Origin of the sequence: Pseudoalteromonas sp. S3178, from assembly GCF_005886985.1 — a bacterium.
GTDB classification, from domain to species: domain Bacteria; phylum Pseudomonadota; class Gammaproteobacteria; order Enterobacterales; family Alteromonadaceae; genus Pseudoalteromonas; species Pseudoalteromonas carrageenovora.
The window spans coordinates 1-115343 of the sequence record NZ_PNCW01000019.1; the positions used below are offsets into that span (position 1 = coordinate 1).

At 39.1% G+C, this 115343-nt stretch carries 99 protein-coding genes (1 of these 99 running past the window's edge); 58 read left to right on the forward strand and 41 right to left on the reverse strand.

Annotated features, from left to right (window positions below):
* Nucleotides 1-271 precede the first annotated feature (271 nt).
* The 4 genes from CWC11_RS04840 to CWC11_RS04855 all read left to right on the forward strand — a co-directional run bounded on the left by CWC11_RS04840 (nucleotide 272) and on the right by CWC11_RS04855 (nucleotide 3631).
* On the forward strand, nucleotides 272-1624 hold the full coding sequence (locus CWC11_RS04840; protein WP_138681755.1) for a DNA-3-methyladenine glycosylase 2 family protein: 1353 nt from the start codon (nucleotides 272-274) through the stop codon (nucleotides 1622-1624).
* Complete coding sequence (locus CWC11_RS04845) at nucleotides 1624-2094, forward strand: methylated-DNA--[protein]-cysteine S-methyltransferase (RefSeq protein ID WP_058549888.1); 471 nt, start codon at nucleotides 1624-1626, stop codon at nucleotides 2092-2094. The genes CWC11_RS04840 and CWC11_RS04845 overlap by 1 nt, the downstream gene beginning before the upstream one ends.
* A 68-nt stretch (nucleotides 2095-2162) precedes the next feature.
* The gene (locus CWC11_RS04850) at nucleotides 2163-2957 is read left to right on the forward strand and encodes a transporter substrate-binding domain-containing protein (protein ID WP_138681756.1); all 795 of its coding nucleotides are present in this window, start codon (nucleotides 2163-2165) and stop codon (nucleotides 2955-2957) included.
* Between the two features lie 80 nt (nucleotides 2958-3037).
* Nucleotides 3038-3631, forward strand: coding sequence for a thymidine kinase (locus CWC11_RS04855; protein ID WP_058549886.1), 594 nt, complete (start codon nucleotides 3038-3040; stop codon nucleotides 3629-3631).
* Here CWC11_RS04855 and ltaE read toward each other — a convergent pair.
* Nucleotides 3605-4609, reverse strand: coding sequence for a low-specificity L-threonine aldolase (gene ltaE / locus CWC11_RS04860; RefSeq protein ID WP_138681757.1), 1005 nt, complete (start codon nucleotides 4607-4609; stop codon nucleotides 3605-3607). The two genes, CWC11_RS04855 and ltaE, sit on opposite strands and share 27 nt — an antisense overlap.
* Nucleotides 4610-4654: 45 nt before the next feature.
* On the reverse strand, nucleotides 4655-5587 hold the full coding sequence (gene rlmF / locus CWC11_RS04865) for a 23S rRNA (adenine(1618)-N(6))-methyltransferase RlmF (protein ID WP_138681758.1): 933 nt from the start codon (nucleotides 5585-5587) through the stop codon (nucleotides 4655-4657).
* 128 nt (nucleotides 5588-5715) lie between these two features.
* Between rlmF and CWC11_RS04870 the strand changes: the two genes are divergently transcribed.
* Entirely contained in the window at nucleotides 5716-6618 is a 903-nt protein-coding gene (locus tag CWC11_RS04870; protein ID WP_138681759.1) for an alpha/beta fold hydrolase, read from the forward strand.
* Here CWC11_RS04870 and CWC11_RS04875 read toward each other — a convergent pair whose 3' ends face one another.
* The 3 genes from CWC11_RS04875 to CWC11_RS04885 form a co-directional block, all read right to left on the reverse strand.
* Nucleotides 6619-8055, reverse strand: coding sequence for a tetratricopeptide repeat-containing sulfotransferase family protein (locus tag CWC11_RS04875; protein WP_138681760.1), 1437 nt, complete (start codon nucleotides 8053-8055; stop codon nucleotides 6619-6621).
* 87 nt (nucleotides 8056-8142) lie between these two features.
* Nucleotides 8143-10722, reverse strand: coding sequence for a TonB-dependent receptor plug domain-containing protein (locus CWC11_RS04880; RefSeq protein WP_138681761.1), 2580 nt, complete (start codon nucleotides 10720-10722; stop codon nucleotides 8143-8145).
* Nucleotides 10723-11049: 327 nt separating this feature from the next.
* Complete coding sequence (locus CWC11_RS04885) at nucleotides 11050-11238, reverse strand: oxidoreductase-like domain-containing protein (protein ID WP_138681762.1); 189 nt, start codon at nucleotides 11236-11238, stop codon at nucleotides 11050-11052.
* A 103-nt stretch (nucleotides 11239-11341) separates the two neighbouring features.
* On the opposite strand from CWC11_RS04885, the gene CWC11_RS04890 reads away from it, so the two are divergent.
* Together CWC11_RS04890 and CWC11_RS04895 are read left to right on the forward strand one after the other, a co-directional pair.
* The gene (locus tag CWC11_RS04890; protein ID WP_058549996.1) at nucleotides 11342-11764 is read left to right on the forward strand and encodes a hypothetical protein; all 423 of its coding nucleotides are present in this window, start codon (nucleotides 11342-11344) and stop codon (nucleotides 11762-11764) included.
* Nucleotides 11765-11851: 87 nt separating this feature from the next.
* Complete coding sequence (locus tag CWC11_RS04895; RefSeq protein WP_138681763.1) at nucleotides 11852-13216, forward strand: leucyl aminopeptidase family protein; 1365 nt, start codon at nucleotides 11852-11854, stop codon at nucleotides 13214-13216.
* Nucleotides 13217-13259: 43 nt separating this feature from the next.
* On the opposite strand, the gene gloA2 is transcribed toward CWC11_RS04895, so the two are convergent.
* Entirely contained in the window at nucleotides 13260-13646 is a 387-nt protein-coding gene (gloA2, locus tag CWC11_RS04900; RefSeq protein ID WP_138681764.1) for an SMU1112c/YaeR family gloxylase I-like metalloprotein, read from the reverse strand.
* Between the two features lie 67 nt (nucleotides 13647-13713).
* Entirely contained in the window at nucleotides 13714-14793 is a 1080-nt protein-coding gene (locus CWC11_RS04905) for a ketoacyl-ACP synthase III (protein WP_089349839.1), read from the reverse strand.
* A 219-nt stretch (nucleotides 14794-15012) separates the two neighbouring features.
* Here CWC11_RS04905 and CWC11_RS04910 point away from each other — a divergent pair, with 219 nt between their 5' ends.
* The 5 genes from CWC11_RS04910 to CWC11_RS04930 all read left to right on the forward strand — a co-directional run bounded on the left by CWC11_RS04910 (nucleotide 15013) and on the right by CWC11_RS04930 (nucleotide 18041).
* Complete coding sequence (locus CWC11_RS04910; RefSeq protein WP_089349585.1) at nucleotides 15013-15417, forward strand: nuclear transport factor 2 family protein; 405 nt, start codon at nucleotides 15013-15015, stop codon at nucleotides 15415-15417.
* 48 nt (nucleotides 15418-15465) lie between these two features.
* Nucleotides 15466-16707 (forward strand): ATP-binding protein, encoded by a 1242-nt coding sequence (locus CWC11_RS04915; RefSeq protein ID WP_171038392.1) that lies wholly within the window; start codon nucleotides 15466-15468, stop codon nucleotides 16705-16707.
* On the forward strand, nucleotides 16704-17231 hold the full coding sequence (locus CWC11_RS04920) for a response regulator transcription factor (RefSeq protein ID WP_138681766.1): 528 nt from the start codon (nucleotides 16704-16706) through the stop codon (nucleotides 17229-17231). Before CWC11_RS04915 ends, CWC11_RS04920 begins: the two co-directional genes overlap by 4 nt.
* A gap of 18 nt (nucleotides 17232-17249) precedes the next feature.
* Entirely contained in the window at nucleotides 17250-17672 is a 423-nt protein-coding gene (locus CWC11_RS04925) for a thiol-disulfide oxidoreductase DCC family protein (RefSeq protein WP_138681767.1), read from the forward strand.
* 90 nt (nucleotides 17673-17762) lie between these two features.
* A complete protein-coding gene (locus CWC11_RS04930; protein WP_004588770.1) occupies nucleotides 17763-18041 on the forward strand; it encodes a peptidylprolyl isomerase in 279 nt (92 codons plus the stop codon).
* A 67-nt stretch (nucleotides 18042-18108) separates the two neighbouring features.
* Here CWC11_RS04930 and CWC11_RS04935 read toward each other — a convergent pair whose 3' ends face one another.
* The 3 genes from CWC11_RS04935 to CWC11_RS04945 all read right to left on the reverse strand — a co-directional run bounded on the left by CWC11_RS04935 (nucleotide 18109) and on the right by CWC11_RS04945 (nucleotide 19701).
* Nucleotides 18109-18306 (reverse strand): TonB family protein, encoded by a 198-nt coding sequence (locus tag CWC11_RS04935; RefSeq protein WP_249330651.1) that lies wholly within the window; start codon nucleotides 18304-18306, stop codon nucleotides 18109-18111.
* A gap of 221 nt (nucleotides 18307-18527) precedes the next feature.
* Complete coding sequence (locus tag CWC11_RS04940; protein WP_138681769.1) at nucleotides 18528-19019, reverse strand: hypothetical protein; 492 nt, start codon at nucleotides 19017-19019, stop codon at nucleotides 18528-18530.
* Between the two features lie 334 nt (nucleotides 19020-19353).
* Nucleotides 19354-19701 carry a DsbA family oxidoreductase gene (locus tag CWC11_RS04945; RefSeq protein WP_502704793.1) on the reverse strand — a complete coding sequence of 116 codons (348 nt, stop codon included), beginning with the start codon at nucleotides 19699-19701 and terminating at the stop codon, nucleotides 19354-19356.
* On the opposite strand from CWC11_RS04945, the gene CWC11_RS04950 reads away from it, so the two are divergent.
* On the forward strand, nucleotides 19643-19999 hold the full coding sequence (locus tag CWC11_RS04950) for a YwqJ-related putative deaminase (protein ID WP_138681770.1): 357 nt from the start codon (nucleotides 19643-19645) through the stop codon (nucleotides 19997-19999). The two genes, CWC11_RS04945 and CWC11_RS04950, sit on opposite strands and share 59 nt — an antisense overlap.
* Complete coding sequence (locus CWC11_RS04955; protein ID WP_138681771.1) at nucleotides 19999-20895, forward strand: hypothetical protein; 897 nt, start codon at nucleotides 19999-20001, stop codon at nucleotides 20893-20895. Before CWC11_RS04950 ends, CWC11_RS04955 begins: the two co-directional genes overlap by 1 nt.
* On the opposite strand, the gene nfi is transcribed toward CWC11_RS04955, so the two are convergent.
* The gene (gene nfi / locus CWC11_RS04960; RefSeq protein ID WP_212748081.1) at nucleotides 20892-21596 is read right to left on the reverse strand and encodes a deoxyribonuclease V; all 705 of its coding nucleotides are present in this window, start codon (nucleotides 21594-21596) and stop codon (nucleotides 20892-20894) included. The genes CWC11_RS04955 and nfi overlap by 4 nt on opposite strands.
* 671 nt (nucleotides 21597-22267) lie before the next feature.
* Here nfi and CWC11_RS04965 point away from each other — a divergent pair.
* Together CWC11_RS04965 and CWC11_RS04970 are read left to right on the forward strand one after the other, a co-directional pair.
* Nucleotides 22268-22639 (forward strand): hypothetical protein, encoded by a 372-nt coding sequence (locus tag CWC11_RS04965; RefSeq protein WP_138681773.1) that lies wholly within the window; start codon nucleotides 22268-22270, stop codon nucleotides 22637-22639.
* Nucleotides 22640-22680: 41 nt separating this feature from the next.
* Nucleotides 22681-23118: an Imm49 family immunity protein gene (locus tag CWC11_RS04970; RefSeq protein ID WP_249330656.1), complete on the forward strand. Its 438-nt coding sequence runs from the start codon at nucleotides 22681-22683 to the stop codon at nucleotides 23116-23118.
* 113 nt (nucleotides 23119-23231) lie between these two features.
* On the opposite strand, the gene CWC11_RS04975 is transcribed toward CWC11_RS04970, so the two are convergent.
* The 5 genes from CWC11_RS04975 to CWC11_RS04995 all read right to left on the reverse strand — a co-directional run bounded on the left by CWC11_RS04975 (nucleotide 23232) and on the right by CWC11_RS04995 (nucleotide 27108).
* On the reverse strand, nucleotides 23232-23891 hold the full coding sequence (locus tag CWC11_RS04975) for a DsbA family oxidoreductase (RefSeq protein ID WP_138681775.1): 660 nt from the start codon (nucleotides 23889-23891) through the stop codon (nucleotides 23232-23234).
* A 110-nt stretch (nucleotides 23892-24001) separates the two neighbouring features.
* On the reverse strand, nucleotides 24002-25222 hold the full coding sequence (locus tag CWC11_RS04980) for a M24 family metallopeptidase (RefSeq protein ID WP_138681776.1): 1221 nt from the start codon (nucleotides 25220-25222) through the stop codon (nucleotides 24002-24004).
* A gap of 150 nt (nucleotides 25223-25372) precedes the next feature.
* Nucleotides 25373-25981: a flavin reductase family protein gene (locus tag CWC11_RS04985; RefSeq protein ID WP_138681777.1), complete on the reverse strand. Its 609-nt coding sequence runs from the start codon at nucleotides 25979-25981 to the stop codon at nucleotides 25373-25375.
* 9 nt (nucleotides 25982-25990) lie between these two features.
* Entirely contained in the window at nucleotides 25991-26713 is a 723-nt protein-coding gene (locus tag CWC11_RS04990; RefSeq protein WP_138681778.1) for an SDR family NAD(P)-dependent oxidoreductase, read from the reverse strand.
* Nucleotides 26710-27108: a thiol-disulfide oxidoreductase DCC family protein gene (locus tag CWC11_RS04995; RefSeq protein WP_089349596.1), complete on the reverse strand. Its 399-nt coding sequence runs from the start codon at nucleotides 27106-27108 to the stop codon at nucleotides 26710-26712. The genes CWC11_RS04990 and CWC11_RS04995 overlap by 4 nt, the downstream gene beginning before the upstream one ends.
* Before the next feature lie 120 nt (nucleotides 27109-27228).
* Between CWC11_RS04995 and ppc the strand changes: the two genes are divergently transcribed.
* Both ppc and cdd read left to right on the forward strand, forming a co-directional pair.
* Complete coding sequence (gene ppc / locus CWC11_RS05000; protein WP_058549863.1) at nucleotides 27229-29874, forward strand: phosphoenolpyruvate carboxylase; 2646 nt, start codon at nucleotides 27229-27231, stop codon at nucleotides 29872-29874.
* 156 nt (nucleotides 29875-30030) lie between these two features.
* Nucleotides 30031-30957: a cytidine deaminase gene (gene cdd / locus CWC11_RS05005; protein ID WP_138681779.1), complete on the forward strand. Its 927-nt coding sequence runs from the start codon at nucleotides 30031-30033 to the stop codon at nucleotides 30955-30957.
* A gap of 89 nt (nucleotides 30958-31046) precedes the next feature.
* On the opposite strand, the gene udp is transcribed toward cdd, so the two are convergent.
* Nucleotides 31047-31802, reverse strand: a complete 756-nt coding sequence (gene udp, locus CWC11_RS05010) for a uridine phosphorylase (RefSeq protein ID WP_138681780.1) — start codon at nucleotides 31800-31802, stop codon at nucleotides 31047-31049.
* Nucleotides 31803-32242: 440 nt separating this feature from the next.
* Here udp and CWC11_RS05015 point away from each other — a divergent pair, with 440 nt between their 5' ends.
* The 7 genes from CWC11_RS05015 to CWC11_RS05045 all read left to right on the forward strand — a co-directional run bounded on the left by CWC11_RS05015 (nucleotide 32243) and on the right by CWC11_RS05045 (nucleotide 42381).
* Nucleotides 32243-33352, forward strand: a complete 1110-nt coding sequence (locus CWC11_RS05015; protein WP_138681781.1) for an arginase family protein — start codon at nucleotides 32243-32245, stop codon at nucleotides 33350-33352.
* A gap of 129 nt (nucleotides 33353-33481) precedes the next feature.
* Nucleotides 33482-34177, forward strand: coding sequence for a substrate-binding periplasmic protein (locus tag CWC11_RS05020; RefSeq protein ID WP_138681782.1), 696 nt, complete (start codon nucleotides 33482-33484; stop codon nucleotides 34175-34177).
* A 128-nt stretch (nucleotides 34178-34305) separates the two neighbouring features.
* Entirely contained in the window at nucleotides 34306-35613 is a 1308-nt protein-coding gene (paeA, locus tag CWC11_RS05025) for a polyamine export protein PaeA (protein WP_138681783.1), read from the forward strand.
* Between the two features lie 284 nt (nucleotides 35614-35897).
* The gene (locus tag CWC11_RS05030; RefSeq protein WP_138681784.1) at nucleotides 35898-37067 is read left to right on the forward strand and encodes an efflux RND transporter periplasmic adaptor subunit; all 1170 of its coding nucleotides are present in this window, start codon (nucleotides 35898-35900) and stop codon (nucleotides 37065-37067) included.
* Nucleotides 37068-37079: 12 nt separating this feature from the next.
* Nucleotides 37080-40214 carry an efflux RND transporter permease subunit gene (locus CWC11_RS05035; RefSeq protein WP_138681785.1) on the forward strand — a complete coding sequence of 1045 codons (3135 nt, stop codon included), beginning with the start codon at nucleotides 37080-37082 and terminating at the stop codon, nucleotides 40212-40214.
* Nucleotides 40211-41629, forward strand: a complete 1419-nt coding sequence (locus CWC11_RS05040) for an efflux transporter outer membrane subunit (protein WP_138681786.1) — start codon at nucleotides 40211-40213, stop codon at nucleotides 41627-41629. Before CWC11_RS05035 ends, CWC11_RS05040 begins: the two co-directional genes overlap by 4 nt.
* A gap of 128 nt (nucleotides 41630-41757) precedes the next feature.
* Nucleotides 41758-42381 carry a TetR/AcrR family transcriptional regulator gene (locus CWC11_RS05045; protein ID WP_138681787.1) on the forward strand — a complete coding sequence of 208 codons (624 nt, stop codon included), beginning with the start codon at nucleotides 41758-41760 and terminating at the stop codon, nucleotides 42379-42381.
* 62 nt (nucleotides 42382-42443) lie between these two features.
* Here the strand turns inward: CWC11_RS05045 and CWC11_RS05050 are convergent, their stop codons facing one another.
* From CWC11_RS05050 to CWC11_RS05075, 6 genes are all read right to left on the reverse strand, one after another.
* Nucleotides 42444-43544 (reverse strand): HupE/UreJ family protein, encoded by a 1101-nt coding sequence (locus tag CWC11_RS05050; RefSeq protein ID WP_138681788.1) that lies wholly within the window; start codon nucleotides 43542-43544, stop codon nucleotides 42444-42446.
* Entirely contained in the window at nucleotides 43541-44566 is a 1026-nt protein-coding gene (locus CWC11_RS05055; protein WP_138681789.1) for a tetratricopeptide repeat protein, read from the reverse strand. The genes CWC11_RS05050 and CWC11_RS05055 overlap by 4 nt, the downstream gene beginning before the upstream one ends.
* Before the next feature lie 46 nt (nucleotides 44567-44612).
* Nucleotides 44613-45122, reverse strand: coding sequence for an Ig-like domain-containing protein (locus tag CWC11_RS05060; protein ID WP_138681790.1), 510 nt, complete (start codon nucleotides 45120-45122; stop codon nucleotides 44613-44615).
* Between the two features lie 11 nt (nucleotides 45123-45133).
* Entirely contained in the window at nucleotides 45134-46726 is a 1593-nt protein-coding gene (locus CWC11_RS05065) for a DUF4331 domain-containing protein (RefSeq protein ID WP_138681791.1), read from the reverse strand.
* A 155-nt stretch (nucleotides 46727-46881) separates the two neighbouring features.
* Nucleotides 46882-47565 (reverse strand): anti-sigma factor, encoded by a 684-nt coding sequence (locus CWC11_RS05070; RefSeq protein WP_138681792.1) that lies wholly within the window; start codon nucleotides 47563-47565, stop codon nucleotides 46882-46884.
* Nucleotides 47562-48086 carry a sigma-70 family RNA polymerase sigma factor gene (locus tag CWC11_RS05075; RefSeq protein WP_138681793.1) on the reverse strand — a complete coding sequence of 175 codons (525 nt, stop codon included), beginning with the start codon at nucleotides 48084-48086 and terminating at the stop codon, nucleotides 47562-47564. The genes CWC11_RS05070 and CWC11_RS05075 overlap by 4 nt, the downstream gene beginning before the upstream one ends.
* Before the next feature lie 338 nt (nucleotides 48087-48424).
* Between CWC11_RS05075 and CWC11_RS05080 the strand changes: the two genes are divergently transcribed.
* A complete protein-coding gene (locus tag CWC11_RS05080; RefSeq protein ID WP_138681794.1) occupies nucleotides 48425-50044 on the forward strand; it encodes a diacylglycerol kinase family protein in 1620 nt (539 codons plus the stop codon).
* Between the two features lie 51 nt (nucleotides 50045-50095).
* Here the strand turns inward: CWC11_RS05080 and CWC11_RS05085 are convergent, their stop codons facing one another.
* Both CWC11_RS05085 and CWC11_RS05090 read right to left on the reverse strand, forming a co-directional pair.
* Nucleotides 50096-50404: a VF530 family protein gene (locus CWC11_RS05085; protein WP_138681795.1), complete on the reverse strand. Its 309-nt coding sequence runs from the start codon at nucleotides 50402-50404 to the stop codon at nucleotides 50096-50098.
* Nucleotides 50405-50458: 54 nt separating this feature from the next.
* A complete protein-coding gene (locus CWC11_RS05090) occupies nucleotides 50459-50761 on the reverse strand; it encodes a DUF1496 domain-containing protein (RefSeq protein WP_058549845.1) in 303 nt (100 codons plus the stop codon).
* A 120-nt stretch (nucleotides 50762-50881) separates the two neighbouring features.
* Here CWC11_RS05090 and CWC11_RS05095 point away from each other — a divergent pair, with 120 nt between their 5' ends.
* Complete coding sequence (locus CWC11_RS05095; protein ID WP_138681796.1) at nucleotides 50882-51115, forward strand: TIGR02647 family protein; 234 nt, start codon at nucleotides 50882-50884, stop codon at nucleotides 51113-51115.
* On the opposite strand, the gene maiA is transcribed toward CWC11_RS05095, so the two are convergent.
* The gene (maiA, locus tag CWC11_RS05100) at nucleotides 51112-51741 is read right to left on the reverse strand and encodes a maleylacetoacetate isomerase (protein WP_138681797.1); all 630 of its coding nucleotides are present in this window, start codon (nucleotides 51739-51741) and stop codon (nucleotides 51112-51114) included. The genes CWC11_RS05095 and maiA overlap by 4 nt on opposite strands.
* Nucleotides 51738-53045: a homogentisate 1,2-dioxygenase gene (gene hmgA / locus CWC11_RS05105; protein ID WP_138681798.1), complete on the reverse strand. Its 1308-nt coding sequence runs from the start codon at nucleotides 53043-53045 to the stop codon at nucleotides 51738-51740. Before hmgA ends, maiA begins: the two co-directional genes overlap by 4 nt.
* Nucleotides 53046-53208: 163 nt before the next feature.
* Between hmgA and CWC11_RS05110 the strand changes: the two genes are divergently transcribed.
* Complete coding sequence (locus CWC11_RS05110; RefSeq protein ID WP_138681799.1) at nucleotides 53209-53640, forward strand: MarR family winged helix-turn-helix transcriptional regulator; 432 nt, start codon at nucleotides 53209-53211, stop codon at nucleotides 53638-53640.
* Between the two features lie 51 nt (nucleotides 53641-53691).
* Here CWC11_RS05110 and CWC11_RS05115 read toward each other — a convergent pair whose 3' ends face one another.
* The 3 genes from CWC11_RS05115 to CWC11_RS05125 all read right to left on the reverse strand — a co-directional run bounded on the left by CWC11_RS05115 (nucleotide 53692) and on the right by CWC11_RS05125 (nucleotide 61297).
* Complete coding sequence (locus tag CWC11_RS05115) at nucleotides 53692-56835, reverse strand: TonB-dependent receptor (protein WP_138681800.1); 3144 nt, start codon at nucleotides 56833-56835, stop codon at nucleotides 53692-53694.
* 356 nt (nucleotides 56836-57191) lie between these two features.
* On the reverse strand, nucleotides 57192-60398 hold the full coding sequence (locus CWC11_RS05120) for a TonB-dependent receptor (RefSeq protein WP_138681801.1): 3207 nt from the start codon (nucleotides 60396-60398) through the stop codon (nucleotides 57192-57194).
* A gap of 47 nt (nucleotides 60399-60445) precedes the next feature.
* A complete protein-coding gene (locus CWC11_RS05125) occupies nucleotides 60446-61297 on the reverse strand; it encodes a S1/P1 nuclease (protein ID WP_138681802.1) in 852 nt (283 codons plus the stop codon).
* A gap of 238 nt (nucleotides 61298-61535) precedes the next feature.
* Here CWC11_RS05125 and CWC11_RS05130 point away from each other — a divergent pair, with 238 nt between their 5' ends.
* Complete coding sequence (locus CWC11_RS05130) at nucleotides 61536-62414, forward strand: substrate-binding domain-containing protein (RefSeq protein ID WP_138681889.1); 879 nt, start codon at nucleotides 61536-61538, stop codon at nucleotides 62412-62414.
* On the forward strand, nucleotides 62407-63351 hold the full coding sequence (locus tag CWC11_RS05135; RefSeq protein WP_138681803.1) for a hypothetical protein: 945 nt from the start codon (nucleotides 62407-62409) through the stop codon (nucleotides 63349-63351). Before CWC11_RS05130 ends, CWC11_RS05135 begins: the two co-directional genes overlap by 8 nt.
* A gap of 27 nt (nucleotides 63352-63378) precedes the next feature.
* Here the strand turns inward: CWC11_RS05135 and ushA are convergent, their stop codons facing one another.
* A complete protein-coding gene (ushA, locus tag CWC11_RS05140) occupies nucleotides 63379-65007 on the reverse strand; it encodes a bifunctional UDP-sugar hydrolase/5'-nucleotidase UshA (RefSeq protein ID WP_138681804.1) in 1629 nt (542 codons plus the stop codon).
* Between the two features lie 89 nt (nucleotides 65008-65096).
* On the reverse strand, nucleotides 65097-65282 hold the full coding sequence (locus tag CWC11_RS05145; protein WP_138681805.1) for a hypothetical protein: 186 nt from the start codon (nucleotides 65280-65282) through the stop codon (nucleotides 65097-65099).
* Between the two features lie 246 nt (nucleotides 65283-65528).
* Between CWC11_RS05145 and CWC11_RS05150 the strand changes: the two genes are divergently transcribed.
* The gene (locus CWC11_RS05150) at nucleotides 65529-66272 is read left to right on the forward strand and encodes a peptidylprolyl isomerase (RefSeq protein WP_138681806.1); all 744 of its coding nucleotides are present in this window, start codon (nucleotides 65529-65531) and stop codon (nucleotides 66270-66272) included.
* 57 nt (nucleotides 66273-66329) lie between these two features.
* Here the strand turns inward: CWC11_RS05150 and CWC11_RS05155 are convergent, their stop codons facing one another.
* Complete coding sequence (locus CWC11_RS05155) at nucleotides 66330-66749, reverse strand: MAPEG family protein (RefSeq protein ID WP_138681807.1); 420 nt, start codon at nucleotides 66747-66749, stop codon at nucleotides 66330-66332.
* Nucleotides 66750-66918: 169 nt separating this feature from the next.
* On the opposite strand from CWC11_RS05155, the gene CWC11_RS05160 reads away from it, so the two are divergent.
* Nucleotides 66919-69801 (forward strand): insulinase family protein, encoded by a 2883-nt coding sequence (locus tag CWC11_RS05160; RefSeq protein WP_138681808.1) that lies wholly within the window; start codon nucleotides 66919-66921, stop codon nucleotides 69799-69801.
* A 77-nt stretch (nucleotides 69802-69878) separates the two neighbouring features.
* Here the strand turns inward: CWC11_RS05160 and CWC11_RS05165 are convergent, their stop codons facing one another.
* On the reverse strand, nucleotides 69879-71261 hold the full coding sequence (locus CWC11_RS05165) for a Na+/H+ antiporter NhaC family protein (protein ID WP_138681809.1): 1383 nt from the start codon (nucleotides 71259-71261) through the stop codon (nucleotides 69879-69881).
* 304 nt (nucleotides 71262-71565) lie between these two features.
* Between CWC11_RS05165 and CWC11_RS05170 the strand changes: the two genes are divergently transcribed.
* Nucleotides 71566-71784 (forward strand): GNAT family N-acetyltransferase, encoded by a 219-nt coding sequence (locus CWC11_RS05170; protein ID WP_249330653.1) that lies wholly within the window; start codon nucleotides 71566-71568, stop codon nucleotides 71782-71784.
* Between the two features lie 488 nt (nucleotides 71785-72272).
* Entirely contained in the window at nucleotides 72273-74441 is a 2169-nt protein-coding gene (locus CWC11_RS05175; protein ID WP_171038394.1) for a polysaccharide lyase family 7 protein, read from the forward strand.
* Nucleotides 74442-75008: 567 nt separating this feature from the next.
* On the opposite strand, the gene CWC11_RS05180 is transcribed toward CWC11_RS05175, so the two are convergent.
* The 5 genes from CWC11_RS05180 to CWC11_RS05200 all read right to left on the reverse strand — a co-directional run bounded on the left by CWC11_RS05180 (nucleotide 75009) and on the right by CWC11_RS05200 (nucleotide 84223).
* Nucleotides 75009-79379, reverse strand: a complete 4371-nt coding sequence (locus CWC11_RS05180) for a di-heme oxidoredictase family protein (RefSeq protein WP_138681811.1) — start codon at nucleotides 79377-79379, stop codon at nucleotides 75009-75011.
* Nucleotides 79380-79801: 422 nt separating this feature from the next.
* On the reverse strand, nucleotides 79802-80410 hold the full coding sequence (locus CWC11_RS05185; protein WP_138681812.1) for a PqiC family protein: 609 nt from the start codon (nucleotides 80408-80410) through the stop codon (nucleotides 79802-79804).
* Nucleotides 80410-82065: an intermembrane transport protein PqiB gene (pqiB, locus tag CWC11_RS05190; RefSeq protein WP_138681813.1), complete on the reverse strand. Its 1656-nt coding sequence runs from the start codon at nucleotides 82063-82065 to the stop codon at nucleotides 80410-80412. Before pqiB ends, CWC11_RS05185 begins: the two co-directional genes overlap by 1 nt.
* Nucleotides 82062-83228, reverse strand: coding sequence for a paraquat-inducible protein A (locus CWC11_RS05195; RefSeq protein WP_249330654.1), 1167 nt, complete (start codon nucleotides 83226-83228; stop codon nucleotides 82062-82064). The genes pqiB and CWC11_RS05195 overlap by 4 nt, the downstream gene beginning before the upstream one ends.
* 182 nt (nucleotides 83229-83410) lie before the next feature.
* Nucleotides 83411-84223 carry a thioesterase family protein gene (locus CWC11_RS05200; RefSeq protein WP_138681815.1) on the reverse strand — a complete coding sequence of 271 codons (813 nt, stop codon included), beginning with the start codon at nucleotides 84221-84223 and terminating at the stop codon, nucleotides 83411-83413.
* 241 nt (nucleotides 84224-84464) lie between these two features.
* Between CWC11_RS05200 and dnaK the strand changes: the two genes are divergently transcribed.
* From dnaK to CWC11_RS05260, 12 genes are all read left to right on the forward strand, one after another.
* Complete coding sequence (gene dnaK, locus CWC11_RS05205) at nucleotides 84465-86384, forward strand: molecular chaperone DnaK (protein ID WP_058549824.1); 1920 nt, start codon at nucleotides 84465-84467, stop codon at nucleotides 86382-86384.
* A gap of 188 nt (nucleotides 86385-86572) precedes the next feature.
* Entirely contained in the window at nucleotides 86573-87715 is a 1143-nt protein-coding gene (dnaJ, locus tag CWC11_RS05210; protein WP_058549823.1) for a molecular chaperone DnaJ, read from the forward strand.
* A 100-nt stretch (nucleotides 87716-87815) separates the two neighbouring features.
* On the forward strand, nucleotides 87816-88277 hold the full coding sequence (ybaK, locus tag CWC11_RS05215; protein ID WP_138681816.1) for a Cys-tRNA(Pro) deacylase: 462 nt from the start codon (nucleotides 87816-87818) through the stop codon (nucleotides 88275-88277).
* Between the two features lie 119 nt (nucleotides 88278-88396).
* Nucleotides 88397-88801: a DUF1761 domain-containing protein gene (locus CWC11_RS05220; protein ID WP_138681817.1), complete on the forward strand. Its 405-nt coding sequence runs from the start codon at nucleotides 88397-88399 to the stop codon at nucleotides 88799-88801.
* 90 nt (nucleotides 88802-88891) lie between these two features.
* Nucleotides 88892-89260, forward strand: coding sequence for a response regulator (locus tag CWC11_RS05225; RefSeq protein WP_058549821.1), 369 nt, complete (start codon nucleotides 88892-88894; stop codon nucleotides 89258-89260).
* Nucleotides 89261-89314: 54 nt separating this feature from the next.
* Complete coding sequence (locus tag CWC11_RS05230; protein WP_058549820.1) at nucleotides 89315-89566, forward strand: hypothetical protein; 252 nt, start codon at nucleotides 89315-89317, stop codon at nucleotides 89564-89566.
* Nucleotides 89567-89724: 158 nt separating this feature from the next.
* Nucleotides 89725-89988 carry a CBU_0592 family membrane protein gene (locus CWC11_RS05235; RefSeq protein ID WP_058549819.1) on the forward strand — a complete coding sequence of 88 codons (264 nt, stop codon included), beginning with the start codon at nucleotides 89725-89727 and terminating at the stop codon, nucleotides 89986-89988.
* A gap of 192 nt (nucleotides 89989-90180) precedes the next feature.
* Nucleotides 90181-91911, forward strand: a complete 1731-nt coding sequence (locus CWC11_RS05240) for a sensor histidine kinase (RefSeq protein WP_138681818.1) — start codon at nucleotides 90181-90183, stop codon at nucleotides 91909-91911.
* Nucleotides 91904-93268, forward strand: coding sequence for a sigma-54-dependent transcriptional regulator (locus tag CWC11_RS05245; RefSeq protein WP_138681819.1), 1365 nt, complete (start codon nucleotides 91904-91906; stop codon nucleotides 93266-93268). Before CWC11_RS05240 ends, CWC11_RS05245 begins: the two co-directional genes overlap by 8 nt.
* 175 nt (nucleotides 93269-93443) lie before the next feature.
* Nucleotides 93444-94400: a porin gene (locus CWC11_RS05250; RefSeq protein ID WP_138681820.1), complete on the forward strand. Its 957-nt coding sequence runs from the start codon at nucleotides 93444-93446 to the stop codon at nucleotides 94398-94400.
* 9 nt (nucleotides 94401-94409) lie between these two features.
* Complete coding sequence (locus CWC11_RS05255) at nucleotides 94410-95885, forward strand: SLC13 family permease (RefSeq protein ID WP_138681821.1); 1476 nt, start codon at nucleotides 94410-94412, stop codon at nucleotides 95883-95885.
* A 146-nt stretch (nucleotides 95886-96031) separates the two neighbouring features.
* The gene (locus CWC11_RS05260) at nucleotides 96032-97450 is read left to right on the forward strand and encodes a coniferyl aldehyde dehydrogenase (RefSeq protein WP_138681822.1); all 1419 of its coding nucleotides are present in this window, start codon (nucleotides 96032-96034) and stop codon (nucleotides 97448-97450) included.
* Nucleotides 97451-97518: 68 nt separating this feature from the next.
* On the opposite strand, the gene CWC11_RS05265 is transcribed toward CWC11_RS05260, so the two are convergent.
* Complete coding sequence (locus CWC11_RS05265; protein ID WP_058549813.1) at nucleotides 97519-98244, reverse strand: tetratricopeptide repeat protein; 726 nt, start codon at nucleotides 98242-98244, stop codon at nucleotides 97519-97521.
* Between the two features lie 589 nt (nucleotides 98245-98833).
* On the opposite strand from CWC11_RS05265, the gene CWC11_RS05270 reads away from it, so the two are divergent.
* The 7 genes from CWC11_RS05270 to CWC11_RS05300 all read left to right on the forward strand — a co-directional run bounded on the left by CWC11_RS05270 (nucleotide 98834) and on the right by CWC11_RS05300 (nucleotide 106591).
* Complete coding sequence (locus tag CWC11_RS05270) at nucleotides 98834-99697, forward strand: DUF6279 family lipoprotein (RefSeq protein ID WP_138681823.1); 864 nt, start codon at nucleotides 98834-98836, stop codon at nucleotides 99695-99697.
* A gap of 74 nt (nucleotides 99698-99771) precedes the next feature.
* Nucleotides 99772-100791, forward strand: coding sequence for an XdhC family protein (locus tag CWC11_RS05275; RefSeq protein ID WP_138681824.1), 1020 nt, complete (start codon nucleotides 99772-99774; stop codon nucleotides 100789-100791).
* 2 nt (nucleotides 100792-100793) lie between these two features.
* Nucleotides 100794-101390, forward strand: a complete 597-nt coding sequence (locus CWC11_RS05280; RefSeq protein ID WP_138681825.1) for a nucleotidyltransferase family protein — start codon at nucleotides 100794-100796, stop codon at nucleotides 101388-101390.
* Nucleotides 101391-101468: 78 nt separating this feature from the next.
* Nucleotides 101469-101957, forward strand: coding sequence for a (2Fe-2S)-binding protein (locus CWC11_RS05285; RefSeq protein ID WP_138681826.1), 489 nt, complete (start codon nucleotides 101469-101471; stop codon nucleotides 101955-101957).
* Between the two features lie 12 nt (nucleotides 101958-101969).
* The gene (locus CWC11_RS05290) at nucleotides 101970-104261 is read left to right on the forward strand and encodes a xanthine dehydrogenase family protein molybdopterin-binding subunit (RefSeq protein WP_138681827.1); all 2292 of its coding nucleotides are present in this window, start codon (nucleotides 101970-101972) and stop codon (nucleotides 104259-104261) included.
* A gap of 163 nt (nucleotides 104262-104424) precedes the next feature.
* Nucleotides 104425-105396 (forward strand): GTP 3',8-cyclase MoaA, encoded by a 972-nt coding sequence (moaA, locus tag CWC11_RS05295; RefSeq protein WP_138681828.1) that lies wholly within the window; start codon nucleotides 104425-104427, stop codon nucleotides 105394-105396.
* 157 nt (nucleotides 105397-105553) lie between these two features.
* Entirely contained in the window at nucleotides 105554-106591 is a 1038-nt protein-coding gene (locus tag CWC11_RS05300; RefSeq protein ID WP_171038395.1) for a GGDEF domain-containing protein, read from the forward strand.
* An 8-nt stretch (nucleotides 106592-106599) separates the two neighbouring features.
* Here the strand turns inward: CWC11_RS05300 and CWC11_RS05305 are convergent, their stop codons facing one another.
* Nucleotides 106600-107538, reverse strand: coding sequence for a LysR family transcriptional regulator (locus tag CWC11_RS05305; protein ID WP_138681829.1), 939 nt, complete (start codon nucleotides 107536-107538; stop codon nucleotides 106600-106602).
* 119 nt (nucleotides 107539-107657) lie between these two features.
* Between CWC11_RS05305 and CWC11_RS05310 the strand changes: the two genes are divergently transcribed.
* From CWC11_RS05310 to CWC11_RS05330, 5 genes are all read left to right on the forward strand, one after another.
* Entirely contained in the window at nucleotides 107658-108827 is a 1170-nt protein-coding gene (locus CWC11_RS05310; protein WP_138681830.1) for an efflux RND transporter periplasmic adaptor subunit, read from the forward strand.
* 9 nt (nucleotides 108828-108836) lie between these two features.
* Nucleotides 108837-111989 (forward strand): efflux RND transporter permease subunit, encoded by a 3153-nt coding sequence (locus tag CWC11_RS05315; protein ID WP_138681831.1) that lies wholly within the window; start codon nucleotides 108837-108839, stop codon nucleotides 111987-111989.
* Nucleotides 111982-113394 carry a TolC family protein gene (locus CWC11_RS05320; protein WP_138681832.1) on the forward strand — a complete coding sequence of 471 codons (1413 nt, stop codon included), beginning with the start codon at nucleotides 111982-111984 and terminating at the stop codon, nucleotides 113392-113394. The genes CWC11_RS05315 and CWC11_RS05320 overlap by 8 nt, the downstream gene beginning before the upstream one ends.
* 10 nt (nucleotides 113395-113404) lie before the next feature.
* Nucleotides 113405-114433: a zinc-binding dehydrogenase gene (locus tag CWC11_RS05325; RefSeq protein ID WP_138681833.1), complete on the forward strand. Its 1029-nt coding sequence runs from the start codon at nucleotides 113405-113407 to the stop codon at nucleotides 114431-114433.
* A 282-nt stretch (nucleotides 114434-114715) separates the two neighbouring features.
* A protein-coding gene (locus tag CWC11_RS05330) for an acyl-CoA dehydrogenase (protein WP_138681834.1) crosses the window boundary here: on the forward strand, nucleotides 114716-115343 show its start. Its footprint extends 1628 nt past the window's final position; only the first 628 of its 2256 coding nucleotides appear in the window; it begins with the start codon at nucleotides 114716-114718; the stop codon falls past the right edge of the window.

The window sequence follows — 115343 nt, forward strand, 5'->3', positions numbered from 1 at the left end:
GCGATAAACTCTTTGTTGCTCGATTTTTACTTAGCCCACTAGGTTACAAACCTTGCGCCGCGATTTAATCGCCCCTAGATTGAACAAATTTCAATCCGCAAAGATCAACACGCCCTAGTTAATCTCTTGGTTAGCGCTTTGGTTAATAAATTAAGTGCAATATTATAAACTCATAAAAAAATAGGGTTTAGTTAAGGTCCGAAAATGGCTAGTAATGTACTATCGTTTCTATAAGCTACTGGCATCTTAATTTATTATACTGAGCAGCTTTATGAATATTCAGCATTGGCAAAAGGCACGTCAAAGTAGAGATGCCCGTTTTGATGGGCTTTTTTATATTGCTGTTAAAAGTACGGGGATATATTGCAGACCTATATGCCCAGCTCCCACTGCACACGAAAAAAATGTAACTTATTATCAGTTTGCACATAATGCTGCCCAAGCTGGGTTTAGGCCTTGTATTCGATGCCGCCCCGACAGTGCTCCGGGCAGTGCTGCTTGGCAGGGCACAAAAACAACAGCGCTTAGAGCAAAGCAGTTAATAGATCAAAACGATGAGCACGACTGTGAAAAGCTAGCAGCTCGCTTAGGAATAAGTAGCCGTTATTTAAGACGACTGTTTTCTCAATATTTTGGTGTGTCTATTACACAATATAGATTATTTAATCAGTGTCATTTCGCTAAAAAATTAATTCAAGAAACAAGCCTCCCGCTTACGCAAATTGCGTTTGCATCAGGTTTTAAAAGTATTAGACGTTTTAACGACGCTTTTTTACAACAATTGAATATTGCCCCTTCTAAGCTTCGTTCAAGTGACAAACCATCAAGTTCTACACTTAAACTAACTTTACCTTTTAGGCCCCCTTATAATTGGCAAGCGTTACATTGTTTTTTAGCAAAAAGGCTTATTAAGCCAATAGAGTGGCTTGATGATAAAAGTTATGGTCGTACATTTACCTACGCTAGTTGTAAAGGAAGTTTTAACGCGCGTTTTGTGGAAAGTAAAAATTACTTTGTTGTTGAGATAGATATCGATAACACGCTTTACCTGCAACAAGTCATTAATAATATACGGCGCGTACTTGATTTAGACGCAGATATTAATTTAATCGAAAGTCATTTAGCTAATAATATAAATAACGCATTTACACTCACTCACGGTTTAAGAATACCGGGTATTTGGTCAAGCTTTGAGGCAGGAGTAAGAGCGGTACTTGGTCAACAGGTAAGCGTTACAGCTGCACATAATTTAGTAACAAAGTTAGTGAATGAACTTGGTGAAGAACAAGGTGAACGAGTCTACTTTCCAAGTGCAGATCGCGTTGCTAAAAGTGAGTTTACATTTTTTAAAATGCCACAAGCGCGAAAAAACGCATTGCACAACTTAGCTGAGTTTTGTGCACTAACCCCTGACTGTAATGATTTAGATCAATGGCTAAGCTTAAAAGGAATTGGCCCTTGGACGGTTAATTATGCAAAATTAAGAGGGCAAAGCCTGCCCGACATATTACTAGATGGGGATTTAGGGGTTAAAAAAGCACAGGCTGCGGCAACCCCATTTGAGAGTGAAAATTGTGCTCCTTTTCGTTCTTACTTAACGTTTCAACTATGGCAGCAATTATAATGATAATTCAAACACGTATCCCAAGCCCAATAGACGATATTATTATTCAGGCAACTGAAGTAGGGGTTAGCTATGTGGGCTTTTACCCGCATGTAGAATATGTTCATACCCCTTTTGAAGAAGTAACGAATACAGCAATACTTTGCTGTGCTGAACAGCTTAATGAGTACTTTAATAATACGCGCACCACTTTTAATGTACCTCTTGATACAAAAGGCACGGCATTTCAACAAAGTGTATGGCAAGCATTGTTAAATGTGCCTTATGGGAAAACGAACACCTACGGTGATATTGCCACGGCATTAAGTAACCCAAAAGCAGTCAGGGCTGTTGGTGCCGCAAATGGCAAAAATCCTATCAGCATTATTGTACCGTGCCATCGTATAATAGGTGCAAACTCAAAACTTACAGGGTATGCCGGTGGACTTGAGAGAAAAAGTTGGCTACTAAAGCATGAAGGGATAATTTAATAGATACAGTACTGGCAGCTTTATTATCACAAGCTACAATTTAATATTATTTATTGATAAAAATTATTATGAGTATCAGCAGCTTAAATTATTTATTTATAATTATTTTGATGTTTTCTTCAGCAGTGTTTGCCAAACCTCAAACGATTTTATTTTGTTACGAAGATAAAGATATCGCGCCTATGTTTTTAGGCGTAGGGCAAGAAGTACCGATAGATAAACCAGGTGCCTCTATAGAAGTACTTCGTAAATTAGACGCTGCATTAGACAGTGTTAAGGTTGAATTTGTAAGGAAACCTTGGCGCAGATGTCTAAACGATCTTGAATTTAATAAGGTAGATGCGGTTATTGCAAGTTATCGCCAAGGCCGTGAGCGAATTGCAGCTTACCCGTTTAATGAAAAGGGCGACTTACAATCGCAATTTGCTGTGAGTCGCTTTAGTAGTTGTTTAATTGGTAACTCTAAGTTCCATAAGGAGTGGCACTCTCGCGAAGTTTTTCAAAACAAAGCATTCACTATTGCTATACCTAATGGTTATGGCCTCAATAGCACCTTAAAAGATGAGCCTTTATTTATTCATAATACGTTTTCTAAAGCTAAAGCATTTGAGCTTCTTGATAAGGGAGTAGTACAAGCGAGTGTTGATTTATGCAAAGTAGATGATTTAAATGTATCGAGCTACCCGCATAATAAAAATGTTAAGGCCATTTATCCTCCTTACGAAACCACAAATGGCTATCTTATTTTTTCTAAACAATTTTACGCAGAAAATAACGCTTTAAGCCTTGAGATGTGGCAATGGTTATCTAGGTTTGATAGCGCACCTGTTTATGTAAAATACTTGCAAGCCTTTGAGAAATAGCTAAGTTAAAGATGATATGAAATTGGTATTAATGGCATATTAAGGTAGCATAAGCGCACTTTTTCTCTTTAGGCACTGTAATGGCTCAATTATACTTTTACTACTCAGCGATGAATGCGGGTAAATCAACCACTTTATTACAATCGGCATTTAACTATCGCGAACGCGGTATGGAACCGGTTATTTTAACAGCTGCAATTGATAATCGCTCAGGGGTAGGAAAAGTATCATCGCGTATTGGCCTGCAGGCAGATGCACATATATTTGATGAATCTAAAAATGTATTTGATCTTATTAAAACGCTGCAAGATGAAAAAAAACGCCATTGTGTGTTGGTTGACGAGTGTCAGTTTTTATCAAAAGAGCAGGTAATGCAATTAACCGATGTAGTGGATGAACTCGGTATTCCGGTATTATGTTATGGCTTGCGTAGCGATTTTAGAGGCGAGTTATTTATTGGCTCACAGTACTTATTAGCGTGGGCCGATAAGCTGATTGAGCTTAAAACGGTGTGTCATTGCGGACGCAAAGCAAACCATGTGCTGCGTACTGATGAAAATGGCAATGCCATTGCCGATGGTAACCAAGTGGAAATAGGCGGCAACGACCGATACGTTTCGGTGTGCCGCAAACACTATAAAGCAGAATTAAATATGGGCCGACAAAGCATTTAAAAATGTATCAATATCTTCGCGCGTAATATCTAAATGCGTTACTAGCCTAAGCTGCTTGCTTGGGCTAATTAATATCCCTTTTTGTGCAAGCTCATTGGCAATTTTACTAATGTTAGTGCCGCCTGAGTAACTTGCATACACCATGTTGGTTGTATTGCTCATATCAACGCTAAAACCATTTAGCTCATTTAACTTATTTGCCAAGTAGCGCGCATTAGCATGATCATCACTTAAACGGGTTACGTTGTTTTCAAGTGCATATTGCCCAGCGGCTGCCAGCATTCCTGCTTGTCGCATCCCACCGCCTAGCACTTTTCTCCAGCGCCTAGCTTTGTGAATTAATTCTTGTGAGCCCAATAATAACGAGCCTATTGGTGCACCTAAGCCTTTAGATAAACAAATTGAAACAGAGTCAAAGTGCTTTGTAATTGCTGTTATATCAACATTTAGCTCAACGGCTGCATTAAATGCGCGTGCTCCGTCTAAATGCAGCGCTAAATTATGCGTATTAACAAAGTCGCGAGCTTGGACTAAGTACTCAAGCGGGAGCACTTTTCCACCAATGGTGTTTTCAAGGCTAAGCAAGCGAGTGTTTGCAAAGTGGCTATCGTCAGGTTTTATAGCTGCGGCAATTTTGTTAAAACATAAGCTACCATCTTTTTCGTTTTCGATAGGTTGAGGTTGTATAGAGCCAAGCACGGCAGCGCCACCGCCTTCAAACTTATAATTATGGGCATTTTGCCCACAAATATATTCATCCCCGCGTTCGCAATGTGCCATTAACGCCAGTAAATTAGCTTGTGTGCCAGAGCTGCAATAAAGCGCGGCGTCAAAGTTAAAACGCTCACAGGCGTATGATTCTAGTTGGTTTACGCTAGGATCATCGCCGTATACATCATCGCCAACAGGTGCATTATGCATTACATCGCGCATGGCTTTTGACGGTTGAGTAACGGTGTCTGAGCGAAAATCTATCATTGTTGTTATTCCTTTATTAGTGCAGGCTTTATTATTTTTATGAGTTTACACAAACTCTTCAAAAATTTGCTCTCGGGTGGCCTTATCAAAATAACTCCAGGCAATAAAGCGACTTATTTTTTGTCCCTGCGCCATATCTATAATTTTATATTCAGCAATAGGTAGCGTGCTTAGCCTTTCTTCTAATACAGCAAGCGTTTCTTTTTTTGAAACCAAGGAGGTAAACCATATTACTTGCTCTGCAAATTGCTCGCTTTCAGTAATCATATTACTGATAAACTTCGCTTCACCACCTTCGCACCACAACTCGTTATTTTGGCCGCCAAAGTTAAGGGTGTTTTGCGGAGCTTTACCTAAATTTTTCCATTTTCGCTCAGTGCCTTTGTTAGCCTCATCCGCGCTTGCGTGAAACGGAGGGTTACACAAAGTTACGTGAAATAAATCTTTTTGATTAATAATGCCCTTAAAAATAGAAGATGCATTTTTTTGCTGTTTTAAGGTGATTTTTAAACCGTTAAACTGCGCAATTTGCTTAGCAATTTTTATTGAACTTGCATCTATATCACTACCCGTAAAGTGCCAGTTATACTCGTGGCTACCTGTAAGTGGGTAAACTAAGTTAGCACCGGTGCCAATATCAAGCGCTTTAATTTGACGCCCTGTAGGTATGTTTTGTTGGTTATCTGTGCTTAATAAATCGGCCAAGTAATGTATGTAATCTACTCGCCCTGGAATAGGGGGGCATAAGTTTTGATCCGGTATATCCCAAAATTCAATATTATAGTGCGCTTTTAACAGAGCCTGATTAAGTGTTTTAACTGCTTTGTTATTGCTAAAATCTATGCTTTTACTGCCCGCGGGTGTTACCACTATAAAGGGTGCTAACGCATTATGTTTTTCGCATAACATGTCTAAATCGTAGCCATTTAAGTGCTGATTGCGAGGATGTAACTTGTTGCTGTTTGATTTTGATTTCATAGCTTAAATTTAGCAATTTAATAATGACGCAATTGTATCAAATGCATAGCTAAAAAGTGCAACCATTTACTTTAGAATTAGCACGGCAACTGGTAGGATGAGTTCATAAAAATTATAAAGGAAAATACGTGGCAATCACTCAGCAATCACATTTTGTTCAATTAGCCGAACAGCAAACGTTGCATTTACGTCGTATTGCGAACGATGAGCAATCAGGTCCTGTGGTGTTTTTAATGCATGGCGCAGTAGAAAACGGCAAAATTTTTTATACTCACAGTAATAAAGGGTTAGCGCCTTTTTTAGCAGAGCAAGGCTATTGTTGCTATGTGGCGGACTTACGTGGGCGCGGAGAAAGTAAACCGCTTATAACTCGCCATTCAAAATATGGCCAAACAGAAGCCATAGTAGAAGATATTCCTGCTTTTATTAATCATATTGAACAATTAGAAGGTAAAAAGCCTGATTATTGGGTTGCCCATTCTTGGGGCGGCGTATTAATGAATAGCGTATTTGCGCGCTTCCCTGAATATTTGAAAGACGTTAAAGCATGTGCGTATTTTGGCTCAAAGCGTTCACTGTTTAATAACCATCCTAAAAAGTTACTGCAAGCGAATGTTATTTGGTATTTTATGGCGCCATTACTTGCTAAAAAACACGGGTTTTTAAATGCCAAAGGTTATAAATGGGGCAGTGATAACGAATCGAAAAAGTCGCACTATCAAAGTATGCAGTGGGCTAAAAAACGCCCGTGGGTTGATAGCGATGATGGTTTTGATTACGCCAGTGCGTTAGCTAAGCTGCATGTACCGCCTACGCTTCATGTTGCAGCAGTAAACGACAAAGCTCTCGCACAGCCTATTGATATTAAAAAGTTTATAGCAGAATCAGGGCCAGGCAAACAAACCTTAAAAATTTACGGTAAACGCCATGGTCACCATGTTGATTATGATCATATCAATATGCTTACCCACCCAAGCGCCCGTGATGAGCAATTTAGCGATGTATTAACCTGGTTTAATGATCATAGTTAATTAAGGTGTTTCATCTAGGAGTTTTAAAAGTGGTGTTTTATAGCGCTGCCAATGCGCCACTGCAGATGTATTTACAGGTTGTCTAATAGCTTGTTTGCTTAGTGTTGTTACGGCCGACTTTCGTGTGTGAAACTGCAAACACTGTGGCTCAAACTGGCAATTTAAGAACGAAAATAACGCGTTTAGTTGCGCTTTAGGCTCAGTTACTAATTGCTCATAACTCATATTATAAATGGCTATATCTGGCATACTCTGCCAATGCACCATTAGTTCGGTATAAAGTGTGTGGTAGTGCTTAAACTCTGTTAAATCACAAAAGTAAGGCTCATTTTGAGCAAAGTAATTACTAAATACCGAAAAAGCCGTTGCGTTAAAATCCCGACTTAAATTTACAAACTTAGCGTTTGGAAATAGTAAATAAATAAGCCCAATAGACTGATAATTACTCGGTAACTTATTAACAATATAAGGGCGAATTGGCTGTGCTGTTTTTAATGTTTCAATATAAATATTACGCGCTTTAGCTATTAAATCACTCGTAATCAAGTTCAAACACTCAGGGTAGGGCGTTTGTGTTTGTTGCTCAATAAAAGCCACCACCTGATTACTAATGCTTGAGTTTTCACCAAGTGTTGAAAACTGTGAATGATTTGCCAGCATTTGCTCAAGTAATGTTGAGCCACTGCGTGGCATGCCTATTATAAATACGGGGGTTATAGAGCCGGTAAAAGTGTGATCTGCACTTTTGATAAGTGCTGGTGTGTTTTGCTCTAAAATACGTTTATAAAAAGGATTCAGCTGTGCGGTATTAAAATCAGTGAGTTTTTTTTGTAACTTATTAGCAAGTACGTAATAGTTAAATGCTTGCTCTGTATCATCTAATTTATCGTAGCTCTTACCTAATGCGTAGTAACACACCATTTTTAAACGCAAGTTATTGGTTTGCGTTAAAAAGTGATGTAAATTACTTATGTAGTTGTGCTCTTTATTAAAGCGACCTAGCTGCACCAACTCAAATAATATGTAAGCCGTAACTGGGTATAGCCCCATGCTGAGTGCATGAGCAAACGTAGTGTGTGCTTTGTCGAGCTCACCGTAATTTAAATAATGCTGGGCTAAGTAGTAATGAGGCTCAGGGTTATGACTTGCTATGCTTTTGGCGTATTCAAGCACTTTTAGCGCATCGTTAGGAGAATTAACGCCATTAAATGCATCAGCAAGCGCGTGTAGTGGCTCTAACATATGCGGTAAAAGCCCACATGCCTTTTGCAATAAATAAACCGCTGCATCAAAGCGCTCTAACCTAAGAGCTATCCTGCCTAAACCAAATAATGCTTCGCCACTTTGCGGGTTACTATTTAAAATTGCTTTAAAATGAAACTCGGCTTCTTTGAGTTTATTCTCTTGGAGTAATTGGTTGGCTTTTTTAATTAGCATGATGAGGCATTATTGTTTTTTTAATTAATATAAAATAAAAAAGGCGAAATGTCTTAACATTTCGCCTTGGTCTATCATGAAAATAGTTTAGAAAGTATACGTAGCTTTTGCGTAGTAAAAGCCGCCGTTAATTCCATAAGGAGATGTTTCGTAGTACTGACCACCCCAGTTATTATTAGGGATACCCGTACGGTCTTCAAAATCAAGTTTTTCAGCATCTTGGTCAAACAAGTTTTGAGCACCAATCGAGAAACTAACAGACTCATTTAAGAAGTATGTAATTTCAGCGTCAATGGTTACTGCTGCGTCAGCTGTTTTTGCTGTTGCATCGTAATCTACGTGAACACCTTGGTACTCGCCGTAGTAGTTAGCACGTGTAAATAACGAGATTGATTCCCACTGTTGTGCCCAAGTAAGCGTTGCACGGTGGTTAGGTAAATCTTCTTCTAAACGTTTAACTTTAAACTCACCGGTAATGTCGCTGAACTTAGTTACTTCAGTTTCATTCCAGTTGTAAGCAAGGCTAAATGTAGAGCTACCACCGAGCATGTCGGCTGTGTAGTTTGCTACTAAGTCAATACCTTGAGTTGTTGTATCAAAGTCATTTGTGAAAAAGCTTACTTGCGCATAACTTTGCGCATTTGGTACGCCTGCTGCTTCTAACGTGTCTTTATCATCTTGGCTAAGTACAATTTTTTCAGATTGGCTGATACGGTCATCAACTTCAATGTTGTAGTAATCAAGTGTTAAGAATAAATCGCCAATAGTGTAAACCGCACCTAACGTGTAACTTTGCGACTCTTCTGGCTCAAGCTCTGTACCACCTAATTGCACTGCAATTGGGTTTGTTGGTGGTAATAGTGCTGAATCTTGTAATACGCCATCACTTAAGTTGGTTTGTACGTTACTTACATTAGCTTGGCCAACAGTAGGAGCACGGAAACCTGTGCTTACTGAGCCACGTACATTTAGATCTTCAGTTACGTGATACTGCGCCATTACTTTGTAGTTTGTTGTTGTACCAAAGCTGTCGTAATCTTCAAAACGTACCGCAAGGCCCATTAAGAAGTCTTCTGTAAAGGGTGCTTCAATATCTACATAAGCTGCGTAGTTACGGCGTGTATATTCGCCTGCGTCAGAAGGTTTGAAACCAGGGAAACCATTAGAGCCAATACCAAAACCTTGTTCAGTTAAAGGACCTGCAGTAAACGATGCTTCATCACCTGAGATAACAGTGAATGTTTCTTCATGCCATTCTAAACCACCGGCAATATTTACATCGTACGCTAGGTCAAAATCAAAGCCTTTAGAAAGGTCAAAGTTAAAGTTTTTCTCTAGTTGCTCGTATTTACCTGGGCTAAAATCACGCGGGCTGTCTGCACCTAATGACGCATTAACCGTATCGTAAATAAAGTAGCGAGATTCGTTTAAACCAACTGTACCGCTTAAATCGTAAAACGCACCTTTAAAGAAGCCACCCGTAAACATACCCTTTGTACCAATAGTTAAAGAGGTATCTGTGATGTTGCCACCAAAGTTAGGTGTAAAACCACCAGGGATCGTTTCATTAAATGCAAAACAATCTGGGTTATTAGCAACACCGCTAATGTAATCTGGGTTATCAAGCACGTTATCGTCGATTGCGATAGTTGGACAGTTACCGCTCATGTCTTCTGTTAAATCGGCAACAAGCAGTGTTTCACCGCCATCGTTTGAGTAAACACCTGGGCGAGTATGCGGGTTACGGTAGTAAAAACCACCACGTACGTCACGCTCAGAGTAGTTACCAAACATATAAAATTCTGAGTCGTTTGTTAGTTCTAAACCAAAGTTACCAAAAATTGAGATATCATCATCAACCTCTGGAGCACCCCAAACTTGCGCAAGCGAAGAAACTTCTGGCACACCTGCAGCAGAAAGTGCGGCTGCATCAGGGCGTTGCTCTGAACGACTTGTCGCATCAGCTGTTTTATATTGAAAACTTAAGTTAGCAAAACCGTTGTCGGTAAAGGGTAAGCCCACGTTACCTGAAATCTGTGTTGTGTCGCCATCGCCTTCATAGTATTGACCATGGCGTACTTCGAACTTACCACCTTCAGAGGCATCTTTAAGTTGGAAGTTCATTACACCGGCAATAGCATCAGAGCCGTATTGAGCTGCAGCACCATCACGCAGTACTTCTACTTGTTTAAGTGCAATGCTTGGAATAACGGAAATGTCGGCGCCTTGTGCACCATCATTTATACCACCGCCTAAAAATGCAATGACAGAAGCGCGGTGACGGCGTTTACCATTTAAAAGAATTAATGTGCTGTCTGAAGGCAAACCACGTAAGTTTGCAGGGCGTACAAGTGATGCAGCATCACTGATTGGGTTTTGATGAACATTAAAAGAAGGAACGGCGCCTTTTAAAAGCTCAAGCATATCGGTGTTACCCGATTTTTCTAATTCTTCACCGCCAATAATATCAATAGGAACAGGTGAATCACCGATTGAACGAGGAGCAGAGCGCGTACCTACTACAGCAATCTTCTCAACATTTTTATTTACTTTAGTTTCGCTTTGCTCGTCTGCTGCTATAGCTGAGCCTGAAATAAACAACCCTGCAGTGGTTGTTGCTAATGCAAATTTAATTGCTTGATTTAGCGCATTGTTTTTTAATTTCATTCTAAATTTCCCCAGTTAGAATAATTTTTGTTTTGTAATGCTTGTTTTGCACTACTATTTTTAGATTTTGGACTAGAAAAGAGAGGGGTTAACAATTGTATAAAAATGTATTAAGAGTACTTCTTGAACAATTAAGTTAACCTCAATTTTATGTCCTAGTTACAGCCTATACATAAAAAACAGAGAGGGCAATATTAATTAACCATTCAATAACAAAAACTTCAAACAAAACTAAAAATGCAACAATGGTGCATTTTAAAGGTGAAATGAACTATTTTGGTGCTTTGTGGGGGTGGGATTTAGTAAAATAATGCAGTTATAAAACGTTTAATGTTGCAATGTTGTTTCTTTTTCTGGTTTTTCTGTGTTTTCTAATTTTTTTAGAGCTTGGTTATAAATAGCTAATTGCTGTCTATATGCATCCCATACGCAAGGGCAGCAACTTCCTCCTCCACAACATTCATCGGGTTTCGGTTTTCCAGGTTTTTGCAGTGATTGATTTTTATTATGATGCATAATTGTACGTATTTAGTACCAAGTTGGTGCAAAGAATAAGGTAATGAATGGTGTAAGTAAATTATTCTTTGTGAACGAGTGTGCCTGTGTGAAAATAACCGTTATGCGATTATATAAAGTTATTCACCGTGCGCCTTGGCGGGTAGTTAAGATTAGTAAAAAGCGTCAACAGCTTCGCTTTCGTCGTGCTATGGTGGCGCTTAAAATTGCGCTCGAACAAGAAAAACAAGAAACCAAAGAAATGCTCACTATATATAGGCGCTACACGCAAGGCCAAACAAATAAAGAAGAGCTAAAGCGCGCTAATGAGCAATTTGTTGATATTTTAAAAGGGCTAGGGTTAGGTGTTTTTGCGTTGTTACCCTTTGCGCCTATCACCATTCCTTTAGTTGTAAAGCTTGGCAGCTTAGTAGGCGTTGATGTATTACCTAGTTCGTTTAATATCAACAAACCTATAAAAGAGCTAGATCAAAAAATAGCTCAAGAAAATCAAGAGCAACAGTCTAACAACTCGATAAAAAAGTAACAAAAATCCCTCTAAATTAGCTATACCTTTTAACTGTGCTTATTGATATGCTCTTAAGTACCATTTTTATAATATATGAGCTTTTTAATGAGTGCATTACTTCGTCATACTTCTTCTGGTATTCCTTTATCTTTTATTCTTAAAAACGAGTTAACTGACTGGCAATCTCAACAACCTGCTTTTATTCAAACATGGTTAACCAATAGCGGCTTTGAAAAACAAGGCTTAGCGTTAGTGCCAGATGCGCAAACGGGTGAGTTAAGCCACGTATATTGTTTATTACAAAGCAAAGAAGACTTTTGGGCAGCAGGCGAGCTTGCAAATAAATTACCGCTGGGCACGTATCAAATTCAAGGTGATGATGCCTTTATAGAGCAAGTGGCGCTTGGTTTTGTATTAGGCGGCTATGAGTTTAGCGAATATAAAGAAAAGCCAACTGCTAAAGCACAATTAGCCATTGCCGATGACGCGCTATATCAGCGTATTAAGCAACAAGCCGATGCTATTTATTTAGCACGTGATTTAGTTAACACACCGGCAGTAGATATGATGCCGCAGCATTTATCGCAAGTAATGGAAGATTTAGCCAATAATTACAATGGCGAGTTTACCCAGTGGATTGGCGATGAGCTATTAGAGCAAAATTACCCAACAATACATATGGTAGGTCGCGCAAGCGAAAACAAACCGCGTTTACTTGATTTAAAATGGGGCGCAAAAGACGCACCGCTTATTACCTTGGTAGGTAAAGGGGTATGTTTTGATTCAGGCGGGCTTGATTTAAAACCAAGCTCGGGCATGCGTAACATGAAAAAAGACATGGGCGGAGCAGCGCATGTAATTGCATTAGCACAATTAATTATGGCCGCTAACTTACCAATTAGATTGCGTGTCTTAGTGCCTGCGGTTGAAAATGCGGTATCGCGAAATGCATTTCGCCCAGGTGATGTAATTAAAACGCGTAAAGGCATTATGGTTGAAATAGATAATACCGACGCAGAAGGGCGTTTAGTGTTGTGTGATGCGCTTAGCGAAGCACAAAATGATAACCCTGAGCTAATTATAGATTTTGCGACCCTTACAGGTGCTTGCCGTGTTGCTTTAGGTACTGAACTGCCTGGCTTTTTCTCAACAGAGCGCGATGTAGCAAATGGTATTATTGATGCAGGAATGGATGTAAGCGATCCGGTGTGGCAACTGCCTTTATTTGATCAGTACAAAAGCTTTTTAAAGAGCGATGTAGCTGATATGGCAAACTGTGCAAGCACACCATTTGGTGGTGCAATTACCGCGGCGCTTTATTTAAAAGAATTTGTAGAGCCAACCACTCCATGGGTACATTTTGATGTAATGGCATGGAATTTACGTGCATTACCTGGTCGCCCTACGGGCGGTGAAGCGCTAGGGATTCGTGCAGTATTTAATTACCTGCAAAGCCGCTTTAATAAGTAAGTTTTTGATTCAATAGTAAGTGAATAACTTGAGCTTATGAGTGTTAAACCTCATACAGCTCAAGTGGTAAATTGTCTGGATCGGCAAAAAAGGTGAATTTTTTGCCGGTTATTTCATCCACTCTTATTTCTTCCACAGCGATATTTTGCGTCTCTAGATACTTTTTTGCTTGAGCTACGTTTTTAACTTTAAATGCTAGATGCCTTAAGCCTTGCGCTTCTGGGTAGCTTGGTCTTGCAGGTGCTCTATCAAACGAAAATAACTCTATTTGACTACCATCAGGCATGGCTAAATCTAATTTATAAGAGTTACGCTCAGCTCTAAAGTGCTCGTTAATAACTTCAAGTTTAAGTATGTTGCTATAAAAGTGTTTAGAACGAGCGTAATCACTGCAAATAATAGCAGCGTGATGAATACCTAAAAGTTTCAAATTTAATTCCTTAAAGCAAAAACGCACTTAAAAAGTGCGTTTTATGTATAGCTTATTACATATGTTTTTAGCTTGGCTCAGCTTCTTTACATGCTTTAACTGCTGGGGCTACAAGCTCAAGGCCTGTTAGCTCACAAGGTGGTAAGGTTGCATCACTTACTTTAATAGGTGTTACACGCTCGCCCCATTTTATGTAGCTTGCTGCCCACGTTAAACCGGCGCCAAACGCTGCCGACATTATATTTGAGTGTGGTTTAATTAGCCCTTTTTCAACAGCTTCACACAACGCAATCGCAATAGTTGCGGCCGACGTATTACCGTAGTCAGCAATATTTACCATTACTTTTTCATCAGGTACTTTTAAACGATGCTGAATTGCCTGAATAATACGTAAATTAGCTTGGTGTGGCACTAATACGTTTATGTCATCAAGGCTCAAATTGGCTTGCGTTAATACATCATCACACGCTTCGCTCATGCCTTTAACAGCACGTTTAAAAATTTCACGGCCTTCAAACAGTAAGTCAGACGGACCAATTGGCTCATATTTATTTAAATCGCTTCCAAAGTTGGTGATATGTAAAATATCTCTGTCTTCGCTGTCACAACCGGTTTTAGTACCAAGTAGGCCAGCAGGTGTGTCTGCGGCTTCAAGTACTACTGCACCTGCACCATCACCAAATAATACTGCGCTGTCACGGCGTGCCCAGTTTACATACCAAGTCATGCGCTCGGCAGCAATAACCACCGCCTTTTTAATCATACCTGCTTGAATTTGTGCAGTAGCTGCTTGAAGTGCATATAAAAAGCCAGAACACGCAGCATTTGTATCCATAGCTGCAGCACCTGTAGCACCGATATTTTTTTGCACCATAGAGGCAGTATTTGCTACTACGGTAGAGGGGGTACACGTTGCTAAAATAACTAAATCGATATCTTTTGCGTCAATACCTGCACAATCAATGGCGTGCTTTGCGGCAACGGTTGCAAGTTCAGCGGTACTTACATGACTAACTCTTCGAGACTTTATACCTGTACGTGTGGTGATCCACTCATCGTTGGTATCAACTATTTCGCTAATTTCATCGTTGCTAATGCTTGCTGGTGGAATGCATTTACCCCAACCAGTGATATGTGCGTAAGACATAGTGTGTTCTCTTAAAAGGTGGTCTGACATGTATTTCTAGTTGGGGAGTTATACCAAAAATTGCCCTTTAAGAGAAGTTATTACCCTATTTTGTCCCTTAAAGTTTTAATTTAGTGCAATTTTTGATTCATAAGCGGGGCATTTATCAATATAACCGTTCGAATTTAAAGCAAATAAAGGTATTATTAATTTAAGTTTGTACTGATAAAAGGGAAGTGCATGAGTAGCAAAATTAAAGCGTCGTTATTTAATCATTTAATAGATTCTGAGCGGCAGTTATTAGACCCAGATGTACGCCAATCAAGGGATGCATTAAATGCCTTGCTCGATGATGAATTTATTGAAATTGCTGCTAATGGCACTGTGTTCGATAAACACCATGTAATTACCCGCTTACCTACTGAAGTTGTTCCACAGTTTTATAATCAGCACTTTAAAGGGCGAATGCTTAGCGATGATGTAGCACAAATTAGTTATCAAGCTGCTTATAGGCGCTCAGCCAGGAGTGAATTTAATTATTCCCTACGAATGTCGCTGTGGCGTAAAAGTAACGAACAATGGAAAATGGTATTTCATCAAGGAACGCCGTGCGCGCTATTTACCATATCAATGGATGATGATTAACTGCTTTTATTAACGTTTTAAATTTTATAGGTAAACCGCACCTTGTTTATGCAAACCGATCCTACTATTAGTCGCCTTTTAATGCTTCGTAGTGGCGCTATTGTTGTGCAGTTAATTGCTGTACTGAGCGTGTATTTTTTATTAGAGCACCAAATAGCGTTATTGCCTTTATTATTGGTAATAGCGGTAGAGGCTATATTTCAATTAGTGAGCGTATTTGCCTATCGAAATGTAAGCCAAGCTCGCCCAGTTGGCATGTTAATGCAGCTCACTGCTGATGTATTATTTTTAACAATTTTGCTTTCATTAAGTGGTGGCGCAACCAATGCGTTTGTGTCGTTACTGCTATTACCTATAATGATTGCAGCTGTAACGCTCCGTGAAAAAGGACTCGCTTATATAGCGGTACTTGCTATTGCCGCTTATAGCTTTTTATTAATTAGAATGCCCGATCATAGTATGCATCAAATGAATATGAGTGGGCACTTTATAGGCATGTGGGTAAATTTTGTTTTAAGCGCAAGCGTAATTGCCCTCGTTATTGGCGCTATGAGTAGAGCATTAAAAGAACGCGAACGTACAATAGCCAAAGCTCGCGAAAAACAATTACGCAACGAGCAACTAGTAAGCCTAGATGGCGCAGCGGCGCAAATAACTCATCAACTCGCTACACCCATCGCTAACTTACAATTATTATTTGAAGAGCTTTTAGAAGAGCAACCAGATAACCCTGTCGCTCGTCAAATGCGAACGCCACTTAAGCAGTGTGCTACGCAATTAAACGACTTTAGAAAGCTCTCTGCACAGCTTCGAAATAAAAATACCAAAGAGCACACAACAGTTAGCCAACTGCAAACGCAAATTACCGACACATTATTACTGCAATACCCTGATCAGCACATTAATTGGTTAAGTGAGCCAATAGCAGCCACCTTAAAAAGTGATGCAATGCTATTACCTGCTATTCTCAATTTGCTACAAAATGCATGCATTGCTAATCAAAAAAATAACCAAACCGAGTTAGAGCTACGCTGGCAGCAAAATAATCAACATAGTGAATGTGTATATTTGCTAATTCGTGATTTTGGCAGCGGTTTTAGCCAATCACAGTTAGCAGAGCTTGGTGGGCAACTTATGCCTAGTAGCCAAGGTATGGGGCTTGCGGTTCTGCTTTCTAATGTAACGTTTGAGCGCCTAAACGGATCGCTTACTTTGTATAATCATGCTGGTGGCGGGGCGGTTGCTAAAGTAAAATTAGCCATAGTAAATAATGAGCAGTCACATACATGAAATTACTTATAATTGAAGACGATATAAACCTAGCCAACACCCTCGCTAGGCGTTTAACAAAACAAGGCTATAGTTGTGAGGTTGCGCATAATCAAAGTGATGCATTACTAAGTGCGCATAAATACTTGCCAGATTGTATTTTGCTCGATATGAAATTGGGTGACGATAACGGCCTTGCCTTAATTAAGCCACTGCGCAGCTTATTAGCGCAGGCGCATATTGTATTACTAACCGGATTTGCAAGCATAGCCACCGCAGTAGAGGCCATGCGTGTGGGCGCTGACGACTACCTTACTAAACCCGTTGATATGGCCACATTATTAAAGGCCCTAAACGCCGATTTAAATACGCAAAATGTGAGCAGTATTGTAACACCGGTTATGTCGCCAGAGCGTTTAGAGTGGGAGCACATCCAACAAGTACTGCATAGTAATAATGGCAATGTGTCGGCCACTGCGAGGCAGTTAAATATGCACAGGCGTACATTGCAGCGGAAGTTACAAAAAAAGCCGGTTCAGCAGTAACCGCTTAAAGGATATAAAATGAGTGATGATGCGGCTACATTAATGCGTAATCAAAAAATTATATTATTCGATGCGCAGTGTAAATTATGTAGTGCGTGGTGTAATTTTATAATTAGTAACGATGCCAATGTCATTTTTAAACTATGCAGCGTGCAATCACCAAAAGGTGCACTGCTGTTAACTCACTTTGGTTTTTCAACCACACAATACGCCTCAATGGTTTACCTACAAAACGGCAAAGCGTACACGCAAAGCCATGCTTTTTTTGAAGTAGTAAAGCAGCTAGATTACCCCTATAAATTAGCCACTGTATTTAGTATTTTACCTAACAACTTTAATAATTGGCTGTACGATAAAATTGCTTTAAATCGCTATACCTTATTTGGCAAGTACAACTATTGCAAAATACCCAGCCCAGATGATGCAAAGCATTATTTATAAACTAGTCGTTCATACATTGCAGTATAAGTAGATGATAGGTTTAAGTGGCTGTGCTAAAATCGCCGCGTTTTAAATTATCAGGGCTTTGAAATGGCAAGTACAGCGCACGCACTCCACATATTGGTTAAACACAAAGAAATAGCAGAAGACATTATTAAGCAATTAGGTAAAGGTGCAAAGTTTCAAACCTTAGCTAAAAAATATTCGTCGTGCCCATCGGGTAAAAAAGGTGGTGACCTAGGCGAATTTAGACGCGGGCAAATGGTTCCGCAGTTTGACAAAATAGCCTTTAATGGCGCTATTTTAGAGCCCCATTTAGTTAAAACTAAATTTGGCTGGCACGTTATTAAAGTTCTTTACCGTACTTAATAAGCTTGCTGACAAATACTCAAAAGGCTGCACTCTGCAGCCTTCAATATATAAACTTACCCGATTATTAATTATCCAAGTTAAACTCAATTGTTATTTCTAAGTTTTTGTCAGGTACAGCAATACCATTAACAACCTTAGGTGAGTATTGCCATTTTGATAAGGCGCGTTTGGCTTCACTATTAAACACTTGCTCAGGTTTAGCGTTAATAACTTTAATATTATTTGGACGCCCACAACTATCTACATAAATCACTGTAGCCATTGATTTACCTGACATCGTTTCCTCTGGTGAATAGGGCGTTAATTTGAAGCGTCAAACTCCGACAGTGAGGCATTAGTGTTATGTTGCAAAACAGAAGTAAAAAATTTATCGTAAACATCGTTGAGCTGTTTATTGTAATCGCTCCAACCTTCTAAGTTTACTCTAAATTCCAAATTCGAATAAGCATACTCAGAGAGCGCATCAATATTAGTTCTGTTCCATTACTCCTGCGGTGCAAGTGCATCTTTTGTACCGGAGCCGTTAATATTGAATCCATACACCATAGAATGCAGTGTTAGTTCAATTCTTGCTTTTTCGGCCCAATCCAAACCCTCTGTTGCTTTATTCCATGCTGTTTTCACATGCAAAGGCGCATTAACAGGAGGGAAATGTATACTTCTTGACTCACCTATTTCAACGATGCCATCATTATTTAAATCTACCAAATCTGAGCCATCAGGTTGGCTTAATAGATTTTGAGCACCTTCGGCACTTAATGAATCAACATTAATAGTAGAGGCGAGGCTATTGGCTTTTTTTACGAGTTGTAGTTCATCAGTAGTGAGTGACTTTAAAAATGCCTTTGGGGTATTAGTGTCTTCCTTTGTTTGCTTTAGAATGTCTGCAAATCCAGAAATTTCAGTTTCATTTAAATCACGGATTTGTAGTTTATTTAGCGAAGAAACGCTAAGTTGAGTGTCAATATTTAACATTATACATTCCCTATGTGATTAAACAGGTAACCATGCCTCTTATAGTAAGCAGGATAGTTTTGATGTTGTTTATAGACGGCATAGTATTGCCGATGTCTTCTTTAAAGCATTACTCGATAAATAGGTACAAGTTACATGCCAAAATAGTTAAATGTATAAATAGAGATATGTTGAAGTTTGTTATATCAGGAGGAAGCATTGGACTGCTCATCTATCTAATTAAAAACTAAGTTTAAATGTTGTTAGTTATAGAGGATTGTAAAAACGCCCACTATTAATTAGCGGGCGTTTTATTGTTGAAATACTTAGCCAATTTTATTTATAAAGCTAATAACTAAACTTCTTGCTTGGCTTCTTCTTCACTAATTTGTTTAAGTGCTTGAATAAACGAATCGCTTGGTTGTCCGCCATTAATTGCATATTTATCGTTGATAATAAAGGTAGGTACCGAGGTAATACCCATTTGCTTAAAGCGGTCTTGCTCTTGGCGCACTGTTTGTACGTATTTATCTGAGTGTAAAATACTGCGGGCCTCTTCTTTATCAAGGCCAACACTTGCTACTACATCAAGCAGAGCGTCTTCTTGATTTAAGTATTTTAAATCGGTGAAGTGTGCTTCAAACATGGCAAGAAATAATAGAGTCAGGTCTTTCTTCTTGCGTTTTGTAGTAAAAGGCAAGATACAAAACCTGACCCTGCTGGTGTGCACGCGATTAATTACAGAAATAAAATCATATTTAGATTTTGCTTATAAATATGAAATTCAAATACCTCATGGAAGAGCTGATGCACCTGGGCTTCATGCTGAAGTTCGATCAGTAAATAAAATATTAAAAGAGAACCCCACAGTTAGTTTTTCAGATATTTCGATTGCAACTGTGAGGTTAAAAGGCGATGACGCAGGAATAAACTTTCCTGCTTGTATGAATTGTTCTGGTATATTAAAAAAGTTTGAAATTCTCACGGGAAAAGTTGAATAATGAAATGTGAAGCTCCACCACTTGTTGTGTTTGATGCGCTAGTGAACCAAGATAATACCTACTTTTTTAAAGGAACGCCCTTTACGGGCGTTGCTATTTTCGCTGAAAGCGGGATTGTTGTTAGTAAAAAGCAATTTCTTAATGGTCAAATATTGGGTGATTACGATTTACCTTTTATAGACATTAAAGGGCTTGAGCTTTTAGATGCGGCCATTGATCAAGAATGGGATGGAAATCTTCAGCTTATTCACGAAGGCAAACCTTTCAATGGTGTTGTCTATGAGACTGCCTATGGTTGGGTGTGTGATGTACGTTGTATCATTGAAGGATGGGAATTAGATGGTTTGTCTCAACAATTTCATAAGCATGATTGCTACTCTGAATTAATTTATGGCGCAGGGCCTCTTCGGTATGAATATATATGGAATGAACCTTCAGTGATGTCTTATTATAAAGCTAGGTTTCAAGCAGAGGATAAAAGAAGTTTAAAGTTAGCTTTTAGTAAAGAAAACAGGCTTCGTGGTATATATATCTATAAAAGTATTGACGATATCTTTTCTTTGAATGCTGCAGTTGATAATTCACCGCTAAAAATTACTAGCTTTAACGATATAAAAAAATTGTCTTCTGATAATGTTATAGAGCTTAGCTTACAAGACGTAACGGATATAAAATTTACAGAATTACTGCCGTCGCTGTTAGAATTCCCAGTTAATAGGCTTCTTGTCTCAAATATTAGCAGGAATATTTTATATGAGCTTAACAAACATGCTTGGCTGGAGCTAGAAGAACTAAGCTTTCACCATTTAGTTAATTTAGGGCTAGATGAAGTCATTGCTTTTCGAAATGATAACTTTAAGAATGTAAATATTTCATACGAAAATAAAACTTATTAATGAGTATGTGAGACTGATGGTTTTTCATAAGTCTTTTCTTTATGCTCTTTTAAAGTACTATTAACCAATTGGTCTGCTTGGCGAGTGGTTTCTGGGAGTCGATATTTAGACGCTAGTTTTAACACCCACTCCACTGCAGTATCTAGTGATACTTTATGGCCAATGGATACATAAACGGGTTTGATATTATCTTGCGTACGTAGCACTTTGCCAATAATCTTGTCGTCATCTATTAAATCAGACGTTGCGCCACGGTGTTTTGCAAGTTCTTTAAACTCACCTAATAACTTGCTCTTGCCACAGCCTATAGTGGGGATATCTAAGGTGACACCTAAGTGACAAGCAAGGCCGAAACGTCTTGGGTGTGCAAGGCCATGGCCATCGCAAACGATCAAATCTGGCACAGTTGTGAGTTTATTAAATGCACTTAAAAGTGGTGGGAGTTCGCGGAAAGAAAATAACCCGGGAATATAAGGGAAGCTAATAGGTTCAATGTTGGTTTGTACTTCAAGTACTTCTAATGTATCAGCATTCAGTACTGTAATTGCGCCAACAACTTCAGATGATTGTTCGTTATAGGCAACATCGACACCAGCAATTGTATTTATATCATTAAATTCGTTATGTATTTTTACAGATTTAGCTAATTTTTCTTGTTTCGCAATAAATAGCAGTTCATCGAAATGTTGTTGCTCTTCCATGTGACTTATAAAATAGTATAATTTGAAGTATCTCATCAAAGTATAACACTAAAGCTGGGTTGATCTAGGACCAGTTTAAAAAACCATCCACCTTTAATGATTTGCCTCCACTTAGGGCTATTCACCGAGGAAGAAAAGAATAGGGTCAGAAAAGAATAAAAAGAGTAGGGCATCCATTAGAAAGTTCCGATCAAGTAGGCAGCTGTGTTTTCTTGATCTTTTTATTCAAAAAACCAAATGTTGTTATTTTTAAACTCACTTTAGATATGACTACGCATCTAATAATGACGTCGATTGGTGTGAATATGCACTGTGGCTTGAATAAAGAACGCCATATGAATTTAGGCAGTTTAATTAAGCATCATTGATGATTAATTAAGGCTCTTGGCTTTCGCCTCAGTCATCGTTTAGTGCCAATGTCTGTCCAGTTCTTGGTAGCGATGGCATTGATATCGGCAGCTATGCAGACAATGCACGCCAAGTGCTTGACGAAAAGCTAGTGCTACCTGCTGGTGTGGTGCAGAAATACAAGCGCTAGGTAACACTTTACAAACATTTGAAAAATATTCTGATAAAATTGAATTTCGCAAAGTGCAGCAGAAGTTTCAAACTGGCAGCAGCTTAAAGCCAACGTTTGACGTGACAAATTACACCATTGGAAAGATTCAGTTATGAGCGAATTAAAGTACCACAATGACCACTATAAATTAGTGAACTTGCAAAATGCCTTTCAAATTCATTTAGATACTTATAACAATAGGTGGCAGCGTTATCTCGAGCTAGAGCCCGCGATTTATGAGGAGCCACAGGCACGGTTAAACTCTGACGCAATGGATTGTATAAGTCTAAGCTTTCATGCACAAAATGCAGAAAAAGGGCTTGAGGGCGTGCCTATTATGCGCTTTGGCCTAGATTTATTGCATGCGCATTATAATTTAGTGTCAAACCCCGGGCAGCGCCATATTTTTACTTTAAAAGATCACGTATTTCGCTTAGAAGGTCATTCTGAACATCGGTTAATCATGATTGATTACTGCAATTAAGTTTAGCCCTGTGCTTAAGAGATGCTGATGCGACTGAGCTAATCTGTCGATGCGAAGAAAATTGGCTTGAGTACCCTGACGCCCTTGACTACGCACTCCTAAATTTTGTGCGAAATATATTTGTACAAGACGCAGACCAAACAGTGTTATTACGCGAGGTAATGGAAAAGTCAGGCCCTGAGCATGTTGATGAATTTAGAGCGCCTTACGTGAACCAGCTTTTCTTGCCTTATTTGGATGTGTGGGTAGCGCTTTTATTAAACGATGAAGCTCATTATAAACGGGCAATCTTCAAGGCTATTGAATTACACTATAAGTTTTACAATGACCCACCAGAGGGCACAGTTACGTGGAAAGGCGATGTAGCTCTGCTAATAAGCGCAGTGGCTAGCCTTGCCTATGATAAACATGGTTGGCAAGTACCCGACACCCCTTACCTGCCAAAGTGGCTGATTTACAAAGAGTTTGAATATGCTTAAATCATCCTCGTTTGGCTACGAGTTAATTTTATAAGGTGGATTGGAGTGTATAACTATTTATTTAAACTAGGCTAAGAGGCTGCATATTGCAGCCTTTAATTTTTTCTAGCTAACTAAACTTCTTGCTTAGCCTCTTCTTCACTAATTTGTTTAAGTGCTTGAATAAACGAATCGCTTGGTTGTCCGCCACTAATTGCATATTTATCGTTGATAATAAATGTAGGGACGGAAGTAATACCCATTTGCTTAAAGCGATCTTGCTCTTGGCGCACTGTTTGTACGTATTTGTCTGAGTGTAAAATACTGCGGGCCTCTTCTTTATCAAGGCCAACACTTGCTACTACATCAAGCAGAGCATCTTCCTGATTTAAGTATTTTAAATCGGTGAAGTGGGCTTCAAAAAAGGCGAGTTTTAACTGCGTTTGTTTACCTTGTTCGCGCGCCCATGTAAGTAGGCGGTGTAAATCAAAGCTGTTGATCATGATGCGTTTGCCATCAAAATTAAACGTAAAGCCAGCACGTTTTCCTGCTTCGAACATGTTTTTACGATTTTCATCGCCTTGCTCTTCGCTTAGGTTGTACTTTTGCATTAAGTGTTCGTTTAAATCTTGACCCTCAAGTGGCATATCAGGATTTAGCTCAAAAGGATGCCACGTAATATCTGCACTCATTTCGTCTTTAAGTTGGCCAAGCGCTGTCTCTAGGTTTTTATAACCTACCACACACCATGGGCACATTACGTCTGACACGATATCAATTTTAAAGTTTTTCATATTCATCCTTTTGCGGATTGCTTTGGTATAACAAACGATATTGGGATGAAGTATGCATTATCAATCCTCAAACTAAAAAGAGCAGCTAATGGCTGCTCTTTTTAAAGGGTTTAAGCGTTAAGCCCGAAAGGGTCGTCAATACTATAACTTGGCTGTGTAAACCAATGCGGTCCGTTGTCGGTCATATAAAAGTGATCCTCTAAACGTACGCCAAATTCATCGGGTATAACTAGCATTGGCTCATTACTAAAACACATGCCGGGGGCAAGTGGGGTTTTGTCTCCACCAACTAAGTATGGCCATTCATGAATGTCTAAGCCAATGCCGTGCCCCGTTCGATGTGGGCAACCGGGTGTTTGATACTGTGGCCCCAATCCTTGAGCCGCTAAATAGTGACGAGCCCCTGCATCAACCTCTTCACACGTTGCACCAATCTTAGCTGCATTAAACGCGGCGAGTTGCGCTGCTTTTTCGTGATCCCAAAACATGCGTTGGCGCATTGTTGGTTCGCCAAATACATAAGTACGGGTAATATCCGATAGGTAATCGTGTACTTTACAGCCGGTATCAATTAATACCATATCGCCTTTTTTAAGTACTTGTGCATCTTTAACACCATGAGGGAATGAGGTCGCCACACCAAACAATACAATGCAAAAATAGTTACCAGGCGCGCCTACCTTTTGATGCGCTTTTTTAATAAAAGCTTCTACTTCTGTGGTGGTAATACCTTCGTAAAGCATACTAGCAGTTGCTTGATGTACAGCTAAAGTCATGTCCATTGCGCATTGCATAAGCGCTAATTCGTTTACCGACTTATGCATTCTACAGTGTGCAGTAACGCTTTGTGCATTGATTATATTTAAGCCTTTTTGCGCTTTGTTAATACCATCGAATATAAAAAACTGCGCACTTTCATCAATGCCTATTGTGGCATTGTCATTAATGTTCAGTTGCTTTAATACGTTAACAAATAGCGCATAAGGGTTTTCGTGCTCTTGCCAACCATGAATTGGGCCTTCAACCACTTTAAAGCCATTTAGGGTGCCAATTTCAAAATAAGGCGCTATGTATTGTACTTCACCAATAGCAGGGAGTATTGCACCAACCATTCGCTCGCTTGCATACCATTTCATACCTGTAAAGTAGGTGAGGTTTGACCCTGCGTTTAAATAAATGGCATCTATGTTATTGGCCGCCATATAAGCTTGCGCTTTTGCTATTCGCTCAATATGTTCATCAGCTTGAATAGGCTGTACCGAATGGGTCATGTTACTTAAACTGGCCAGCGCTTGCTCTGGGGTATTAATACCCACACCGATTGTGCTCATAGGCTTCTCCTTAGAATTTTTTAACATTGTGAATAATGTATTTTTTAAATTCAATTATCTGCGACCAGCCGCATTTATAATTACTTTAATGAGGTTGGCCCAAGTAAAAAGCTATGTAGTGTGGTAATGGGCGTAAATGCCCATTGTTAGCTATTTTTTTGCGTAAGCAAGGCGTGTTAATTTATTACTGGTGTGGTAGCTATCTAACCCAGTTACAGCCACTGTTTCTATTGCTTGCAAGTCTAAAAATCCATCGCTTTGCAGAGCAACTTCGTCTAAATATACATCGGTAATTTCACCTATAACCAGCTCGGTACCATTAACGGCTAAGTGTTGGTGCTCAACGTATTTTACAGAGTATTTTAATCGCGACTCTTGCACAAAAGGGGCTGTAAATTCATTTAGGTATTCTGGCGTTAAACCTGTCGCGTCAAATTCTGACTCGCCTTTATCGTAGCGGGCTGAGGTTTGATGAGCTTGCTTATAAATTGCTTTATTAACTTGGTTAATGGTGTAACTACCCGTTTCTATTATGTTTTCGAACGTATGGCGAGGCACGCTATTAGGGCGCATGATCATGCCAACCAGTGGCGGGTGAGCACCTAAATGTATAACCGAGCTAACAATAGCAAGATTAGTGTTGCCTTGTTTATCTTGCGTGCCAATTAAGTTGGCGCTTTTAAAACCCGAAAGCGAATTAATTAAATGAGTACGGGTGTGTTTTTCAAGTGCGTCTATGCGCTCTTTAGTAAAATGCATTAAAGGTCCTTACCACGGTATGGTGTCCCCTTGCCAATCTAAATAGGCCGGTTCACCATTAAGTTCTAAATGAGGGTTATTAAATGTGAGTGTAAAAAGCTGCTTAGCTACAAATTCAGCTGTAAAAAGTTTTCCCGCAGGTACGTTTTTTTGAAATGGTTTTGAAAGCGCTGTATCGGTTGTGCCCGGGTGAAATAACACCAGCTTGGTATTTTTAGCCCGGCGAGCCAGTTCTATCGCTGCGGTTTTAAATAGCATGTTAAGTGCTGATTTAGAGGCGCGATACGTATACCAACCGCCTAATTTGTTGTCGTTAATGCTGCCTACACGCGCACTAAGTGCAGTGATAGTGCACTGCGTTTTATGTGTTAAAAGTGGCAAAATACTTTGCAGGCAAAGCAGGGGGGTTAGCGTGTTTGAGTTTAGAAGTTGGTTAAAATATTCAGCGTCTATATCTTCAAGTTTTTTTTCAGGCATGTGGGTTTTGTTATGCAGCGTACCGTTAAATATAACAACTTGTTTTATATTAGCGTTTTGCTCTTTTAAGTAGGCGGTTACTCTAGCTAGGCTTTGCTTCGTGTAATCGGTTTTTAAATAAACAACACTGCCATCTGCTTCAGTAACTTTAGCACTTACGCATACAACTTGATAAAGCGGCGCATTAATTTGTAAATGCTCAATATAGGCTTTTGCTATTGCACTACTTGCGCCAAATAAAACAATCGTTTTCATTTAACACCTCTAGTTTTAATACTACATTGGCCGTTTGAACATTTGGTATTTGGCATTAAAAAGCGGCTAATTGAGTGCCTATACTTTGCAAAAAACAAGTATCCGCAGTCAGCGAAAAAACTAATTATTGGCAAGCGAAAAATTTTCAACCAGCGATGCTTACCTACAATTTTCCATGCTTGGTATGTAACATCTAAACCGTATATCATTTCACCAGTGTGCGTTTGCGCTTGTAAATAAGTCATTGCTTTATCTTTATCAATATACGAATAGCGCTCACTAAAATCGGCGGCGTTAAGATCTTCAAGCTTAATTTTATTTTTAGTGTCTGATTGCTTTAGCTGCGCCATTTCGGTGCTACAAAGGGGGCAGTTACCATCATAAAAAATGATCATAAAATTGGTTAGCGTTTATTTTTCATATACTTTTTTACGACAAAGCATTGCAAATGGATCTATTAAATATTGCCTCATAATGATATTAATAGCACTCCACGAAACAAAGGAGACTGAGAAATGAGTGAACAATATGCCGCCTTGCGAGGTAATGTAAATTTACTAGGGCAATTATTAGGGCAAACAATTAAAGATGCCCAAGGCCAAGCGATTTTAGATAAAGTAGAAGAAATTCGAGCTTTATCAAAGTCATCTCGCAGTGGTAACGAAGACGACCGTCAAGCATTAATAGAAGTATTACATGCGCTTAGTGACGAAGAGCTTTTACCGGTTGCCCGTTCATTTAATCATTTTTTAAATTTAGCTAATGTAGCAGAGCAGTTCCACACTGTTTCGCGTTTTAATGATGTTGGCTTTTGCCAACTAAACCCTCTCACTCAAACATTAAAAACGTTAACTGCAAAAGCAAAAGAAGGCCAATTAGATAGTAATCATCTGGCCGAAACACTCTCAAAACTCCACATAAATTTAGTATTAACTGCTCACCCAACGGAGGTGACGCGCCGAACAATGATCAACAAACAAGTTGAACTCAGTGAATGTTTAGCGTCGCTTGAACGCAAAGATAATTTAGAGCAAGAACGCACTGCTATTTTAAACCGTATTGCACAGCTTATTAGCCAAGCGTGGCACACAGACGACATTCGTCGTTCGCGTCCTACGCCTATTGATGAAGCTAAATGGGGCTATGCAGTTATTGAAAATAGCTTGTGGCATGCTGTGCCGCGTTTTTTACGTGAGTTTTCAGATCAAGTAAAAGAGCATTTAAGTTTAGAATTACCAATCGATTACAGCCCTATAGAGTTTACCTCTTGGATGGGGGGAGACCGCGATGGTAACCCGTTTGTGACCGCGCAAGTGACCACACAAGTGCTTGACCATGGCCGTTGGATGGCACTTAATTTATATATTCAAGACTTAAAAACATTGTGCGCTGAGCTTTCTATGTCTGATGCAAGCGATGAGCTTATTGAGCTTGCAGGGCAAGAATTTGAACCATACCGTGCAGTAATTAAAAAGCTTAAAACGCAAGTTGCTGAAACCGTGGCTCACTTAGGCGCTAAAATTAAAAACAAGCGCAGCGATTCACAAGACTTAATTACTGATATTAATCAAATTAAACACCCAATAGAAGTGTGTTACCGCTCGCTATTAAAGTGCAACATGAAAGTAGTTGCTGATGGCTTATTACTTGATTTATTGCACCGTATTAATAGCTTTGGCCTGCGTTTAGCTAAGTTAGATGTGCGCCAAGATTCAGATCGTCACAGCGATGTGTTTTCAGAGCTAACACGCCACTTAGGCTTAGGTGATTACAACCAATGGCAAGAGCAAGACAAGCAAGCATTTTTGCTTACTGAGCTTAATTCTCGTCGCCCGCTAATTCCTAAAAATTGGCAACCAAGTCCAGATGTGCAAGAAGTGCTCGACACCTTCGATGTCATTGCAAAGCAAGATGAAAAAACATTTGGCTTATACATCATTTCAATGGCGCGTACTGCCTCTGATATTTTAGCGGTACAACTACTGTTAAAAGAAAGTGGCTGTCAGTTTGATTTACCCGTTGCACCATTGTTTGAAACACTTGACGATTTAAATGCGGGTAGCGATGTAATTACTACATTGCTTGATAACGTGTGGTACCGCGGGCACATTAAAAACACTCAAAATGTAATGATTGGTTATTCAGATTCTGCCAAAGATGCCGGTATGATGGCTGCTGGTTGGGCGCAGTACGAAGCAATGGATAAATTAGTACAGCTTGCAGATGAGCGCGGCATTGAGCTTGTTTTATTCCACGGCCGTGGTGGTACAGTTGGGCGTGGCGGAGCACCGGCTGCTCAAGCGCTTCATTCACAACCACCGGGTTCTTTAAAAGGCGGCTTACGTGTAACTGAGCAAGGCGAAATGATCCGCTTTAAGTTTGGTTTACCTGATGTTGCACTGCAAAGCTTAAATATTTACGCAGGTGCAGTACTGCAAAGTAACTTATTACCACCACCGGAGCCAAAACCGCAGTGGCGTGAAGTAATGAAGTTAATAAGTGAGGAGTCGTGTGAGCATTACCGTAATGTAGTTCGTCATGATGAAAACTTTGTACCTTACTTTAGAATGGCTACCCCAGAGCTTGAGCTGTCTAAATTACCATTAGGCTCACGCCCTGCTAAGCGTAATCCAAATGGTGGCGTAGAAAGTTTACGTGCCATTCCGTGGATTTTTGCATGGAGTCAAAACCGTTTAATGCTACCTGCATGGCTAGGTGCATTAACAGGCTTAAAAGCAGCGCTTGATAAGTATGGACTTGAAACGCTACATGAAATGAGCCTGCAATGGCCGTTTTTCAGAGCGCGCCTAGAAATGCTAGAAATGGTATTTAGTAAAGCCGACAGCTGGTTAAGTGAGCATTATGATAACGCGCTGGTGGAGGATATGTACAAACCACTGGGTGTGTCACTGCGTAAAGAGCTTGAAGAGGCGATAAGCCTTGTTCAGTCACTCAGCCCGCAAAAAAGCTTATTAGCGGACCAACCATGGATCAAAGAGTCTATTGGACTTCGTAATCCGTACACCGATCCGCTTAATGTACTGCAAGTTGAGCTACTACGACGTGCACGCTCAAGCGAAAAAGGCAGCGAAGGCGACATTGATAATGCATTAATGATCACCATGACAGGTATTGCGGCAGGTATGCGTAATACAGGTTAATACGTGATTTTATTATAGTGATAGTAAATCACTAATTTAATGTAATCGGTATTTTAAAAGGGAACACGCTGTGTTCCCTTTTTTTGCGTTTAATGGCCTAGCAATTTGGGCCTTAACCTTTTAAACTACTTAGCCATTGAATAATTATAATATGTTATGGCTTCAGCAACTTTTACTGTGCAACAAGACACAGCTCTTACAAATTCACATATCTCTTTAAGCGTAGCGCAAACTCAAGCTTTACGTAGTCAATTAAAAGTCCAACGGGGCATCTTAAATTCTAATAATATTAAACAACTATGCGCGCAATTTAATGTCTCTGATGATGCGTTATTACAAGGTTTAGTACCGCTTGCCTCTGAATTTTCAGTGGCTCCCGTTTCACACTTTCATGTGGGTGCTATTGTTAAAGCGCTTGATGAGCAAGGCGATGTAAATTTTTATTTTGGTGCTAATGTAGAGTTTGACCATCAAGCACTTAGCTTAGTGGTACATGCGGAGCAGTCGGCTATAAATAATGCCTGGTTAAATGGTGCTAAAAAAATAGTTAAAATAGCAATTAGTGATGCACCGTGTGGTTACTGTAGGCAGTTTATGAACGAGCTGGCCGATGCTAAAGAGTTTGACATTTTACTGCCAGAGCAACATTTTAAACTCGCTGATTTATTACCACATTCATTTGGGCCTACCGATTTAGGCAACGAGTTTAGTTTGTTTAATCCAAAGCCTCATCAGCAAGCGTTTGCTAATACTGGGCTTGATGGCAAATTAGCAGCCATGGCACTAAATGCATATGTTCCATATAGCCAAAATTTTAGTGCTGTTAAAATTAGTACCTTTGATGATGGTGATTTTTACGGCAGTTATGCAGAAAATGCAGCCTATAGCCCAAGCCTTTCGCCACTGCAAAGTGCGCTTAGTCAGCTGTTTTTAGCGGGGCTTAGCTTTAATGGTAATACGGTTAAATCAATCACCCTTTTAGAAACACAAGGTCATGAAAATCAAGGTGGTGTGGCACGTGCCGTACTTGCAAGCTTTGACAACCTACCTGAAATAGAAGTGATTAGCGCAGAGCTAAGATAACCTGAACTCTGGTTAAAATAACCTGCCAAAAACAATAAAGCACAGCAATTGCTGTGCTTTATTCGTTTAATTAAAGTGCTAAGAAGGGATTAGCCTAATAGTACTTTTGCAGCTTCTAATACGACTGCTACTGATTTTCTTTCAATTTCGCCGTGATCTACATTTGGGATTTCTTGACGAGTACGGTTAACAAGTACACCCGCAACACATGCTGCTTGTAAGCCAAGAGCTGCACACATTGTAAATAATGTAGCCGACTCCATTTCGTAGTTCATCACGCCTAGGTTTTGCCACTCTTCACAGCTACCTTGTAATGACTTTGGTACATAGCCAGAGTGTGTATCGTAACGCTCTTGCCCTGGGTAGAACGTATCGCTAGATGCGGTAATACCAATATGAAACTCAATATCTAGGTTTTTACACGCTTGTACCATAGCTTGTGTTGCGTAAAAGTCAGATACCGCAGGGTAGCTAAGCGGTGCAAAATGTTGGCTTGCACCATCTAAACGTACAGATGCTTGGCTAATTAAAATTTCGCCTTCATTAATGTGTGGCTGAATAGCGCCTGTAGTACCAATACGTAAAAATTTACGCACGCCAAGTTGCGCTAATTCTTCTACTGCAATCGATGTAGATGGGCCGCCAATACCAGTTGAACATACCACTACTGAGTGGCCATTTAGCTGACCTAAATACACATGAAATTCGCGAGTTTGAGCTAGGCAGGTTGGGTTGTCTAGGAATTGTGAAATACGTGCTGCACGATCAGGATCGCCCGGTACAATCGCAAGTTTTGCACCTTTAAGATCGTCAATACATAGTCCTAAGTGAAATACCTTTTCCATAACTAAGCCTTTTATAAAAATTTGTTGTCAATCTAGCATCATTGCCATAAACGTTTACCAAGTACAGGACGTTTGTCCGTTTTGCGCTAATCCCCTTTAAAAATATTAAGATACAACGATTTATTCATCTACTTTGAATATTCAATCAAGCACTTAACCGCTATAAGCAAAGGCGCTGTTGACTTGCCCATGCAGACATTATATGTATCGGGCAAGAGCAATAACACACTAATGTTTACTGATTAAAAACAGAGTTAAAGTTATTAAAATTCATATGTTTAATGTTTTATTTGAACTTTATTTAGACCCTTGCGGCTGCGTTTTAAGAGCGCAAAAAATGGTTTATTAAAATTAAATTAAAGTTTAGGTATTTTTTATCTTTTTGCATAACTAATCAAAATAACTCAGTTTCACACAGTAAAAGTTTATAGAGGTTTATTATGAGCACACAATTTCAAGCATTTAAAAATAAAGTTGAGCACTGCTTGTGCTCTCCTGGTGATGGCGTATTTACTGTAAATACAGCTAAAGAGCGCAAAGCCGCACTTCGTAATAAGCTTTATGGGCAAACCGAGAATGTAGATCCACTTTGGCGCGACTCTTTAAATGAGTTACCAAACTCGCCGCATAAAGCGGTTATGTTAGGGATCAGCTCAGATTGTGGTGGCGGCATTTTACGTGGTGCAAACTGGGGGCCGTTATTTGTACGCTCTGCGCTTATAGATCAACAACCGCAGTGTCACTCATTCGATTTAGGTGATGTACGTGTAATCCCTCATTTATTGCATGATAAATACTTAAACGATGCAACCATTTCTAATTGTCAAAAAGCCCTTTACGGCGATGAAAATAATGACTACTACGTAAGCCCGCTTTCTATTACTGAAGACGTGTGTGATAGCTTTTATGCGACGTTTAAAGACAAAGGTATTTTTGGTATTGGTGGCGATCATTCAATTAGCTACCCGCTAACTAAAGCCTATTTAAAAGCAAAGCGCGAGCAAGGTAAACGTACTGCAATTATTCATTTTGATGCGCACACCGACTTATTAGTAGAGCGTTTAGGTATAGATTTATGCTTTGGCTCGTGGTGTACGCATATTTTAGAATTTTTACCAGCTCCGCATCATTTAATTCAATTTGGTATTCGTTCAAGCGGTAAACCAAAAGCGCATTGGGAAAGCACCTTTGGTGTAAAGCAGCATTGGGCTGCTGAAATAATAGAACGTGGTGCTAAAGCGGTTGCTGCCGAAACCATTGCACAGCTAAAAGCAGATAATGTAGATGAAGTTTACGTAAGCTTTGATATAGATGCGCTAGATGCCGAATTTGCATCAGCAACAGGCACGCCAGAAGATAATGGTTTAACCCCACAGCACGCACTTGATATTTTATCGGCCATTGCCGATGAGTTTCCTATTACCGGCGCAGATATGATGGAAATAGCCCCATTTACCGACAGCTCATTAGTCGGGCAATCAAGTTCAGAAACAACTTTACGCGAAGGGGCTAAAATTTCAGCATTTTTAATTAGTGCGATGAATAAGTAGCAAGTTAAAACTTAAAAAATCTAGTCCTATCAGCGTATAGGACTAGATTTGTTAGATTAAAAACTAGCGGTACGGTTACCCTCAACTATAGTTGGTTTATACCCATTTATAGTTTTGAGGCGTAATTAAATGAAGTTGTATTTACTTATACTGTGTTTTGCATGCATAAGGGTTAATGCAGCTGAAATTACTATTGTGACTGAAGTTTTTCCGGATTTTCAGTACATTGGCTCAAACGGCCAACTTGCTGGGCGCTCTGTAGATACAGTAAAAAAAGCACTTGATACCACCGATATTAAATACAGTATGTCTGCAAATAGTTGGGCTGTATCTTATAACGCGGTGCTTAGAGATAAGCACACCTGTATTTTTTCAATAGTGAAACTACCCAACAGAGAAGATAAATTTAGCTGGGTTGCTGAACTAGAGAGCTTTGACTCAGCTATATACGCGCTTAAATCACGTAACATCCGATTAAATACGCTCAACGATGCAAAAAATTATAAAACAGCTGTACTACGCGATAACTTTAGCCACCATTACTTACTAGAGCGAGGCTTTAGCGAAACTAAAAACTTACTTATTATCGACAGTTTAGACAAAATAGATAAATTAATAAGTACTCGTCACAATATTCTCGATTTTGTTATCTTGAGTAACAAGCAGTTTAACTTCCGCGCTAAACGTGAACCTAAATTAAAATTACTTGAACCCGTTTTAAACCTCAATACTCATCAGTCTCCACTTTACTTTGCCTGTAATATAAATATGGAGCAAAGCCTACAAGATAAACTTTCGGCTGCGTTTGACGAAGCTAAAAAGTAAAAAAACAATATAATTCAATTACCTAAACGTATTTTATGAAATTCTATAAATATAAATTGCTGCGATTAAAAAACCGACTATAATCAGCTGCTTTTTATTGAAAAAGCGCTAACTTTTTGGAGCGTTAAATGGGTGATTTAATCGGGATTAGCTTGTTGATCTTGATCAGTGCGTTGTTTGCTATGTCAGAAATTGCAATTGCGGCGTCGCGAAAAATAAAACTGCGTGTAATGGCAGATGAAGGCAATATAAAGGCTGCGGCAGTACTTAAGCTGCAAGAAAACCCTGGGGCCTTTTTTGCCATGATCCAAATCGCGTTAAATGCGATTGCCATTTTAGGTGGTATCGTGGGTGAGCAAGCTCTATCTCCATACGTACAAAGTGTACTCGTAATTTTTTATCAGGGCGCACACGTAGAAAAAATTAGCTTTTTATTCTCATTTTTTACTATTACCTCACTTTTTATTTTGTTTGCCGATTTAATGCCAAAGCGTTTAGCGATGATCATGCCTGAGGCTGTTGCAGTAAGAGTGGTGACTATTATGCGCTGGGTTACGTTTGCGCTTACACCGCTGGTGATGTTTTTTAATGGTGTAACCAACTTTGTACTGCGTTTATTTAAAGTACCCGCTGAGCGAGAGGACATAGTAACAACCGAAGATATAGTCGCAATGATGGATGCAGGCGCAGAGTACGGCAGCTTACAGCAACAAGAGTATGAGCTAATAGGTAACGTTTTTGATTTAGAAGCTCGGTTTTTATCGAGTGTAATGACTCCTCGCGACCAAATTGTGTATTTTGATTTAAATGAAAGTAGCCACGATATAGCGACAAAAATTATTGATCACCCACATAATCATTTTTTAGTGGTGTCGGGTAATTTAGATAAATTACGTGGCTCGGTAGAATCAAAAGATATACTACGACAAGTATTAAAAGGTGAGCCTGCTAATATTAAGCAAGAGCTGATTGAAACAGATGTGTTTTATTTACCTGAAACATTAAGCCTATCTGAAGCCTTAAATGCCTTTAAAAGCGCAGCTAAGCCATTTGCTGTTGTAGTAAACGAATATGCACTTTCTGTGGGTATTGTAACTGTAAAAGACTTAATGAAAGGGTTTATGGGAGACTTGATCACTCACCAAGGTGATGAATTAATTATACAGCGCGATAAAAATTCGTGGTTGGTAGATGGCTTAACACCTATTACCGATTTAGCTAAGGTACTAGATATTGAAGAGTTTCCTGAGCAAATGCACTATGAAACAGTGGCAGGCTTTTTAATTTATAACATGAAGCGTATTCCTAAGCGGGCTGAACATTTAACTTTTTCAGGTTTTAAATTTGAAGTGGTTGATGTAGAGGGAATTAGGGTAGAACAGTTATTAGTATCAAGAGTTATACCAGAGCCAATTACTCACACTCCTCTATCTTAATTTTATACATAGCTAAAGTTACATATAGCCAAGCTTAAAAAGCTTGGCTTTTTTATTGTTGTGAGAAAAATGTGTCCCTTAAATATAAAGCCCTGCCAACATATTAGAACGTTTAATTATCATACTTATGGTTTTTAGTTTTCATTGCGTTAACATCAAATACAACCTATTACGTAGATTACACTCAAGAGTGTAAGTTTGTGTAAATTCCTCATAATTTAGATTCATTATCAGCCAGTTTTAATTTAGAATGATCGTTCACTCTAAACTAAAAGGTATTTAACATGCAGCGTTCCCGCATCGCTTTATTTGTATTATCAGCCCTCGTCGGTTCTGTTGCTTTAACTGGTTGTGATAAAGCAGCTGATCAGTCGCAAGCATCAGCGCCTCAAGCTGTTCCAGTGGGTGTAATTACATTAAAAAGCCAAGCGCTTACTCTCAAAAAAGAACTTCCTGGTCGTATTAGCGCATTTCAAATTGCTGAAATTCGCCCGCAAGTAAGCGGTATTGTGCAATCTCGTTTATTCGAAGAAGGTAAAGAGGTCAAAAAAGGCCAAGCTCTTTATCAAATTGATCCAGCTACTTTTGAGGCAGACCTAGCCGCAAGTGAAGCCGCCGTTGCTCGTGCAGAGGCAAGTATTGCGAGCTCTAAATCAAAAGCGTCGCGTTACAGCGAACTATTAAAAATTAAAGCCGTAAGCCAGCAAGACTTTGACGAAGCCGATGCAGCATCTAAACAAGCAAACGCTGAATTGTTAACGGCTAAAGCACAATTAAAGTCAGCGCAAATTAATCTTGATTACAGCCATGTATCTTCTCCTATTAGTGGCCAAATTAGTAAATCAAGCGTAACAGTAGGTGCATTAGTGAGTGCTAATCAAAGCACTGCACTTGCAACAGTGACTCAATTAGACCCAATTTATATTGATTTAACCCAATCAAGCAACGAGCTTACTCAGCTTAAAAAAGCACTCGCTTCAGGTAATTTAGGTATTGATGCTCAAAGCCAAACTGACGTTGAATTAACAATGGAAGATGGCTCTGCATACTCTCACAAAGGAACGCTTCAGTTCTCTGAGGTTACCGTTGACCCAAGCACGGGCTCTGTAACGTTGCGTGCTAAATTCCCTAACCCTGAAAAATTATTATTACCGGGTATGTATGCACGTGCCTCTATTGTTGAGGGTGTTAAAGCCAATGCTATTTTAGTTCCTCAGCGTGGTGTAAGCCGAAATAATAAAGGCGAGCCAACAGCTATGGTGGTAGGCAAAGACAATAAAGTAGAAAGTCGCGTATTAAAAGTGGATAGAACCATTGGCTCTAATTGGCTTGTAAGTGACGGTTTAAGCGATGGCGATAAATTAATTGTAGAAGGTTTACAAAAAATTCGTCCAGGAGCGCAAGTTACGCCTTCTGAAGTGCAATCGTCTACTAGTGCCAACAACGCGCAATAACGGAGAGTTTTAATGTCACGATTTTTTATCGACAGACCCATTTTTGCATGGGTACTGGCAATAGTAGTGATGCTAGCGGGTATTTTGGCGATTCAAAGTTTGCCAATTGCTCAGTATCCGTCAATTGCACCGCCTGCAATTAGTATTACAGCAACGTACCCAGGCGCATCTGCGCGTACGCTTGAAGATACGGTTACGCAGGTAATAGAGCAAAAAATGAAAGGGCTTGATGGCTTGCTCTACATGTCATCTACGTCTGAATCAAGTGGTTCAGCAACGCTTACACTTTCATTTAGTGCCGAAACAGATCCTGATATTGCACAGGTACAAGTGCAAAATAAATTAGCGACCGCCACACCTCTTTTACCTGAAGAAGTACAAAGGCAAGGTGTAACTGTTGCTAAATCTGCACGTAACTTTTTGATGGTTTTAGGTTTTGTATCAAAAGATGGCAGCATGACCAATATTGATATTGGTGATTATGTTTCGTCAAACGTACAAGACATTGTGTCGCGTGTTGAAGGGGTTGGTGAAGTACAGTTGTTTGGCTCTCAATACGCTATGCGTGTGTGGCTAGACCCTGCCAAACTTCAAAACTACAAGCTAACACCCGCTGATATTAGCGCGTCAATTAGTGCGCAAAATGCACAAGTGTCTGCCGGCCAATTAGGTGGCATGCCCGCAATTGAAGGGCAGCAGTTAAACGCGACTGTTACAGCGCAAAGTCGTTTACAAACTGCTGAGCAGTTTGAGCAAATTTTAGTAAAAACAAATGCAGATGGCTCTTTTGTGCGTCTTGAAGATGTTGCGCGTGTTGAACTTGGCGGTGAAAGCTACCGCGTGGTTGCACGTTACGATGGTCAACCAGCATCGGGTTTAGGTATTAAACTTGCCAGTGGCGCTAACGCACTTGATACAGCTGACGGTGTAAAAGCAGCCATTGAAGAGTTAAAACCATACTTCCCTGAAGGCTTAGATGTCGTTGTACCTTACGACACCACACCGTTTGTATCATTATCAATTGAAAAAGTAGTGCATACCCTCATTGAAGCGATTGTTTTGGTATTTGTTGTAATGTACCTGTTTTTACAAAACTTTCGCGCAACGCTTATCCCAACTATTGCGGTACCTGTTGTACTACTAGGTACATTTGCGATTTTGTATACTTTTGGTTACTCAATAAATACATTAACTATGTTTGCTATGGTACTGGCCATCGGCCTATTAGTTGATGATGCGATTGTTGTAGTAGAAAATGTTGAGCGTGTAATGAGTGAAGAAAAACTCTCTGCGCTTGAAGCAACGCGTAAATCGATGGATGAGATTAAAGGCGCGCTGGTTGGTATTGCAATGGTGCTTTCAGCGGTATTTATTCCAATGGCCTTTTTTAGTGGCTCAACGGGTATTATTTATCGTCAGTTTTCGATTACGCTTGTATCTGCTATGGGCTTATCGGTACTCGTGGCGCTAATTTTAACGCCAGCTTTATGTGCAACGCTTTTAAAACCAAGCCACGTTCATAATAACGACTCTTTATTTGGTAAGTTTTTTACAGGATTTAACCGTGGTTTTGATAAAACAAACTCGGGTGCTCAAAGCTTTGTAAGTCGTATGATCCATTCATCTAAGCGCTACTTGCTTATTTACGGTGTAATTGTAGGCGGTATGGTTTATGTGTTCTCAAGCTTGCCAACAGCATTTTTACCTGATGAAGACCAAGGTATTTTGTTTAACCAGGTTTCATTACCCGCTGGCTCTACAACACAAGAAACACTTGAAGTTGTTAAAAAGGTAGAAAATCACTTTTTGAACGATCAATCGGATGCAGTAAACGGTATTTTTACCGTAACCGGTTTTAGTTTTGCAGGTTCTGGGCAAAACTCAGCAATTGCCTTTGTTAACTTTAAGCACTGGGATGAACGCCAAGGTGATGGTTTATCGGTGCAAGCAGTTGCAGGTAAAGCAATGGGCTATTTTTCAACAATTAAAGAGGCATTTGTATTTGCTTTCCCACCACCGGCAATTGTAGAACTAGGTACAGCCAACGGCTTTAACGTATTTTTACAAGACCGCGTAGGTTTAGGTCACGATGCACTGCTAGCTGCACGAAATCAGTTATTAGGCATGGCAGCACAAAGCCCAATACTTGCAGGTGTTCGTCCTAACGGACAAGAAGACATGCCAGAGCTACAACTTGATATTGATTTAGCAAAAGCAGAAGCACTTGGTTTATCGCAAGCAGATATTAACAGTACGCTTGCTACGGCGTGGGGTAGTAGTTATGTAAATGACTTTATTGACCGTGGCCGTGTTAAAAAAGTATATCTACAAGGTGATGCCGATTCGCGCATGGTACCTGAGGATTTAAACAAGTGGTATGTACGTAATGATAATGGCGACATGGTCCCGTTTTCGGCATTTGCTAGTTCATTTTGGACATATGGCTCGCCACGACTTGAGCGTTACAATGGTTTTTCTGCAATGGAAATTCAAGGTAGTGCTGCACCAGGTTACAGTACAGGCCAAGCAATGGACGAAATGGAGCGTTTAGTTAAGCAGCTACCAAATGGTATTGCATCTGAGTGGACCGGTATTTCATTCCAAGAGCGCTCAAGTAGTGGCCAGGCACCATTGTTATATGGCTTGTCGTTATTGTTTGTATTTTTATGTTTAGCAGCATTGTATGAAAGCTGGTCGGTACCTTTTGCAGTAATGATGATTGTGCCTTTAGGTATATTTGGTGCAATTATGGCAGCGCTTGGTGGAGGCCTATCAAACGATATTTACTTACAGGTAGGTTTGTTGACCACCATAGGACTCGCTTCTAAAAATGCGATACTTATTGTTGAGTTTGCGATTCATAAAATGGACGAAGGTTTAGGCTTAGTGGATGCTGCTATTGCTGCTGTACGCTTACGTTTACGTCCTATATTAATGACTTCTTTAGCGTTTATTTGTGGTGTTTTACCGCTAGCCATTGCGTCAAGCGCTGGCTCGGGTGCACAAAATGCATTAGGTATTTCTATTATTGGTGGCACACTCGCTTCATCAATTTTAGTTGTGGTATTTGTACCGTTGTTCTTTGTGTTAGTGCGTAAAATTTTTCCAGGTAAAAACAATGAAACTGTTAAGGAGAGCGCACAATGAGCATTAAATCCTTCAGCCTAAGTGCAATTACATTACTTATATTAAGTGGTTGCCAATTAGCACCAGAACAAAAAGATTTAGCTTTACCAGTACCTGATGCATATGCATCAGGTACTGAGCAGGCTTCAGCTGTGCAGCTAAACTGGCAGCAGTTTTTTAATGACGATAAACTGCAAGCATTAATTACCCAAAGCCTTGAGCATAATAAAGACTTACAAATTGCGATGCTTAATGTGCAGCGTGTACGTGGACTTTATCAAATTGAAGACTCAGCATTATATCCATCGCTTAATTTAAATGCCTCAGGTACGCGCCAGCGTTTACCTGGGGATTTATCAAGCACAGGTGAGGCGGCGATTAGTTCGCAGTACAGTGCAACTGTTGGTATTACCTCATATGAGCTTGATATTTGGGGGAAAGTACGTAACCAGTCAGCACAAGCACTGCAAAACTTATACTCTACAGAGCTTAGCCAATACAGCACGCAGGTATCGTTAATTTCAGAGCTAGCTAATGCATGGCTTAACTACGCAACAGATTTACAGTTGCTAGAACTTGCAAAAGAAACACTAACTTCGCAACAAGAGTCACTTTCGCTTACGCAAAAAAGCTTTGATTTAGGTGCAACGTCTTCTATTACACTTGAGCAACTTAAAAGCACCGTTGCTACAGCAAAAGTAGATATTGCAACCTACAAACGTTTACTTAAGCGTGATAAAAGCGCGCTTGATTTGTTAGTTGGCAAGCCTGTTTCGGCCGATTTATTGCCAACTAAAGATTTAACCAATCTGATTAGTATGCCAGAAGTGCCGGTAGGTTTACCCTCTGACTTACTCTCGCAGCGCCCAGATATAAAAGCGGCTGAGCATTTACTACTGGCAGCTAACGCGAATATTGGCATTGCACGTGCTGCGTTTTACCCAAGTATTAACTTAACGGCTAATGCAGGGACTGCTTCAAGCGACTTAAGTGGTTTGTTTGATTCGGGTTCGGGTACGTGGAGCTTTGTACCTTCAATTAGCTTACCTATTTTTAATATGAATCGTAACCAAGCAAGTTTAGATGTGGCTAAAGCCGATCAAGAAATTGCTGTAGCAACCTATCAGCAAAAAATTCAAACTGCGTTTCGCGAGGTAGCCGACGCACTTGCAGATAGAGAAGGATATCAAGAGCAACTTTCAGCACTTGATATGCTTATAAGTAGCCGACAAATCACATTTGATTTATCAAAAATGCGTTACGAAAAAGGTGCCGACAGTTACTTGCAAGTACTTGATGCTCAGCGAACTTGGTATGGTGCTCAGCAGCAATTAATTAGTGGTCAGCAAGCATATCTTGCAAGCCAGATTAACTTGTACAAAGCGCTCGGTGGTGGATGGAATACAACCAATAGCACAACTCAGGAAGAGAAATAATATACCGACGTGTTAATTATAAAAATTAACACGTCTTCGCGGCTTAAAATACGCGTTACATTTTATTTAGCGAGGCTATTTAATAGTGCTCGCTTTACTGAGTTTAGAGCTTGGTAATGGAGTTGAACATGAAGCCTAAAGCAAAAAGGCAAACCGATCCTGCAATTGCAAACGCTAGACGGGCGCAAATATTAACAGCGGCTGCAGAGTGTTTTCGTCGCAAGGGTTACCACGGCGCAGGCATGGCAGAAATATCCAAAACTGCGGGTATGAGTGCAGGGCATATTTATAATTACTTTGAAAGCAAAGAAGCAATTATAGAAAGCATTATTGAAAAAGATATGGAAGAAATGTTCTCTATCTTTCAAGAGTTTGAAGATCATCCGGGTGATTTACTTCAAGCACTTATTGACGGCCTAAATATTGGCGTGCAAAGGCATATGGACACAGGTGCATGTGTAGTTGACTTAGATATGATGGCTGAAGCAGGCCGCAACGCTAAAGTAGCTTCACTGCTACGAGACATGGATATTCAAGCACGTGGACGCATGAGGCAACTTTTAACCAGTGAGCGAAGCACACTAAAAAATATTGAAGAGCAGGAGCTTGAAAGCCGCATTAACGTTATTTTTTCGATGATGGCAGGGTTATTACTACGAAAGGTGCTTTATCCTGAATTAACCGAAGAGACCGTTTTAATCGCTTTACGTCCAGCAATGAAAACATTATTAATGCCTTTTGATGAAGCGTAGTCGCACTTTTTACTCCTAAACAATAAGCTAGCCAAATTTGGCTAGCTTATTTGATCAATACCTTAAAAACGCTCTATTGACCATTGCAACGCAATGATTGCAATAGCGACTGACCCCATAGGCATAACCCATTTTTTATACCATGTGTAGTTTCTCGCATAGATTAATACTGGCAAAGCAATGAGTAATATACTCAACTGGCCTATTTCAACGCCTAAATTAAATGCCAAAATACTGAGTAATTGGTAATCGCTAGAAAGGCCAAGCTCGCCTAATACACTGGCAAACCCCATTCCATGTAGTAAACCAAAAGCAAATGTTAGCCAACCTAAACGAAGTACAAGTGGCCAGACATTATTTAAAGCTGCAAAAAGCACTGATAAAGCAATACCAAGCTCTACCCAGCGACTATTTGGCGAGACTAAGTTCATAGCTGTGGCGGTAAGTGTAATAGAATGTGCAAGGGTAAACGCAGTGACGATCCAGGCGGTATGCTTAATTATTTGCTTTTTAGAGCTGATCCCTTGCCATGCTTTATCGCTGCGAGTTAAAACGCAGGTGAGTAATAAAGCGATTAAAAATAAAATATGATCAATACCAATCCAAATATGTAAAATACCTTGATACACGTACTGATTAAACGTACTGAGGAAACTTGACTGCTCAAAGTTAAATGTTTGTTTAGCGTCGTCAATACTAAATACGCGTGATACCCCATTAATATTTACAATAGATTTATGGTTTGCATCAGTGTTAAAAAAGGCAGAATAAGTAAGTGTAATGGGCGATGTGTTTTTGCAATTAAATAAAAGCGGAATGACTAAATAAGGCTGATTGAAATGATTGTCGAGCTGGTATGTCCCTTCACTTTTTAAAAGGCATGTTTGCTCATTTTCTAAAATCTTTAGATTATCGTTAACAAAGCGCGTGATTGAGCCGCGTTTGGCTTTTATTTCGGTCCACGAAATTTGCCCATTTTTATCTAAATCAAGGGCAACTTCATGCTCTAAATCGGTAATGTTAATTTGCCAATTACCCGCGTATTGGTTGGAGTGGGCGTTGTTATTTAAGGTAATATAACTAGTGCTTAACTGATGAGCAAAGCTGTTAGTTGAAAAAATGCATAGCATTAAAGTCATTATAAATAGATAAGGCGTTTTCATAGTGTGTCTCTTTGCATCGCTTGGGCTTGAATGAGTAACTGCTCATCGGCGCTCATTTTGGCCTGCTGCCAATTAATATGAGCCCAGTAAAGTGCTTTGTCGCGATTAGGTTGTACGTCTAGGTAATATTTAGCTAAATCACTCGCATGAAACGTATCTTTGCGAAGCTCACGTAGTGTAACTCTTTGCGCCATTAGATTTTGCCATTTTTTACCTGTTTTATTTAATTTTTTTTCAGCTATGGCGAGTCTTAGCAAAATAGCATCTTCTAAATTATTTTTATCAGGAAGTAATGCACTGAGCGTATTTAAAACATCGGTGTGTTGGGCAAGAGCAAGTTGAATATCAGCCCATAAAACAATAAGGCTAACAGGGGCGTTTACTAAATCAACACTTTGTAAGTGCGAGAGGGCTTGTTTGTAGTTGCCGAGGCGATAGCTCATTTCGCTCAAAACATGTTTTGTAGCAAGGTTAGTGGGTTTATTGTTAATTATTTTGACTAATACTTGATAACTTTTTAATAAATCTTGATGCTGACTTTGTACGTCTAGTACACAGGTGCTAGCTGTAATGGTGCTCACATGAGAGATTAAAGCAATGCAATGTTGCTTTGCTTGTAAAAACTGTCCCTGCACCATGTGTATGTTAGCTAATAATAAATGGCTGTTACTGTGCTTTGGCTCGCTAATTAAAACCTCATTAGCTACAGCGATTGCTTGCTCAAAAAGGTGCTCTTTTTGCAGTACTCTTGCATATAAATAACCAATTTTAGGTGATGGAGTTTGCTTATATAATTGTGCTAAACGCGTTTTTAATAAACCTTGTAAGCGCTCTGTTTGACCCGCATATTGACTGTTAGTAACCAAGGCGTTTATTTCTTCAAGGGTAAGAGATGCGCCAAGAGTAGAGTTACTTGTTGCAATTACTGCATCTTCTTTTGGCGTGTAAGGTGCAGCATTTAGTCCTAAAGAGGTTATGCTTATAGCTATAAATACTATGGGTTTAAATACTGAAAAATGCATTTTTATATCCTTTGAAAAAAGCCATCCATGGCCATCAGCTTAATTACTAGTTGCCGTTTGTTGAAATAAGTCCATCAACGTCGGTATCTGTGTTGGTAAACACTCGGCCATTTACAGATAATGGCTCTGCATTTGGGCTTTGATTAAAAGCGTCAGTTGCAAATTGCGCAAAATCAACCTCTAGAGCATCTATTGAAATGCTAACCGTAGCGGTTACTTGTGCATTAACACCATCACTCACACCAAACACAAAGCTATCTGAGCCAGTAGCTTCTTTATTAGGAGTGTAAGTAAAATTACCGTCGCTATTTACTGTCGCTACACCCAGTGATGGCTCACTCGTTAATGAGTACGTTAATGAGTCGCCATCATTATCGCTGGCACTGAGCATATCGGTAATCGTTACTTCAGTTTGTGTACTAAGCATTACATCACTTGCTGTAGGCGCTGTATTTACAACTGGTGTAGGTTGTTTATTATCATCATCGCTACTGCACGCCCCAAGTGTTAATACGCTAAGTAATACACATACATGGGTAGTTTTTAAATTACGCATTAGTTAACTCCTTATTTAGAGCCTGCAAGGGGAGTTGCAAGGTATGGGAATGTTGAGTCCATCATAGTTGCATCAACAGGTGCGCCATCAGTAAATGGAACTGTCCCTGTGTTAGCATCTTCTGGTGTACAAAGACCAAGGTCCGTTTCTTCACCATTTACAGGAATAGGATGACATAAGCGACCCATAACAACGCGAAGTGCAATATCTACAACATCATCACCTGGGCGACGGCCATTTGGAAAGCCCGCTAAATCATCGCCTGCTACACCAAATGCTGATTGATCAGCTTGTGGTGTTGCTGCAATACCTGTATTTAAACGTAACATTTCTGAAGGGGTTACTGTGGCTTGTTGGTTAACACCTGCAAAACCTGTTAAAAATGCAGTGATTAAATCAGTACGCGGAAAGTTAGTAGGGGCTAGGGTTTCTAGGTTTGCACCAAGCGTTGTATTTACTGCATCTTTAAATAAAATATTCAATAGTTCAGGTAAAGAAGGGTGAGATACATAATCTAAAAATTGAGCATCATCTTGTGGCTGAGCACTTGAAAATGTGTCTTTATCTTTAATACCAATTACAAGCTCGTTAACTAATGGGTTACCTAAGCGTGAAACTTGCGTTAAAGCGCCGCCATTAACCGCGTTGTTTGCAAATTTAGCGTTAGGGTTCAATATGCGCGCTTGCGGTAAACTTGCCGTTGTCCATGAACCAATAACGCCATTACCTTCGCCTATAACACAACTTTTAGGCACTTCAATTGCAATTGATGTTACGTTTTTATCAGCTAGGTCGTCGTTATCTGCCGATTGTGTAATACCACCAGGGAAGCCACCGCCATCGCCAGCACCCGGCGCACTATCACCTTCTACTGGTACATAGTTTACCAAATCGAATGTTTTACCTAAGTTAACTACAAACGGGTCTTTACGTTGCCCTACAAAAACCTGTGCCATTGCTTCACAATTAGGAATAGATACCTGATAAACAAATTGATCAGCATAAGTTTGGTATTCGCTCATTGAGCCAAATGTTTTATCACCTACATAATCTAGAGGTTTAGAGAACGTACTAGAGTTTGAAGTTGTATTATTTAATACTGTTGTCTCACCTGTGCGCTGTGCTCCGCTTATCATACTCATAGTGTAGGATTCACTAAAGTTAGCTGCGCTATCATCACCTGCTGCTACACCGCCAACATTTTTAAGGGGTACAGATACAGTACGCTGATTACCTTCTGGACCAACGGTTAATTGCACACCTTGGTTATCGTTAGGGAGCATGCTTTTAAAGTTAAACGCAAATGTAATATCTTCAACAGCATCACCATCGTTATCGATATGAATGTTGTAAGTTGCGTCAGGGTCCATAGCAAAATAGTTTGGGCCGCCATAAGCATCTTGAAGTGGAATATAATTAGCAATCAATGTGACGTAATCGCCACGGCCTTGCTCGTAACTGTTAAAAACATAAAAATCGGTTGAATCTAAAGTCGGGAAACGGCTTATATTTGGCGCTTCTCTGTGGCTAGATGCCTCACTTGGTGCACTTACAAATGTACTGCATACTACTACTGCGAGTATTGATGGAGTTAAAGCTTTCATGACTTTGTCCTTTAGTTTTGATTGAAGTCATAACTAATAACGAAGCAGAATTGAAGTTGGATGCAAAAAAGTTAAATTTATTTTATTTTTTGTTAAAAATAGTTAAAAGAGAAAGTTGGCTGCTTATAAAAAAGCAGCCAATAGAGGTTAAAAAGTTAAAGCAGTACTAACTCAGTCGTGTATAACACCTCGGTTGGTAAACCATTAGGCGAGCCACCAATAGGCTCCAAACTTACTGCTAGTAACGCGATGTCGGAAGCTTTAAAGCGTTTATCTTTCAACAAGAGCTTATCACCTTGTTTAGGTAGCAAGCCTAAAGATATTGGCGTGTCTTGGCCTTTTAAAATCATCCACAGCTCGTAATCTTTGTTTGTTTGTGCAACTAATTGGCTACTGGCTTTTATAGAAAGGCCTTGCTCATTTACATCAATAAACCAAAGCGACTGTTTATCTTGGTTTTGTACCAAGGCAATTTGCTGAGTTTGTTTAATGCTGGTAGTTGGTTGTATAACTAAAAAGGCTAAAATAATACATGCAGCTGTAGCCACAAAGGACCACGTACGCCAAATTGAAGGCTTAGTATGTACTACCGTTTTGCTAGGCTGAGGTTTATTTTCAATCCGCTGCATTATTTGCACCCATACTTCGTCGTTGGGTATTTGCGGCGTGATAGCACTGGCTAAATTATTTAAATTTTGCTCCCACATGCTGGTGGCTTCACGTGCTTTATTAGAGGTAAGCAGTAAACGTTGAAAACGTTTACGTGCTAAACCTCTTAATGTACCAAGTACATACTGCCCTGCAAGTGAGTCAAGTAACTCTGGTTTGTCATAGTTCATAATGTTAAACACCTTTGTAGCTGTAACAGCCCACGCCTGATCCAACTTTTAACTGTGCCTAGCGGTGTTTCTATATGATCCACTAATTCACTATGGCTCAGCCCTTTGTAATAGGCTAAATGAATAGCCTGCTTTTGTTGCGGCTCAAGTTGCTCTATACAATTAACTAATTTTGTTTCTTCATCGTAATTTATATCAATACTTTGCGTATCGTGTTCATCGTCGCCTAACGATTGCTCTTTGCGGACTTTGTGATAGCGTAGCGAATCGAGGCTACGATACCTTACAATGCTTATCATCCAACTTATAACCGTCCCCTTTGAGGCGTTATATTCTGATGCGTTGTGCCAAATTTTAATAAAAGCGTCTTGTAATGCCTCTTCTGCATGGGCTCTATTGGTTAGCATATTTAAACTAATCGCAAACAGTTTGCCGCTAGTTTGCTGGTATAAACTCGAAAAAGCATTTTTGTCTCCTTGTGCTGTTGCACACAAAAGAGGGAGTAATTCGTCATTGTCCATAGGGTTCCTGTTTTTCTTATTATCAGTGAGTAAACGATTAAAGGTGGGAATTGGATGCAAAAATTATTATTGCTTTAAAGATTAGCTCCTTTATACGTGAGTACAAGCATTAACCGATCATAGTTAAACTATTAACATTTGAGAATAATTTATCTATAACTGTGTAAAAAGTGCATGAGCTCGTTATTCAAGAGAACCGTAGTTTATTTATATTATTATTAAACAGTACGTTACGATTTAAAGATGGCGTATTTTGAAGGTGTTTAATGGCGTGATATTTGCAAATGTACAAGTAATAACGTTTAAAAAAACGAATAATATTATAAAAAGGAGAGGTTATGTGGGCTGCAATTAGTTATTCACTATTAGCGCTACTACTTATTTTTGTAGGATGGGAAGTGAACTCTGTTTATTTTGCTATTGTTTTTTATTGGACCGCGCTTTCACTTTTGCTCGTAAGCGCTGCTTATATTTTTAATGCCGCTAAAATTTTCAGAAAACGAGAAAATGGGGTCATACCATTTTATATACGCTGGGCGTTTGTACCATTTTTATTTGGAGTACAAATTTATAATGCCTGGTCGCGTAAGCGCGATAAAGTACCGCCTATTCAACAAATAAACGATAACTTATTTTTAGCCTGTCGGTTATTCCCCTCAGATATAGACACGTTAAAAGACAACGGTATTACAGCTATTTTGGATGTAACGTGTGAGTTTGATGGACTTGAATGGAGTTCAACGCAAGAAAATATTAATTATTTAAACATTCCGGTGCTCGATCATAGTATTCCAACTCATTCGCAGCTAAATCAAGCCATTAATTGGATACATAACCATATCAAAGAAGACCGCCGGGTAGTTGTGCATTGTGCACTTGGTCGTGGAAGGTCTGTATTTGTTATGGCTGCTTATTTACTCAGCCAAAACAAAAATGCTGATGTGCATGAAGTACTTGCGCAAATTAAAGAAACGCGTGAAACCGCTAACTTAAATAAACATCAATTACGTCATTTAGCCAAACGTCATAAAAAAGGTGAATTGGTTATTAAAAACAAAGCAGTGTTAATTGCTAATCCTGTATCGGGTACGCGCTTATGGCAGGAAAAAGAGCATTTAATAGTTGCTCGTTTGTCAGCCTATTACGATTTAAAAATACTTACTACTTCAAAAGACGTAAACGGCGTTGAGCTTGCTAAACAAGCAATAAAACATAACCCAGATATTGTGATTGCTTGTGGTGGTGATGGTACCGTTACAGAAGTTGCCAGTGTACTAATAAATACAAAATTTAAACTTGGGATAATACCACTAGGTACCGCTAACGCCTTAGCTCATGTATTAATGGGAATAAGCTCTAAATTAATTCCTGTTGAACAGGCCTGTGATCTAATTATTGATGGTCAAACAAGTTTAATTGATACCGCATACTGTAACAATGAATTAGTACTTTTACTCGCAGGCATTGGTTTTGAGCAGTCAATGATAGAAAAGGCGGATAGAGAGTCTAAAAATAAATCTGGGCAATTAGCGTATTTAAGTGGTTTTTTTGAGGCTTTTGGCGAAGAAAAGTCTCAGCTATTGAATGTTAAGATTGATGATAATGAGCCTCAAGAAATATGTACCAACAGCTTTATAGTGGCTAATGCAGCGCCTTTTACAACGTTATTAGCTCAAGGTGGCGGGCAACCCGATCACAGTGATGGCTTACTTGACGTAAATTGGTTAACGCCAAACAAAGAGGATTCAACAACGGTCCTTAGTATTGCAGAATTAATGTTTAGCAGCTTGACGCAAACTCAGCTTGCAATTAACTCACATCATACTAATGCAAAAAAAGTAGAAATTACTGGGGAGGGAGATCTCAAGTATGTACTTGATGGTGAAATTAAAACCGCTAAAAAGCTGGTTATAACTATTGAACCTGCTTCATTAAATGTAATTTGCAAAGAGCAATAGGATAGCGCTTGTTACAATCAAAAAAGGAACTAAATCAGCTCCTTTTTTATATTATTTTTTAATTGATGGCCAAACAAACCCTGTTGTATCGGGCGCTTTAGAAGAGGTTTCTTTTGGTGCGCTTTTTGGTTTTCGAATAGGCTTATTATTTATAGTGTGTATGTAAAGGGCTTCCACTTTATCTCGCGCCCATGGCGTTTTACGCAAAAATTTTAAGCTCGACTTTATACTGGGTGAATCAGTAAAACATTTAATTTTTACTTGCTCGCCTAGCGTTCTCCAGCCAAGTCGTTGCTCTAACTCAACAAGAATTTGTTCTAACGTTACCCCGTGTAAAGGGTTTTTAGGTTGATTATTCATAGTAATACTACTTATTTAAACTGCGTGCATTGTAGCTTAAATCAGCTTTTAGCGCTAATTCACTGTAATGGTTTTAGGCTTTTTAGGATAAATAGCATTACCTTGCTTATCAATTTTAAGCCAAATGAGCTGACTGTTATTATGCTCAGGTTTTTTAAGAGCACACAATAAAGTAAAAGAATGAATTTGAATTAGTGCGCCTTCGCTATATCTCTTATTATCGTACCAACAACTTTGGCCTTGATTTGAAAGCTCATTCGCATCAATTATGGCGTGTGTTTTAATTGTACTTGCATGGCTATTAGTTACAATATTTAAGCAAGCAAGGCTGATGATAAGCGCTATTTTATTATACATTTTTGGCCTCAATAGATTGATAGTTTAAAAATAGTACACCGTACTAAAAAACATGCTAGGGTAAGTAATAGCTTTATACAACACTGACTTAAACACAGAACAATAAAAAGGTGCACACACATGCAATTTAACCAAACTATGATTGACGAATTTACACTATTAGCTAAATTTCCTCGCGACAGCAAAATGCAGGGGATAAAACTACACTCAGACGCAGAGGCTACCTTACTTAGTGCGGCGCAGCGTTTATTCGATAAAGGTATTATAGATAGCCCAGATGGCGGTTACTTAACTGATCTGGGCTTAGATTTGATTGAACATGTCACTGTTATTCACAGTGCACTGCAAAATTAAATTGCATCAGGCTGGTTTTGTGGTGCTGCGTCATCAAAGGCCGCTAACTTGTTACAGCGTTCATAAATGGCTGCTATTTTAGGATATGCAGCCATATCTACTTCAAAACGTATAGCATTAAATACCTGAGGCACTAAACAAATATCAGCAAGAGTAGGCTGATCACCTACACAGTAATCACTACTATCGCTGAGCATAAATTCAATTTTTTCAAAGCCGACTTCAATCCAGTGTCTATACCATTTGTTTTTAGCCTCATCATCAACGTTTAATTCGTTCGATAAGTACTTTAAAACACGTAGATTATTTACTGGATGAATATCGCAGGCAATGGCATAACTAATATTTCGTATTTTCGCTTTTTGCCACGCTGAGCCTGCAATGATTGGCGACTGCGGGTAGGTTTCATCAAGCCACTCAAGTATTGCAAGAGACTGTGCTAAATAGCCCTCTTCGGTTTCAAGAGCCGGGAGTAAGCCTTGAGGGTTAACGGCTAAATAGCCCTCATCTAATTGCTGCGACTTTAATAGGTTAACTATTGCAAGGTCATAATCTATTGCCTTTAAGTTAAGCGCTATACGTACTCTATAAGCCGCTGATGAGCGGAAATAGCTATATAGTTTCATAATGAGTCCTCTGCACCGTTAAATTGTTTTTTAATAGTACGCCAACAGTCAGTGTAGTTTGTTTGGCGCTCTTGTCCTTCAAGTGCATATTTAGTTGGTGAAATGATGTAGCGCGATTCGAACATGAAGGCGAGCGTATTTTCATATTTTTGTGGAATAAGCTCTGCGTTTGACGCTTTTTCGAATACATCAGCTTCTGGACCGTGTGGCGACATACAATTATGTAAACTAGCGCCTCCTGGTACAAATCCGTGCTCTTTTGCATCATATACACCTTCAATCAAGCCCATAAACTCACTCATAATATTACGATGATAGTACGGTGGGCGAAAGGTATTCTCAGCAACCATCCAGCGTGGTGGAAATATCACAAAATCAACATTTGCCATTCCCTCTGTCGCTGATGGTGATGTAAGCACAGTAAATATAGAAGGATCTGGGTGGTCAAAGCTCACTGTATTTATAACATTAAAGCGAGATAAGTCATATTTATAAGGCGCACTATTACCTGTCCATGCAACCACATCAAAAGGGGAGTGCTTTATTTCACAGCTAAATAAATTACCATTAAATTTAGAAACTAACTCAAAGTCGCCTTCTTTATCTTCAAATGCAGCTACAGGATATTGAAAATCTCTGTCGTTGGCATAACCATTTGCGCCAACCGGTCCGCGCTCAGCAAGCTCTAACGCATGGCCGTAGTTTTCACAAATATAACCACGTGCAGTATCGTTTAGTAAATCAACTGAAAACTTTATCCCGCGTGGGATTACTGCAATTTCACCAGGCTTAACAGTCAGCTTTCCGCACTCAGTGTGTAATAGCAATTCGCCTTGCTGAGGTACAAACAGCATTTCACCATCGGCATTATAAAAATAGCGACCTTGCATTGAGTTGTTAGCTACATAAACATGAATACCAATACCCGATTGACCATTAGCGCTGCCATTTGCAGCCATTGTTATTAAGCCATCAATAAAATCTGTGGGCTTTGTTGGAATATCAATAGGATTCCACCGTAGCATAGTGGGTGGTGTAACGGCCTCAGTAATAGGGGCTGTTCTTATAAGGCCGTTATCAATTGCTTGGTAATCACCTTGTACTACCGAAGGACGTAGTCGATACATCCACGTTCTACGATTTGCGGCTCGTGGAGCTGTAAATGCGGTAGAACTAAATTGTTCAGTATAAAGATCATACTTAACTTTCTGTGGAGTAAATTGGCCTATAGGCAGTGCACCGGGTAGCGCTTGTGTTTCAAATTCATTACCAAAACCGGTCATATAAGTTAGCTGTGTGTTCATAACAGGCTCCTATGAGAGTGGGGTAGTGTTGTTATGTTTTGAGTTATTATTTGTATTTAGCTAAGATACTCTCAAGTGAGAGTAATATCAAACAACCACTTAGCCAACGCTGTAAATAAAAGTGCACAGCATATTTAATAAATGTTTTTAGGAGTGTTTAAAAGTGAAGTTAAATTTAGAGGCATTTTTACCCTACCAACTAACTAATATAGCAACGCGGGTTAGTAATGATTTTGCACAGGTATATCAAGATAAATACGACTTAAATATACCGCAGTGGCGCGTGCTTGCTAACTTAGCGCAGTATGGGCAAAGTAATGCAAAAGATTTATGTATTCAAGCAAGTATGGATAAATCCACTGTATCTAGAGCTGTTAAAGCACTTGTTAATAAAGATTTAGTCTGTAGCAAGCTTAATGAAAACGATAAACGCGCAGCATTGCTTATGTTAAGTGAGCAAGGTGAGTCTTTCCATTCTAAAATTGCGATTGAAGCAATTAACTGGGAAAAACAATTATTGAGTGGGCTGTCTGATGATGAATACCAAGTATTAAATACTGTAATTGAAAAGCTCAATAATAAATTAAAGGCATAAAAAAGCCCACAAAGTGGGCTTTTAAAGTATTAACTAATTTAAGTGATTAAATTAAAAAGTGTAACGAACACCTACACGCATTTGCCAAACCGAGGCACTATTTTCAGTAGTAGTACCTACGTTATTTGAGTTAAAACCAGAGTAAACGTAGCGCCCTTCATCATCAATAGACGTTGATACAACACGGTTTCCTACGAAAGTACCTTTCTTAAGTACACCCCAGTCGTCATTAAGTAGATTTGTTAGGTTATCAATTACGAAGAATGCTTCACCTTTGTGACCTTCCATAAAGCCAGGAAGCTCTTGTGTTAACTTGAAGTTGAATTTAACAAACCAGTCAGAATTTTGAGAATTACGACCAGTAATTTTACCGCGCTCTAATCCTTCTGAAGAAATAAATTCATTGAATTCATTTATTTCATCTGCAGTCATGTCATAAACAACGTTAGGATCATTTTCAAGTGGTACATAAAGCAGTTGACGAGAGCCAAAACCATAGTTATTGGTATCACCAAATGTATTATCGCTGTTATTAAATACATAGCTATATGGTAAACCTTTATATGCTTCACCGAATAAATTAAAGCGGGTAGCAAAACCATCTACGAATTCATGTGAGTAGCCAAGTGTAAGAGTAAAACGATGTGGGATTTCATAATCTGATGTAGCTACACCAGGATTACTCGGGTCAGTTAGTGCTAAATTACTGTAATTAGAGTCAGCAACAGAACTAGTCATCGGATTAACATCGTTTGAATCTGTGTACGCGTAGCCAAAGCTAGCGTTAATGCCATTGTCGTACTGTTTACTAATACCCAATGAAATAACAGACGAGTCACCGCTATTGCCACTTACATTTGTAAGTAGGTAATCACGTGAACGAGTTTCACCTGGATTTAGAGTATCTTCTTTACCTGTATATAATGGACGTCCATCAAATGTAGTTTGACCAGAATTAACTAAACCAAGATCTATTAGAGTAGCAGCATCTTTCTTCTTAGAGAATAAGTAATCAAGTGATATTACGTAGTCATTCTCGGTAGTATAAGTAGCACCCAAAGAGTACTTCCACTCTGATGGTAATTCAAAATCAGGGTCTACAGCATTTACATTTGAATCACCTGAACCAATTTCTGTTCCAGCTATGGTATCAAATTGTGATTGTGGTACTTCGTAGCCTGGTGTTCCGCCGTTTACATTTGGTGTATTGAATAAATCTACACCGCGAATTTGAGAGGCGATTTGCGTAATACCATCATTCGAATAAGAATTAGATAACCAAACGTTAGGGTTACCACCAGAGAACAGACCAACACCAGCACGAACTTCAAGTGCATCTGTTGCATACCACTGGAAGCCAACGCGTGGTTGAATTAAATCGATACCGTCAAAGGTACTTTGATTACTGAAGCCGTATCGGCTAGTGTAGTTTTTATTGAGATTTGGTTTGTCATCACTAGTATATTTATCATAACGAAGACCAAATGTTATGCTTGCATCAATGTCAGTGAAGCTGTATTCATCTTGAACATACATTGTATGTTGTGCGTATTCAAAGCTTGCTGCTACATCATTTGGATCATTTGTAGTTGCAGCATTGTTATAGTAGATACGTGCTGCTTGACCGTTTTCAAAGTCTTCAACAGAATCAAAACGCCACTCACCTTCGGTATGCTGTACGAATAAGTTAAATACTTCGAGATTTTCATACTCATAACCTGCTGTTATTGTATGTTGGTCAAGATAGTATGTAGCTGCAAATTTAGCTGTAGTTGTGTCATAGTTTAAATCGTTAGATTGGCGAGAGTCATCTGGACCAATATAGATTGTACCGCCGTTTTCAGTGCTAATCTGCATTTCACCAAAGCTGCTCGCTGCGTCTAAAGATTCAACTCGAGCATCTAGTTCCGATTTACCTATACGAACTTCAGTAGAGAAATCATCTGACCAATCTGAGTAAACAGAGGCGATGATTGAGGTGAATTCAGCACCTTGCTCATAGAAATGGTTAGATAATGAAAGCTCATCATTGTCAGCATCTGATTGAGAAATAGTGAATGCATCATTGTAGTTATAAATGATGTTAGCACGGTGGTTTTCGTTGATGTTCCAATCTAATTTAACTAAGATTTTTTCATCTTCAATAGGTGAGCTAGATGGCATTCCACCTGCATCGTAGTTATATAGAGATTGTGATGCCGCTTGAACTCGAGAAAGGTCATCAGCAGTAACACTACCACTTGTCAGACCACCGTAATTAAATTGTTGTACACCTTCAAGCTTTTCATATGAAGTGAATAAAAATAGTTTATCTTCGATTAATGGTAAGCCAACGTTAAAGCCGTAGCGCTTCTCAGTGTAATTGCCTGCGTCGTAATCTTCACCTTCAATTGAGTCTCCTTGCATAGAGTCATTTGTATAATCGAAGAATACACCACCGTGAACTTCATTTCCGCCTGATTTAGTTACCGCATTAATGTTACATGATGTAAAACCACCATACTGAACGTCAAATGGTGCTAGTTCAGCAGATACTTGCTCAATTGAATCGAAAGAGAAAGGAGCGTTAATAGTTGGGTAACCGTTTGAGCTTAAACCGAAGTTATCGTTCATACGAACGCCATCTAACGTTAAGCTGTTGTAGCGAGGGTTACCACCACCACAGTTGATTGTTCCGCGGCTGTCATCAATTGTAATACGTGGGTCAATACGAATAATATCTTTTAAATCACGGTTAATTGCAGGCGTGTTTTCAAGATCTGTAAGTGTAAATGTAGACGCTGGGCCAGTACCACCAGACATAGAGCTGATTGGCGCACCTGTTACTACAATTTGTTCCATGCTTGATTGTGGCTCAAGAGACACGTTTACAGGGTAATCGTTACCGATGTTTAATATAATATTATTGAATTCTTGATCTGCATACACATCAGAATCTACAACTACTTTGTAAGGACCACCAACACGAAGGCCTTTAGCTGTGAAGTAACCTGCGTCATTTACTTCAGTTGTTTTTACTGAGCCAGAAGGTACATGTAAAATTGTTACCTTAGTACCAGCAGCAGGGTTGCCGTTAGGGCCAGTGATTTGACCTTTAATTGCAGAGGTCGTTTCGTTAGCCATTGCTGCGCCACTTACACCAACACATGCTGCAATAGCAAGTGAAAGAGCGGTTTTGCGTAATTGAGTTTTCATTTAATTTTCCCGTGTAGTTATTAATTAAATTTTTATATATTTTTATATATTTTTATTTTAAAATTTTAATCTAAATAAGTTCAAAACCCACTTAGTTCAAAATTCTTACATAGTGTACCTCATTTATTCGTTACAAATAAAATACAACTGTAATATTTTTTTAATAAATTGCTATGTTTATGACTCTTTAGACTTTTTTTGAGTAATAACTCTATATCGAGAGATATATTACGGGGCTTTTATGACAAACATGTGAAATTGATATGCTTTATATAAAAAAACCCACTACAAAGTTGCAATGGGTTTAATTAAGTTTATTTAGCTACGAATGCGCTTAAACTATTAGTTAACTAATATTAAAACTTATAGCTAATACCTACTTTAGCTTGCCAAGCAGATGAACTCGTTTGGTATTGGCTGTAATTACGAACATCAGCACCATTAAATTTGCCATCAATTATATAACGACCTTCGTCATCTAAACCGCCAAAGTCGTAAACAGATTGGTCAGAGAAACCTAAGCGTTTTTCTACGCCCCAATCACTGTTTAATAAGTTTGCGAAGTTATCAACCATGAAGTAAACCTCACCACTATGACCTTCAGCAAAACCTGGGATTTCTTGCTTAATGCTAACATCCATAGTAGTTACCCAAGGTTGAGTTCCTGAGTTGCGACCTAAGATTTCACCACGTTCTGAGATACCAGCACGATTTAGAAGTGTTTCTAACTCATTCCAAGATAAACCAGATTCATCCCAATTCACATTTGGATCATCAGCACCCGTTGGTATGTAAGCTAGGTAAGCTGAGCTTGAGTAAAAGTCGCGTGTGTCACCTAGGTCACTATCTTGATACATACCCATAGTGTAGCTAAATGGACGACCAGAGCGGCGCTCAAAATACACGTTAAACTTAGTTGCATAGCCACTGAAAAATTCAGTGTTATACGCTAAATTAACTTTAAAGCTGTGCTCTACTTCATATGAACCACGATCTGCAAAGTCTTCATTACGGTTACGTGTAATATTGTATTGGTAGTTACTTTGAGCACGAGAAGATGAACCAGATGATGCCTCAGTTACGTCTTGATGTGCATAACTCGCAGAAACATACAAGCCATTTTCAAACTCTTTTGCAATGCCGGTAGAGATAATGATTGAACGCCCATCGTCAGATGAATTAGTCATTGCAATATCAAAGTTATCAGCAAGGTCGCCACTATAAATACTTTCGTTAATTACACGCTCACCATCAGCAGCAACACCAATTGGGTTTATAGCCGTGTTATGCCATACAGCTTCGTTTTCTTTTTTATGGTAAGCAATTTCAGCCTGCCATTTGAAGCCTTCGCCAAGTAATTCTGAGTCAAACTCGTATTCGAAACCAATTTGAGCACGAATGCTTGATGGAAGCTCAAAATCAGGGTCTACATAGTTTGTGCTACCCGCACCTTGAACTAACGTGTTTTTAATAGCGTCAGGTACTTGCGTAATATCAGCTTGGTTGTTGGCGTAATAATCATTAATAGCACTTTGAGGTGCTTCAACAAATGTAATACCGTCATTTTGGAAAGAGTTATTGTACCAAACGTTTGGAATACCACCTTGGAATCGACCTATACCACCATTAATGGTTAATGCTTCAGTTGCATAATATTTAAAGCCAATACGCGGTAAAATTATATCTAAACCATCAAGATTCTCTTGATTGCTAAAGCCGTAAGTATTTAAAAAGTTTTCGTTTAAAGTTGGTTTATCGTCTGATGATAAACGCTCATAACGAACGCCCGCTGTTACTTCTAAATCATCACCAACATAAAAAGTATCTTCAATATAAAGTGCTAACTGGTTACGTGTTGCATCGTATGCAGTGTCATTTGGGTTATTTGTGTACGCGTTACTGTAAGAAAAGTCGTATGTACCTCTAAAGTTACCCACTTCACGGTTTTGAAAACCTTCGAAGTCATCAAATTCCCAAGAACCCAATGAGTTAGATGCAAATAAATTATATAAATTTAGCGATTCATACTGCATACCAAAGTTAATTTCGTGCTCATCCATTAAGTAAGTAGCATCGAAAGTAAGCGTTAAGTTTTCAGTAGAAGAGCTGTTAGCATGGCGGAATTCGTCTGTACCAAACTCATAAGCTGGGCCACGGAAGTATTCCTCAACTTTCACAAAACCAATATCAGAGTTAGTTAAGCTTCTTGATGATACATCTTTGTAAGCAATGCCAATTTCAGTTGAGAAGTTTTCATTCCAGTCTGAATATAATTTTGTCGCAAAATTATTGAATTTAGTAGCGTAAGTATAACGGCTTGACGCTAAGCTAACTGTACTGCCGCCAGTGCCAACATTTGTTTCATCTTTATCGTCTTGCCATTGGTAAGTGAAATCTAAACGATGATCATCATTAATATTCCAACTTAATTTAACAAGCAATGACTCGTTTGTATCTTCAGGGTCGCCACCTAGAGAGTCGGTTAAACCGTATTCATTATTTAAAATATTAATAAATTGGTTGTAGCTTTCTTCTGTTACATCATATTCATTCGTTGCACCAGAGCCTTCAAAACCGTAATCTAAATCAAGCTCACTTGTCCACTTGTTGTAGTTTACAAAGTAAAACAAAGTATCATCAATTAATGGGCCACCAACATTAAAACCATAACGCTTTTCAGTTTGAATCGGCTCTACTTGTTCAACAACGTAAGTACGGTGTCCATCTTCATCTAAAACAGGGCTACCATCAGCATATACTTGAGAAATGCTATCTACATCACCAGCTATATCTGGTGTAGAGATTTCATAAAAGCCTGAAAATTTAAACTCATTTGTACCAGACTTTGTTACCGCATTTATAGTACCGCCACCAAAGTTACCTTTAGAAGCAGAAAACGGAGACACATCAACAGAAATTTGCTCAATTGCATCAAGTGCTACTGGTGGCTGAGAAGTAGGGTAGCCGCCATAACTTAAACCAAAGTCATCATTTTGGCCAATGCCATCAACGGTTAAGCCGTTTGAACGAGGGTTACTACCAGCAAACGTTAGCTCGCCATTACCATTAATGCTTGCAAGTGGGTTTAAACGTGCAATATCTTTAATATCACGATTAAAGCTTGGCATGTTCTCGATAGTATCAGAGCCAAAAGTGCTGCTTGAACCACCAGATTGCTGAACAATCTTATAACCAGAGACTTCAATTTTTTCGATATTTAATGGCGATAGCTGTGAGCTTAAACGATATGTTTCACCAAGGTTTAGAAAAATATTTTCAACAGTTGTGTCGTTAAACGTATCTGAGTCGATGATCACCATGTATGGACCACCTACACGTAAACCGTTAGCGATAAAAGTACCGCTTTCGTTTGTCGTTAACTCACTAATAGTGCCCGTTGGTTGGTGAACAACCTTAATTTTAACGTTTGCAGCATTGCCACCTGAAGGCGTTGTAATTTTACCTCGCATTGCAGATGAGGTATCAGCTGCCATTGCACTTGTAGAAACACCTAGCGCTAAAATTACAGCGCCAGTTAATTTCGAAAGTCGAAGCTTAGTCATATTGTTGATTTCCCGTGTGTAGTGTTTAAGTTAAATTTGCAGTTTACTTATTTGATAGGCATCTTAAGTGCCGTTTCTAGTTCTTTAGCTGAGGGATCAAACAGGGCGTTTAATACACCAGCTAAGCGAATACCCGCTTGTTGGAGGCGTGTTTTCACAATAGGTGTGTTGTTGTATATGTAGCTATAGCCAACTTCGTCATTCGTATATTTATAAATTTTCATTGCTAGGTTATGAGATTCTTCAACCCACGTTTTAGGTGAGCTTTGTAAGTACTGTGCAATGAGTTCACTATTATTTGTATCAATAAATTGTGCGTATTCAGTAAACGATAAGTTCTCGTTTTCAACTAATTTTGTATCCCAAAGGCTGTGAAGGTTTGTTTCTTCATTAAAAAACGAAACTTTAATTCGGTTTCCGCCTCTGTCTTCACCTCTGCCAGCATGAAATGGTTGATGGCTATCACCTACTAAATGCACTAAAAAACGCAAACTAAACTGCTTAGCATCTAAAGTACTGTCTGCATCAGTGAGGGTTTGCATTGAGTAATGAATACCTTCGAGAATATTGCTCACAGATTCTTTGTTTTTTGTGTGCTCATGCTTAAAACTAAATGATTTTCCAGGAGCTGCATTTATGTAATGCCAGCGAGAAGATTTTTTTTGCCAAAAATCACCCGGTGCTGAGCGCATTTCGTCAGGCCATGTTGATATTTGTGCTAGTGATTCGCCATCTAAAAAGGGTTTGATAGCTCTTTTAGTTGCTTGTGTTAAGTGCGACTCGGCAATTTTACCTACAACGCGGTGACCATTTTGCCCCCATGCATACGAATCACTGCTTGTGAAAATTGCACTAATCAAAAGCGCAGAAGAAATTGAATATTTTATTTTGCTGTGCATTAGAGCTTCCTAAATGTATTTTCCGTATTGTTACAATAAGGTAATGCGGTCAATTGTCCTTATTTATTATACTAATAGGAAGGACTCAATAACATTCATAATTTCTTATCTAATGTCATTTAAAATCAAAGGTTTATTTGTAATGGGTAAAATTACTTGTTGTAATAAGTAAATATAATTGTTCAAATACATCAATGGTATATTTTTGAGTGGATTTACTTTGAATTTTAAAAACATCATGTTGCATAAAACCACAGTTGTTGCATTTTTGTTTCTGCTGTTGCTTGTTACATGGATTTGCGGTCAATTAACGGTAAATAACGATGATTTACAGTTTCCTGTCATGATAAAAACTTCAACTACATGTCAAACAACGGCAACAAGTAATACAAGTGAACTCATTGTTTTTACACCATCAAAAAAAATAGCCAAGTTATTAACAGAAAGTTTGTGTGGCGATAACGTTGTCGCTAAGCAATATGGCTCTGTAATAGGGTATTGGGGATATAGAACAGCTGATAGCTTAGAGTTTGTGGGCAAAGGTATTGCAGATTTAATATTGGCTAAAAATAATATAATGGCTGCATTTAGAGCTGAATCAACTTACAACTATCAACCGGTAGTGGGGTTTTCTGACTACACTGCTTTTTTTATATCTTCTAAAGAAAAACCTCGGCTTACAAAACAGTACTTTTTAGATAAACGCATAGGTTTGCTTGATTACCCAACTAGTCGTTCTGGGCATATTTTACCTAAGCAAACGTTTAAAGAGCTTGATATTAACTTGGCTAATTTAAAAATTACTTATGCAAGCTCACATAACGAACTACGGGACTTATTGGCCGATGGCAAAGTAGATATTATTGCGTCATTTTGGAAAGAAAGTGATGCAACACGTTTTTCAAAAAATTACATCACACCTTTAAGCAATAATATTGCAGGAACGCGTTGGTACTTTAAAATGCAGCAAAATAATACTGATTTACTGTGTGCAATACAGTCTCATTTACTTAATATGTCAAAAGATCAAACTCTGCATTACTACCAAAACGTTAAACCTTACTGGAGTTGTAACACTAAATCAGTGAGTTTTATAAAAGGTCTAGGCGATGAATAAATTTGTGTTTTCAGGCTTAGTATCAGGCTTATTTTTGGCTTTATCATTGGTGTTTTACGTATCAGTTAACCAAAAAATGCAGCAAGTAAATACACACAAAATTACGCAGATTGAAAAGCAAATAGCGTTGGATCTGCCATTGCTCGACTTATCTAATGAGTTACTAAAGCACTCAGGAAATAAAGATGCAGTTTTAACTTACATAAAAACATTAAATACATATATTAGTAGTAACGCCTTAAGGGTAGTAGCAATTGAGCCTAAAGGTGAGCTTGAGTTGCCTTTAAAATCAAGGCAGTTTAGCCGTACTTTAAATGGTAGCAACGGCGCCGTATCAATTGTTTTTAAAATAAACAATACATACCTAACAGCAACAAACGCTTCGTTTCATCTTGTATTTTTAATTATAAGTGTACTTGTAAGCTTTTGGTTAAAGCATATTTTTACACAACAGCTTAGGACTAATTTACTTGAGAGTAACGACGATACTACTACAGTGCCATTACCTCTTGTCCTTATAATTGATTTAAACAATAAAACAGTTTCAAATAGTTATAGAACAGAGCTGAAAGTGTGTTTGGCAAATAAACCACTGTGTTTTTATTTAGCGCTAGTTGATTACTGTAGTCATAACTCTGATGTTTCGCTCAATCATAGTAAAAATGTACCTGATGAGCTTATAGAGCTAGCAAATAAATATTTTTATAGGTTAGTTGAGCTTGGTCATACAGTAAGAAAAAGACCTAACTTCAATAATAGTCTTGAAAAAACACTGAGCGAAATTCGCGCCGCACTTGATGAAGTACTCATTGAGTACCCTGATCAAAAAGAGCTTTATTATCCGCCTAAGGCTTATGGGGAAGGGTCTCGTTCACGATTACATAGTTACGCACTAACACATATCGCAAACGGAAATATTGAAGTAATAGGAAAGTAATTTTACTTTCCTATTACTGTAGCTTATTTATTTAGGCGCAAATTCAGACGCTTTAATCGGGCTATTTTCAGATATAAAAGTTTTAAGTGCTTGAGCATCGGTAACATCAGTGCTTACAAAACCTTTTAACTTATTAATCGCTGGGTAACCGTCTCCGCCTGATGCGTTGTAGCTATTTAAGCTCATACGGTATGTTTTATTTTTATCCAGGGCTTTACCATTAATATATACATTCATTAACTCACCATTTTTGCGATCGAACGATATTTTATGATATTGCAAATAAGCGCCTGCATCTGCAGGAAAGCTTGTGACAGTCGATAGGTAACTGAATAAATCGCTGCCTTGCCAATCTATATAAGTAATGCGGTTTTTAAACGGATGTACTTTTAAAACATCTTTATAACTGATTTCGCCAGCTTCAATGCCGCTTCTTATCCCACCGCCACTAATTAACCCAAAATCAGCGCCTACTGCGTTCATTTGTGCTTGAATAATTACTCTCGCAAGGTTTGTTTGTTGATAACGTACTTTGCTTCTATCGCCTTCTAAGCGAGCATCAACACTGCCAATTTTACCTGCTATTTGCTTTGCGCCTTTAGCTTGATAAGTCGCTAAAAAAGCTTCAAGTGTTGGGTCTGGCTTAATATATTCGTTTGCAAGTACTTCTTTAGTAGAGCCATCAGCTTGTACTTTATCTACATATAAGTTTACTGGCATTAATGTGTAGTCAATAAGTGTTAATTTTTCGCCTTCAAGTTTAAATTCAGCCTTACCCACATATTTACCCCATTCATGGGCTTGCATGATCCAAGTACCATTTTGCTGATCTGGTTTGCACGCAAGGCCTGGCTTAAAGTTATCATCGTTAACGTTTGTATCGCTCATACACACAGGCTCTTGAGAGTGCCCGCCTATGATCATATCAAGAGTATTGGCAGGCAGTGAGCGGGCAAGTGTTACATCACCAGGGGCATTAATACCAAAGTTTGCATCTACATAATGGCCCATGTGTGTAAGTGCAATAGTAACGTCAGGGTCATATTTAGCTTTTATTTCTTTTGCTAGTTTGGCTGTAACCTCTGTAGGGTCTTTAAATTCTAAATGACCAATATATTGAGGATTACCTATTTTAGCTGTATCAGTCGTAGTTAAACCAATGACCGCAATTTTTAAACCATTTTTTTCAAACACTTTATAGCTTTCAAATGCGTGTTCACCTGTGGCTTTTTCAAAAATATTAGCAGATAAAAGTGGGAAAGTAGCCCATTGCTGTTGTTTGTTTAACACCTTAATTGGGTTATCAAATTCGTGGTTACCAAGCGCCATTGCGTCATAACCTAATAAAGACATACCTTTAAAGTCGGGCTCTGCTTGTTGCAAATCAGACTCAGGAATACCTGTATTTATATCACCACCAGAGAGCAATATTACTGCATGGCCTTGCTTTTGCGCTTCATTACGTAAAGAGTCAATCAACGTTTTGCGAGCGGCCATGCCGTATTCGCCTTTTTCGTTTTGCCAAAAACGACCATGGTTATCATTTGTATGAAGAACAGTTAAATATTGTGTAGAAGAACTACTACTAGATTCTGGGGTAGAAGAGGTACACCCAAGGAGGCTAAAAAAAACCGAAAATAAAATAATTATGCGCATAAAATACCTGTTGATTAAGCTCTACTTAATTTATCAAGCCGGTAGTTTAAACTAGTTTTGTGCTAAAAAAACGTACTTATTTTACATTTCTACTTAGTTTTTAATGCCAAATTGTTTGTTACTGCACGCTCACGTCTTTTTAATTCGGCGTGTGCATATTCAGATTTACGGTGTTTTGTGCTTATCATCCAAGTTAAAAAGCTTGCAGGTAGCTTTGTGTAAGCCTCGCCTTTGTGTAAACCAAAATCGCAAATTGTGTGTGTGTTATTAAGCATTGTCAGCTCCTTGGTATTTATTTTTTTAAGGTAACAAATGTAAGCTCATTATTTAAGATGATTTAGTTGTACTAACTTTGCTTTATATAACTTGAAAGAATATAACTAGCCTTATATGTAATTAAAGTGTTATCAGTACGGTCTAATTTGTATCTTGATAGATTTAACAATCGATTTTAATACCATGTCGTTTTAATCTGCAAGTAGGTTAATTAATCGTTAAAATTATAACAACAGGAATGAAACATGAAAAAGCTTTTACTTGGCTCTGGGCTTGCGTTGGCAAGCTTTGCAAGCACTGCAACTATTGTCGAAATGAACACAAGCCAAGGTACAATAGAAATAAATTTATTTGATCAACAGACCCCCAAAACCGTAGAAAACTTTTTAAGCTATGTTCAAGATGAATCATACAACGAAACGGTGATTCATCGCTCTGTGGCAGATTTTGTAATTCAAGGCGGTGGCTTTACGTATTCTGATTCGTTTGATGCAATTGATACTAAGCCTACAGTAGAAAATGAGCCTGTTTTTTCAAATGTTAAAGGCACCATTGCTATGGCAAAGCTTTCTGGCGATGAAGACAGCGCAACAAGCCAGTGGTTTTTTAATATTTCAGATAATAGTGCTGCGCTTGATACGCAAAATGGTGGCTTTACGGTGTTTGGACAAATTACTGCGGCGAGTCAATCTACACTCGATAAAATTGCAGCATTGGTTCATTGCGGTGAAGTAGCTGTAGTAGATATTACTGAGCAGCAATGCTCAAGCAGTGATGTAAGTATAAATAGTGCAAATTTAGTGACTATTCAAAGCGTAGTTGTTATGGATGACGATCCAAATTCAGCTGCAGGCCTTAGCGTAACAACAAACACATCGCTTGATAGTGCCGATACCTCTACCGATTCAGGTAGCAGTTCAGGTGGTTCATTGGCGTGGTTATTGGGTGGAGTTCTATTGGTGTTCACACGTTTGAAGCGATTTAAATAAAAATGTAAAAGTATTCATTATCAGCGGCTTAATTTTAAGCCGCTGATAATATTTAAACTAAAAAGCTATTATTCGCCAAATCATGGCAAGCCATATCGCAAATACACACCCGCAACCAAATAAAAAGACGTTAAAGCGTGCCCTTACATTATTTTTCCCTAAGTGGATTACAGTATGCGCAACACGCGATACTACAAATACGCATGCTAAAGCGGCCACTAAATAACTTGCATTCTGAAGCTGTAAAGCAAGTAAGCAGCCGGCATAAAATAAAACGGGGATCTCAAACTGATTAGAAAAGTTCCTATCGGCTACACGCACTGTGTCGCCTGCTTTATCTAATTGCATTGTTTTAAAATCATTAAAATTTAGCTGTTTATTTTTAGCGGCTTGTATACGCCTTTTACCCATAACTATCATCACAAACAGTGAGAGTGTTACTTGAGCAAACATGGCTAGAATAATAATTTTTTCCATAATGTTCCTTTATTATTGTTTTATAAAGCTTAAGTATGAAGGGCTTTTTCACAATGTGTTACATATTTTAGCGTTAAATTGTGGCAAATCCTTAATTGTTAATGTTAATTTAGCTCTATTACGATGTTTGAGCGCGTAACTAGCGCAATACTTTACTGGAAAAATCAAAATGAAAAAAATTATTGGCTTTAGCGCCATAGCACTGGCTGTTTTAAGTGGTTGTTCAAATACATCATCTGTTTCAACGTCTCCTCAAGCGTCTTTATTAGCTGATTCATTAGTTGTAAGTCCAAACGATAACCGAGAATATAAAACGTTAAAGTTAGCAAACGAAATTGAAGTTATTTTGGTATCAGACCCAAGCGCCGAAAAATCTGCGGCTTCGCTAAGTGTAGGGGTTGGTTTACTGCACGACCCAATGTCACAACAAGGTATGGCGCATTATTTAGAGCATATGTTGTTTTTAGGCACTGAGCGTTATCCAGACACAAAAGGGTATTCTGATTTCATGACCAAAAATGGTGGCGCCCACAATGCCTACACGTGGCTCGATATTACCAACTACATGTTTAAAATTAATAACGATGCGTTTGATGAAGGGCTAGACCGTTTTTCTGATTTTTTTAAAGCGCCTAAGTTATATCCTGAATATACCGATAAAGAAAAAAACGCGGTAAACGCAGAGTGGTCAATGCGCCGCGAGATGGACTTTTTTGGTCAATTTAAGCTAGCCCGTAAAATGATGGGCGATCACCCCGCTAATCGCTTTTTAATAGGAAATTTAGAAACTCTAGGCGATAAAGAAGGGAGCTCGTTGCACAAAGAAACAGTCGATTTTTATAATAAATATTACTCTTCCAATATCATGAAAGTTGCGCTTATTTCTAACTTGCCAATTGCTGAAATGGAGCAAAAAGCGCAAAAGTACTTCGCTGATATAAAAAATAAAAATATTGAAAAGCCAGCTGTTACTGCAAAAGTAGATTTTGATAAAGCAGGCGGTAAGCGTGTATTTTACTCTCCGAATGAAGATGTTAAACAACTACAATTAGATTTCACTATTGCCAATAATGCTGATGAGTTTGCAGTTAAACCAAATCGTTTTGTTGCTTATTTATTAAGTAATGAAATGCCGGGCAGCCCTGCACAAATCTTACGTGATAAAGGTTGGGTGTCGCAGTTATCAGCATCACCATCGCCAACTCAATACGGTAATTACGGGACACTGAATGTAAATATTGAATTGACCGACGAGGGCATGAAAAATCGCGAAACAATTGTCGCGACAATTATGCAATATATCGATTTAATTAAAAAAGAAGGTGTAGATAGTAAGTACTTTAACGAAATTAAAACGTCGCTTAGCAACCAGTTTAAATTTTTAGAGAAGGGCGACGAGTTTAACTATGTAAGCTCGCTTACCGGCAGCATGCAGGTTTATCCGCTTAATCATACTATTAATGCCCCTTACTACTATGCAAAATTTGATGCTGATGCAGTTAATAATGTGCTTGATCAATTAAATGCTAAAACGCTACGAGTTTGGTATATATCTCAACAAGAAGAAACAGATTCGCAACTGCATTTTTATGATGGCAAATACCGTATTAACGACATTAGCGATGATGAAATTGCCAGCTGGAAAAAGCCGAGTGAATTTAAATTAGCACTGCCTAGTGTAAACAATTTACTACCGCAGAGCTTTGCAATTAAAACTAAAGCGTTTAAAGAGCAAAAGCACCCAGTACTAGCTTATGATAAAAACGGCGTGAAAGTATGGCGCCAAGCAAGTCAAAAGTTTGCAGAGCAACCAAAAGGACTTGTTGAGGTATATATAAATACTCAACCTGGATTAACTGATATAAATGCTGAGGTGCTTTATTCGGTATGGGCCGACTTATACAATATTCAGCAAAGTCAGCTAAGCACTGAAGCTGCCATAGCGGGTATGAGTGTGAGTCTTGCGCCAAGTAATGGCCTTGTATTATCAATGAGCGGCTTTACTGATAAACAAGACGTACTACTTAAACAAGCGCTTAGTGGTTTAAAAGCTGGTGTTACAGCACAAGCATTTAGCCAAGCAATTGATCGTTATAAACGTGATTTATTAAACCAGCAGAAGCAGTTCCCGTATGCGCAAGCATTTGGTGAGTATTCAAAACTCATTCGCACAGGCAGTTTTGATACAGATGCACTAATAAAAGCGGCTGAATCATTATCTGTTGCTGATTTAAATAATCTAAAAACAGCAACTTTTGCTAAAAATGATTTACGCGTGTTTAGTTATGGTAACTATAACCAGCAAGATATTGATGCAATAGCTAACGAATTAAGCGCTACGCTTGAAAGCAACCATACACACAGTGAATTTGCACGCAGCAAAGCATGGTTACCGCAAGTAGGCGAAACACTGGTACTTCAAAAAGATATTGATGTTGCTGATGTAGCAGTTGTTGATATGACCGTACACCCAATAGCTGGTTATAAACAAAAAGCACAAGCAGCAGTCCTACAAAGCCACTTTAGAACCGTTGCGTTTGATAAAATGCGTACCGAGGAGCAACTAGCTTACGCTGTAGGTGCATTGGCTCGCCCAATAGAAGACTACTCAGCCATTGGCTTGTTTATTCAGACACCAGTTAAAGGCCCTAAAGAGATACAAGCACGCTTTGATCAATTTAAAAAAGAGTATGCGGTAGAGCTTGATAACATGAGTAATGATACATTCGAACAGCTTAAAAATGCGACGTTAGTATCACTTAAAGAGCAACCTAAAAATTTAAGCGACGAAATGAGCCCGCTTATAAATGACTGGTACCGCGAAAACTTTAAGTTCGATTCAAAGCAAAAGCTGATTAATGAAGTAGAAAAAGTAACACTTGCAGATATAAAACAGTACTACAAGCAAACCATGCTAAACCCTCAAGCTGCGCGTTTAAATGTACAGCTGCGTGGTACTAAGTTTATTGAAAGTGATTTTGCTGATTTACCTAATCAAACAAAAATCACTACGCTTGATGCTTATTACAATGGCATTAAGTTACAAAAATAAACGTTATACATAAAGTTAAAATAAACCCCAGTGTAGCAATACATTGGGGTTTATTTATTTCTATAGCTATATAATATTTATGCCATAACTATAAAGCCTATAACCGCCATTGATGCCGCTATTAATGTATACGGCAACTGTGTTACTGCATGGCTCATTAAGTTACAACCAGAGCCTTGGGCTGCAAGTACTGTAGAGTCTGAATAAAAGCACGCTTGGCTACCAAAGGATGATGCTGATAATAACGCGCCAATCACCAGTGGAATATTTGCGTCAACCGCAGTTGCAAGTGGCATAACGATAGGTATAGACACTGCAAAAATACCCCAACTAGAGCCTGTAGCAAACGCTAGCACCGCCATCGCAATAAACACGACTGCAGGTAAGCATTGCGCCGTCATATACGGGCTTAAACTGCCTATAACAAATTGCGGTAAGCCTATTAAATCGCACACATCTTTAAAAATAAACGCGGCGATCACAGTGCCAATAGCCGGTATCATACTTTTAAAGCCATCAAGCATACGCTCAATCATTTCGCTAAAGCTCATTAATTTTTGTAGTGCATAAAAAGGAAGTGTGACCGCCATAGTCGCTAGTAAGCCTTTATATACATCTATTTCAAAGTAAACGGTAAAGGCTACAAGTAAAATTATTGGCAGTAAAAAGTTATGTAATTTCCCTTTAGGATCGGCATCTTCAAAGTTTTCTTCTACAGCTTTTACTGCATATTCGTCGGCTGTTTGAATATCACTAAACTGAGCAGGATCTACGCTGGCTTGCTCTATTTTCGCCATTTTTTCTGCTTTTTTCATGGGGCCAATAGCAGGTATAACACCTAATACCACTAACAAAACCACCAATACTGCAAACCATGCATAAAACATATAAGGAATTGCTTGAATATATACCGCAATGCCTTGGCCTTCCTCGGCAATGCCGTTATCTACTAATAGTCCGCCAAAAAATACTGCCCAAGTAGATAAAGGTACAAGTACACAAATCGGTGCCGCTGTTGAGTCGACAACGTAGGCAAGCATTTCTCGGCTAACTTTAAATTTATCGGTAATGCGCTTCATCGTTTCACCAACGGTAAGCGCATTTAAGTAGTCATCAATAAAAATAACCACCCCTAAACAAAAGGTCATAAATAAAGAAGAGCGTTTACCTTTAGTGTATTTTAACGCTAATTTGCCAAACGCCGACGCACCGCCAGTGCGCACTAATAAGGCGATTAAAGCGCCAAAACCACCACATACGAGTATTAACCAACCTATGGTTTCGTCGGTCATTACTTTGAGCGATGTGCTGGCAAAGTTAGCAAGCACCTGAGCCGGGTCGGCTATTACTAACCCAACTAAAGCACCAATAAGTAAAGATAAAATAGGGCGGCGTAAAACAACAGCCAAAACAACAACCACCGCTGGTGGCAGTAAACTTAACGCAGAGGGTTCAAGCATTTAAGTGTTCACAAAATTAAAAGCATATTTAAGAATTTAAATTGCTTATACAAAAACAAAGAAGATGATAGTTTGTTGTTAAATCATTTTCCAAGTCACTGCTTTGTACGCGAGAGGAGTATTTAAACTGTTATGTTAAATTAAGGGTTTAAATAAAAACGCGTTGGCTTTGGCGCCAGACGGAGCAAGGAATGCATACCGCTATTGTTGTGCCTGTAAAAACATCGGCGCAAAAATAATCTGGTTTCGCATTTCAGTCAATAAAAATTTATGTGCATAAATAACTTTTTTATGGAGACTTTTAATGAACGCCGTATTTAAAACAAAACGTTTATTGCTTCGCTACGCAAATGAGCACGATGCAGCCATGTTACTTACTTTTGTTAATCAGTCTAATTTTATCAAGTATATTGGCGATAAAGCCATTTATACGCTTAGTGATGCTAAAAACTATATTGAGCAGTCGTTTACTGCATCTCATAAACATCAAGGGTTTGGCCCTTATGATATTACTTATTTTTAAAAGCTGTTCAGCTTATTCACCTCACCAAACTTAGAGCACATTACTTATTATTTTTATATTACATTTCACAAATTAGGCAGGAATAAAAAATAGTTCAAGTGAGTAAAATTACTATTCATAATAACCAAATAACGCCTCGAATAAATTATTTAGAGAGCGTGCCAATATATTTTTTGTAAAATCACACATTAACGTATCAATTATCTTCTTAGTGTTTTTCTGCCCGTTATATTTCATCTTTTAAAAACCTTGAGTTTAAGTTGCTGCAATATTGCTACATGGTATTTACACGTTAAAGGCCGTAAAATTTAACATTGTTATGTGATTGTTTAGTTTTTTTAATTAAAGGTTGCTTGCTTTTAGTTCCTTAAACAGGTAAGTTCTCGCTGCCACCAGGTTAAATGCTTACCTTTTATTGTTTCTTAAGTAATAAAGTGCTGCTTTTTAATGGTGGGAACCATTTATTAAATAAATTGATGAGAAAAATAATGTTTTTAAAATATAAAATGCTGCCGCTTGCTGCGATAATGTTAACAGGTTCGGTGAATGCTGATGCAGTCGTTATCAAAAACCCGGGGTTTGAAAGTGGCTTAACTTATTGGACGATAATTGATGATGCTCGTGCATCAATTATAAGCAACTCTGGTAGCCAATCTTTGCAGCTAATGGGGGCACCTGCACGTGTTCATCAATGGGTTGATGTAGAAACGAATACAGATTATATTCTTACCGGTTATGTTAATGGTTCTGGTAAGTTTGGTGTGAATAATGGCTACGATGTAGTTAAAAAAGTAGTGTTTGATGTGAGTAAATGGAGTAAAGCTGTTGTTCCATTTAATTCTAAATCTCGCTCTAGAATTCAAGTTTATACTAAATTCAATGATGAGTTCCAACACGGCTACTTTGATGATATTCAATTAGTTAGAGCGGATGCTGTTCCAACGGACCCAACAGACCCAACACCTGTTCCAGAGCAGTGTGGTGTGACTAAGTTAGAAGTTATAGAAGCTAGCGATGATGGTTCGTACAACAATAATTACTCACCTGAAAAAGCGATCGATGGATTTTTAACCAATTCATCTCGTTGGTCTTCTAAAGGTAACGGAAAATGGATCCAACTTGACCTAGGCGGTGAAACGACGATTGATAGTATAAAAACAGCATGGTTATCAGCCGATAAGCGTACTGCTTACTTTGATATTGAAACATCACTAGACGGTGAAAACTGGGGCCCTGTAGTTACAGGTGCTGAATCTCAAGGTGATGACTCGCTTAATAAAGATGATTTAGGCGATGTTTATGCACGTTTCATCCGTATTGTTGGCTATGGAAACAGCTCATCTGAAGATTCACAGTGGAATAGCTTACTAGATGTAGAAGTGTTTGGTTGTGGTGAACTTAAAGAAAGCCCAATAGAAACTCCGACTGAACCGACTGAACCGACTGAACCGACTGAACCACCTGCTTCGTGTCCAATTACTCGCTTAAGCGCTTCAGCGAGTGATGATGGTTCATCAAGCGGCAACTACGGACCAAGCCTTGCGGTAGATGGTTCTTTGAAAGAGGCTTCTCGTTGGTCTTCTATAGGTGATGGCAAATGGCTACAGTTAGACTTAGGTGGTGAGACAACTGTTGATTCAATTCAAACAGCTTGGTATTCAGCAGATAAACGTACTGCTTATTTTGATATTGCTGCGTCCTTAGATGGTGTTAACTGGGATTCAATTCTTACGGGAGCAGAATCACAAGGTGACGAAGATCTGAACGCTAATGATTTAGGCGATGTGTATGCGCGTTTTATTCGAGTAATTGGCCAAGGTAATAGCTCTTCTGAAGATTATGAATGGAACAGCTTACTAGAAGCACAGCTTTACGGTTGTGGTGAGTTAGTCGAAAGCCCAATTGAGGTGCCAACTGACCCTACGGATCCGACGGAGCCTACAGACCCAACTGATCCAGGTGAATCAATTCCAGATTTAGTTATTCCTGAAAATATCACCAATGGTTCAATTTTTGAACTGGAAGGTAGTGACCCAAGAATTAACGACTCTACTTTAGTGTTCCTTGCACTTGAAGAACAAGTGACTACGCCTAACGGTAACGGCTGGCGTCATGAGTACAAAATTAAAGAAAGTAAACGTATTGCGATGACTGATACGTACGAAGAGTTCCAAGCAACAATCAAAGTTGATCTTTCAACTGGCGGTAAAACAATCGTTGCACAGCATCACGCAGGTGATACTGGTACAATCATGAAACTTTATGTGTCTGATACTGATGAATCAGGTTTCTATGATAGTAAAGCTGCAAATGGTATTTTTGATGTGTACGTTCGTATTCTTAATAAGAGCGGTAAAGAAGAGAAAAAAGCCCTAGGTACTATTAAAACCGGTGATTCATTTACTTTCCACGTGTTAAATGATTACGGTGTAGTTAAAGTATCTGCTTTCGGTAAGGACTTAGAAACTGAAGTTGAAGATGATTCAGAGTCATACTTCAAATTTGGTAACTACTTACAATCGCAATACCCTGAAGGTAATGATAACTGTGGTAAACATGGTGATTCTTCTAGCTTCAAGAAATGTTTTGAGAAAATTGGTATTACAACGTCTAAAATTACAATGACAGACGTAACATACGTTCGTAAAACAAAATAATATTTACAAATCGCTAATCTAAACCCGCATGGCGTTTGCTATGCGGTTTTTTTTATTTAAATTTATCAATAGGCCAAAGCCTTCTAACTCTGAGAATTTAGGTTTTTATCTGGTGGTGATTGTAATGCTGTACAAGGTGAGTAATCTGGCATACATGGTAGCTGCTACAGTTTTGCTCTTATAGTTTACATCTATGTAAGGATAAGTAAAAAGTCGAGAAACATAGAATTAATCAACTCTACAAAGAGCCCTAAGTACAGCGTACGTTTGGTATTTAAGCTGCGTTCGCCTTATTTATGAAGAGCAATATGCCTTAATTACTCGTTTAAAATAAGTATCTTATCGATATTTTATAGCTTGTCTCATAAATTCATATGTTTAAAGCAGTGTATTTGGTATTTGAGTTGTTTGTTTAATCGTGTAAATACATGATGCGATAGGGTAGTGCGAGGGTTTTAAGTCGTAAAAATTAATACATGTGGATGATTGTTGAAGTAGCTGGTTGGGGCGTAAAATATCCACATCAGTAATTTATACTGATGTGAATATTACGCTTATTGTCTTGTTTTATAAAGAATTTAAAAATGTTAATAAAGCTGAACGTTTCGTATTGCTTAGAGATTCATAGGCAATACGAGATTGCTCTGCTTCTCCATCATGCCACATAATCGCTTCATTAATAGTACGTGCACGGCCATCATGAAGATAGTTTGCATCAGGTGCACACACATCATCGCCTTGGTAACCCGTTAGATTAGTTATTCCACCAGTAACACATGCTGATAAACCAAGGCCCCAAAGTGGTGCTGTGCGCCATTCTGCACCGCTAGCATTTCCGCCACCTAAGTTGTCAGCAAGTCCTTCACCCATATCATGAAGTAATAAGTCAGTGAATGGGCGAACAGTTTGGTTTCGAAGCTCTGCGTGCACAGCAAACTCGCTAGTTTTCATTGTGCTTCGATGACAGCTTTCACAACCGGTTTCGTTGAATACTGTTTCACCTAATATTACGTCTGGATCGTCAAGGTCACGCTGAGCACGAACACCTAGTAAAGAAACATATTTAACGAGATCATTTAAGTGTTCATCGGCAAGTTCTGAGCTAGTATTATTACCACATGTGGTTTGTTCAGGCCCACAATCTGGTGTTGGTATTACTGATGTCATTACCCCCATATCTGTATTTAATGCGCCAGCAACTTGATGCATAATACTTGTTGCATTACCTTTATAACCAAATCGCCCTAAGCGAGTTTCGCCAGTAATTGGGTCAGTAGATAAGCGCGCTTTACCAGAAATACCATCTCCGTTGAGGTCTGCTTCATCTTCGCGTTCTAATATTGTCTCTTCACTTATTGCTTCGAGTAAGCCAAGACCAACGAGTTGTGGTGCCAAACGAGCAGAAAAACGGGCTGGGCGACCTTTTGAAAACTCATAATTTGGTGACCGTAATCCGTTATTTTCAGTCCAAGAGGCAATTTTTACTGTGCCTTCACCTAAATCTGTATTAATACCTATATTATTTGGTTGTAGAATGTAGCCGCGTAGTGGGTCTGGGTTACCATTTTCATCTGCAATTGCAAAGACCCATTTATCAAGTGGCAGACCAACATCTGCTACAGATGCGCGTCCGTTTCTTTCATGGCAGCCTGCGCAAGTTGCGTTGACATAGTTAGGGCCTGCTTTACCAACAAGTTCTGAAAATATACCATTTTCAACGCTTTCATCATGACCGCCGGTGTTGAAGTTTGTATGATGAACACGACGTCCTTTTACAAATGGTTGTCCATTAATATTAGACAAATTAGTCGCCATTTGCATGAAGTGGTTGTCAGACTCTGCAGTGTAATTGTAAGGTAAAGTAGTGCCGCCACCAAGACGACCATTTTCTGCTATTGGGTAAGAATCCTCACGTTCAGATTCTTTTTCTTCAAATTCACCCACTGTTTTCCACGGTACAAGGCCTTCACCTACAATATATAAGTAGGTTGTACCGTAATAGTTTTCACGCCCTTCAGGTACATCATCTAAAAACTGGCTTACTTCAAATTCCATACGTTGGCCTACGGCTAAAGGAATATTATCAGATGCTGACCAATTTAAAGGGCGGTATCGATCAATCACTAACTGATAGCGATATTGGTCGCCATCGTCACTAATTTTGTTAAGGTTATTATCGTAACTGCCTTTGTCTAGCTCAACAACGTTACCACCTAAATTACCATGATACTCAGCAACTGTGTTTAAACCACGATACCAAGCTCTAAGTTCTTTTGGACCTAATTTCCATTCGGTTATAAATGTTATTTCTAACGTTGTTCCTCCTTTAGCTACATAGTCAACAAACTCAAATTGTGCCGTACGGTGTATCCAATAGTGAGATAGGTAATGGTCATAGGCTTGAAATTGATCTTCTTTTGCATGACGGTCACGACCGCGATCAGCGAAGCGAGTAACTAATGCGTCACCTCTGTCAAATGAGATGGCTTGCTCAAGCTGTGTGTTAGTGTCAAATAAAGGAACAATGTTTATTAAACTAATATCCGATGGGTTGTCGCTGTTATTGTCGTTATCGCTATTATCGCCGTTATCGTTATTGTCGAACGCTGTGCTACTAAAAACCAGGTTAAACCAAGGTGATGTTTTTACGCTGTAACCACTGTCTAAATAGGTGAAAGAGTAAACGATTTGATCGCCATCGGTCAGCCCTGTAAGGCTTCTTATATTGCTATCACCGGTGTTAGTCATTCTGAAATTACGCTGTGTACCTTCATTAACAATATAATGTACATCAGCCCAATCAGGAGTATTAACAACAAAATTAAGTGAGCTTTGTGAAGTGATTTCAATATCTAAAGTATTTGCTTGTGCAATTTGACAACCAGCTTCATCGACAACCGAGCCTGGAAGAGTGTCTGTGCATTGGTCTTGAGCATCAATTATTCCATCACTATCACTATCGATAATATTATCGATTATCTCTGGTTTTATAAGTGTCAACTCTAGCCAATTAAAATTAAAACTTCCGCTTTGAGCAGTAATAGTTAATGTATGTTGCGATGCTTCTAGTTCTACTGTGCTTAAAAGCAATGTTTCATATTCATGCCAACCTTCTGTAGCAGCCGTATTACTTACAACAGTTTCACCATCAATAGATAGCGTGAAATTACCTGTTATTGCTGAGGCAACACGAGCACTAATATCGTATGAACCTGCGGCTAAATCTAATGTGTAATCAAGAGATTCGCCAGGCTCAATCCAGCCAACGTTGTAGCCACCGCCTTGATCAGTTGTTTTTTGAATATCAACAGCATCATCACGGTATTCGCCACCAATATTTATCGGTGTTTTGTCATAATAACTGGTGTAATCTTCGGCTTGAACACGCATACTTTGCACTGCTGGTATTTCACAACCGCTATTATCAACACTGTTGCTAGCTTGAATATCTGAGCAAGTTTCATCTGGGATTGAGGTACTACTGCCACCTAGCCATACTATGTCGTCGATTGCCATTTCAAACGGCGCTGTTGGTAAATCATTATCAAGGCTTGCTATATAAAAAAGGCCTTTTAATGATTGCAGTGCTATTAATTCACCACGTAACTCGTTAACAGGAATAGTTACAGTAGACCATTGATCATCACGAACTAATCCGTAATATTCTTCATCAGCTGGAAATTCAATCCAATTTATGTTCGTATATGTATCTTCAATGCCTATTTTAAACGACACGTCTGCTGGTATTTTAATTTTAAAACTTAATACACCATCTTCTGAAAAATTACTTAGGTCTCTAATTTCGCGAGCTTGAATACCTGCACCAAACCATTCATTTTTAGACGTGTAATCCCACGAAATAACGTTACTACCTTCAAATGGCGGTTCATTACCTTCGGTGATAGACTGCGTATTCCAGATAAAAATATCAGCACTTGTCCCTATTTCAAGCTGGTTGTTAGTGGCTGTTGTGTCTGAATATATACCTAAGCTGCCATTTTCAGGCACTGTTTGGTCACCAATGAAAACCTCACCTTGGCCATCTAATTCATATACTCGTACGTAATCTACATACATTTTAGCCGGTTTTACGGCTGAAACTTGGCTGTTCGTAATTGCATCGGTGAAGTTGCCGCCGACAGCTAAATTTAGTAGTAAGTAAAACGGAGCTTGGAATTCGCTTGATTCCTCTGTGATAGTAAAAGGCGTATCAAATAAGTCAATTTCAACACCTTCGTCTTCAACTGTGAAACGAATTTGTGAATCAGTCCAATAGGTACGGTATGTTACAAAGCGGTTTGTTAATGGCGTATTTGATACGTGAGCATTATCGTTTTGCCACGCGATACTTGCGGCACATGTTGGATTTCCATTACTACATGCATCTTTAGTGTAAAATATTAAGTTAGATCCAACATAATGATTGATATCGGCTTCAGGGAAGCCTGCATCAGCACGAGCTTGTTCTTTGTGGCCCATTTCCATCATGTCAATTTCGCCTTTAGCAGGCCAAGATTGATTTGTAGTACCCAGTAACCACGCTGCAGGCCATAATCCGACACCCACATCGGGTACCATCATACGTACTTCTATCATGCCATATTTAACAGCTATTTTATTTTTCGTTTGTACTTTACCAGAAGTAAATGCATAACCATTGCTTGCCTCGTCGTTAGCTTCTAAAACAAGTGCTCTATTGCCAATTTCATTTGGAACATCATCTATATATGCATTTTTTTTCGCATACCATTGCAGCTCTTGATTACCCCAACCACATAACCCTTGATCGCACCCATCGCCAGTATCTACTGTCCATGTTTGATCATTTAATGTGTTAAAGTTTTCTTCCCAAAGAATGGGCCCTATTGCTGCATTGGCGTGCATTGTCGTTGACAGCAGGGATAACGTTAGCCCTGTGAGTAATATACTTTTTTTCATCTATTAGTTCCTAATAACTATCACTAATTAAAACTATACAAGAGATAAAATCCATCAAATTGAAAAAGAGACATATGAGACTTGCTAATACATACACCAACATATCGCAGTGGATATGCCAGATTCTATTTAAAACAAGACACTTTGTTTTTGAACAATTAGTGATTGTTTAGGAAAATAAACCTAGTAATTTAGTGTGTTAAATAATGAAGTGTTACATTCTTAATAATTATTTTAATCGGAAGTGGGGATGATATAAAATAGGTACAGATTTGTCATTATAAAATTTAACGAAATTGTAACAAGAGTCAGCGCTTGGTGTTTTAATGTGGTTTATTCAAAAATTAGATAGATATATTGAAGCTATGATTTATCAGGCAAGAAATATATTTCTTGCCTGATAAATACAGAAGTAGGAGGGATTAAAGTCGTGCTTGCTCTATCGCTTTAGCTACATCTAAATTTATGTTTTGCCAAGTTTTCTCAAGTGTAGTTACTAAGCCATCGTAGCCGTCGTCTTCTATGGGGACTACGTTTGAAAAATTATGAATACTAATTAAACGTCTTCCTGTTTCTGGGTGAGTGTAATATAAGCGCCAAAGTCCTGAAATGTCAGCATTACCTTGTAAGTCACCATTAAAATGATGAACTTCGTATTCAAGTTCATAAAATGTTTGTTGATCAACCTCTGTAATTACAGGCAACCCTTTTATTACCATCCAATTTGGCATGGCATTAAACAAGGTTTGCTGTGCACTTGCAGTTAACATTGAATCAGGCGATTCGCCCCATAAGTTGTAATTAGCAGCATGAATTTGGTTACTGTCTATTTTCATCGCGATGCCTAAATTATTTAGCGCTCCTCTAAGTACAACAGTTTGCACTCTAAGCTGTGCATCTGTGGCCACTACATTTCGAGATGATGCACCAATAGGCTGTTCAAATTGATAATACTGCGTTGCAGTCTGTATTGATGCGCTACACCCGGTCAAGAGTAATAAAAAACTAGCGGTTAAAAGTATAGATTTCATTATTGCTTCCTTGGTTTTGGATCAGCGGGTAGCGACTTGTCAAAAATAAGCATGTTAGGTTGCTCGTTTAAACCACGGGTGAGTGGCTGTAGGCCTTCACTTAAACGTTTAAACTCTTTTAGTGTTTGTTGTATTTGGTGATGAAGTTCTGAGCCTGCTTGATAACTGGCCATCGTTTTATCAAACTGGCGCATGGTTACCTCAAATTGCTCCATACTTTTAGTCATTTTTTCAAAGTTACGATTAAAGTCACCCGGTAAGTTTTGGGTATCTTTTTGACTTAACAGTTCGCGCATTTCATTGGCAAGTGATTGATAGTCGCTAAATGTATCTTGCATTTGCGCTAAGCTGTCTTCAATTTTTAAGCTGTTTACTTTATTTAATACATCAGATACTTGGTCTGCTAGTACCGTAATTCCACTAGATATACTTGGAAACACATCATATTGTGCAAGTTTATCTAGGTTAGCTTTAGGTGCATCTGGGTAAATATCAAAATCAACATACACGGCACCAGTAAGTAAATTGCCAGGTTTTAAAGAGGCGCGCATGCCGTTATTAATCCATCCAGTTAGGCTGCTTTGCCAAAACTCTTTGGCTTGGGCGCTATCGTAATATAAACGACCATATTCTACTTTTATAAGAACAGGTACCGCCGTGTTGTGGTTTTTAAAGTGTGCTGGCTTACCATTAACAATTACGTTAGCAGGCGCTTCTACTACAGTGCCAATACGTGTACCACGGTACTCAACAGGTGCACCTGGACGAAGGCCGCGAATAGATTGCTCAAAATCAATTATGTAGTAATCAAAATCATAAAAACGCTCTTCAAGAGCTTCTTTATAGCTTTGGCTAAGTGAATAACTGTGGCCATCTTGCGCTATTTCACCCGGGGTTTGTTGCTCTGGTAAACCTACAGAAATACCACCTTTTAACAATTTGCTTAAAGAGCCGGTATTTATGTTTATACCATCAGCAGAGAGATCAATCTCTATTCCGGCGTTAACCCAAAAAATAGAATTCATGGTGATTAAGTTTTGATACGGTTCTTTAATAAAAATACCGTATTTCATTGCTTGGTTTTTCCAATCAAAGGTGGCGGTTTCTACTTGACCAATTTTATAGTTTTTGAAAAAAATACCCGTACTGACTTCAAGTACTTCGGCGTTGTAGCTCATTAATTTAAAGCGGCCGCCTTTTACATCTTTACCAATTAAAGCGGGTTCGTCCTGCAGTTCAAATCGCTCTTTTAATTCTTTACTTTCACCAGGTGAAAATTCTAGATACACACCAGAGAGCAGTGTACTCATTCCGCTAATACCCGTTTCATCTATACGCGGTTTTACAACCCAAATTTTGGCATCTTCAGTTAATAACGAATCGTAGTTTTTGTCTATTTGTGCACGCGCTATAACACTGTCTTGCGAGTCAGAAAGACGAATGTGGTCTATTTGTCCTATTTTTACACTGCGTACTTTTATTTCTGTTTTACCAGCAACTATGCCCTCAGCTTGGGGCATTTTTATGTATATAGTCGAGCCTTTATTTGCTTGGTATTGATAAAGCATCCACATACCAACAAGTAGCGCAATAACCGGAATAATCCAGATGGCGGAAATTTTCGGTTCTTTTGTTACGTTTGCCGTTTCTGTCATGCTTTTTTCTCTGAAGTTTTGTTTTTAGGTGAATCCCACAATAAACGAGGATCAAATGCGTGAGCTGCCATCATTTGGCATATTACCATAACTGTAAAAAATACAATGCCAAGCCCTGGGGTTACCGACATTAAGTTACCTAATTGCACTAATGCAACCAGTATAGCAACAACAAATACATCTATCATTGACCATTTACCAATAAATTCAGTTAGTTGGTAAATTTTTGTATAGCGTTTTGTATGGCAGTTTGCAGGCCTTGCAACCATAAAGCATAAAAAGCTAAGCACAAATGCTTTTGCAAGTGGTACTACTACGCTTGCCAAAAATATAATGGCAGCAATAGGGTATGAACCACTTTTCCAAAGCGTAATAACACCACCAATTAAGGTTGAAGGTGATTCATCACCCAGGCTGGTAGTATGCATAATAGGTAATACGTTGGCTGGAATATAACAAACTACTGATGTAATAAGCCAAGCTGCCGCTTTTTGTACACTGTATGGGTTTCTTACATATGTTTTTGTGTGGCAACGCTCGCACACATCATCAGTACATAGCTGATGACAGACATGACATGCTTTAATGTTTTCATCTATTGCACGTTTAGCATGCTCAGCACCCTTGAGCACTTTGGCGGGTTTTATTTGCGCCCAAAGCCTAGGTCTATTTAAATGAGCAAGTGCTGCAATATACAAAATTACAAACCCTACATAAGCCCAAAAGCTTGCTCCAAAGCTTATATCGGCCAGCGACATAATTTTAACCATGCTGACAAGCACACCAATTAAAAATATTTCACTCATTATCCACGGCTCAAGTGACAGGGTTACTTTTAGTAAACGCCTAGCAACGCCATTAGGGAGTGTTTTTAGTACACCTAAATGCAAAGGAATTAAAACAACAAGCAGGCTCATTGGTAGCGCAATAATGCTTAAATCTATAAACAAGCCAAGCAACTCGCTATCGTAATTAAATAAAATACGTGCTGCGTCGGGCAAAGTAATAGTTTGAGTAATGCCGCTGCTACTAAATGAGATAAAAGGATAAAACATGCTGCTAAGCAGCATGAGCAATGCACTAAAGCTTAGTGCAACTATGCGGCTGTCGTGGTTAACGTCAGCTTCGCAAAGTTTATGTTGGCAATGGGGGCAAATAGCCATTTGCTTTGCAACTATGCGAGGTATATCAATAATAAGGTCGCAACAGGGGCATACAGTTTGCAATTTAATACCAAGCTAGAAGAATATTTCTTCAATTTTGCTATATTTAGTACATTAATACAACGCGTTCTGATAATAAGCGCTTTAGCGGCCAAACAATTTAATATTGTTTGGCCGCGTTTTTAATCAAATAAAGCGACCGTTTGGCGTGTAAGGGCTATTAACTCCCCCGATTGTGACCAAATACAGCCATCTTCTAACCCGTAGCCATCTTTAGAGTGATGGGTAATAGCCTCAAAACCTAGCCATTCACCGGGTTCTAAATTAGGTGATTGAACAAATTCTAAATACCACGACATACTGCTTGCCGGCGCAGGTTGTTTAAACATTTGTAATAAAGTAGGAGGCCATGCATCGGTAAGAGCAATTACATGAGCTTCTGTAATATGTTTTGGCGTATGCTTAAAGCGCATCCAACCACCCAAATGCGATGTGTGTGAACTACTAAAAGGCATGCCACCTTGTTGCGGACATAAATCAACATGCTGAAAAAACTCAGGCATCTGACCTTCTATAAAAGGTAATGTATGTGCCTCGTCAACAGGCTTTAAACTCAAAGACTTCGACACAGGTACATTAATCCCTGAGTCTCTGTTTTTTGCAAAACATGCTTGTACTATTACACACACTTGTTGGTTTTGAATAGCTTTTGCAAGTACTTGTGTACTGTTTTTACCTTCTCTGAGTATTTCAACAGATAAAGAGAACGGTATATCGGCTAGTAATGGGCCAACAAAATTAGTGCTTAATGAAAGTAATCGACGCTCGTCATTTACTTGTCCTCTGATAGCTTGATACAAAAGTGCGGCTGAAAGTCCGCCAAAAGCTGTACGACCTTGGCACCAATTTGCAGGGAACTGCATCGTTTGGTTATTTTCATCTGATTGTGATTTGCCAAGGTGTGTTGCTTGGGTAAGTAATTGCTCAAAATGCATGAAGAAGTCCTTAAAAGTGCGATTTAATAAATTTATAACACACTCAAACTTGTCAGACCAGTATTTAAAAATCACCTCTGGCGATGCAAAAATCACCATTCCTTATAAAAAATAGGGTTATTTGTTAAAAAAATCACAAAAAATGAAATTAATTTCATTTTTACAGTTGAATTAAGTTTGGCGCATCCCTATTTACTATGTCATCGAACGTATTAATGAATAAAGAAGTTGGAGAAATTTCATGGGTAAAATTATTGGAATCGATTTAGGTACTACAAACTCTTGTGTTGCAGTACTTGATGGTGACAAAGCACGCGTAATTGAAAATGCGGAAGGCGATCGCACAACCCCGTCTATTATTGCTTATACGCAAGACGGTGAAACTTTAGTAGGTCAACCTGCTAAACGTCAAGCGGTTACTAACCCAACAAATACATTGTTTGCAATTAAGCGCTTAATTGGTCGTCGTTTTGAAGACGAAGAAGTACAGCGCGATATCGGTATCATGCCGTTTAAAATCATCAAAGCTGATAACGGCGATGCATGGGTAGAAGCGGGCGGCGAAAAACGCGCTGCACCACAAATTTCTGCTGAAGTACTGAAAAAAATGAAAAAAACTGCAGAAGACTTCTTAGGTGAAGAAGTAACTGAAGCGGTAATCACAGTACCTGCATACTTTAACGATTCACAACGTCAAGCAACGAAAGATGCTGGTCGTATTGCGGGCCTTGAAGTTAAACGTATCATCAATGAGCCAACTGCTGCTGCCCTTGCTTACGGCATGGACAAAAACAAAGGCGAGAACATTGTTGCAGTATATGACTTAGGTGGTGGTACTTTCGATTTATCAATCATTGAAATTGATGAAGTTGAAGGCGAGCACACATTTGAAGTACTTGCTACAAACGGCGACACTCACTTAGGTGGTGAAGATTTCGATAACCGTGTAATCAACTACTTAGTAGCTGAGTTCAAGAAAGATCAAGGTTTAGACTTAAAAACTGATCCGCTTGCAATGCAACGTGTTAAAGAAGCTGCTGAAAAAGCAAAAATTGAACTTTCATCTGCACAATCTACAGAAGTTAACCTTCCGTATGTAACTGCTGATGCAACAGGTCCTAAGCACATGAACGTGAAATTGACACGTGCTAAGCTTGAGTCACTTGTAGAAGATTTAGTTCTTAAGTCAATTGAGCCACTTAAACGTGCGCTAGCTGATGCTGATTTATCAGTAAACGATATCAACGATATCATTCTAGTGGGTGGTCAAACACGTATGCCACTAGTACAAAAAACAGTATCTGAATTCTTTGGTAAAGAGCCACGTAAAGACGTTAACCCTGATGAAGCAGTTGCAGTAGGCGCGGCAATTCAAGGTGGTGTTTTAGCGGGTGACGTTAAAGACGTACTATTACTAGACGTTTCTCCATTATCTCTAGGTATTGAGACAATGGGCTCAGTAATGACTGCGCTAATTGAGAAAAACACAACGATTCCTACTAAGAAATCGCAAACTTTCTCAACAGCAGAAGATAACCAGTCTGCGGTAACAATTCATGTGTTACAAGGTGAGCGTAAACGTTCAAGCGATAACAAATCTCTAGGTCAATTTAACCTAGAAGGTATTCGTCCTGCACAACGTGGTACACCACAAATCGAAGTAACATTTGATGTTGATGCTGATGGTATCTTACATGTATCTGCTAAAGATAAAGATACAGGTAAAGAGCAAAAAATCACGATTCAAGCGTCTTCTGGCTTAAGCGATGAAGAAGTTGAAAAAATGGTTCGTGACGCAGAAGCTCATGCTGAAGACGATAAGAAATTTGAAGAGCTAGTAGCTGCTCGTAACCAAGCTGATGCAATGGTTCACGGCACACGTAAGCAAATTGAAGAAGCGGGTGATGCACTTCCAAGTGAAGACAAAGAAGCAATTGAAGCGGCTGTTGTTGACCTTGAAGCTGCAATTAAGAGCGATGACAAAGCTGAAATTGAAGCTAAAACTCAAGCACTTGCTGAAAAGTCTCAAAAGCTTATGGAAATTGCACAAGCTAAAGCTCAACAAGGCGGCGCAGACGCTGGCGAGCAACAGCAACAATCTACGAAGCAAGATGACGACGTAGTTGATGCAGAGTTCGAAGAAGTAAAAGACGACAAGTAATTGTTTGCTGAGCTTCTAGCTAACTTAAATACCATGACTCAGTTAAGTGTTTAAGTTAGGATGAACAATTGAGGCGCGCAGGCTAAAGCTTGACGCGCCTTTTGCATGTAAATTAGATGGTAAATCGATACGATTTATCGGTTTATCAAGCAGCCTAGCTGCAAACAGAAAAGAGTAGTGTGATAGATATGTCAAAACGCGATTATTACGAAGTCCTCGGCGTAAGCAAAGATGCGAGTGAGCGAGACATAAAAAAAGCGTATAAACGCTTAGCGATGAAATATCATCCAGATCGTACCGCAGGCGATAAAGAACTTGAAACCAAGTTTAAAGAAGTTAAAGAAGCGTACGAAATATTAACTGACGATCAGAAACGTCAAATGTATGACCAATACGGCCATGCTGCCTTTGAACAAGGCGGTGGCGGCGGTCACGGTGGCTTTGGCGGTGGTGGTCAAGGTGATTTTGGTGATATTTTTGGTGATGTGTTTGGTGATATTTTTGGTGGCGGCGGTGGCCGACGTCAATCTCGTCAACAACGTGGATCTGATTTACGTTACAACATGGACTTAAGCCTAGAAGAGGCCGTTCGTGGTAAAGAAGTAGAAATTAAAGTACCTACATGGGTTAGTTGTGAACCATGTGATGGCAGCGGTGCAAAGGCAGGTTCTAAACCAAAAACATGTACTACGTGTCATGGTGCTGGACAAGTACAAATGCGCCAAGGCTTTTTTGCTGTTCAGCAAACATGTCCTACGTGTCAGGGACAAGGTCAAATTATTTCAGACCCTTGTAACAAATGTCATGGACAAGGGCGTGTTGAGAAAACTAAAACGCTTTCAGTTAAAATCCCAGCTGGCGTAGATACAGGTGATCGCATTCGATTAACTGGCGAGGGCGAAGCAGGCATGCACGGCGCACCGGCAGGTGATTTGTATGTTCAAGTGTCAGTACGTGAACACAAAATATTTGTTCGCGAAGCTAACAACTTATACTGCGAAGTACCCATTAGCTTTACCACGGCTGGTCTTGGCGGCGAAATTGAAGTACCAACGCTTGATGGCCGAGCTAAGCTTAAAATACCTTCAGAAACACAAACAGGCAAAATGTTCCGTATGCGTGGTAAAGGTGTTAAGTCTGTACGCAGCGGTGCTCAAGGCGATTTAATTTGTAAAGTTGTGATTGAAACGCCAGTTAATTTAAACGAGCGTCAACGTGAACTTCTTAAAGAATTAGAAGAAAGTATGGGCAAAGATAGCTCAAAGAACCGTCCTAAAGAGCAAGGCTTTTTTGATGGCGTTAAAAAGTTTTTTGATGATTTAACTAAGTAATTAGTAATCGAAAAATTATAAAAAACGGTGCTTGATAGCGCCGTTTTTTTTGCTCAAAATTAATGTTATTTTGTTTCTTTGACACTAAATGGTTTAGTAAATGACACCTGCAATAGAGCTTCTAAAAAAAAGGCGTATCACATATGAAGTACTTAGTTATGAGCATGATGCTAATAATAGTAACTATGGCAAAGAGGCGGTCGAAAAGTTGAATCTCAATAGTGCTCAGGTTTTTAAAACCTTAGTGCTCGAAACAAGCGAAGGGCAGCTTGTAGTAGCAATAACGCCTGTTACGCAGCAGGTGCAATTAAAGCAACTTGCAAAGGTGTGCGGTACTAAAAAGGTTACAATGGCAGAGGCTTCAAAAGTACAAGCTGCTACTGGGTATATTTTAGGTGGTGTTAGTCCGCTGGCTCAAAAAAAGCGCCTTGCTACATTTATACACCTAAGCGCGCAGAATTTTAATCCCATTTATGTTAGTGCGGGTAAACGAGGGCTAGAAATTTCACTCTCGCCAAACGATTTAGCGTTAACTACTAATGCTAAATTTGCTGATTTTTAACACTCCCTTCTTTTTCTTCTGTAACCAACAAGCATAAATTTCATGTTCGCAATTTGCTGCTTTAGCTATTTTTAACTACATTCAAATTACCCTAAGCACTATGTATTATGGCTACGTGTATGAATTTTACGGATGTGAATTATTTTGCAATACTTGTGGCTTCGTTGTCTTCTTTTATGCTTGGTGGAGTGTGGTATTCAAAGGTGCTTTTTAAAAATGCATGGCTTGAGAGTATTGGGTTAACTGACCTCGATTTACAATCTGCAGATCCTAAACTTATTTTTGTTGGTAGTTTTTTATTAGCATTTATAGCTGCATTAGTACTAGCGTTATTTCTAGGAAAAGAGGCAGGTATAGGGGAGAGCTTAGGGACTGGTTTTGCTATTGGCTTGTTTTGGGTGTGTAGCTCCTTAGGACTAAGTTATATTTTTGAGCAGCGCCCTTTAAAGTTGTTTTTAATTAATGGCAGTTACCACGTATTACAATTTTCATTAATGGGGCTTATTTTAGGGCTTTGGCCTTAAATTTAATTTTTGCTGTGCGTTGTATTTGCTCCTTTTTTATAAGTAGGGTAACTTTAAATTAGTCTAATAAGGGAATTGGTAAACATATTAATGAAAATATTAGTTGTTGATGATATGCCGCTCATGCGCCACGTATTAATTAATATGTTGAGAAAGCTCGAGTACAACAATATTGTTGAAGCAACTGATGGCCTTCAAGCATTAGCTTTTTTACATGATCAACACTTTGATTTAGTTATTACTGACCTACATATGCCAAAAATGAATGGCGTAAATTTACTAGACAACATTCGAAAAGATGAACAACTAGCAGATATTCCTGTATTAATGGTTACCTGCGAAGACAGTGCAGATACAGTAAAACAAGTAATAAAAGCCAAGGTTTCTGGATTTATTGTTAAGCCATTTAATATGAACGTGCTTTCATCGCAACTAGGACGATTCTTTTTTAGAGATTAACGTATATTTGTTATCCTACCCTGATTAGTTCAACCATCCTCCTTGAAGGAAATAATGGCAAAACCCAACAAAAAAGGCCCCACTAAAACAGTCGATATATTTTGCTCTGGCTGTAAAGCCCCCCTATTTAAGTATCGCAAAGGCGGAAAGGGCGCACTGGTTAAATGTTTTAAAGAGCGTATCAGTCAAGACTTTACATCGCAGGCGTGTATTTGCCCTAATTGTAGCCGCCCTTTTGCACGCGAAGCGATTATACGTGGAGCGCCGGCATATAAAATTATTGGTGGAAAAGTTACTTTTAAATAAACAGTTTAATTAAGCATTAATCATGCGGACATATGCCCTTGTGAGATTATGCAATATTGATAGAATCGCCCGGTTTTGCTGTTTCAATGAATGAAAAAACACCCACCCCATGGATTGGGCCAGTTTTTTGGGTTTTTTAACGGATAAAGGATCGTTGCGTGATAGCACTCTTATTTGACATCATAGGTATGACAGGCACTTTTTTAGTAGTAGGGTCATTCTTTTTACTTCAGCTTGGTAAAACATCTCCAACCAGCTTAGTTTACAATATGATGAATTTAACAGGGGCAATATTGTTGTTAATTAGCCTATGTTACAACTTTAATTTAGCGAGTTTCGTAATTGAAATATTTTGGATAGCCGCATCATTAATTGGCCTATACAAATACATCAAAAATAAACCTGCATTAGCTGTAAATTAAGAACGTATTAATTTTTTAAAGCTAAATAAGCGCTGCAAGCATCACTGTTTGCGGCGTTTTTTGTTTTTTATTTAATTTAAAGTCATAAACAAAATAAAATGCATTTGTTAACAAAAAGTTTATATCCCTGCACCATATAAGTGGTTACACTAGCGCCCTTAAAATTATTTAGGCTATTTTTACGGGCAGGCCATGTTTTCGTTTTCAAAAAAAATAATAACCATATGTTTATTATTAGTTTTAATTTTAGTTGTTACATTTTGGGTTGGGCGCGCTCACGATGTAGAAAAAGCAACAGTTCAAGCGCAGCGTCAGGTTACTCAATTAAACGATTATATTGATACTGAACTCGCTCGTTTTTCAGCTATTCCTCAGCTACTTACTTACAATCAGTTAATGATTGAATTTGCAAGTGGCGATCAAGCCCATTACAACGCCATAAATAACTACTTAGCTGATATACAACAAGCCAGTGGTGCATCAGATATATTTGTCCTTAATGCGCAAGGTGCAGTGACAGCAAGTAGTAACTGGCAAGCCGATTACACCTTTTTAGGTAGTAACTTTGCCTTTAGGCCTTACTTTAAACGTGCATTTGCAGGTGAAAAAGTTGCGTATTTTGCACTAGGTATGCGTTCAAAAGAGCGCGGAATTTATTTTTCGCAGGCTGTTTATCACGACAACAAAGCAGTGGGTGTTGTTGTATTAAAAGTAAATGTAAGCAAATTTGAAAACGACAGAGAGCTTTTAAATACATCTAAAGGTAGCCATTTTTATTTAGAGCTGAGTGATAAAGTAATTGCTATGTCTGATATGCAAACATGGCGTTTAAATAGCTTTAGCGAGTTTGATATAGCAAAGCGACGTAATATAAAATTACGCCGCGCTTATTTAGATCATCAACCTGTATATATTGAGCAATTTCAGTATACGAGCCAGGGTATTTCGCATTTTAAAATTAATAAAAAGCTTTATGTGAGTGCAACAAAGCCACTGCGTTATTTTAGCGCACGTATGCACGTACTTGTTGATATTACAAAGGTAAATGCAGCTCAATTAATACGCTTATTTTGGGCATTTAGTATTTATGTTTTAGTTATCATTGTTGGTTATAGTTTACTTGCTCGTTTTGCGGGTTATAAAAAGCTAGTTTACTCAAGACATAGCCTTGAGCAAAAAGTGATAGAGCGCACTCAAGAGCTTGAAAAAACGCAAGTTGCATTAGTTCAATCAGCAAAGCTTGCAACAATAGGGCAATTAAGTGCAGGTATTAATCACGAAATAAACCAGCCTCTTAGTGCTATTAATACTTACCTAGCAAGCGCTAAACGTTTACTTGCTAAACAAAATTACACTGCACTTGGCGAAAGCATTACGGTGGTTGAGGGGCTTGTAGGTCGCGTACACAAAATAGTGGGACAGTTAAAGCATTTTAGCAAACCATCACAAACTCAGTTAAGGCCTTATCCGCTAGCGGGCTTATTAAATAACGCTTTAATGATTGCCAGCTCACAACTAAAGCAAGATAACGTACACGTAGAGCAGCCTAATTTAGATGGCGGGTTAATAGTGTGGGTTGATTCACTTAAATTTGAGCAAGTGTTAGTTAATTTAATAACCAATGCAAGCCAAGCTATGAATGGCGCAATAATACGTAAATTAAGTTTTAATGTTGAGTGCTTTGATAACCGTGTAAAACTATCAATTTTAGATACTGGGTCTGGGATAGAGCAACATGCTTTTGGTAATATTTTCGAACCTTTTTATAGTACTAAAGAGAGTAACGGCTTAGGCCTTGGGCTATCTATTTCAAAACAAATTATTGATTCGTTTAATGGCTCTTTAAGTGCGCATAATCGACTACAAGGCGGGGCTGAGTTTATAATCAGTTTATCAAGCACGCAGGATAAAACAGATGATTGAAAACTCACAGTGTAAGCACATTATTGTAATTGATGATGAAGCGATGATCAGAGATTCATTAAAGCAATTACTTACCCTCGAGGGTTATACAGTTGAGTGCTTTAATGATGCAAGTACGGCTCTAACAAAGCTTAATCGTCGTTTTATGGGCGTTATACTGAGTGACATAAATATGCCTGCAATGGATGGTCTTACCTTGCTTGAGCAAGTCACTGCATTTGATAGTGAACTACCGGTTATATTTTTAACTGGGTACGCCGATGTAACTATTGCTGTTAAAGCTATGCAATTAGGCGCGTATGATTTATTTGAAAAGCCAGTAAATGAAACATTACTTGATTGCATCGCAAGAGCGTGTGACAAGCGAAGTTTAGTGATACAAAACCGTGCATTAAAATTAGCTGTACAAAAAACCTCAGCACCCGGCGTTCGCATATTGGGCGACACGCCTAAAATGCAAGACATGATGCACTTGCTTAACACGGTAATTGATACGCCAGCAGATGTAATGATTGAAGGGGAAACAGGCACAGGCAAAGAGCTTGTCGCTCGTTATTTACATGATCAAAGTATTCGATGTGAAAGTAACTTTGTTGCTATAAATTGCGGCGCAGTACCAGAGCAGTTAATTGAGAGCGAATTATTTGGAGCCGCTAGTGGCGCTTTCACTGGGGCTACACATGCGCGAAAAGGCAAGTTTGAATATGCCCAAGGTGGAACCGTATTTTTAGATGAAATAGAAAGTACACCGTTGTCTTTACAGGTAAAATTACTGCGCGTTTTAGAAGAGCGTAAAGTAACCCCGGTAGGTGAAAACACCCCAATTAATTTAGATATACGCATTGTAGCTGCCACTAAAGTAGATTTACTTTCACTTGTTGAAAAAGGTGAATTTAGAGCCGATTTGTATTATCGACTAAGTTTAGTAAAAGTTGACATACCGCCACTTAGAGCCCGAAAAGCCGATATTGTATTATTGTTTAAGCATTTTAGTTCTATTGCAGCAACACGCTATCATAAGCCGCCAGCACCACTTAATAGCGAAATTCAACAGCGACTCTTAGCGTACGACTGGCCTGGCAATGTAAGAGAGCTTAGAAACCAAGCTGAGCGTGCGGTTTTATTGGGAGTAGAGCTTGCTTTTAGTGTTAGTAAAACGCAGGCTAAAGGTGAGCTTTCACCCGATTTAAGCTTATCTGAAAAAGTCACTTTTTATGAGCAGTCATTAATTGAAGAAGCCCTAGAGCGTAACCATGGCAGTATTAAAAATACGATGGATACACTGCAAATAGCTCGTAAAACCCTTTACGATAAAATGAGTAAATACAATTTAAACCGCGATATGTTTATTGACTGAATGTGTGGTTTACGTGACAGCTTCGTTTTTATGATGTGTGGGAAACCGCACATTAGTTCTTTTTTTTATATCTAAAAATAACTAACTACTTAAAATTTAATAACATTTTATCATTGGCAGTAAAGTTGCCTTATTAGACCTGACAACAAGTAGATTCTAATAATTAGGACACATAATGATAAAGTTTACACACTCTACTATTTTACTCACCTCAATTAGTAGCTTGGCATTTTATTCGCACACGGCTTGCGCTACTGAATATGACGTTTATGGTAAAGCCGAAGTGCAAATTGCTAATACAGATACAGGTATTATGCGCTACGCAGAAGAAGGGACACAGATTGAAGCGCCATTTTCGAGGATTGGTATTCAAGGGCAGCACAAATTAAATGAATATTTAAACGTTGTTTTTAAATACGAAGTGCAAGTTAAAGGCTTTGAGCAAGACGACACCGAAGAGCCCTTTAGTGCAAGAAACACCTATCTTGGTTTAAAAGGTCAATTTGGCGAGCTGGTAGTGGGAAGAAACGATACCCGCTTTAAATACTCTGAGGGAAAAGTTGATAATTTTAATGAAACCCAAGGCGATATAGCCCAAGTTATTGCAGGCCAAGATAGACTTGGCGATACGCTAACATACACTTCTAAGTATTGGCATAATACGCAATTTTCGTTTACTTACGCCCCAAAAGACGACAATAAAGATAATGAAGCTGGATTTGCAGCGACCGTTATTTATGGTGATCGTAGCTTAAAAAACACTTCATATTACTTATCAGTAAGCCATGTTGACTCTCTTAATAATATTAATGCGAGCCGAATAGCAGCTGCCTATAAATTTGAACAATTACAGCTTGGGGCACTGTATCAGCATTCTGAATCAACAGATGGCATAAAATCGGGTAACGGTTATGTGTTAAGTGCAAGCTATACGCTTGATAAATGGGTACCTAAATTACAGTTCGCTAAAGATGACTCTTTGCTTCGTCAAGCATCAGATGCAACACAGTGGACAACAGGTGTAGATTACGTATTTGATAAACAAACCACCGCTTACTTACTCTATACTGATTTAGACCTACAAGAGAACGCCGATAATAGCGTTGCACTTGGCTTAAAATACAAATTTTAGGAATTAACAATGACTCAATTAACACACAAAAAATCAGATCCTAAAAAGCCTAAAATGCAATGGTTATGGCTATTACTTGGGCCAAGTATTATGTTGCTTACGTGTTTAATAGCACCGCCAATAGGAATGTCTGAAGCCGCTTTTAAAACAGCAGGTTTAGCGTTTTGGATGGCTTCATGGTGGGTAAGTGAAGTAGTGCCTATCCCTGCAACGGCTTTATTGCCGATTGTTATTTCCCCCTTAGTTGGTATTGCTGCCATTAAAAGTGTGACTGCACCGTACGCTCACCCACTCATATTTTTATTTTTAGGGGGATTTTTAATTTCTATAGCTATGGAGCGATGGGGATTACACAAGCGTATAGCCCTTAGTACGATGCTTTATGCGGGTAAAAAACCAAGTTTACAAATATTAGCCATGATGTTGGTAACAGCCTTTTTATCTATGTGGATGTCAAACACAGCCACTGCGGTAATGATGTTGCCTATAGCATTATCTATTACACATTTAGTAAAACAATCAGATCCAAATAATGAAGGGTTTGGCAAAGCGTTGCTACTTAGTATTGCTTATGGTGCAAGCATTGGCGGGATTGCCACTTTGATAGGTACTCCTCCTAATGCACTCATGGCAGCGTACTTATCAGAGAGTTACAAAATTGAAATTGGCTTTGCGCAGTGGATGCTTGTTGGTGTTCCGTTAAGTATTAGCATGTTGATAATAAGCTGGCTGTGGTTAACTAAATTTGCTTACAAAGTAGATAAAAATGTTAAGAATAATCGAAGTATTGATACAAAAGCAGTATTCACAAAACAATTAAGTGAATTAGGCACAATGCAGCACGCAGAAAAAGGCGTTTTATTTGTATTTGTATTAGCAGCGTTATGCTGGATTTTTAGACCAATTCTTGCAGATTTTAGCGGTTTATCAATATCAGATACGGCTATCGCCATAGCGGCAGCACTATTATTATTTGTATTACCGGCCAATAAGGGCAGTGATGAGAGAATACTTGATTGGAAAAGTGCAGCAAATGTTCCTTGGGGTGTATTACTTTTATTTGGTGGTGGTTTAACACTTGCTTCGCAAATAAAGGCATCTGGGTTAGCCGATTACATCGCGCACATGATTGAAGGCGCAAGTGCAATTCCACTTGTGATGAGTGTGCTGGTGGTGGTTGCATTAATTACATTTTTAACTGAGATAACAAGCAATACAGCCACGGCTGCTGGGTTTTTACCATTACTCGGGCCTGTTGCAGAGTCAATTACGGGTTCACCTTTAGTGTGGGTAATACCTGCTGCTATTGCATGTAGCTGCGCGTTTATGATGCCTGTAGCCACGCCGCCTAATGCCATTGTGTTTGGCTCTGGACAAATACAAATGCGCGATATGATCCGCGCAGGTTTTGTACTCAATATTGTCGCTATAGTATTAATTACGCTAGTAACGATGACTATTGCAGCGCAAGTATTTGGCTTTTAATTATCCTCTAAATTAGTTCCAACCAACCCTATGAGCAGCCTAAAATTTAATTTAGGCTGCTATTTAATCACATTAGTTAGTGTTATTGCTCGAAAAACAGAACAAGGTTATAGTCCTTTGTAACTTTAAAAATTGAGTAATCTATTTTGAGCACCGACACATCTGACACACTGCCCCTCATTTCCCAATTTGATGAATTACAAAAGAACTTTAAAAACACGCCCTATTTAGCAATTGATAAACGTATTGTTTTATTAAAAAAATTGCGTGTGCGTATTGTTAGCCTAGAGCAAGAGCTGGTAGATGCAGCCTCAAAAGATTTTGGCTACAGAACCGCGTTCGACACTTTACTAGGCGATATATTACCTACAGTGCAAACACTTGCGCACATAATAAAAAAGCTGCCTAAATGGGCTAAGGCCAGTAATCGTTCAGTGGGTTTAAGTTTATGGCCTTCAAAAGTAAGTGTTAATTATCAGCCAAAAGGTGTGGTGGGTATTATTGCCCCATGGAACTACCCAATTCAGTTAGCGTTAGTGCCCGTGCTTACAGCCATAGCGGCAGGTAATAAAGTGATGCTAAAACTTAGTGAATTTACACCGCACACCAATGCTGTAATCGAAAAAATATTTAAAGACGACATGCAAGCGCACTGTAAAATAATACAAGGCGGTAGTGATGTTGCGGCGCAATTTTCGGCGCTCCCTTTTGCCCATATTTTGTTTACGGGCTCAACAAGTGTCGGCAAGTTAGTTATGGCTTCTGCTAGTCGTAATTTAACACCTGTAACGCTAGAGCTTGGAGGTAAATCGCCAGTCATCATTACGCAAAATGCAGATATTAAAAAAGCCGCTCAAGCTTTATTATTTGGAAAAATGGCTAACGCTGGGCAAATATGTGTAGCCCCTGATTACGTATTTGTACCAAAAGCGCTTGAGCATCAACTTATTCAGCAGCTGTGCGAACTCTACAAAAAGCATTTTAAAGACGGTGTTGAAGGTAAAAACTTAACCTCAATTATTAGTGATGCACACTATAAACGGTTATCAAGTTATTTAGAGCAAGCACAAGAGCTTGGTGCAAACATTATTAAGCCACTTGAACAAAATCAGCAAGATGAGCAAAAACATCGAATGGGTCTGCATTTAGTGACTCAAGTGACTGACGAAATGCAGCTTATGCAAGAGGAGTTATTTGGTCCAATACTACCAATAATGAGCTACGAGACGCTTGATAGCGCTATTGATTATATTAAGGAAAATCATCACCCATTAGCGCTTTATATTTTAGGCCAAGACAAAAACGCTCAAGAGTATATTATGAAACAAACAATTAGCGGCACCGTTGCCGTTAACGATACTTTAGTACAAGTAACCGCAGACGATGTACCTTTTGGTGGAGTAGGGCATTCAGGCATGGGGCATTATCATGGTATTGAAGGGTTTTTAACGTTTAGCCACGCTAAAAATACATTAGTATCGGGCTCATTTAACCCGCGTATTGGTTTATTACTCAAACAAAGCAAGCTCATTATTAAATTATTAAAGTGGCTTTACATAAAATAGTTTTAAATTAAAAAGGCTGAATTACATGAGTAACCCAGCCTTTATAATTTTAATCGTTAGATAGTAAACTAAAACAAACGACCTTCACCAGCATAGGTGCCGGCCTGAATTTTTGCATAAATTGCGTCGGCTTTTTCTTTAGCTTCTTCTATTTCTTTAGGTAGCATTTTACGCTCATCGAGTTTACGGCTATGGCTTGCTTCCATGTTACCGTTGTACTCTGCAATGGTGTTCCAAATATAAGATTTTTCTAAATCTTTTGGCATACCTAAGCCTTCAAAATACATAAGTGCCAAGTTAAATTGTGCTAGTGAGTAATTATTAGCGGCGGCTTTTTCGTACCACGTACGGGCTTGCTTATAATCACGTGTAACGCCTACGCCGTTTGAGTACATTACGCCTAAATTAAACTGAGCAGCAGGCAAGTTCTTTTTAGCGGCCTTTTCAAATAGGCTTACAGCCATTTGATGATCAAGCTTTACGCCTTTACCCTCGTCGTATAAAACAGCAAGAGCAAACATAGAGTCAGGATGGTTCTTTTTAACACCTTGTTGATAAAGCGATGCTGCTTTGTAGTAATCGCGTGTTACACCGTATCCTCCTTCGTACAGTTTGCCTAGCTCGTAAATCCCTGGAGCAAAGCCTTTATCCGCAAGGTATTCAAATTCTTTTAGGGCGACTGCAAATTCACCTTCGTTAGCGGCTCTAATGCCATCCTCTAACGTTGCATTAGCAAAAGGGCTGGCAAGTAAAACGCCTGCAAGAACAAGTGCTTTTAAATTAAACTGTGACATAACAATGTCTCCAATTATTAATAGTTACGATAGGTATTAAATTTTTGCGCTATTTACGCATTATAAACGTTTAATACTCAGTGCATACAATGATGATTAAATCGTTTACTGTTTATAAATGCAAAAATGAGTGCCTAGAATTATGTTTTACGCCTGCTTTAATAAAAACGCAAGGTGAGCGCTTTTAAGGTAACGTGGATAAAACACAGCTCTGTAAACACTTATATATTAAGCTAAGCATATTGGCTTTAGATGTGTAAGATACAGATTTTACAGAAAATTTAAAGGAATAAAAAAAGCCCGTTAGGGCTTTTTGGAGTCATATTAACCGTCACTAATATGAGCAATGTAGCAAGTAGATGTGATTTTTTTATGCTATTACTTCATTTGAGTAAGTAATAACACTAAGCGGCACGTTCTTGTTTAATGTGTCAGCATCCTTGCTGAATACTCTTCCATGGGCACTGAGGTCGGTACGTTTTGTTTCTGGTAATGATTATTAGTTAGATTAACAAACAAGTCAATATTTAAATGATAATTATTATCAAATAAAGTTTTCGGAATTATAAAATTTAAAATAAGGAAAGTGATGCTTAATAATCTTAAAACTAAAAAAGTAATAAATGCATGCTTTGCTATCAGCATGGTATTTTTGTGTAGTTGTTCAGCTTCATTTACTTACAACAACTTGAGCTGGCTTTCGTCATTTTGGGTGGATGATTATATTGATTTAAATAAAACTCAAAATAAGCAGCTTAAACAGATCATTAATACGACCCAAGCCTGGCACAGAAGTACGCAGCTGCCTGCCTACAAACAAGATATTCAAAACATTAAGGCACTTTTTAACAGCACGCTAAGCACCGAGCAGTTAAAAAAACAGGTGGTTTTTGCCAAAAAGCATTGGCAAAATCTCCTCGAATACGCGCACATGCCTTTAGCTGAACTCGGGGCAACCTTATCAAGTGAGCAACGCGATGAGCTACTAAGTAATATTCAAAAACAAATAGATGAAGAGCGCGAGGAGTTTAACGAACAAACACCGCTTGAGCGTAAAAACGATCGTTTAGAAGAGCAAATCGAATATTATGAAAAATGGGTAGATGAACTAACGAATGATCAAAAAGCACTAATAATTACAGCTAACGAGCAGCACAAAGACTCCAAATCACTGTGGTTAGAGTATAAACAAAACCGTTTAAATGTAGCTATTGAGATATTTAAAAACAAAAACTTAACGCAAAACGAGTTAATAGCTCAGTTAAGTACAGTAATAAAAGAACGCGAGCGCTACATGAGCGAAACGCTACTTAAAACAAATGAAGAAAACCTCAATTTATATATTAATTTATTGTACCAATTAAATACGACACTCAGCGATAAGCAACGCCAAAGCGTAAATGATCAATTTGATGAGTTAATTGATACGTTAAACGATATAATACAAAGCTAAGTTACTGAATCGGTTATTTATTGACTGTTTTGTTAGTTTGTTAGCCGCAGAAGACGTTTTAGTAAAGGCAATATATGGTTACTGATTTAAAAAGCATTCTAAATACTTGGCATGCTCAAAAAGATACTCAGGAATGGGTGTTAGCTACTTTATACAAAATAGAAGGCTCTAGTTACAGAAAACTAGGCGCTATGATGCTTATATCGAGTTTAGGGCAGCGATTAGGAATGCTCTCAGGTGGTTGCTTAGAGGCAGATATTCAGCGCCATGCCAAACAAGTAATGGGCACTTTAACCAGTAAAACAATTAGTTATGATGCAACCGATGAGGACGATTTAACATTTCAACTTGGTATAGGTTGCGGTGGTATTGTACACATATTATTGCAGCCTATTCATAAGAATAATGATTATTTACAATTAGATCATGTATTTAAAGCATTAAGTGACAATAAGCCCGGTCAATACTCTCAACAAGTTACCCCAGTTTTACCCCAAGGTAGAGGTGTGTTTACACAAAATGATGAGCAACACGACTTATCGATGAACCGAAAAGCTAAATTAGTTGAGATCAATCATGCCACTTGGCTTCAAACCTCAATATATCCGCCACCTCATTTGTTAATAGTAGGAGGCGGTGCTGACGCAGTCCCTGTTTATGCGTTAGCAAAGCAGCTTGGCTGGAGTGTGAGCGTATGGGATACGCGAGCTGCTAATGCCAAAAGGGAATACTTTAAAAATGCTGATGCTATTTTACGCTGCTCATCTAGTGAATTAAAAACGTATTGTGAAAAACACAAAGTAGATGCCGTCATTTTAATGGCCCATAGTGTTGAATTAGATGCCAGCGTACTTGCACAGTTTGTAAGTTTACCTTTTAAATATATTGGTTTACTAGGCCCAGCACACAGGCGAGAGCAAGTTCTACAACATGCAAATACGACTATTAAAAATGTACACGCACCAGTATTTGGCCCTGTGGGGTTAAATTTAGGCGGAGATTCGCCCGAGAGCATTGCGCTTTCGTTAATAAGTGAAATACATGCGGTGCTTAGTAATAAAAATGCGCAATCGTTAAGTAATTGGGGGCATTAGGTTTGCTAATTGCAAAAGTGATTTTGGCTGCTGGGCAATCATCACGTTTTAACGGCTGTAAATTAATTGCCAATGTGGGATTTGGGCAAACCATGATTGAGCGAGCGGTTAAAACGCTTCAAGCACTTGATGATTCGGTTGTTTACGTAGTAACAGGCGCTTGGCATCAGGAAATTGAACAGGCACTTTATGGTTATACAAATGTTCAGCTTATTGAAAACAAACAATGGGATAAAGGGTTAGGGGGGAGCATTGCAACGGCAACTGAGGCTGTCTCTAAGCTAAACACCTACGATGGTTTTTTGTTTATGCTGGGCGATCAGGTGGAATTACAAACGCAGCAAGTACATGAGTTAGTTAAAGGGTTTACTCATACACCTTCGCGCTGGTGCGCAGATTACGGCGAACGCTTAGGTGTACCTGCTATATTCCCAGCTGTTGATTTATCCAAGCTTGCAAGCTTAACTTCAGATAAGGGGGCGCAACACTTACTGCGCAGTAAAAACGAAATCGTAAATACAATTAATATAAGTCATGCAAAATTAGACATTGATACGCAAGAACAACTAAGTGATTTTTTAGCTAAGCATGAATTATAAGTACACGATAAGTAATTAAATTATATAAGTTTTAATCAAGGTTTTTTAAAATCTTGGGTATTAATCAAGGGGCAAGCTATGGTGACGTTTACAATTAATGGCAAGGTGGTTGAATCACACGCAAGTGAAGATACACCATTGTTATGGGTTATTCGTGATGAAATTGGGTTAAAAGGTACAAAGTTTGGTTGTGGTATTGCAATGTGTGGTGCGTGTACTGTGCATTTAGATGGGCAAGCAACACGTTCATGCGTACTACCAATTGGCGCAATTGCGGGTAAAAACATTACCACAATTGAAGGGCTTAATAACAAACACCCTCTTCAAAAAACATGGGTTGAAGAGCAAGTACCACAGTGTGGATATTGTCAGTCTGGGCAAATAATGCAAGCTGCTACATTACTTGCTGCTAACCCAAACCCAACGGAAGAAGAAATAGTTAATCATATGAATGGTAACTACTGTCGTTGCATGGCATACAAACGCATTAAAACGGCTATTAAACGCGCTGCCGATGAGTCACAAAGTGTTGTAAACATTTTTGATCCAAATGCCCAAGACGCTTAACTGGAGCCTGTAATGAAAAAATTATTTCAAAAAAATAGCGAAACCGTTAATTTAAATCGTCGCTCGTTTATGATTGGTACTGCCAGCGCAGGTTTGGTGATGGCATTTGCACCCGCTCTATTTTCAGGCTCGTTAAGTGCAAAAGAGTCAATTACACAGCAAGCTTTTTCACCAACAATTTGGTGGACTATGAGCAGCGATGGCGCAGTAGAAGTCAGTATTGCTAAAGCGGAAATGGGTCAACATATTGGTACTGCATTGGCACGTATTGTAGCTGATGAGCTAGAGTGCGATTGGGATAAAGTATCAATTACTTATGTAGACACTCACGAAAAATGGGGTTACATGGTAACGGGTGGTTCATGGTCGGTATTTCAAAGCTTTAAGCCGTTATCGCAAGCGGGCGCTGCGGGCAGAATTGCATTAATAGATGCAGGGGCTGCTATGTTGGGTGTACCGCCGGGTAAATGCCATGCTGAAAAAGGTCACATTATTTGCGGTGATAAATCTCTAAGTTACGCTGACATTGTTAAAAAAGGCGAGTTTAACCGTACTTTTAGTAGTGAAGAAGTGGCAAAGCTACCACTAAAATCGGCTAATAAGCGTCATTTAACTGGGCTAAAGCAAGACTTTAAAGCGCTTGATATACCTGCTAAAACAAATGGTACAGCCGTTTACGGCATTGACGTAGAAGTAGAGGGCATGCTGTACGCTCGACCTGTTATTCCACCAACGCGTTATGGCAGCACAGTCACTAATGTTGACGATACGACAGCTAAAACGATTAAAGGCTATAAAGGCTTTGAAATTTTAAACGATCCTAGCGAAACCGTTCAAGGCTGGGTTGTTGTATTAGCAGATAACTACCCAAGCGCAATAAAAGCGGTAGATGCACTAAAAGTGACCTATAAAAAGGGTAAAACCGCGAATGTAACCGAAGCCGATATTCAAAATGAAGGCAAACGATTATGTGAGCAAAGTGACTCAGGCACATTATTTGTTGATGAAGGCGATATTAAAAATACGCAAGCCAATGCCAATGAATCATTAGAGTCGATGTACACCACGGCTACGGCAAGTCATTACCAGCTAGAGCCGCTTAATGCGCTGGCTGAATACAAAGACGGGCAATGGATTATTCATACCGGTAACCAGTGGCAATCACTTACATTACCAGCCATTGCAAAAGCGCTTGAAGTAGCCCAAGAGAAAGTCATCATACGTCCTTACTACTTAGGCGGTGGTTTTGGCCGTCGTTTATTTGGTGATTGGACCGTCCCTGCTGCACTCACTGCAAAAGCCGTTGGAAAACCCGTAAAGCTTGTATTTACCCGAGCAGACGATAGCTTGTTCGATCAGTCTCGCTCTGCGTCAGCTGCAAAAATGACAGCATCGTTTGATAAAAATGGTAACTTTACTGGTTTAGAACATGCATTTGCTGCAGGCTGGCCTACTAAAGCAATGGCACCTGGGTTTTTATCTCCAGGGGTTGATGGCAATGGTAAATTTGATGCATTTTCAGCATCGGGCTCGGATCATTGGTATAGCATGAATAGCCACCGCGCACGTGCCATTAATAACGAAATAGCACAAAGTACATTTACACCGGGTTGGCTGCGCTCAGTTGGGCCTGGTTGGATTGCGTGGAGTCTGGAGTCTTTTATTGATGAAATAGCCCATAAGCAGGGCAAAGATCCGGTTCAATTTAGAATTGACATGCTAGATGGTAAAGGTAAGCAAGCAGGTAAAGCGCCTGAAAGTGTGGGCGGCGCGCTACGCTTACGAAATGTGCTTCAAAAAGTATCAGCCAAAGTCGCCGCTGTTAAGCTTGGTGAAGATGAAGGTATCGGTTTTTCTGTCAGTTCTGGTCAGGAACGTACAATGCCAGCATGGCTTGCAACCGCAGCGCATGTTCATGTTAATCGTGAAAGCGGCAAAATAACCCTTAAAAAACTATACGTTGTAGTGGATGCGGGACTAATTGTTCATCCAGATGGTGCATTAGCACAGGTGGAAGGTTCGTTATTGTGGGGCAGTAGCCTTGCATTACATGAGTCAAATACGTATAAAGATGGGCAAGTATCGGCAATTAACTTCAATACTTATTTACCACTTAGAATGCAAGATGTGCCAGATATGGACATCGAGTTTTTACAAAGTGATGAGTTTCCAGTTGGTTTAGGTGAGCCAGGGGTTATAGGTGTTGCGCCTGCAATAGGGAATGCAATATTTAACGCTGTAGGCGTGCGTTTACGTGATTTACCTATGAAGCCTAGCGAAGTTATGAAAGGTTTAAAAGCCTAAGTAAATATAAATAAGGGGCTAGTTTGTTGCCCCTTAGTTATTATATCAATCCGTATTGTTAAGATTTACTACGGATTGGTAATACATCATATTGTTATGCAATTATTATGTATCAATAGGTACGGCAAGTGTTTTACCTGTTGGTATAAGTTAAGGTTTGTTTATGCTAATCGACCCTACAGGGCGAGAATTTAGTTATTTACGTTTATCTATTACAGACGTGTGTAATTTTAAATGTGTTTATTGTTTACCCGATGGTTACCAAGGCGGTAATGACCGCGGATTTTTAAGCGTTAATGAAATTAGTAATACGCTTAGCGCCTTTGCACATCACGGTATTGAGAAAGTGCGTATCACCGGGGGTGAACCCACACTTCGTAAAGACTTCATAGATGTTATTCGTGCTGCAAAAGATACCAGCGGTATAAAAAAAATAGCTGCGACAACGAATGGTTTCTCTCTTCATAAAAATATTCATAACTGGGTTGATGCGGGCTTAAATGCAATTAATGTCAGTATTGATACGCTAGATTCGCGTATGTTTAATACAATTACCGGCCACGATAAATTTGCATCTGTTATGAAGGGTATAGATACCGCACTTGAAACCGGTATTGAGTCAGTAAAAATAAATAGTGTGCTTATGAAGCAATACAATGGCCAAGAATTTGAAACATTTTTAAATTGGATTAAACATCGTCCGGTAACCATTCGCTTTATAGAGCTTATGCAAACAAGCGATAATAAAACATTTTTTGATGCTAACCATGTCTCAGGTCAGTCTTTAAAAGAGAAACTATTACAAAGTGGCTGGCAGCAAGTTGCACGAAGTGCTTCTGCAGGTCCCGCTCAAGAGTTTGCCCACCCAGATTACCAAGGGCGAATTGGTTTGATCATGCCCTACAGCAATGATTTTTGTAGTACATGTAACAGATTAAGAGTAACAGCTAAAGGTAATTTGCATCTGTGTTTGTTTTCTGAAGAGGGTATTTCGTTAAGAGAGTACATGAGCGATAATTCAAATAGTGAGTTAATGGCCTTACTTTCACGCTATATTAAAACTAAAAAACCAACCCACCTGCTACATCAAGGCAACACAGGTATAACCACAAACTTATCTATGTTGGGTGGTTAGTATTTAGCTAAAAAAGCGGCAGTTGTGTACCTAAAGTAGTTAAGCTGTCCCGGTAATGTAAATAATACCTTGTATTAACAAGGTTTTATTTCTTCAAAGCTTGTTAATTTGTTTTTTCAGGTTACAATTATTTTTTGTTTGTTATTAAGTTAATTGAATGGATATCGCAGCTCTTAATAGTACTAAATCATTAAGAAAGAACGTTCTTAGTTGGATGTGTCTTTGCTTTGGTTTTTTGTCGTTTGCATTTGCGGTCTTTAACTTAACAGTCAACAATTTTGCGTTACTGGGTTATATCGAAGTCTTCTTTTCAATTTATTGTTTTTTCACCTATATATCACTCTTACGTCGCCCATTAAGATTTTGGCAGTCTATAGTAATGTGCGGACTTATAACGCTCATTGTTATTGTAGCGACTGCGCTTGCTACACCATATAATGGGGTATTTGTATGGTCGTTCGCATTACCTATTTTGTTTTACTTATTGTTAGGTAAGCAATACGGGGTTGTTTTATCTGCTAGCTTGCTCGTTATACAATCTTATATTTTGGGGACTAAATCGAGCCTTAGCCCGTTTACCACTTTCAATTTATCTTTAAATTTAATGTGTGCTTATTTAAGTATTTGGGCTATCTCCCATGTTTTTGAAGGGAGCAGGGCACACTTTTCTAGGCGCCTAAAAAATTTAGCATTACTAGACCCGCTAACAGGCGCGGGTAACCGACTTTCTATGAACCATTATTTTGAAGTTGAGCTTCAAGACAAGTCGCAACTCTACGTGCTTTTACTCGACTTAGATTTTTTTAAGCAAGTAAATGATAAACACGGCCATGCTGTGGGCGATCAGGTATTGGTTGAGGTAGCTACTTTACTAAGAGTGACGCTGGGTAAGGGGTATGTATTTAGAGTTGGCGGTGAAGAGTTTGCTTTATTTTGCTCTTTCCCACATGAAGACGAAGCGCTTAACGCGGCTGAAAAAATAAGAGCAGATGTTGAAAGAAAACAATTTGATATTGATGGTTTAAATATTAACATTACCGCCAGTATTGGGGTTGCCAAGTTCAGAAGTAGTAATTCGCTCGAAGAGCTTGTTAATCAAGCAGATAAACAACTTTATAAAGCTAAGCGCTACGGGCGTAATAAAGTGTATTGTAAGTTTAAAAAAGAGCCCGCGCTGGATGAATTAACCGCTTAGCTTTATTTTTAGTACATTTGTTCAAAGTTCGGAATACCATTTTCCCAAATTGGTTTGTCTTTTCCTAAATGCTCACGAACTGCATCAAAAAATAAACGCGTTCTTACGGGTAAATCACGATGTGGATAGACCGCGTACATAGCACTAAATTCCATTAGCTTTACATCAGTGAGTATGGGCACTAGCTTTCCTTGTGTTATTTCATCACCAATAATAAATGCCGGCGCTACAAAGTAAGTGGTACCAGATAGGGTCTTCATCAATAATGCTTCGGCATCGTTTGCTCTAAACACACTTTTTATTTTTTGCTCGCACTGCTCACCCTTACTATTAAAGTAATCAATCCCTTCAACCCTAATAGAGTTACTAGCATAACTTGCAGCAGGTAATTGGGCTAAATCTTCCATGGTTTTAGGCATGCCGTAAGTTTCTATAAACTCTGGTGCGGCTAATATTAGCAAGCGGTTACGTGCAATTTTACGGGCAATAAGCGAGGAATCTTTTGGCTCACCCACTCTAAAGGCTAAATCAAACCCTTCAGAAACAATATCAACTAACCTGTCGTCTAAACGAAGTTCAACTTCAACTTGCGGAAAGCGCTTTTGAAAATCGTTAAGCACAGGCTGTAAATAACGTCTGCCAATAAGCGTTGATGAGGTGATTTTTAACACCCCACGTGGCTCTAAATGGTAGTTTTCGGCCATACGTACGGTTTCACCAAGTAACTCTCTTAGTTCGCGGGCTTTTTTGATCATTTCGGCGCCTGCCGCGGTTAACGAAAACGAGCGGGTGGTGCGGTTTAACAGCCTTACCCCTAACTCATCTTCTAAGCGACTAATTTGCTTAGATATAACAGAGCGGTCAATGTTGCGAATTTCTGCAGCTTTTGCAAAAGAGCCTTGTTCAACGACTTCGAGCAGCATTAAAAGCCGGCTTGTTGTATCCATTGTTACACCCTGAATATTCTATTGATGCCATTTTGGCATTAATGAATTTAAAAATCTATGGTTTTTGTACACAAGCTTAATCCGTATTATGCAAGGCTAATCAACAATGGAGCGTCTTCATGAACAAACATCTAATTGCTGCTGCACTTACTGCGGCATCATTAACACTTGCAGGTTGTGCTGATGAGAGCACAGCTCAATCAGCACCCGCACAGCAACTTCAACCGATTGATGTAGCACAGGTGCTTGTTAAGCCAGTACAAAGCTGGCACACATACACAACGCGTTTAGAGTCTCCACAAGAAGTTGCTTTAATGCCGCGTGTATCAGGCATTATCGATAGTATTGAATTTAAAGAAGGCGACGCGGTAAAAGAAGGTGATGTTTTATTTCAACTAGATGCTCGCCCATTTGCAGCCGTTGTTGCAAGCTTAAAAGCACAAATAGAAAGCGCTGAAGCTGCGCTTGAACAAGCTAAAAGCGAAGACAAACGCGCAGTACGCTTATTAGAGCGAAAAGCTATTTCTACTGAACAGGCACAAGCACGCACATCAACACTTCGCCAGCGCGAAGCTCAGCTTTTAGCATTAAAAGCACAGCTTACATCAGCAGAGCTTGATTTAGAGTTTACGTCTGTTGTTTCTCCAATTAATGGCATTATCTCGCGCGCAAATATTACTAAAGGTAATAATGTGCTCGCGGGTCAAAGCGTATTAACGTCAATTGTGTCAAACCAAGCTATGTATGCTTATTTTGATGTTGATGAGCGTACCTGGAATAGCTCATTTAATGAAGTGACAGCTGCGAGTCGCCAAACAGTTGTAATGCAAAAAGTAGGTCAAACTGACTTTGCATACAAAGGCTACATTAACTTTATTGATAACCAAATTAACTCATCAACAGGTACTTTACGCGTGCGTGCGGTATTTAATGAAGATAGCAATCAACTACGGGCAGGCTCGTTTGCACGCATTAAGTTAGCGGCTAATGAAGTGAGTGAAAAAGTAATTATTCCTGAGCGTGCTATTGGTACCGATTTAAAAAATCGTTTTGTATTAACGGTTGGCGAAAACAACGTACTTGAATACAAACTCATTACTGTAGGTGAACGATACGGTGCTTTGCGTGCGGTTACATCGGGCCTTAGCGAGGGTGACGTAATTGCAGTAAACGGCCCAGCACGTGTAGGCCCAGGTATGCCAATCTCTCCACAAACAGTAACAATTGATACAAGCGGTGTTGCATTTACATTGTCAAACGACAACGCACAACTTGTGGCTAAGCAATAAGGTTTATTGATGAAATTCTCGCATTTCTTTATACAGCGCCCAATATTTGCGGCCATGCTGTCGTTGGTTATTTTAATTGCTGGTGGTATTTCACTATTCCAACTACCAGTGAGTGAATACCCAGAAGTAGTTCCTCCTACAGTGGTTGTGACTGCAAGTTACCCAGGTGCAAACCCAACCGTTATCGCGCAAACAGTGGCAACACCACTGGAGCAAGAAATTAACGGTACTGAGAACATGTTGTATATGTTTTCGCAAGGTACAAGCGATGGACGCATGACACTAACGGTAACATTTGCTTTAGGTACCGATTTAGATCGTGCACAGGTTCAAGTACAAAACCGTGTAAACAGTGCATTGCCACGTTTGCCAGAAGAAGTACAACGTTTAGGCGTAGTAGCCGAAAAATCATCACCCGATTTAACCATGGTGGTGCACTTATACTCGCCTGAAAAAACGCACGACACCGCGTATTTATCTAACTATGCCGATTTAAACATTAAAGATGAAATTGCACGCTTACCAGGCGTAGGTGATATTCGTTTATTTGGTGGTGGCAAATACTCAATGCGCGTATGGCTGAACCCAGATGCGCTTGCTGCACGTGAACTTACAGCAACAGATGTAGTTGCAGCGCTTCGCTCGCAAAACCAACAAGTTGCAGCGGGTAGCTTAGGTGCGCAGCCAATTTCAAACGATAGCCAATTTCAAATACTCTTAAACGTTAAAGGACGTTTAAACAGTATTGAAGAATTTGAAAACGTTATTATTAAAGTAGGTGAGCAAGGCCAGTTAACACGTTTATCTGATGTAGCCCGTGTTGATTTAGGTGAAGATACGTATGCACTTCGGGCTGAACTTGATAACCAACCAGCACTCGCAATGCCAATATTTCAGCGCCCAGGTTCAAACGCTATTGAGCTTTCTGATCAAGTGCGCGAAACAATGGCGCGCTTATCAAAAGATTTCCCTACCGGTGTTGAATACGACATTGTGTACGATCCAACCGTGTTTGTTCGTGGTTCAATTGATGCGGTAATAGCCACATTGCTTGAAGCAATTGTACTGGTAGTTATTGTTGTAATTGTATTTTTACAAACATGGCGTGCATCTATCATCCCGCTAATTGCTGTGCCTATTTCACTGATTGGTACTTTTGCAGTTATGCAGTGGTTAGGCGTATCAATTAATACCTTGTCGTTATTTGGCTTAGTATTGGCCATAGGTATAGTGGTAGATGATGCGATAGTTGTTGTTGAAAACGTAGAACGTAATATTGAAAACGGCTTATCGCCACTTGAAGCAACACGTGTTGCAATGAGTGAAGTTACAGGCCCAATTATTGCTATTGCTTTAGTATTAAGTGCGGTGTTTATTCCTACGGCGTTTATTACCGGGTTGTCTGGTCAGTTTTATAAGCAATTTGCGCTTACAATCACAATTTCGACTATTATCTCTGCGTTTAACTCACTCACGTTATCGCCAGCGCTTGCTGCATTGTTATTAAAGTCGCACGATGCAAAACCAGATGCGTTTACTCGTTTACTTAATAAATTGTTTGGCCGTTGGTTGTTTGAACCATTTAACCGTGTATTTAATCGTGGTGCTAAAGGGTACGAAAAACTAGTACAAAAGCTTATTCGTATGACTGTTATTGTGATGGTTGCTTATATCGCACTGGTTGGCGGCACAATTAAATTATTTGATACGGTACCAGGTGGCTTTATTCCACAGCAAGATAAGCAATATTTAGTTGCAATTGCACAGTTACCAGATGCGGCAAGCCTTGATCGTACCGAAGATGTACTAGCCCAAATGCAACAAATTGCATTAGAGGTACCAGGCGTTGCACATACTGTTGCGTTCCCAGGCTTATCGGTTAACGGTTTTACAAATAGCCCTAATAGCGGCATTGTATTTACGCCACTTGAAAGCTTTGATGAACGTACCGATCCAAGTAAGTCTGCAATGGCAATTGCGGCACAGCTAAACCAGCGTTTTGCTGCAATTGATGAAGCCTTTGTTGCTGTATTTCCGCCACCGCCAATTCAAGGCCTCGGTACAACAGGTGGTTTTAAACTGCAAATTGAAGACAGAGCAAATAAAGGGTTTGAAGCACTATTTAATAGCCTGCAAACGGTTATTGGTAAGGCGCAGCAAGACCCTGCATTAATGGGCCTTTACTCAAGCTTTAGAATTCAAGTGCCACAAATGGATATAGACATTGACCGCGAACAAGCACTTATTCAAGGTATTCCACTTGATGAAGTATTTGACGCACTGCAAGTTTACTTAGGATCTGTGTATGTAAACGACTTTAATATGTTTGGCCGTACGTACCAAGTAAATGCGCAAGCTGATGCTGATTACCGCAAAGACCCTGAGCAAATACTTAACTTAAAAGTACGTAACCGTGCAGGCCATATGGTGCCATTAGGCTCTGTATTAACGGTAACACCAACCATTGGCCCTGACCGTGTTATGCATTACAACGGTTACCCAAGTGCCGAGCTTAATGGTAGCCCTGCACCGGGTTATAGCTCTGACCAAGCACAGTTAGCTATTGAAAAAGTACTCGCAGACACACTGCCATCAGGTATTGAGTACGAATGGACTGAAGTAACGTACCAACAAGTACTTGCAGGTAATACGATGGTTTATGTATTCCCGTTAGTTGTATTGCTTGTATTTATGGTGCTTGCAGCACAGTACGAGAGCTTACGTTTACCACTTGCGATTATATTAATTGTACCGATGACTATTTTCTCTGCTTTATTAGGTGTGTGGTTTGTTGGCTCTGACAACAACATATTCACCCAAATAGCGTTAATAGTTCTGGTGGCCTTAGCCTCTAAAAACGCGATATTAATGGTTGAGTTTGCAAAAGACAGACACGATTCAGGATTAACGCATCTAGAGGCAATACTTGAAGCATGTCGTATGCGTTTGCGCCCGATATTAATGACCTCAATTGCTTTTACAGCAGGTGTTGTACCGTTAGTACTTGCTACAGGTGCAGGCGCTGAAATGCGTCACGCTATGGGTAACGCAGTATTCTCAGGCATGATAGGTGTAACCGTATTTGGTTTATTATTTACGCCGGTATTTTACATGCTAGTAACGAGCAAAAAAGATAAAGCGCAGGAGAATGCTCATGACTAAATTGATGCAAAAAAGGTTTAAAACTAGCCTAACAGTCAGTGCGGTTTTAGTGGCTTCGTTTTTAGCAGGGTGTGCGAGTAAAATAGACACCGTTAGCGAGCAAAAAGCGGTTAACGATTTTGTCGCTAAAGCTAATATTGCTAGTAACGTGAGTGTTGCTGATGAAACAAATTGGTGGACAAAGCTTAATTCTGATCAGTTAAATGAACTTGTTACAGGTGCGCTTGCAAATAACTATAATTTGCAAACAAGCCAGTTAACGCTTAAAAGCGCATTAGCACGGTTAGGTGAGCAAAAAGCCCAGTACCTGCCGCAAGGTGGTGTAGATGTAGGCGCAGCCCGAAGCGATGCACCAAGCGTTTATGACCGTCAATCAAGTGCAAACGTTGCACTTGATTGGCAGCTAGATTTGTTTGGTCGAATAACAGCCTTGGTTGATGCTGCAAATGCATCGGCCATGAGCCAAGCAGAGCAAGTACGCTTATTGCAAATTGAAGTTGTTTCGTCAGTTGTTAAAGGCTTTGTAAGCTATCAGGGCAATGTTGAAAAACAGCAAATCATCGCAATGCAAATAGAAGCCCTTGAGCAAAGTATTGATGTACTTCAAGCACGTGTTGACGAAGGTGTAGCAAACGAGCTTGATTTAAATCGAACTATGGCGCAGCTTAGGCAACAACAAGCACTTATGCCTGCCATTGAGTATGCAAAATACAGCGATTTATCTGCTCTTGCAGTACTAAGTGGTAAGTTAGCGCAAGACATTGCTATTGAAAACGAGCAAGGCGTGCTTGAACGTGACTTTAGCGTAGCACTAAAAAATGCTAATAATGCCATTGCCTTACGCCCAGACATTAGCCGTGCATTATTTGATTTTAGCCAAGCAAATAGTTTAAGTGTTGCAGCAAGCAAAGCGCTGTTACCAGATATCAGCTTATCAGCATTTGCTGGTGTTGTGAGTATAGACAGCACGGGCTTAAAAAATACCGACCAACAGTGGCAAGTAGCACCGCAGTTGCAATGGTCGCTATTAAGTTACCCAGCTTTATTAGCACAGCGCGACGCACAGCAATTTTTAAGTGAAGCGGCTTACAGTGATTACCAGCAGGTAGTACTAAATACGTTAAGTGAAAGTGAACTATCGCTACAGATGTTGGTTAATCAGGCGCAGCAAAAACGTTTTGCAGATGAGCGCTATGACTTTGCTAATAAAGCATTTTTACAAGCCGAGGCAATGTACGAAGAAGGTCAAATTCCTTATCTTGAGTTGTTAGATGCGCGTCAGGATGTTTTAATAGCGCAAGAAAATGCTGTTGAAACAACAATTACTTCACTGCTTGCTAAAGTAAATGCCTACCAGTCATTTAATGGCCAATGGAGTTATGCGTTAAACGACACTAATAAGTAGAGTTATATTGATGCCAAAAACTGATAATTTAGATAACTACGATATCCCGCAAACTATGCGCGCTATTGTACTGCCAGAGCCAAATGAAGCAATTAACTTAGCTGATGTTGAGATGCCTGTTCCAGACTGTGCAGACAACGAGCTACTAGTAAAAGTAGAGTACGTTGGTTTAAACCCAGTTGACGGTTATTTTGCTAAAACCGGCTTTTGTAAATGGCAATACCCACATGTTTTAGGCCTAGACGCTGTAGGTGTTGTAGTTAAAGCTAAAAAAGGTGTATTTCCTAATGTTGGCGAACGCGTAATGTGGCACGCCAATATTGGAGAGCAAGGTGCGCTAAGTGAATACACAAAAGTAGCTAACTTTGCAGTGTCGGTTGTGCCAGATGCGTTAAATCCAGCTATTGCAGCCACTTTGCCGTGTGCGGGTATGGCTGCACTAATAAGTTTGGATAAAATTAATATTAGTGAAGGTGATACTGTTTTAATTGAAGGTGGCTCAGGGGCTGTAGGCCAATTTGCGATTCAATACGCTAAGCAGCGCGGGGCAGATGTGTTTGTAACCGCATCAAAGCGTAATCATAAAATGGTTAAGCAACTAGGGGCTGACGCTGTCTTTGATTACAACGACAAAAAGTTGTGTGAAAAAATACGCCGCGAACTCGGCCCGCAAGGCTTTGACGCAGTTATTGATACTATTGGTGGGGACACAACTCTTCGTAACATAGAGCTTATGCGCTTTTGTGGACGAATTGCTTGTTTAAATCCGCTACCTAATTTTGATCAAGACTTAATGTATCATCGAGCGCCTAATATTAGCGTGGTATCAATTGGTGGAGCATGGCTTGCAAACAGTTTGTGTGCGCAGCAACGCTTAAGTTTTATGGGCAATTTGTTACTCGAAGGGGCGGTTAATAGCGATATTAAACACCCAGACATAACACCTGTAGATTTTAGCGCCGAATCTGTTTCGCAAGCGCTTAATAAACAACTGGCTGGTGGTTTTACCGGCAAGCAAATTGTTAAAGTTGCCCGATAACAAACCTAAAAAGTTAACGACAAACGCAGCCATAATTGGCTGCGTTTTTTTATGCCTTTAAAAAGTTTAGGGACCTTCCCCCTTATTTCGTGTTTTTATTCACCAATCTCGCAAAAAAAATATATTTCAGAGTACAAGTGTAAGCCTTTTTGTTTCAACAGTTTACGTCTTCGTAAAGAAAATAAATTGAAAAAACTGTTAATTAATTGAATAGAGTAATTGATCTAAACGAATTTTTATGACGTAATGTAGGTATTATTATCTGGTCGGATGAGTTCAATCATGAGTTTACGTACAAAATTAAAAAAAGTATTACCAAGTATTTCAATCACTGAACAAGAAGCGCTAGACGCAGGGGATGTGTGGCTAGAAGGGTCTATCTATCAAGGTAAGCCAGATTTCAGCGCGCTACGCGATGTACCTGCAGCTACTTTAAGTTCAGATGAGCAAGCATTCCTAGACGGCCCTGTGCAAGAGCTACTTGGCATGATTGACGATTCAGTTATTCAAAACGGTATTCACTTACCTGACGATATTTTAGAATTTTTGAAAAAAGAGCGTTTTTTCTCGCTTATCATTCCTAAGTCGTTTGGTGGCTTAGAGTTTAGCCCTTATGCAAACTCTACAATTGTGGCAACTATTGCAACTAAAAGCTCTGCAGTAGCGGTAACCGTTATGGTTCCTAATTCATTAGGCCCAGGCGAGTTATTACTTCATTTTGGTACACAAGAGCAACAAGCTCATTACTTACCTCGCTTAGCTAACGGTACAGACATTCCATGTTTCGCGCTTACAAGTCCAGAAGCGGGTTCTGATGCAGGCGGCATTCCAGATGTGGGTACTGTTACCAAAGGTTTATACATCGGTGAAGAAGTACTTGGCCTTGAAATTACATGGGATAAGCGTTACA

Bases quoted from the DNA above. Each gene is read 5' to 3' on its own strand.
- CWC11_RS04840 (WP_138681755.1), top strand. From the start codon at position 272: ATGAATATTCAGCATTGGCAAAAGGCACGTCAAAGTAGAGATGCCCGT.
- CWC11_RS04845 (WP_058549888.1), top strand. From the start codon at position 1,624: ATGATAATTCAAACACGTATCCCAAGCCCAATAGACGATATTATTATT.
- CWC11_RS04850 (WP_138681756.1), top strand. From the start codon at position 2,163: ATGAGTATCAGCAGCTTAAATTATTTATTTATAATTATTTTGATGTTT.
- CWC11_RS04855 (WP_058549886.1), top strand. From the start codon at position 3,038: ATGGCTCAATTATACTTTTACTACTCAGCGATGAATGCGGGTAAATCA.
- ltaE (WP_138681757.1), bottom strand. From the start codon at position 4,609: ATGATAGATTTTCGCTCAGACACCGTTACTCAACCGTCAAAAGCCATG.
- rlmF (WP_138681758.1), bottom strand. From the start codon at position 5,587: ATGAAATCAAAATCAAACAGCAACAAGTTACATCCTCGCAATCAGCAC.
- CWC11_RS04875 (WP_138681760.1), bottom strand. From the start codon at position 8,055: ATGCTAATTAAAAAAGCCAACCAATTACTCCAAGAGAATAAACTCAAA.
- CWC11_RS04880 (WP_138681761.1), bottom strand. From the start codon at position 10,722: ATGAAATTAAAAAACAATGCGCTAAATCAAGCAATTAAATTTGCATTA.
- CWC11_RS04885 (WP_138681762.1), bottom strand. From the start codon at position 11,238: ATGCATCATAATAAAAATCAATCACTGCAAAAACCTGGAAAACCGAAA.
- CWC11_RS04890 (WP_058549996.1), top strand. From the start codon at position 11,342: ATGCGATTATATAAAGTTATTCACCGTGCGCCTTGGCGGGTAGTTAAG.
- CWC11_RS04895 (WP_138681763.1), top strand. From the start codon at position 11,852: ATGAGTGCATTACTTCGTCATACTTCTTCTGGTATTCCTTTATCTTTT.
- CWC11_RS04905 (WP_089349839.1), bottom strand. From the start codon at position 14,793: ATGTCTTACGCACATATCACTGGTTGGGGTAAATGCATTCCACCAGCA.
- CWC11_RS04910 (WP_089349585.1), top strand. From the start codon at position 15,013: ATGAGTAGCAAAATTAAAGCGTCGTTATTTAATCATTTAATAGATTCT.
- CWC11_RS04915 (WP_171038392.1), top strand. From the start codon at position 15,466: ATGCAAACCGATCCTACTATTAGTCGCCTTTTAATGCTTCGTAGTGGC.
- CWC11_RS04920 (WP_138681766.1), top strand. From the start codon at position 16,704: ATGAAATTACTTATAATTGAAGACGATATAAACCTAGCCAACACCCTC.
- CWC11_RS04925 (WP_138681767.1), top strand. From the start codon at position 17,250: ATGAGTGATGATGCGGCTACATTAATGCGTAATCAAAAAATTATATTA.
- CWC11_RS04930 (WP_004588770.1), top strand. From the start codon at position 17,763: ATGGCAAGTACAGCGCACGCACTCCACATATTGGTTAAACACAAAGAA.
- CWC11_RS04935 (WP_249330651.1), bottom strand. From the start codon at position 18,306: ATGGCTACAGTGATTTATGTAGATAGTTGTGGGCGTCCAAATAATATT.
- CWC11_RS04940 (WP_138681769.1), bottom strand. From the start codon at position 19,019: ATGTTAAATATTGACACTCAACTTAGCGTTTCTTCGCTAAATAAACTA.
- CWC11_RS04950 (WP_138681770.1), top strand. From the start codon at position 19,643: ATGGCAAGAAATAATAGAGTCAGGTCTTTCTTCTTGCGTTTTGTAGTA.
- CWC11_RS04955 (WP_138681771.1), top strand. From the start codon at position 19,999: ATGAAATGTGAAGCTCCACCACTTGTTGTGTTTGATGCGCTAGTGAAC.
- nfi (WP_212748081.1), bottom strand. From the start codon at position 21,596: ATGGAAGAGCAACAACATTTCGATGAACTGCTATTTATTGCGAAACAA.
- CWC11_RS04965 (WP_138681773.1), top strand. From the start codon at position 22,268: ATGAGCGAATTAAAGTACCACAATGACCACTATAAATTAGTGAACTTG.
- CWC11_RS04975 (WP_138681775.1), bottom strand. From the start codon at position 23,891: ATGAAAAACTTTAAAATTGATATCGTGTCAGACGTAATGTGCCCATGG.
- CWC11_RS04980 (WP_138681776.1), bottom strand. From the start codon at position 25,222: ATGAGCACAATCGGTGTGGGTATTAATACCCCAGAGCAAGCGCTGGCC.
- CWC11_RS04985 (WP_138681777.1), bottom strand. From the start codon at position 25,981: ATGCATTTTACTAAAGAGCGCATAGACGCACTTGAAAAACACACCCGT.
- CWC11_RS04990 (WP_138681778.1), bottom strand. From the start codon at position 26,713: ATGAAAACGATTGTTTTATTTGGCGCAAGTAGTGCAATAGCAAAAGCC.
- CWC11_RS04995 (WP_089349596.1), bottom strand. From the start codon at position 27,108: ATGATCATTTTTTATGATGGTAACTGCCCCCTTTGTAGCACCGAAATG.
- ppc (WP_058549863.1), top strand. From the start codon at position 27,229: ATGAGTGAACAATATGCCGCCTTGCGAGGTAATGTAAATTTACTAGGG.
- cdd (WP_138681779.1), top strand. From the start codon at position 30,031: ATGGCTTCAGCAACTTTTACTGTGCAACAAGACACAGCTCTTACAAAT.
- udp (WP_138681780.1), bottom strand. From the start codon at position 31,802: ATGGAAAAGGTATTTCACTTAGGACTATGTATTGACGATCTTAAAGGT.
- CWC11_RS05015 (WP_138681781.1), top strand. From the start codon at position 32,243: ATGAGCACACAATTTCAAGCATTTAAAAATAAAGTTGAGCACTGCTTG.
- CWC11_RS05020 (WP_138681782.1), top strand. From the start codon at position 33,482: ATGAAGTTGTATTTACTTATACTGTGTTTTGCATGCATAAGGGTTAAT.
- paeA (WP_138681783.1), top strand. From the start codon at position 34,306: ATGGGTGATTTAATCGGGATTAGCTTGTTGATCTTGATCAGTGCGTTG.
- CWC11_RS05030 (WP_138681784.1), top strand. From the start codon at position 35,898: ATGCAGCGTTCCCGCATCGCTTTATTTGTATTATCAGCCCTCGTCGGT.
- CWC11_RS05035 (WP_138681785.1), top strand. From the start codon at position 37,080: ATGTCACGATTTTTTATCGACAGACCCATTTTTGCATGGGTACTGGCA.
- CWC11_RS05040 (WP_138681786.1), top strand. From the start codon at position 40,211: ATGAGCATTAAATCCTTCAGCCTAAGTGCAATTACATTACTTATATTA.
- CWC11_RS05045 (WP_138681787.1), top strand. From the start codon at position 41,758: ATGAAGCCTAAAGCAAAAAGGCAAACCGATCCTGCAATTGCAAACGCT.
- CWC11_RS05050 (WP_138681788.1), bottom strand. From the start codon at position 43,544: ATGAAAACGCCTTATCTATTTATAATGACTTTAATGCTATGCATTTTT.
- CWC11_RS05055 (WP_138681789.1), bottom strand. From the start codon at position 44,566: ATGCATTTTTCAGTATTTAAACCCATAGTATTTATAGCTATAAGCATA.
- CWC11_RS05060 (WP_138681790.1), bottom strand. From the start codon at position 45,122: ATGCGTAATTTAAAAACTACCCATGTATGTGTATTACTTAGCGTATTA.
- CWC11_RS05065 (WP_138681791.1), bottom strand. From the start codon at position 46,726: ATGAAAGCTTTAACTCCATCAATACTCGCAGTAGTAGTATGCAGTACA.
- CWC11_RS05070 (WP_138681792.1), bottom strand. From the start codon at position 47,565: ATGAACTATGACAAACCAGAGTTACTTGACTCACTTGCAGGGCAGTAT.
- CWC11_RS05075 (WP_138681793.1), bottom strand. From the start codon at position 48,086: ATGGACAATGACGAATTACTCCCTCTTTTGTGTGCAACAGCACAAGGA.
- CWC11_RS05080 (WP_138681794.1), top strand. From the start codon at position 48,425: ATGTGGGCTGCAATTAGTTATTCACTATTAGCGCTACTACTTATTTTT.
- CWC11_RS05085 (WP_138681795.1), bottom strand. From the start codon at position 50,404: ATGAATAATCAACCTAAAAACCCTTTACACGGGGTAACGTTAGAACAA.
- CWC11_RS05090 (WP_058549845.1), bottom strand. From the start codon at position 50,761: ATGTATAATAAAATAGCGCTTATCATCAGCCTTGCTTGCTTAAATATT.
- CWC11_RS05095 (WP_138681796.1), top strand. From the start codon at position 50,882: ATGCAATTTAACCAAACTATGATTGACGAATTTACACTATTAGCTAAA.
- maiA (WP_138681797.1), bottom strand. From the start codon at position 51,741: ATGAAACTATATAGCTATTTCCGCTCATCAGCGGCTTATAGAGTACGT.
- hmgA (WP_138681798.1), bottom strand. From the start codon at position 53,045: ATGAACACACAGCTAACTTATATGACCGGTTTTGGTAATGAATTTGAA.
- CWC11_RS05115 (WP_138681800.1), bottom strand. From the start codon at position 56,835: ATGAAAACTCAATTACGCAAAACCGCTCTTTCACTTGCTATTGCAGCA.
- CWC11_RS05120 (WP_138681801.1), bottom strand. From the start codon at position 60,398: ATGACTAAGCTTCGACTTTCGAAATTAACTGGCGCTGTAATTTTAGCG.
- CWC11_RS05125 (WP_138681802.1), bottom strand. From the start codon at position 61,297: ATGCACAGCAAAATAAAATATTCAATTTCTTCTGCGCTTTTGATTAGT.
- CWC11_RS05130 (WP_138681889.1), top strand. From the start codon at position 61,536: ATGTTGCATAAAACCACAGTTGTTGCATTTTTGTTTCTGCTGTTGCTT.
- CWC11_RS05135 (WP_138681803.1), top strand. From the start codon at position 62,407: ATGAATAAATTTGTGTTTTCAGGCTTAGTATCAGGCTTATTTTTGGCT.
- ushA (WP_138681804.1), bottom strand. From the start codon at position 65,007: ATGCGCATAATTATTTTATTTTCGGTTTTTTTTAGCCTCCTTGGGTGT.
- CWC11_RS05145 (WP_138681805.1), bottom strand. From the start codon at position 65,282: ATGCTTAATAACACACACACAATTTGCGATTTTGGTTTACACAAAGGC.
- CWC11_RS05150 (WP_138681806.1), top strand. From the start codon at position 65,529: ATGAAAAAGCTTTTACTTGGCTCTGGGCTTGCGTTGGCAAGCTTTGCA.
- CWC11_RS05155 (WP_138681807.1), bottom strand. From the start codon at position 66,749: ATGGAAAAAATTATTATTCTAGCCATGTTTGCTCAAGTAACACTCTCA.
- CWC11_RS05160 (WP_138681808.1), top strand. From the start codon at position 66,919: ATGAAAAAAATTATTGGCTTTAGCGCCATAGCACTGGCTGTTTTAAGT.
- CWC11_RS05165 (WP_138681809.1), bottom strand. From the start codon at position 71,261: ATGCTTGAACCCTCTGCGTTAAGTTTACTGCCACCAGCGGTGGTTGTT.
- CWC11_RS05170 (WP_249330653.1), top strand. From the start codon at position 71,566: ATGAACGCCGTATTTAAAACAAAACGTTTATTGCTTCGCTACGCAAAT.
- CWC11_RS05175 (WP_171038394.1), top strand. From the start codon at position 72,273: ATGTTTTTAAAATATAAAATGCTGCCGCTTGCTGCGATAATGTTAACA.
- CWC11_RS05180 (WP_138681811.1), bottom strand. From the start codon at position 79,379: ATGAAAAAAAGTATATTACTCACAGGGCTAACGTTATCCCTGCTGTCA.
- CWC11_RS05185 (WP_138681812.1), bottom strand. From the start codon at position 80,410: ATGAAATCTATACTTTTAACCGCTAGTTTTTTATTACTCTTGACCGGG.
- pqiB (WP_138681813.1), bottom strand. From the start codon at position 82,065: ATGACAGAAACGGCAAACGTAACAAAAGAACCGAAAATTTCCGCCATC.
- CWC11_RS05195 (WP_249330654.1), bottom strand. From the start codon at position 83,228: ATGGCTATTTGCCCCCATTGCCAACATAAACTTTGCGAAGCTGACGTT.
- CWC11_RS05200 (WP_138681815.1), bottom strand. From the start codon at position 84,223: ATGCATTTTGAGCAATTACTTACCCAAGCAACACACCTTGGCAAATCA.
- dnaK (WP_058549824.1), top strand. From the start codon at position 84,465: ATGGGTAAAATTATTGGAATCGATTTAGGTACTACAAACTCTTGTGTT.
- dnaJ (WP_058549823.1), top strand. From the start codon at position 86,573: ATGTCAAAACGCGATTATTACGAAGTCCTCGGCGTAAGCAAAGATGCG.
- ybaK (WP_138681816.1), top strand. From the start codon at position 87,816: ATGACACCTGCAATAGAGCTTCTAAAAAAAAGGCGTATCACATATGAA.
- CWC11_RS05220 (WP_138681817.1), top strand. From the start codon at position 88,397: ATGAATTTTACGGATGTGAATTATTTTGCAATACTTGTGGCTTCGTTG.
- CWC11_RS05225 (WP_058549821.1), top strand. From the start codon at position 88,892: ATGAAAATATTAGTTGTTGATGATATGCCGCTCATGCGCCACGTATTA.
- CWC11_RS05230 (WP_058549820.1), top strand. From the start codon at position 89,315: ATGGCAAAACCCAACAAAAAAGGCCCCACTAAAACAGTCGATATATTT.
- CWC11_RS05240 (WP_138681818.1), top strand. From the start codon at position 90,181: ATGTTTTCGTTTTCAAAAAAAATAATAACCATATGTTTATTATTAGTT.
- CWC11_RS05245 (WP_138681819.1), top strand. From the start codon at position 91,904: ATGATTGAAAACTCACAGTGTAAGCACATTATTGTAATTGATGATGAA.
- CWC11_RS05250 (WP_138681820.1), top strand. From the start codon at position 93,444: ATGATAAAGTTTACACACTCTACTATTTTACTCACCTCAATTAGTAGC.
- CWC11_RS05255 (WP_138681821.1), top strand. From the start codon at position 94,410: ATGACTCAATTAACACACAAAAAATCAGATCCTAAAAAGCCTAAAATG.
- CWC11_RS05265 (WP_058549813.1), bottom strand. From the start codon at position 98,244: ATGTCACAGTTTAATTTAAAAGCACTTGTTCTTGCAGGCGTTTTACTT.
- CWC11_RS05270 (WP_138681823.1), top strand. From the start codon at position 98,834: ATGCTTAATAATCTTAAAACTAAAAAAGTAATAAATGCATGCTTTGCT.
- CWC11_RS05275 (WP_138681824.1), top strand. From the start codon at position 99,772: ATGGTTACTGATTTAAAAAGCATTCTAAATACTTGGCATGCTCAAAAA.
- CWC11_RS05285 (WP_138681826.1), top strand. From the start codon at position 101,469: ATGGTGACGTTTACAATTAATGGCAAGGTGGTTGAATCACACGCAAGT.
- CWC11_RS05290 (WP_138681827.1), top strand. From the start codon at position 101,970: ATGAAAAAATTATTTCAAAAAAATAGCGAAACCGTTAATTTAAATCGT.
- moaA (WP_138681828.1), top strand. From the start codon at position 104,425: ATGCTAATCGACCCTACAGGGCGAGAATTTAGTTATTTACGTTTATCT.
- CWC11_RS05300 (WP_171038395.1), top strand. From the start codon at position 105,554: ATGGATATCGCAGCTCTTAATAGTACTAAATCATTAAGAAAGAACGTT.
- CWC11_RS05305 (WP_138681829.1), bottom strand. From the start codon at position 107,538: ATGGATACAACAAGCCGGCTTTTAATGCTGCTCGAAGTCGTTGAACAA.
- CWC11_RS05310 (WP_138681830.1), top strand. From the start codon at position 107,658: ATGAACAAACATCTAATTGCTGCTGCACTTACTGCGGCATCATTAACA.
- CWC11_RS05315 (WP_138681831.1), top strand. From the start codon at position 108,837: ATGAAATTCTCGCATTTCTTTATACAGCGCCCAATATTTGCGGCCATG.
- CWC11_RS05320 (WP_138681832.1), top strand. From the start codon at position 111,982: ATGACTAAATTGATGCAAAAAAGGTTTAAAACTAGCCTAACAGTCAGT.
- CWC11_RS05325 (WP_138681833.1), top strand. From the start codon at position 113,405: ATGCCAAAAACTGATAATTTAGATAACTACGATATCCCGCAAACTATG.